Origin of the sequence: Coleofasciculus sp. B1-GNL1-01 (assembly GCF_040220235.1) — a bacterium.
Taxonomy (GTDB): Bacteria; Cyanobacteriota; Cyanobacteriia; order Cyanobacteriales; family Coleofasciculaceae; genus Coleofasciculus.
Genome location: NZ_JAVJTO010000024.1, coordinates 1 through 102,081 on the forward strand (window position 1 = coordinate 1; position 102,081 = coordinate 102,081).

A 102,081-nucleotide genomic window follows, 5' to 3' on the forward strand; every position below is an offset into this window, starting at 1 on the left:
TCGCTGAAACCTTGATGTGGCGTGGGTTTCAGCCTATCTCTTGTCATATTGCAAAAATACCGCGATACGTTCCTTCTTCAGCAGGCTCCGCCAACGCGGTATTTTTGCAAGGGCTACTTATGTACGATTTTTGAGGAGTTGAGCGCTAAAACCCCCACGGAATAAGGCTTTAGCCTGAGTATAGTACATCTGTATGGGGGGAGAACTTCAGGTTAAAAAACTAAACAAAATTACCTCTTCCTTCCGATATCTAAAATTCTCCAAGTAATTAAAGCACTGACGATGCCAATCAATACGCTCAAGCCAAAGGTTAAACTAAAATTTGCCCAATGGTTTAGTGCGGGTGTCGGTTGATTGGCAGGGACTGGTAAAATACTCTTGACAATCCCTTCTGCTTGTTCAGTCAGGGCAGACGCAGCCAGTGATGCAGTGCTAATTCCCACACTCGCGATCGCGACGGTTTGATTGAGGGCGCGTTCGTTCTTGGTTTTCTCAATTTCGATGATTCCAGCAATGGTTTTCATACAGGTTTCTAGGGGATTTAATCCAGCTTTCAGGGTTTGGTAATCACTGTGAATGTGGCTGATAAATTTCTCCGTCGCCATCTCACCAAAGTCTTTCAGAAAGCCGAGATCACTGTTAGGGTCAAGTTGTGCGATCGCCTCGACTCGCTCGATGTAGTTCTGAGTATTGATTTCTAGGTTCGAGGCTTGTTCTTGCAGATAACCCAAACAGGTTTCGTACTCGTGGGATATCCATAAAGCATGGGCTAATTCTTGTTGCAATTCATCTAGATTTAGTGGAGAAGTATGAAGGTGTTTGCGTAAAGAATTAACCCATTTTTGGATAACCCCCGATGAATCTTTCAGTTTTCTTTTCAGTTGATGGCTTTGTTCATAACTCCACAATACTTTATTGCGGTAGTTAAACAGACGGATTAAGTTATTGTAGAGTCTGCCAATAATATCTTTCAATTCTGTGTCGGTTGTATCATAAGGAAATAAGCAGATCAGGATATAGTGATTGAGGTTTAAGCCATCGGGAATAGTGTCAGTTTGTTTGAGTTCAAAGCACGTTGCTCCTTGAAACGTTCCCTGTCGTTGCCATTTGGCGTGGGGAAGCAGTTGTAAAGCGTTATAACAAGCTTTTGCTGTTGCTTCTGGGTCTTGATTTGTCGTAGCTAATTTACCCCAAACCAGCCAGTTTTCACCCATCTCACCAGGGATTTTATGGGTGTGTTCGAGGATAATCTCTTTGATTTGTCCTAGTTGTTCCTCTAGGGAGAGGTGTTCCCAATCGGGTTCGTTATCTTTACCCGAACAGTCGATTTGCAGAGCATAAGTATCGCCAACTTTCACCGGGTAATAATAGCCGTCGAGGGGATATTTAAACCGCTCAATTTTCTCCGCCCCTAAAAGTTCGATATAACTGTCAAATGGGATTTCAGCATCTTGGAGTTCGGCGAGTTTTTGATCACTGAGGCTATCCGGATAAATGCGCTGCCAAAAACGGCGGCGATTTTCCTGGATTTGCTCATTACTCTGTCCCAATCCGTCTACGAAATCATAGAGGAATAAATCGACAGTGGGATAAATCAGTTGGGGAGATGAGTTCATATAACGTTATCAATCAATTATAAAATCATTATCGCGGCTGTAGGGGCGCACCGACGTGCGCCCTATCACCGACGTGCGCCCTACTCAATGTACGGCGTCAGGCTGTAAAATCCTATAGGAAATAAAATTGATTTTTGATTAGTCATACTTCATACTTCTTCTTAGCAGAATTTACCGGATTAGGATCAGAAAGAATTTGAGCGGTTTGATCAAGTTTGGTTCGATCTAATTTAGCTTCAATTGTTGCTAGAGTACATTCCATCTGGGCAATGAAATCCTGGATATCTCTAGTATGATTAGGGATTTCTCGATTATTATCGTCGTCAGCGTTATCAGCCGGAAGAAATTTTAACCCTATCTTCTCTTTTGCTGCTGTATCGGTTAACAAGAGACGGGCAGATTCATAAGGTATCTTCAAAGCAGGAATGCTAATTGCCAAATCGTGCAATTCTCCAATCCGGGTTTCCAGGGATTGGGCAATATCTGCCAATTTTTCCTTGATTGTATCAGAGAGAGGCGATCGCTGTTGGCAGAGGGCAGCAAGAAAGGCTTTGAGAGTCAGGACATCGGCGTCTTTCATCATGGACTATTGAGTCGGAGCATATAATACTACTTTAATGGAGTTATCGATTGATTGCAGAACTTTAGGGGCGCATTGATATTATTGGTGTCAATTTAAGCTAAACCCCTCTCCCCCAGCCCGTCTCCCACACTGGGGAGAGGGGAGCAAGAAAGGAGTCCGCCTGAATAATTCCCCATCTCCCTTGAAGGGAGAAGGGGTTAGGGGATGAGGGTGAAAAATTGTAACCATAGAATTATATTTTTAAACATAGAGGAACGCAGAGGAAGTTAAAAATTGAGTCTAATCCTTAAACACCAGATATCGTAAACGCCGCCCAGTAATACGGATGACAATAAGGTGGAGCATTATTTTCCATTCTATCTAGTAAATCGCGCTGGTCTTGCAGAACAAGCTGAAGCGATTTATATTGGGCAAGTTGAGGAATTACTTGATCTAACCACTCAATGAGTTGCTCACAATTCGCTGTTTTTAGCCAATTTTGAGCCGATTTTAGTGCCATTGGGGGCGATTGTCCCGCCTCAAGGTGCTGGTAAAATTTGACAATTAATAAAGCGCTAGCCGCTGATTCTACTGTCCACAGGGGACTAATCACATAAGTTACCCCAGCTTTCAGAAAGGCGCTGACTAATCCTACATATTCATCAGTAATGGTTTCGTCGCCAGTCATCGCGGTTTCACAAGCACAAAGACAAGCCAGATAGTAGTCTCTCAAATCCAGATGGATAATATCGGTTAATGTTAATTGGTCAGTATCGTGGAGGAATAGACAAGATTGAGCCGGATTGCTGGGATTGTAGGCTCCATGTCCGGTAAAGTGGAAGACATGATGGGGAGTTTGTAGAGATTGGCAGAGGGATTTACGAGTCGCGTTTGGGTTGGCGATTAGCGTAATCTGGGAAAATGGCTGACGAATTAATGCTGCTTCAACTTCAGCGAAGGGTAAGTCGGATAAGGGTGTAGCTTTTCCCTGAATGAATGGCGTACTTTTGGGATTTTCTACCAGTAATAAAGAATGGAGTAGGGGACAATTATCCGGAGTGTCATTAATCGGAAAGTTTCCGCCATCGTCCCTATTTTCCTCATCCTCCAGAATCAACCGCAACTTAGAATAAGCGCTGGGGAGATACGTACAGGTATAATTCGGGAAAAAATAGTGCAGGGGGAAGCGGTGCAAGTCGCGGTGGGGAATCAGGATAAGATTTTCAATCGGCTGATTTTGTAGGTATTCAATAATACCAGAGATATTCAGAATCGCCCGGAGTTCCTGGAAACTCTCCACCATTTGACGACGCCAAGGATGTTGTTTTTTATCGGTTCCGTTGGCTTTCTCCTTTGAACTCCGATACGCCTGATAACATTGATTCCATTCGGTTAACCATTTTTCCCAAGCCAGAACGTGCTGTAACGAGGCAGAACGCTGGTCATTCATATCTATAAACCCTCTGCGAACCTCTGCGTTTCCCTCTGCGTTCCTCTGCGTTAAAACAACCTGCAACGCATCAGGTACTATCACAAACGTCGTTAACGCACTCGGACTCAAATGCCAATAAATCGCCGCCGTCGTTGGAGTTAAAAGACGTTGAATCTGGCGGTAATCCAGTTCCGGAACCTCCTCATATCCTAAGAACCAACGCAAACAGGTATTTTTTCCGGTTTCGGCGAGGGTTAAAGCACCAGCAATATCTCCTGACTGCATCGCTAAATCGACGGTTAATTGATTAAATAGGGCAGATTTGAGCGCCAGTTTTTGTTTTTGCGGCGTAGTTCGTTTGGGGTCAGCTAATAGGCGCTGTAATAGGTCAGCACCCCGACGCTGTAATTCTCGCGCTTCCTCAATTTTCCCCAAATCTAGTAACACCCGAATCAAATCTTGCAAGACTTTGAGATGTAATTCTTCAAATTCAGGCGGTTTTAGGGTTTGCAGGGCGGTTTTGTAGCTAGTTTCTGCCTTGCGCCAGAAGGAAGAAGGTTTAGCAGATTGTCGCCCTTGGAAATAATGCGCCCTGCCAGTTTGGTGATGTAAAACTCCCCAGCCTTCAGGATGAGTATCGCGACGAATGGTTTTATCGAGTGGGGCTTGATAGCTAGCAATTCTGCCTTCGTAACCGCGTAAATTCAGTTGAGGATTACTGAGGGATGGATGCTTGAGGGAATCTTGAGCAATCTTGGCAATAACGTCCTCAGAGAGAGGTTTTTGGATGAGGTCAATTAATGTTTGGGAGGGCGGTTGCTGAATTATCTGGCTGAGTTTGGGTGAAGGCGGTTGTTTAAGTTGGGCAATAACTTTGGGTGAGTCAGCAAAAGTTTCTTTGAGTAAGGCAATGCTGGACTTCAGAGAGGCTTGGAATAGAGTAAGATAGCGTTCTCGATTCGTGGCGTTCAGTGTAGGAATTAAGATATCAGGGGCTTTATTACGTTCTGAGCGAAAGCAGCCGGTCAAGTTTTGTTGGCAAAAATATTCATAACCGAATGATTTTATTGCTGCAACCCCCCGATTGCTCCACGCTTGGTAATAATCAGGTTGGAGAGAAATTGCCTGGTCATAACTTGCCAGTGCTTCTTCATGTCGTCCTAACTCATCAAGCGCAATGCCCCGGTTGTCCCAGTCTTGGTAGTCATCAGGTCGCAGAGAGATTGCCTGATCAAAATTTGCCAGTGCTTCTTCATATCTTCCTAACTCCATGAGCACAGCGCCCCGGTTATGCCAGGCTTGGTAGTCATCAGGTTGGAGAGAGATGACCTGGTCATCACTTGTCAGTGCTTCTCTGTATCTTCCTAAGTTACTAAGCATAACACTCCGGTTTAACCAGGCTTGGTAGTAATCAGGTTGGAGAGAAATTGCCTGGTCATAACTTGCCAGTGCTTCTTCATTTCGTCCTAACTTAATAAGAACAAGACCCCGGTTGTCCCACGTTTGGTGGTAATCAGGTTGGAGAGAGATTGCCTGGTCAAAATTTGCCAGTGCTTCTTCATTTCGTCTTAACTCACTAAGCGCAATACCTTTTCTGCGCCAAGCTTGGTAGTAATCAGATTGGAGAGAGATTGCTTGGTCAAAATTTGCCAATGCCTCTTCATATCTTCCTAACTCCAAAAGCGCAATGCCCCGGTTGTCCCAGGCTTTGTAGTAATCAGGTTGGAGAGAGATTACCTGGTCATAACTTGTCAGTGCTTCTTCCTGTCGCCCTAACTCACCAAGCACAACGCCCCGGTTAAACCAGGCTTGGTAGTAATCAGGTTGGAGAGAGATTGCCTGGTCATAACTTGCCAGTGCTTCTTCATGTCGTCCTAACTTACCAAGCTCAATGCCCCGGTTAAACCAGGCTTGGTAGTCGTCAGGTTGGAGAGAAATTACCTGGTCATAACTTGTCAGTGCTTCTTCATGTCGTCCTAACTCAAAAAGCATAACGCCCCGGTTGTTCCAGGCTTGGTAGTCGTTAGGCTGGAAAGAGATTACCTGGTCAAAATTTGCCAGTGCTTCTTCATTTCGTCCTAACTCACCAAGCGCAACACCCCGTTTAAACCAGGCTTGGTAGTCGTCAGGTTGGAAAGAGATTACCTGGTCAAAATTTGCCAGTGCTTCTTCATTTCGTCCTAACTCAAAAAGCACAATGCCCCGTTTAAACCAGGCTTGGTAGTTGTCAGGTTGGAAAGAGATGGCCTGATCAAAATTTGCCAGTGCTTCTTCATGTCGTCCTAACTCAAAAAGCACAACGCCCCGGTTAAACCAGGCTTGGTAGTCGTCAGGTTGGAGAGAGATTACCTGGTCAAAATTTGCCAGTGCTTCTTCATGTCGTCCTAACTTAAAAAGCGCAGCACCCCAGTTTTTCCAGGCTGGGTAGTAATCAGTTTGGAGAGAGATTGCCTGGTCAAAATTTGCCAGTGCTTCTTCATGTCGTCCTAACTCAAAAAGCACAGCACCCCGGTTGTCCCAGGTTTTGTAGTAATCAGGTTGGAGAGAGATTGCCCGGTCAAAATTTGCCAGTGCTTCTTCGTATCGTCCTAACATCCCCAGCACAACGCCTCTTCCGCGCCAAGCTTGGTAGTAATCAGGTTGGAGAGAGATTGCCCGGTCAAAATTTGCCAGTGCTTCTTCATTTCGTCCTAACTTACCAAGTTCAATGCCATGATTACAACACAAATCTGCATCTGAAACTGTGGAATAATTGCTCGCAGGAACCGGCTTTTGGTTATATCCAGAACCATTTAAACCAGCCAATAGCTGATTCAATTTCTCAACCTCACTCAAACTCGCCCCTTGCTCATTTCCCTCAGATATAGCCGATTCAGTTATCACAAAATTATCCGGTTCCGGCACAACCAACAACCCCTCTGCCAATTCCCGCGCCACCCGTGCCAATTCTCCATGTGCCATTTCTCCCAACCGCCTCAACCGCCGCGCCAACTCCTGATGCACCTCTGGCTGTGCCAACCAGCGCTGACCAAATTCCTGTAACCACTCCGCCAGCCGTTGCTGATGCACATTCCGACTAATCAAAAATGCCTGTAACTGTCCCCAAGTTTTCCCCTGCGCTACTTCTGCCAATAGCGCTAAAACCACATTCTCGTAGTCCAAATCACTGGGTTGAGTGGGTGGAGGTGGAGGCGTCGGCGGTTGACGTATAAACCAGCGTTTCAGCCAACGCCAGAGTTTAGCGAGTAACTTGAACATGGAATTGATGGCTGACGTTTCACGGTATCTGACCCCTCTGTAGGGGCGGGTTTCACCACTATCTTTTCGGTTGTACCCGGATGTCACTAAACCCGCCCCGACTGGGGTTTCACCACTTTATACTGTGGTCAAGATTAATTTTAAGATAATCCAGTGTTCAGTATCGTGGCAAAGGTGCGTTACGCTACCCTTCGGGAACGCTCCGCGAACGCTAACGCACCCTACTGCCGTGACCCACCTTAATGGTGATTTTAGAAAAACGCTACATCCATTACATGACAAAGCTTTACGCTAATTTCCTATTGCACTATTTTAGCTGGGTCACGCCACTACAGATAGAGCTTTATGTAAGTCCGATAAATGTGGACTCTAAGATGAATCGCACTGAAAATTTGCATGATGAAATCACCGAAATCTTTGATATACCGTAAGCTGTTCGGCATTTAAACCTTAATGTCAAGAATGGCAAAATCCTTGTAGTGCGTTAAGCGAAGCCATGCCGCAGGCTTTGCATCTTGCTCGCTGCTAATACCCAATTTACAGCAGTTTTCAAGTTAGTAGACTACAGACGATCATTGCGCTGAAAAGCAAGCCGATACAATTTTGTATTCCATAAACGTGAAAAGCGCTGTAAATGCATGACAGCTTAGTTGACTAACACAGCTAAAATTGTGGAATAGATTGATGGTTAAATTGGGCGCACGTCGGTGCGCCCCTACAATTCTAATCCACCAATTAAGGTGTGCCACGCCGCCATCGTGGGTTGAGCGAAGTCGAAACCCACCAGCATACCAGTCAGTGGCATTCGCTCTAAGATTGAGGTGGCAAGGTACTTAAATCCTCTAACACTTTCGTCACAGATTGATATCGATCCATAAAATAGTAACGCACCATTTTTTCTAATATTTCAGCTAACTCGTCACTCACATTTGCCAAATGACGCCAGCTAATTTCACCTGTCTCTGAATCCAGCACTAACTGGTGAGGAGGAATGCCTGTTAAAGCTTGAATCCCAATCACCCCAACCGCATAAATATCGCTGCTTAGAGTCGGGTGTCCAGCATATTGTTCTGACGGTGCATAGCCACGAGTACCAACCGCCACCGTATTATGTTCCTGGTTATCATGTTCCTGATCCAGCTTTTGTTGGGGTTGAATCTGTTTGACTGCCCCAAAATCAATTAACACCAATTGACCATCGGTTTGGCGACGAATAATGTTACTGGGTTTGATATCCCGATGAATAACATTATGTTCATGGATAAACACCAGAATTTCTAAGAGACCTTTGATTAACTTGACCACTTGCTCTTCTGGCATTCGCTTATCTACAGGTAACTCGTCGCTGAGTGAATCTCCTTTAATGTATTCTTCGACAAGATAGAATTCCCGACTTTCTTCAAAATATGCCAGCAACTGGGGAATGTGAGGATGTCTGCCTAACTTTTCTAAGATTTCTGCTTCTGTATGAAAGAGACGTCTGGCAATGGCGAGAAATCGTTCATCGCGACGGGCGGGTTTTAAATGCTTGACCACACATTTGGGTTTACCTGGTCTGTGGCTATCTTCCGCTAAATAGGTGAGACCAAATCCCCCAGAACCGAGAACCCGATTAATCTTATAGCGTCCGGCTAAAAGGTTGGGATTGTCAGATTGTTTAACCGTTGGCGCGGGTTGGCTCTGAACTGCATCAGGCGTCCAAATTGCCGTTTCTCCATTCCCATCCTGCTGCGATGGGGCAATAGCCGTTTCTTCACTCAGAGTTACCTCTTGCTGTTCTGCAATCAGAGTCTGATCGTCATCTTCATCCTCCTGAGTGGTTGGAGCAAAGCTGGTTCTATCTTGTAATAATCCCTGAAGGGCAATGAGATTATTTTCCTGTTCTTGGAGTAGACGGGCAAAATGGGCGCGTTCTTGCTGATTTTGGTAGGCGCTATAAGCCAAGACCCCTGTAGATGACATCACCAGTCCCAAGGCTGGTATCATCACGGGTATCCAACCTGCCTCCAGAAACACCATAAAGGATACGCCGCCCAAAAGACCAAGCGCGAGCATCTCAGCGAAAAGCATTTGCCAGATATTGCGGGTGACTCGCACCAGAATAGCGCCTGTGAACGACCAACCCCAAATCCAGATAACTTCGACCCAATTGGGCCAAAACCAAAAAAGCTGGCGTCCATTCAGAACGGTACTAAGCAGTTGACTGACGATGTGACCATGGATAACCACTCCCGGCATTGTCTCAATAATTAGCCCCTGTGAAGTATAAGGCGTGGAAAATCTATCTTTTTCACTGCGGGCGGCGATTCCAATTAAGACAATGCGGTCTTGAACTAAGCTGGGATCAAGGCGACCTTCGAGAACCTCAGTCAAGGTGACGCTATCGGCTAGTTTGTCTGCAGATCGGTAATTTAATAGAATTTGATAGCCACCCGTATCAGCCTGTTGATACCCTCCGGACGTCGGTTTTAGGGGTTTGAAAACAACGTCACCCCATTTCAGGTGATCATCGGGCGTAAGAGTGGGTTCGATTCCTTTTCCTTCCAGATAGTGTTTGGCTAGTTGAAAGCTAAAGGAAAGTTTGGTGGTACAACCGGATTCAATGTCCAGATTGTGAAACAAGAACGCTCGGCGCACAACCCCGCCTTCATCAATGGCTAAATCGGCAAAGCCAACCCGTGAATCGGGAATGCCTGCTGGTGGGAGAGTCCCTCGATTTTCACTTTCACTAATTTGACAGATAGGGATGATATTATTACTCGTTTGCAGGAGTTTAGATAACTCAGCATGACCGGGGGGTATGGCAATGTCCCGATAAATATCCAGACCAATCATGGCTGGTTCATACTGCTGTAACGTTTGCAGTAGCTGGGTCATCACCGCATCGCTCATGGGCCACTGCTCTAGGTATTGAATGTCTTTTTCTGTCACCTCGACCATCAACAGACGCGGGTCTGGCGGTAATGAGGGTCGCAATTGCATCAACCCATCATAGGCACTTAGTTCCGCCTGTTCTAAAGGCTCGATCAGAATCTTCAGGGCTTCAATTTTGAGCTGAACTCCGAGTACGTCAATCCCTTTAGCTCCTACCTGAATCCCCAAAAACAAGGCAGTAATGGCTAAACTGGTCAGCCATTCTGGATATTTCAACGCGAAACTACCAATGCGTTTAAGACGCGACCACAAGACAGAGAGCTTTGACCCTTCGCCACCCTCGTAGGGAACCTGGTTTTGAGATAACTCCCCACTAATTTCTTTCACGTATCTGATTACTCACAACTAACACCTTAACGCTAGCAAGAATTTCCCTGAACTGTAGCCAACATCAACATAGAATTCAGTAGACACTGGTCTCTATTATGACTCAAGGTGAGTTGAACAATAATTCTCTTATTAGCGATAAATGAGTAGGGTGAGCAATGCCCATCCTACCCAAAAGAGTTCTCATGCTTGGGGTGCTAGTTGCTTGAATTACTTTTCAGTCATCGTGTAAGCCCCATCCCAGTCATCCGGTGGTGGTTCTTGGAGAAAATGTTGACACCGCTTCAGGTGTAATGCAGCGGCTTTATCATTTTTGTCAAATTCTTCCATGATAATGCCAAATTCACCCATCGCCCGAGTAAACTTCCGGTTGAGATAATGCTCCCGTCCTTTATGGTAATGTTCAATAATTTCCTCTTTTTCAGCAGAAAGGGGATCAGAACGCAATCCCACCAGTTCGTAAATTCTGACAGGCTTATTCTTGCCTTTAACACGAATGCAATCGAGTTCCCGATACCAAATCCTATCCTGGCAGGGAGCAAAGGTATATTCGCTAATGATAATGTCACAGCCATATTGCTTACTGGCACCTTCTAGGCGGGAGCCTAAGTTGACACCATCGCCAATGGCGGTGAACTCCATCCGCTTACTCGAACCAATATTGCCACTAATTACGCTGTCCGAGTTAATCCCAATCCCAATTCGGATTTCTTCTTTTTTCTGGGCTAAACGACGAGCATTAAAATCTGCCAATCGGTGGCGCATGTCCACAGCCGTTTGTACGGCTCTCCAGGCGTGATCGGGTAGGGGTAAGGGCGAACCAAATACCGCCATAATTGCATCGCCGATATATTTATCGAGAGTGCCTTTATGCTTGAAAATTGCCTCGACCATCGATTCAAAATAGTCATTGAGCATCCCCACCACTTCTTCGGCTTGGAGTTTTTCGGTCAAAGAGGTGTAGCTGCGAATATCGGAAAACAGCACCGAAACTTCTTTGCGATCGCCTCCCATTTTGGCATCACCCAGTTTCAGCAGTTCTTCTGCCAATTCCTGAGTCATGTACCGATACATTGTACTCTTGAGGCGCTTCTCATCACTGATGTCGTCCATCACCACCAACGCGCCATACACATTGGTCAGATCACTCGTATCCGCAATGGAGTTAATCGACAAATGCACGCTATGCTCTTCATTGCTCGGCGTTAGCAACGTCTGATCGGGATAGTACTGATTGCGGTCTTTCTCACTTTTGGCGTCTAAGCCATTCTGTAGTAATTGAGCAAAGCTGGCAAGGCTACCCTCTTTCTCTTTAATTTTGATCAATTCGGAAACTGATCGCCCTTCGATAGTATCTCCCTTACTAAAGCCCAACAGTTGCTTGGCACTTTCATTCGCCGCGATAACTTTACCGGCTTTGTCTGTAGAAATTACACCATTGGTTAGACTGCGAAGGATATCCCGCTGCATTTGCTCCTGCTGTTTAACCGTGGCAAACAGCTTCGCGTTTTGCAGCGCCACACCCGCTTGGATATTAAAGGCTTCCATAAAAGCGACATCGCTTTGATCGAAACTCGCCTTCCAGCATTCGGGTGCGTCTTGTTCCTCTTTATCTGGATCGGGCTGGTAAGGAGGAAACTCTCCCTTCTTTTTCTTATTCACTAATTGAGTGACGCCAATTAACTCGCCATCGGCGTTATAGACTGGCATACACAGCAAGCTACAGGTGCGATATCCCGTATTGCGATCGGTTTCCCTGGCTTTCTCGGAATCGGGATGATTGTACAGGTCAAATGGGATATTCAGAATTTCACCCGTCAGCCCGACTCGACCCGCAAAACCCGCTCCGATGGGAACCCGCAGTTCTTTCATTGAACCCCCAGACTGAGGAATCTTCGTCCACAAGTCATTGCGTTCGTGATCGATTAACCACAAAGTCGAGCGATCGGCATTCATCAACTCCTTGGCTTCCTCCATCACCCGCTTGAGCGTTTCTTCCAAGTCCAAACTGCTCTTACTCAGGGATTCAGTCGCCTTCATCAGAGCATTAGCCGCTCGCTGTTGCTGAGTTGCCAGGTAAAATGACTTGGACGACTCCAGAATCAGGCGGATCGAGGGGGCAAATTCTTCAAAAAGTTTCTGGTCGCTTTCGCTAAACCCTTGTTTATCTATTTTTTCTTCTAAGGGTAAATCATCCTCAGGCTCATGATCCGGCTTTAGCTTATTCAGGAGTTGAACCACCGCCACCAAGTCTCCCTTCTCATTGAGTAAGGGAAGCGTCAACATGGTATACGTCCGGTAACCGGTTGTCTTATAGAGCTTTTTAGACCCTTCTGATCGCGGATCATCGAAGAAATCGTAGGGATTATTGACAACTTTTTTAAACGTTGCCACTTCCCCAGCAATTCCCTGATCAGCCGGAATCCGCAGTTCTATGGTTTTTCCATTCTCACCCTCGGCGACGATCGAAAATAATTCATTCTTATTGTCATCCAGTAAAAATATCGTTGTCCGGTCTGCACCCAAAAGCTCTGCTGTCTTCAAGGTGATGGCATTGAGCATCTCCTGAAGAATTGTCTCAAACCCTTGGCTGTCGAGGAGCATGGACAGGGTTTGATGAACAACTTCGAGCTTCTTTTCCACCCCCGTAACAACTTCTTTGAAACTGTCTTGAGTCAGGGGGGCAAGAAACGCCGTAAATGTTCCATTAGTGGTCGCTAGGGCACTATCAGACGCGGGTTGATGTTCATGCGCTCTTTGGTCGTCAGTATAGATTGGCGTTATATCAACGGTATCTCCATTGTGATCCGCAGACCTGGGTGAAAATGCAGCTGTCATATTTCTCGTTAGGGTCAGAGAACATTCCTGGCATACGAATAAGATTACTCTATCAGTTAAAGTTTTACCACTCAGGTTTATTTTATTGGCAAGATGAGGGAGCTGGGGGAGCTGGGGAAGCTGGGGGAGCTGAGGGAGCTGGGAGACTAAATTTCTATTGCCTATTGCCTATTGCCTATTGCCTATTGCCTATTGCCTGTTCCCTGTTCCCTGTTCCCTGTTCCCTGTTCCCTGTTCCCTGACGAATGACCATCTCCATTAATTCTGACGCCAATGACGGGCTTGGGTCAACAGCGAATCAGCAAACGTCATGGCTTCTTGACCCGATTGTCCACCCGCTAGCTGGGCAATTTCTTCCTGGCGGTGAGAATGATGATCGAGGCGACTGACGCGAATGACGGTACGCAGGTCAATTTCAGCCATTCCTTGATCAACGAACGTGTTTGTCTGGTTAGTTTCGGGTAAGAGGGTTTGATCGATCACCTGTTTATCGACGCGGAAATGCCGATCTGCCATGGCGGCGATGATGGGTTGGTGTGTCACACACAACACTTGATTTTGCTGGCTCAGGTGATGAAGTCGTTCCGCGATCGCACTGGCTACGCGCCCCGATACCCCAGCGTCAATTTCATCAAAAATTAAGGTCATGCCTTGATCACCACTATGGGACAAACAGGCTTTTAACGCCAATAAAAAACGGCTCATTTCCCCCCCCGATGCCGTTGCTGCTAACGGTTGTAGAGGTTCCCCTGGGTTGGGAGATAAATAAAACGTGACTTGATCCGCACCCGCCACTGTCGGCGCGATGGGCGTGATCGCCACCTGAAACTGTACCTTTTCCATGGCTAGAGGCTTCAGTTGCTCTACCAGACGCTGTTCCAGTTCCTCGGCTGCGATTCGACGCAACTGGGTGAGCTGATTACAATATTCTGTTAAGATTTCCTGACATTGACGATAACTTTTTTCCAACTCATCCAAGGATTGACCATTACCCCGGAGTTCAGCCAATTCTGAGGTCAGTTTTTCGTAGTGAGCGATCGCATCGGCTAACGTGGGTCCATATTTCCGGCAAATTTGTTTCAGGGCGCGGATGCGTTCTTCCACCTCTTCTAAACGTTCGGGATCAGTTTCCAGTCCATCCCCATACGCATTAATTTGGTGAGAAGCTTCTACCACCTGGGCTAAAGCACCACTGACCAATTCTAGGATGGGTTGTAACTGGTTGTCGTATTGCGCCATATCACTCAACGTGGTTTCGGCTTCCCCTAATAAATCAGCGCAGGCAAATGCCCCACTATCGTTTTGGTAAAGTGACTGATAGACCTGATAACTTTGCTGTTGAAGTTCTACGACATGAGTTAACCGTTGACTCTCTTGTTCGAGTTCGGTGAGTTCATCGGGATCAGCAAGATCAGCAGCGCTCAGTTCCTGAGTTTGATACTCTAGCCAATCGAGACGTTGTAGGCGCTGCTGTTCCGACTGACGCCGTTTTTGCAGGGCTTGCCAAGCGTCCTGAGATGCCAGATAAGCCGTAGTCACTTGATCAAGGTGTTGTTTAATCGGGAAACCGCCGTAAAAGTCAAGGAGTCGCCGCTGACGAGTTGAGGCAAAAAGCTGTACTGTTTGACCTTGGGCGGTAATTTCCACCAAGCGATCGCGTAATTGTTCCATCAAGCGACGATTCACCAAAATCCCATTAATTCGCGATCGCGATCGCAGGGAGTTCTGTTTAGCCGTAATCTCTCGACTACAGACCAAATCCGCTTCATCAAGTAAATCAATTTCCTGTTCACTCAACCAAGCCATCAACGTCCCATCGATGCGAAACGTCGCCTCAACCAGCGCCCGTTTTTCCCCGGTGCGAATCAAGCGATGGGTGACTTTTCCTCCCAACGCGACATCAATGGCATCCAGAATGATTGACTTACCAGCACCCGTTTCGCCCGTCAAAACATTCAGACCCGCCGCAAATTCCAATTCCAGTTGGTCAATTAAGGCAAAATTTTGAATCCGTAACGATAGCAACATAACATTTTCATCCAATAGTTAGAGAAAGCGATTAATTAAAAGACGAAATAAGTCATACAGTGGATACTACCGTGCAGATCGAGCCAACCTTGTTCCTTAATCATGAGTCCTGATCAGGATAAACTGAATGGCGTGGTATCTCAATCATTTTTTTGTTACAATTCTTTACAGAGCCGCTCCTGTTGGTGAATCCTGAATAAATATGAATCTTAAAACAATTTCCCCTGCCTCTCCCCAGCGAGATTCAATAGCCGAACTCAATCCCTCAGTGGAACCCTTACCCCCTGAGCCAATTGTGGTTGAGTATGAACAGGCGTCGTCCCCGGCATCAGCGCTACCACAGGAGTGTTCGGAAAACCGAACCGAAACGCTGCGCTATGATCCAGTAGCGATTGAAGCTCAATATGGACGCGCACCGCTACAAGTCTTAGGACGGCTACTCAGGATTGCTTTACCCACGGCTGCCTTTGCCTTAGGGCTATGGTGGGATCGGATACGGGGTCGCCAACAGATCAAAGAACGGCGGCGAGCGATTCAGTTGCGGGAACTCTTAACCCAACTCGGACCAGCGTATATTAAGGTCGGACAAGCACTTTCGACACGACCTGACTTAGTGCCACCCCTGTACTTAGAAGAGTTGGCATTGCTACAAGATCAACTCCCTCCCTTCCCCAATGAAGTCGCTTTTCGATTCATCGAAGAAGAACTAGGCGATCGCCCCGAAGAAATTTATGCCGAACTGACCTCATCGCCTGTAGCCGCTGCCTCCCTAGGACAAGTGTACAAAGGGAAACTTAAAACAGGGGAAACCGTCGCCGTCAAAGTGCAGCGACCAGGTTTAGCACGGCGCATTGCCTTGGACGTTTATATATTACGCCGCCTCGCTCAGTGGGTACAAAACAATGTTAAGCAGGTGCGGAGTGACTTGGTGGCGATTATGGATGAGTTTGGCACCCGCATCTTTGAAGAAATGGATTATACCCAAGAAGGGTGTAATGCTGAACGCTTTGCCAACCTTTACGGTCACCTTCAGGATATATATGTACCCAAAATTTACTGGCAATATACAGGACGGCGTGTCTTGACAATGGAGTGGGTCAGTGGTACTAAACTGACTAACCTGGAAGCAATTAAGGCTCAAGACATTGACGCCAAGTATTTGATTGAAGTTGGCGTGCAATGTTCACTACGTCAACTATTGGAACATGGATTTTTCCATGCTGATCCCCATCCCGGAAATTTACTAGCTACGCCAGAAGGCAAGCTGGCTTATCTGGATTTCGGGATGATGAGCGAAGTTAAACCCTATCAGCGTTATGGGTTGATTGAGGCAGTTGTTCATTTAGTTAACCGGGACTTCGCGGGTTTAGCTCATGACTATGTGAACTTAGAGTTTCTGTCGGAAGATACGGATTTAACCCCAATTATTCCAGCGCTTGCTAATGTTTTTAACAATGCCTTAGGCGCTAGTGTTGCTGAACTCAATTTCAAAAGTATCACTGACCAACTCTCGGAAGTGATGTATGAATATCCATTTCGAGTTCCAGCCTACTATGCCCTAATTATTCGCTCCTTAGTCACATTGGAAGGGATTGCGATTAATGTTGATCCGAACTTCAAGGTTCTCAGTAAAGCTTATCCTTATGTGGCGAAGCGTTTGTTAACAGATTCTTCCCCACAATTACGCGCTTCTCTAAAAGACTTACTTGTCAAAGATGGCAATTTTCGCTGGAATCGCCTGGAAAATTTATTGCGGAATGCCGCCAATTCTCAAGATTACGATTTGAATAAGGTTTTAAATCAAACGTTAGAATTTTTATTCTCAGAACGCGGTGTTTTGATTCGAGACCAATTGATCGAGGAAATTGTCAAAGCTGTCGATATGTTTGGACGTAAAACCTTTGATAATGTAACTGAGTCTCTGCGCCAACGAGTGGGATTACAGCAAAAAACGGCATCCACTAGCAATGTCGTAGAACTGCCGCAAAGTGCAGAGCATATCAAACGAATTTGGCAAATTCTGCAAGATACGCCCGGTTTCGATCCCTTCCAACTTGCCCCCCTTGTTCCCCAACTTTTGATGAAGCCAGAAACTCAGCAAATGGGACAAAAAATTGCTGGCGGTTTAGCCCAACGGGTGATGGCACGATTAATTCGGGAAGTTTTACTTCAGGAGACTCAAGGTCAAGGGGAAAAGCCTTCTAATGGTTCTAGCGTCAAGCCTGCACCCAAACTCGTCCTGCCACCAGCCGCAGCGATTCACTGATATACTCCCGGTGGGCAATGCCCACCCTACGGTCTATCAAGTTTCGGCGATTCTAAAATGCTGATATCAGTGCCATTGAAGTGAAATTGAATAAATTTAGTAAGCTTTAGCTTACTTAAGCTTTGAGCCGGAAATTTATTTCCCGGCTCTTTTCTAATTCTATAGCAATAGACACATCGATTAGGACGTTCGGCACCATTGTAGAGACGCGCCATGGCGCGTCTCTACATAAATGATGTGTCCTAACAGCCATGGCGGTTGCTATAATTGAGTGAATTAGAATTATTAACGACGCGAAAAGTTACCGTTTTTGCGGTTACCGCCTCTGTTTTCGCGAGGTCTGGCTTTATTCACCTTCATATTGCGCCCCATCCATTCAGCTCCATCGAGTGCCTCAATAGCGGCTGTTTCTTCATCATCTGTTTCCATCTCTACAAAACCAAAACCCCGAGGACGTCCGGTTTCACGATCAGTGGGTAACTGCACCCGCTTGACAGCACCATAGTCTGCAAAGACAGCACTCAGGTCTTCTGCAGTAACGTCGTAGGATAGGTTGCCTACGTAAATTGACATGATTGTCTCCAAGCTCAAAGTTGTATAAAGATGAGGGTATCGGAGACAAGTCTGTCAAGTCGAAAGGAAAAAAGCCAATCTGTACTAAGCACAAACACTGAAACCGAACACATTCTCCATGATTAAGCTAGCACAGGCTTGCAAATTTGGGTTCCCTGTTCCCTAATCTCAACCGTTAACTTTAATGAAAGTCCACCTCCTTATCGATGCCTTGGCGCGATCGCAATTTACCCGATCAGGGGTTAATGTCAGACAACTCGGTAGAATATGAAAGACATTGTGACTCAAGACTATCTGTGGCTAAGCCAAAACCTTCTCTTGCAAGAACTCCTCTGTTTGACCTTGCCGTTGAACAAAATGCCCGCTTCACTGGCTTTTCGGGTTGGGAAATGCCAGTGCAATACAGCAGTATTGGACAAGAACACGAAGCAGTACGCACCGATGCGGGAATGTTCGATATCTCCCACATGGGGAAATTTGCCTTTACCGGGAAGCAGCTATGGCAAGCGTTACAGCGATTAGTCCCGTCCGATTTGAGTCGATTACAATCCGGTCAAGCCCAATACACGGTATTGTTGAATCCTCAAGGGGGGATCATTGATGATGTGATTGTTTACCACCAAGGGGAGGACGAAACGGGCGCAGCGCAGGGGATGATGATTGTTAATGCAGCAACTTGTCAGAAGGATAAAGACTGGTTGTTAGCCCAACTGGAAAACACCGGGGTAAAATTACTCGACCTTTCTGAGGAAAACGTCTTAATTGCTTTGCAAGGACCCCAAGCTGAGGCGTATCTACAACCCTTGGTTCAGGAAGATTTAACCGCACTGAAATCCTTTGGACATCTCAATGCAACGATTCTAGATCAACCCGGATTTATCGCCAGGACAGGTTACACTGGCGAAGATGGGTTTGAGGTGATGGTTCCACCGGAGGTTGGGGTAGAACTGTGGCGGCGTCTGTTCCAAGCTGGGGTGACTCCCTGCGGCTTGGGGGCGAGGGATACATTGCGATTAGAAGCTGGGTTGGCACTTTATGGACAAGATATTGATGATACGACGACTCCCCTAGAAGCTGGTTTAAGTTGGCTGGTACATTTAAACCGTAAAGGCGATTTTATCGGACGTTCTGTATTAGAAGCGCAAAAAGCCAATGGTGTGGAACGTCGGTTAGTGGGGATTGAAATGCAGGGGCGACATATAGCCCGTCACGGTTACTCGGTACTATCTGATGGCAAAGTCGTGGGAGAGGTAACGAGTGGGACTTATTCACCCACATTAGGGAGAGCGATCGCACTTGCCTATTGTCCCACATCCCTCGCCAAGATCGGTCAACCGTTAGAGGTAGAAATTCGCGGTAAGACTTATCCCGCCGTTGTTGTCAAAAAACCCTTTTATCGCGCCAAAAAATGATAGTCTGACATACACCCTCTAGGGGCGACCCGCTTGCACTAATTAACAACACCAGTGTACTCAATGGAATTGGGTCGCCCTCCACTGAATTGTCACTCAATTTTCTGTTTGGCAGACTCATACCCAATCCGATGAAGTCATCCTGATTATCCTCTGGGTACTTTTTCTTTTGACTCCTTCTGTCCTCTGCTGTCTGCCTTTTGCCTTGTCCCTACTGGGTAGTTAACCCGGATTTAGTATCAAGCCCTTAAAGTTGCCAAATAAACCTGTAGGGTTTCAATATATTCATCATCAATGATTTCAAACCCATTAGGAACTTGACGACTTTCTTCAATGAATCCGGGTTCAGTAAAATAGTAGTCTCGAAAGAGTCCTCGCGTTTTGTAGACGACTTCATGCGTAAACCCAGCTTCGTCTAATTCAGCTTCAGTTTTCGGAAAGTTTGCCATACTACTTTGAGAAAAGATTAAATATCCACCCGGATTCAGAAATTTCCGGCTTTGTTTAATCATTTCCGTAATAAACCAGCGGCGGTCAGGGGTGCTGGCTTTACAGAAGGGAGGATTACACAACACCAGATCGTAACGCTCTGGTATGGGGTCAAAACTCATCCAATCTTTCACCCAAGCATGACGATAACTTACATTATTCTGCTTGGCATTTTCCTTGGCAACATTGTTCACCTCCTCACTAATATCCGTAATATCCATACTCCTCGCACCGAGTTTCAGAGCAAGAATGGCATGAATTCCAGAACCCGCTCCAATTTCAATAACTGATTTGCCACAAAATACATGAGGAACTCGAATCATTCCATTGGCTAAAGCGTGTCCATGAGGTGTCGGTTTCCAAGCCTCACCGCTCAAATTAATTTTGATCACAAACGGATCAAAAAAATATTTGGTTAATGTTTGGGATTTGGTGATAGTTGTCATAGTTAATTAGGGGTGAATATTTACAGGAATTGAATCAACAAAAAGGCCAAGTAACCTAAGCTTTTGGTTAACAAATGACTTAGGCTTAAATTAGGGAGTTGCGTAAAAATAAAGTACCAGTGAGGAAAGTTTTATTCATCAACTCAGCCAAGCTTGATTGGTATATTATTAAGCCGCAAGTCCCTTAGCAAAAAGGTCAAGAATAATTTAGATAACGTTCACTCAATTGACCTGTTTTTAGATCGTATAGATGACACTTCTTAATCGGTAGCGAGTAGAGATGTAATGTAATGGCTTGCTGACTCAGAGGCTTAATCGAATGCCACGTCCGCGTAGAATTCATCAAACGGGATTTATCACCTTGGTGATACATTATCCTATCCGTCTCACGTAAGATAAAACGTTGATCACGATGCAGCGTTGGCTGATAGAGTGTTTCTTCAATTGTGCCTTCGACAACATAAATCCAACAATCTTGACTTTGATGATCGTGAATTGGGCTAGCTTGTCCCTTCTGCCAACATAGAATCAGCAGTTCATATAAGTCTGTGCTGTGGACTAAATTGCGAGTATAAGACCGCTCGTTCCAGGTACAGTAAGAGGCTATACTGTCCAGGGGTATATCAAGAGACTGAATCAGTTGGTCATAATAAGATGAATTTTTAGTCGCTGGAATACTTAATCCATCAGTAAGTTTATCCAAAGAGGATATTGTTGAAATACGGCTTAAATTCATCGCCAAAAACACAAAAATTTACAACAAATCTTTGATGAAACCTCTAGCCAACCTGTAGTTTTACTTAGTCAATAGGGAACGCAAAAACGACTGGGGAGGCTTTGCCTCCCCACATACAGCAGTTCCCGATGTTATGAAGTACAGTAGCAGCAATGAAGAAACTAAGTTCTGAGATATTGGAGATTGATACTATACCCTATTGCAGCGGAAACCGCTATAAACCTATCCTCAACTATAGTAAATACCCGAGTTAGCATTGGGGGTACAGTCAGGGACGATATTGCCGTAGCGTTCATCCAATAGCCAATATCCCTCTAAACCAGACTCATATCCTGTTAAGCGTTGGTTCATCTTTTCTCTGATTTCCGCTTCAGAACGAGCGTAATTCCAGAGTCGAGCTTCAGCCATGTACCCGTAAAAATAACGACTACTGTCTCCATCTAGGCTACGTCCAATGTAGAGGGGGGAGTGATGGACAATAACCTCTCCTTCCACGGGTCCTTCTGCCTTCAATTCACCATTAATGTAGGTTTTTGCCGTGGTGCCATCATTGGTAATCGCTAAGTGATACCATTGATTCCATTGAATTGAACCATTAGACGTATTGGGCGCTCCTGCATTCCAGCCGGCTGGAGTATGGAAGCGGTGGTGAACATATCCCGCATTATTTAACCAGATATTAAAATTTCGACCTGGTTTGCCAATAACACCCTGCCAAGCGTCTTTCGGATCACCGGGTTTAAGCCAAACTTCGACCGTATAAGTTTGCACCCGCAAACTCGGATTATCTGAAATGACGAGATAATCATTTTTCCCATCAAAACACATGGTCGAATAAGTATCCAGTGTTTCTGGCGTGAGTTCTTCACTGACGGGACTCAAGGTTTTCAAGAAACTCAGACTGGGGGCAAAAAAGTATTCCCCACCTTTCATATGTACCCACAGCTTAAACTTACATTCTGTGGTTGTTGATTCTCCCCAACCCGTGGGCCATTTGTGAGTTCCAGCCTGTTGACCAATAATCGGATCAGGACCCGTATTCACATTGACAAAATTATTCTGGTTTGCCCAGGACGCTTGCATGAAATTGAACTGATTTTCAATATTCCCCTGGAAGCATAAAAACAGCAATCCTGAACCCGATGAGGATTCGCGGGTAATGTCATTTTCCCCATAACTAATCCCGCGACGGGCAATCCGATGACCCCGTTCTGTCTCTAAGGCTTGCTCGTAATCAACCGCAGACCCGACTCGTCCCGTATCTCCACGGGGATTCGTTTTGCGAACGTGAGCATGGAATGGACATTTTGTGCCTTGGGTATCATCGTCAAAGCCAAAACTATTGGTATCGGATGAGGCAGGTATCGCTGAACGGGTGACGGGTGTACCATCTTTAAAACGACCAACAGTCATCGCACCCGCTAAATCATTGTCCACCCCTAACTTTTCTGCGAGTTGGCGCACTTCTTCATGGAACGCTCTGACATTTTGTTCTAGTTTCCGGTAGACTAAATAACTGCCGTAACTATCCTCCGTTGTCCCATTGGGATCTTTGGCTAAAACCAAACTCAGCGATGCCCGAGAATCCCATTTTTCAAATTCGCAGTTGTTATATTTATCTTTGATAATATCCCGTTTCAAAAATAGCGGCTGACTCACACCATCTACATAGCCAAAATGTTCAATGGGTTGGTTTTTCTCGTTTCTGAGGACAAACCCATCTTCCCGATTGACAATATCCGCTACCTTAAGCAGTTTTTGTGACATCCGGTTGACTTCTTGGAGTAAATCCACCACATCATCATCTGCCATTAAGACCAAGGCATGAATTTCCTCTTGATATCCGGGTTCCCATTCTTCCACCACCGGATCACCCATTAAATTCCTGACTGCATCGTTTTTCATGCCAAAGCGAAACGGCTGATCCTTGGGCGTGCGGAAGGGCTTAACTTCTAGATATTCATAGCCAAAACGAGATAAAAAGAAGTTGGCAAATAGACTCCCCTTGGCTTTGTACTTGCGGTAAAGTTCAGCTTCATCTGCCTGCTGCTTTGCCGAGGTGACATATTTGCGACTAAACCCTTGAATCCATTTCTTAGCGTCCTCGACTTTATCCGGTTTAAATTTTAAGAAGAGATGGACACTATGCTCTCGTCCATGTCCTTTAAGAATATTGCCTTGTAAATCGGTGAGTAAAGTTTTGTACTTAGGATCTGCTGGGTCAATGCCATACTCATGAACTGTGCTTAAATCTTGGTCAGTTAGTGCCATGGATATACTCCTGATTTTAAGGTGGGAATGACACTGCTGCCGTTATTGGCAACGGCAACAGTGCAGAATTCAAGATGAAATGAATTTACGCTTCTAGCTTCACCATCGTGGCTTTAGACGGCTTACCGATGTCATTGACATAGAACATCATGTAATAGCCCGGAGGGTAAAGATTCGCGTTTTCCGGTGCGGTGAAATCAATTGAAGAGGGTGTACCGAGAGCAACGTTTTTAATCGTCGCTGGTGCTAACAGTTGTCCGTAGTCTAAACTGTGAGTCACGGTTCCCAATTTCACCAGAACCAGTGAGCCATCTTGGGTCGCATCTTTGACGGTGATGGTGCCAGATTCACCATAGTTTAATGTTTCAGGTGCCTGGGTAATTTCTGGACGTGCCCCGGGTTTAAACAGATAGGGAGGGCTGAAGATTTCCGCCTGCCAAATCTCTGCTGGAATAAAGGGTAAGGGGTCTTCTTCTGCGAAATAACTGTTTTGGGGGTCAGCGTAATAGTTTTTCAGGAAGCTGTCATACTCAGCATCAGAATTAACTTTTCCGGAACCCTTAGGTTGATTGGGTTTATCGCTGAGTGGGGCTAAGACGTAGTACTCACTAGGATCAGGTAAATCATCAACCCGAACTGTTCCATCTTTAGCCCGTGCCGCCCGACGGGGATTACCACCAATGCTTAAAACCCGAGCATCGGGTAACAAGAGCGCCCCATTATGATACAGCCGGGGAAACTGAGCTGGACTCATGGATTTCGTCGTATAGCCCCCTGGTGCATTCTCATCGGGTGTCATCAGCACCGGTTCATAAATGGGATCATATTCGGCATATTCACCCCCATTAATCACCAAGACTTCTTTTGTGGGTAAAATTACCGCCATATTCATGGCGCGGGGTTGATCCAAAAAGTTGTCGATGGCTTTCCATTCACCAGACTTTTTACCTGAATTTTCCGGAGAAATCCAACGTTCTAAGCTGGTGGAAATCCGCGCACCTTTTGCCTTGAGTGACTCATTTAAATCGGGGAATTGGGGCCAGCCGTAGGCAAGGCTATTCGTGTCTACTAAACCTCCGACAAGTAACACATCGCCTTGGTAATAAGGGTCAAGGAGTCCAGTTCCATAAACCTTAGACAGTTCCTCGCGGTCAGCCGCTACTTCAAACTTGACATCCAAGTTGCCATTACCGTTATCGATGACGGACATCAAGTAACTCTTGTTACTGGCGTGAATTTCTAGGGGGAATTTACCCGCACCATCACCCGTAATCATTAACCGACCATCGGCAGTGGGAAAGATACGGGGATAAACATCGATACTATCGTAAGCATCGATTGTTTTGGTAATTTGTTTGCCGTTGTACTCGTACTTGTCTTCGTATTCGACTTTGACATTAAAAGGACTGTCTTCAATGTAGTCGAGATCGATGTAACTCAGTTTCTTGGTTTTGGGGTCATAGATTTCAATCGTGTGAGCAATCTGACCCGGTCTACCAAATTTCAGTCCAGAGAAAATGACAATTTTGCCGTCAGCTAGGGGGACTAAACTGGGATACCAACGTCCTTCATTGAATAAACCAGCAGTTGTCCATTTGTTTTCTTTCCAGTTGTAGATGTTGGTTTGTTTCGAGCCTTCAAAGTTTTCGCCGGGATAGTAGCGATTGGTGCCACTGACAAACAGGACATTTCCATCTAATAGATGGATATGACCAGAACAGAAAAGATCATTACTTTGACCATTTTGGACAGCGGGAGGCGAATCGATGCGTTGATAGGTTCCCGTTTCTGGATCAAATAGAGATGTATTGTTGACGACATCATAGTCCGCCGAATTTACCCCATCACTAAACTCAACTTTATCGCCGTCTTTGATCAGAGTATTCCGATTACTACTGCCGTTAGCAATCAGGACTTTCCCATTGGGAAGAACCGCTGTATGCACAGCTTGCATCCAATCGTCTTGGTTAGGGGGTAAGGGAACAGTTTCCCATGCACCGACTTCGGCTCTGGGATCATTAGCTTGACCGTAAATCGTAGCAATGAATTTAGTCCCATCCAGATCAGCGTCTTTTCTCGGACCAACAACAAAATCAACATCAGAACCTTTCTTGACAGTCGCCTTGACGCTGAATGTCACGCCCTGACTATCGTTGCCTTCAATTTTTTGTGACCAAACTCGTTCACCATCAACGAAGATATAGCCTTTGATGCCATCACCACCGAGTTCGGCTTTTGCCAGTTGACCGGTAATCGTGATGTCACCATCGACTTCGCTTTTCCAGCGACGGATGGGCCATTTTTTGTAACCGGCTCGACTGGGTTTAGCCAAGTCGGAGGATAGCTTGGTGTTGGGATCAACTTGCCAACTGCCGCCTGTATAAGCGGACATCTCTTCAAAGTAAGGGACGTACAGTTGCTCACCAACGTAGCCGTAGAACCAATTCTCCTTTCCTTGCGTTCCGGAAAACTCACTGATTGAATCGGCAATTTTCACACTGGGCGCTGCTTGCGCTCGTGCTGGAGTTGGATTGACAATTAATGCCAACAACCCCAGCATGAAAACCGATAGGAAGGCTAGGATTTTCTTTTTCTTCATGAATGATTTAGACTAAAAAACTGTACCAAGTTGAGTCGGTAATTTGAGGTAGCCAACTCATCCTTATTTATGTTCAGATTTAGTTAGTATAGGATGTTTTGGCTACCTTTGGGCAAAAAAGTCAACTCATGATGACGACTAATCTAAACAGCGATAAAGTAGATTGTTTTGTAGCCGTCATCAGGTTTAAACGAGATTTTTTTCAAGTTTTTAAGTTGACATTTGCCTCAATTAGGTATAAGCACCTCCGCTTCCTGTTGCTGCTTCTGCCTTTTCCAAGACCCACCACTCTTGAGCATTTTCCACGGTCGTAAAATAGCCAGGGTATTTGGTGTCCCGCGTCAATCGTTGATTCGTCCAGTAGAGGTTGGTCAGATAGACTTTATCCCCATAGCGAATCTTGGCATCACCACCATCGACTTTAGTAATCTGCCATCCTTGCATTTGCTGATTGTAGAGAGACCAGTAGTAGCAATTATGCCGATCGCGAAAAGCTCCCAAGATGTTACCTTGAGCCAATCCCGTTTCAGTTGATAGGATTTGCACGATCGCGTTATGGGTTAGTTCTCCATTGCCATTTCCCAGTTTCAGCTTCACCTGACCACTGGCGTCCAGCCGGGGGAAGTAATAACCAGAGTGATCGGCGCTGATTAGATACCGCCCATCTTGGCTTTTCAGGTAGAACTCTTCGCCAAATTTGATCGCCTCTTTCTTCGGTTCATGCTTCTGCACAAACTTAACCAAGTCCGCCATGGTGAAGTTATCCCCCTCACCTAAATAAGGCTTCCAGGGTTTGGGCGCATTCACGTAAGATTCGGGATCTTCCTTAATAATCCGTAGCAATGTCATCGCCACAATCCGCCCCCCTACTGGTCCAAGTTTGCCGCCATGAGCTTCCGCTTCGGCTAAACAGTAAAACCACAAGGGCGTTTCCGTTAGTCCTGCGTCTTTTACCTTTTGGTGCAGGGGAATCGGATTCACCCCAAATGCCTTGGCGACTTCTTCACCACTGGGTAGGCTATAGGACACGGCTCCCCGTAACAAATTCCGAAATGCCAGAGAATTCTCACCCCGATCTTTTGCCGCTTTGGGTACAAAGGGTAGATCATAGAATTCGTGCGCCATCCAGGTATCAATCTTCCGCGCCTTCTGGGGTTCAATCGAGCTATCCACCTCAAAGAAGAAACGCCAATCCACTATATTTTCGGGAGCGACGGCATTAAACACCGATAAGGCATTACCGGGTTTATCTTTAAAGTTCTCGAACAGGTCTACATTTAAACGATTGGCATTAATGTGGTAGTGGGAACGAGTCAACGTGTGACCAAACCGATAGGCGGCGCCAGCAAATTCGACAGGAATGGTTGGTGCATCACACCAGATTGGATCAGACTTGTAATTGTCACTGTCTAAAACATCCTGTACAGCCTGATCGAGAACCTCTTTGACAATGATTCGGGGCAAGAAATCATGGCGAACAATCCATTGATAATGCCGTTGCACTGCTCGCTTGGCTTTCTCGAATTCCACATCTTTATGTTGGACAGGTTCAAAGATTTCGATATCTTCATTTTCGATTCCTTCCAACACCGCGTTGTGGAATTTCATGAACAGCAACTGCAACTGAGAGATGATGCCGTTTTCATCATTGCGGGATTCAGGGATTAATGCCCGTCCTTCACGGTTACGCGGCAGATCATTATCGGGATTGTTTTCACTGCCAATCAGAAAGAAGTCTTTGTGTTTACGTTGATAGAGAAAGGGAATGGCTTCCGGTCCATCACCATAGACAGAATCTAAGTCAAATATTGGGGTACGGATATTCGGGATTGACTCGACATCACCAAAGACTTTGTTAAGACCGGAGGTAGTATCAAAGGTGATGTCATGGTCGATAAATTGACCCAAGAAGACGTAGCCATCGGGAATATCACTATCCCCTGATGGATCTTCATTGTCTCCTTCGTCCATGCTATTAGCCAGTTTGAGTAAGGCGTCTTCGATATCTTTACGTTCGACAACTTTGCCTTTCGGTAATAGTCTGCCAAAGAATCCTTGATGTGTACCTTTTTGGGCTGAGGCTTCCAGGAGTTGTTGAAACGGGCTCATCCCGTGATGTTGTGGCATGTTTGTCTAGTTTTAGAAACTCAATTTTCTCGGTTACAAGAGGGTTCAACCTCTCCGGAAACACTGTTTAATACAGGGGTTTTAGTACAACTGGATTTCCCAATCAATATAAGCTGATGCTCTAAATTTACCGGCATCACTAATAGGAAGAACGTACATCCAACCAAAAACAAGCAAAACATCAACTTGTTAGTTAAATGCATGAAAGCTTACCGAATGCCAGTGCATTACCCTGATCTGTCCACCCCAAAGGTTCACCTCTAGACATAAGGGAACATAACCTCTGGGGAACACTCTACGACCAACTGAGCCATAAATTTTTTGTCTCTTGCACAAAATTAGATTTTGTGCTACTAAGCCGAGTCACACACATCATGCCTAAGGAGGATGTTGTTAATTTCAGTTGTTGATGTAACGACATAGTTTCACAAATCGGTTGATTTGACAAATACAACAGACCAATTTTGTAACAAAAATTGACACTTATCAGAGGCTGTCCATTCTCGCCCTGACCTATGGACAGCAGCAACTACGAACATAAAGGCGCGATCGCACTTTGATCAGCACTGTGATCACGATGGTAGGATTTGTTCACCGTTGTGCGATCGCCAGCATCACCCCCATCACCCCCATCTTCCCTACCCCCCTCCAGAGGCTACAGGTTCAGGTTGATAGCGAATCCCCGCTTGCTTTAGACGCCGCAACACCTCAGCCAAGCGATCGCACTCCGCAATCAAGCTTACCCGTACATAGCCTTCACCGCCGACACCAAAGGCGTTTCCCGGCGTCACCACCACACCGGTTTGCTGCAAGACATCCAGAGCGAAATCCGTTGAATTTTGACCGGGTGGACAAGGAACCCATAAATACATCGTCGCCTTTGACTTAGGAATCTGCCACCCCAATTCAGCTAACCCTTGAATCAAAAAATCTCGGCGGCGACAGTACCGTTCTTGCACCTGATGCACATAACTATCCGGTAAATCCAATGCCGTTTCTGCGGCGGTTTGTAAGACGGCAAAAATCCCGTAATCTAAATTCGTTTTTAACGTCCGCAATCCTTGAATAATATGGCGATTTCCGACAACAAATCCAACCCGCCAACCTGCCATATTATAGGTTTTTGATAAGGTATGAAATTCTACGCCAATCTCCTTCGCACCCGGAATTTCTAGTAAACTCGTCGGTTGATAACCATCAAATGCGAGTTCGGCGTAACATAAATCATGCACCAACAGAATTGAGTAACGACGGGCAAAAGCCACAATTTCCTCAAAAAACTCACGGGGAGCCGTCGCTGTTGTTGGATTATTCGGATAGTTAAAATATAGAATCTTTGCCCGTTGCGCCACCTCCTCAGGAATAGCGGCTAAATCAATCAGCCAATCATTTTCCGGCTTAAGGATCATGCTGTGAATTTCGGCTCCAGCAATCAAGGGACCTCGGAAATGGGCTGGATACGCCGGACTTGGTACTAAGACCAAATCCCCAGGATTGACATAAGCTAGGGCGAGGTGAGTCAATCCTTCCTTAGAACCCAAGAGGGGTAGGGCTTCGCTATCAGGATCGAGAGTAACCTTGTAGCGGCGGTGATACCAACTGGTAATCCCATGGCGAAAATTTGCCGTCCCTTCAAACGGGGGATAGCCATGGTTACTCGGATGATTCAGGGCTTTGATCGCTGCTTCAATCACCGGTGCAGGTGCTGAACCGTCAGGATTCCCCATCCCTAAATCAATTAAATCCAACCCTTGCTCACGAGCACGGGCTTTGAGTTCATCCAAACGAGCAAACACATAGGGGGGCAAGGCACTCAGGCGCTTTGCTGGGGTAATCCAATTTAAGTTCATTTAAAAATTCAGCGTTCCTAAACTAGAAAATTATATCGGCATTATCGGAAAATCGCTTAAGCTCCCAGAATTTTTGCCCTCAAGGGCTAAATCCGGGTTTATGAGGGCTTGCTGTATAAGCTGTTGCTATATTCAGATGGGGATACCTAGATTTCTCAAAGGCAACAGGTAACAGGCAACAGGGAATACACAATTTAACAATCAAGGGTTGGACAACAATCCAAGGTGCACAAAGAAACCGTAGGGGCACGGCATTGCCGTGCCTTTCCTACCATTATTTAGCTGGGTTGTTTCTGTCGGCTTCGAGGATACGGATAATACTGGTTTCTAAAGCGCGTTGGAAATCAGTATCAGAGGCATAATTTCTGTATAGGGTTAGTTCGTTACGGCGTTCTTGGTTGATGGCTTGTTTGATCAGTTTTGAGATAGCTAAACGTCTATTTTGGGTATCAGGATTATTCACAACTTGGGTTTGATAAGCTGTCATGCATTTAAATTGGATATTAGTAGCGAGCAAGATGCAAAGCCTGCGGCATGGCTTCGCTAAACGCACTACAAGGCTTTCGCCATTATTGACATTAAGGTTTAAATGCCGAACAGCTTAGTTGGGATTGGTGGCGACATGGCGGGCGAGTTTGACTAGCTTGATTCGGTGTCGAAGTCTTTGGAGTTGCCGGAATGGTAGCCGCCATGGTTCAGCAGGTGGTTTTCGATGAGGTCTTCGAGGGCTTTTTCGTTGGTTTGACTGACCATGTTTTCATCATCTGTGCTTATAATTATTTTAATCACAAGTTGATGGAATTATGGCAGCTAGAGACAAATTCCATGAGGCAGTCAAGCAGGGGTTAATTAAAGAACAATGGGTAATTACCCATGACCCGTTAAATCTGAAGTTTGGTGAGTATGACCAAGTACAGATTGATTTAGCAGCAGAACGGGTCTTGGGGGCGCAAAAGGATGGAGAGAAAATTGCAGTAGAAATCAAAAGTTTTCTCAATGATTCTGCTATTGTTGATTTTCATACGGCGTTGGGGCAGTTCCTCAATTATCGTTTAGTCTTAGAGAAGAATGAACCTCAGCGCATCCTATTTCTAGCTGTTCCGGTTTATGCTTATGATTCTTTCTTTCAAAGAGAGTTACCCAAGGCAATTATTCGTCAATATGGGCTAAAGTTGATTGTGTATGACCCAGAGGAGGAGGTGATTACTCAATGGATAAGTTAGAACGATATCGTCAGGTTATTTGTAGTTTATTAAAAGAACAAGGGGAGATTGTTCCGGTGAATGGAACTATTGAAACGGAAACAGTTTTTGACCATGAAGCGGAACGTTATTTGTTATTACATTTAGGGTGGAATGGTCAGCAAAGAATCTATTCTGTGGTTATTCATCTAGAGGTGAGGGAAGGAAAGGTTTGGATTCAACAAAATACAACTGATTTCTCGGTGGCTGAGGAGTTGTTGAAACGGGGTGTAGCTAGGGAGGATATCGTTTTAGGGTTGAAACCTGCTTTTGTGCGGGAATATACAGGTTTTGGTGTTGTTTAAGTGATTAGAACCTGAAGGGGTAAGAGTTGGAGTCGTCTAAAGACGACTTAAGCTTTTAGCCAAGAACTTGAGTTCTTGGCGGGTGTTGGGGCTTACTGACAACGATACAAGATATCAGTTATTCGTATTTTTCATTCATCGCCGCCGATAAAACGGGACTGCAATTTTTTTCTACAGGTGTTGTTGTCGAAACCATCGCCGCCATGAGCTGTTCAGGTGTCACATCAAACGGTAATCTGTGGATATCCGACTGCGGCTGACAAGCAATATCTGCCCCCTGGCGCAACTGTGCCAAGGTGATATTTCCTAACCCCAAATCATCAAGGGTTTGGGGTAAACCGATTTCGCGATAAAACTTCAATAACTGTTGTCGTGCAGATGCGGCAAGTTGATTCCCCTGTACCATTTCTTCTAAGCGCAATTGCACCAGAATCCCATAAGCGACTTTCTCCCCATGTAAAGCACTGTGAGAACCAGGAAGATGAGTTAAACCATTATGCACCGCATGAGCCGCCACAGTACGACACTGCGCCCCACCTAAACCACCAATCACACCCGCTAACAAAACTGAAGCATCAACTACCTCTCGCCAAACCTCGCTCCCTGGCGTTTTTAGGGCGTCTGCTGACTTTTGAAACAGGATATCCCGTAACACCCTCGCCTGTTGCACCGCCCCAATAATTAAGGTTTGAGCAGAATCCCCACTACTCACGGATGCCTCATACCATTTCGCTAAGGCGTCTCCAATTCCGGCGACTAAGGTACGTTGGGGGGCAGTTTCAATTAAGCTGTAATCCAGGATTAGTAAATCTGGGCAGCGATTCAGACTCACATCATACAGGAAAGCCCCTTCATTTGAGTAAATATTGGACAATGCTGTCCAAGCAGCACAGGTAGCGGCAGAGGTGGGAATTGTCACAACCGGAAGGTGACATTGATGAGCTAGGAGTTTAGCGGTGTCTAAGGCTTTGCCACCTCCCACACCAATAATTAAGTCGGCTTGATGGCAGGTTGCTGCTTCTTTGAGGGATGCGAGGGAGACTTCACTACAATCCGGACGATAAGATGCCTTAGCACAAGTTAACACCGACTGTTTCAAGATCGGTTCTAGCTGCGGTGATAACGTCGCCAAGGTATGATTCCCGCCAACAATTAACGGACGATGACCCAAAGACGCGATCGCCTCTCCAGATTGCGCTAATGCTTGGACACCGCGCAACACCCGCGCTGGGGCAACTGTGAGCGACAGCAATGAGGGAGGAGCAAGGTTAGTCATCAGTTTTTAGCAGAGGTTTCAGCCAATTGAATTTTCATCTTACCTCATCTCCCCTATCTCCCCTACGCACTTGGTTTCACGACTTCCCCTGAAACGTCAGGTGGAGGTGTCTGGTAATTGAGCCAAGCGTTCTGTATAGATATCGATCGTCATCTGTTCATCATCGCGCTTAGCCAGCGATCGGCTGATTTTGCCTAAAACTAGGGGTTTAGATACACCGGGTTCGGGGTGGATAACGGTACGGGCGCGAATTGTCAGTTGGTTATTTTCTCCACCCAAACGCCCATAAGAATACAAGTCGCTGGCGGCTTGGCGCAAACTGGCTTCCAGTTGAGATTCGTTGATTGTTGTGGGCAAAGCGATAACGGCTTGGTTGCCTCCGTTGTCGTAGACTAAGGTAAAGCGGGCTGCACCAGGAATCACTGTACGGCTAAACGGGACTATACTTAGCGCAAATAAGCCGCCTGTCAGCACCCCCATAAAGCCCGTAATTCCCACCAGCCGAAATCGGATGCCCCATTTAAAGATAAAACCTAAGAGGCTAAAAACTCCGCAAACTAGGGTGAGAATGCCTATCCATTGGGTATAGGTGAGAAAGTCAGTCGTTGTTGGCATAGAAGATAACCTGTGTTGACTCGATAAACGCCAATGGCTACATCGTTGCAGTTTGGTAACTTTTTTATCCTATCAGCGTTGCTTCATCCATGAATACCCTCAGATCAAGCTCCCTTAAGTATGACGCTCCTCGCCATTAACTTGAATTTCTCCACCTACTTCCTGTCCTCTCCCCGAATAATTGACTTTCGCATCCATTCCCGCACACTCTCTAGGTGGACAATTGCCTGATCACGTTCTCGGTTATCTGGACAACTTTCCAATATAGTATCTAGCAGCCGTCCCCACAGGTATTCAACGGTGGCAATTTCTTCGAGTTGCGCTTGAGTGGGACTATCCCATCCAAACAAGCGATCGCGTATTGCCTTTGCTTCAGCGGATAGATGCTCCTTGTCCAACTGATCCTCTCCTGCATCACTTTATTTTTAGCTTATTTTTATCCACAAATTAAAACCCAAAGCCCTACTTGCACTGTTCCCTGGTGCCCTTTTCCCGTTCCCTTTAATGACCTACTCTAATTTCCTGCCGAGCTTTCTGAGTCCAAGCCTCATTAACGAGGATTTGACTATTAGATAGTTTTAAATCAAATGGATGAGGAGGTTCAGGGACAAGCATAACACAATCTTGCCGATGAGATTTAATTAAGCTAATGATCCAATTACAAAAGTCCAAAATTTCCTCAGGTACTAAGGTTAGGTCAAAGTGCCAGCTTTGATTAATTCCCTGACAATCTCGTCCCCACAGCCTCGATTTAACGATACCCGCCCCTTTATTAACAGACACGCGCAAAATAAAGGGTCGTTCCGGGAGTAATTTATCAGGGGCTGTGTGAACATAAACACACAGATAATTCATACGTTGCCGCTCATCAATCCAAGATGCCATTGGCAGATTACCCGTTGATGGATTGCGGGTTGTAATCTTCACTGGTACGTTCATTTTTGCGGCAAATTGATCATAAAACTCTTGCCTTAGCTGAGAAACCGTGCGTATAGCTTCAGGAGTCATAATTCCTGCACAAGATTAAAACCGTTTTTTGCGATAGCGAGAAAGCCGCCGCAGTTGCTTATGCCGAGCAATGGCTTTACGTTTACGTTTTTGAATCGGCGTTTCAAAGTGGCGATGTTTCTTCATATCGGGAAAAATTCCCGCCTTGGAGACAGCTTGTTTAAATCGGCGGAGGGCTGACTCGATCCCTTCATGTTCACCGACAGTCACCTGTGCCATTTTATTTTCTCCTTAGCTTGAGTGAATTGCTCAACGCCTGACAATATCTAGCAGAAATGTCTAATCAAGTGAAACTAGCACAAACAACTGATTTCACTAAACTCCTACTCCAATCTTCAATATGAACGTAGAATTTAATATGAACAGTAGAAGAGGAACGCATTCCGCCGATTGGAACTATAGCAGTCGCCAGAGTCATTAGGACATCAGATGAATGCCGCTTATTGTGTCGATGCATGTTTAGCGTCCTAACCGTTGTGGCGGTTGCTATACCTCTCAACTGGTCAATTCCAGCGCATTCCCAGATACATACAGACGCGCCGTGGCGCGTCTCTACTTCTCGATAAAGGCTGCTAGCAAAACCTAGCCCGGTCAACACAGACTTTTTTAAGCCCTCGCTACAACCCTTAAACTGAGCGACGGGTTGTTGACTCGATAGTCCAGCGTCTAGGAGACATTGAGAAACACCACCATAAATTAGCTGATTGCACCTGCATTATTCTGGTTTAGTACCGTCGAGAGAATCCATCCCGGTTGCCGCCGCCGCGACGTCCCCCGCCTTGACCCCGAGGTTCACGAGGTTTAGCTTTATTCACTTTCAAATCCCGACCCATCCATTCAGCGCCGTCTAGAGCATCAATCGCGGCAGATTCTTCAGCTTCTGATTCCATTTCCACAAAACCAAAGCCCCGCATCCGACCTGTTTCCCGATCCGTGGGTAACTGAACCCGCTTCACCGTCCCGTATTCAGCAAAAATGCTGCTAACATCTTCTTCTGTAGCATCGTAGGACAGGTTGCCAATGTAAATGGACATAGAGTATCTCCAAAATCAAGGGATGTAGAGACTTATGATTCGGAGACATGCCTGTCCGTCAATCAAAACAAACGATACAGCCGAACATAAACCTCGCTGATTATAATAACACCATTTATCCGCTACTCTGCTGAGATTTTACTTAATCTAAAATCTAAGCCACCCAGAGATGCTGGGAAAATCGAATGGCGAAACTGACCAACACGAGAGTGAAAAAAACGAGAGTTGCCCATCCCCATCGCGGATAACGCGCCAGCAGCAGACCTAGGGCGATCGCAAGCGATACAATACCATAAGCATGGCGTTCAGCCGAAATGGTGCGACCTGGGCTTAAAATCACGGCTAAACTGCAAAAGCCATAGGTGACGGCAACAGGTCTGAGTGGTTTTCGCTGTCGCACGAGTAAATAGCCACCGCCCCAAACCATAATCATATTAATTAGCGGATCTCCAGCTAAAAGCCACAGGAGAATTCCCAGAAGGTAAAAGCCATACCCTTTATCCACACACAGCCGTTTTAGGTGCAATCGCCAGGAGGGTTGAAGAGAGTGTAAGGCGGAGTGTCGGATGTGGGGTGTCGGGTGTCGGGTGTAGTGCGGAATACAGTCTTCGGCATGACTCTGTGAGTTCTCCCCAGGACTACGCGATCGCCATAATAAATAACCTAATGCACAAATTGTGACAAAACTCAAGGGATGCCACGGATCATGAAGCCAACCCTGATTCCAGTTGGCGGTTCCGGCGGAAATTTGCACCAGCATCTTCAACCAGCCCTGTCCGTAAAACGCTTGTTCAGGTTGCCATGCTTGTTGCACTCTTAAAAAGGCAAGCATGTCCCCAAAACGAATCCCGCAGTAGAGGCTATAGAGTCCCAATCCCCCGGCAGTGGCTAAACTAGGAAAATAGGCGATCGCAGATCTTTTCTCTCGCCAAGCCACCAGCCAAAATGCTCCAGATAGGGCAATTCCAGGTAATCGTGTTGCACTGGCTAATCCTCCCCATAACCCTGACCAACCATAATGTTGCCGATCATAAGCTCGCAAAGCGGCTGTACTCAACAACAGAAATAACCCCTCCGTATAAATTACCGTGCCAAATAGAGAAAAAGGACACCAGGCTAAAACCGCTGTTGTCCAGCGAGCAACCTTCTGTCCATGACTCTCTTGCACCCAAGCATAGAGAACAATGAGCGCCCCCAAAAATGCCAGATTATTGACAACAGTCCCCGCTACGTTAAAGGGTAATCCCCCACTCATTAGCGCCCGAACAAGTAAGGGAAACAAGGGAAAGAATGCCACATTATGTCCCTGACCATCATTAGCATACTCGTAACCTGAGATAGCAATTGTCTCGTAGAAATAACTATCCCACGCCAAAAAGACATCCCAACTGACTGTAGCTTGAATGCCTCCAGGTGGGGCAGGTAATAAGGGCGCAATCACCAACATGGCGATCGCGATAACCATTCGGCTGAGTAGCCACATCACCGTAGCAAAAATAACGCTATTCACGTAGATACCTTTCTATTCCCTGATGCCAAAAATACCAATTCAGTTATTGAATCTTACGCCATAAACTGCTTAAAAAGCGGTAGCGCAAACTACACCATCTTTCCTTGGATAACTGATTACTGATTAATAAATCACAAAGGACAAAGGACGAATGACAAATGACAAATTCAAATTCCGATAACTAACTTCCAACTTTTAAGTCTCCCTGTATCCGTCGGCACATAATCGATGACCCTCAACTGCCAATGACCAAAACTATCCTGATTCAGCAACGACTTGAGCGCAGGGGTATTGTCTATCGAATAGGTGTATTGAAGTTGAGTATTGACACCCAATGTACGACTTTGTAACAGTACAGTCTGATCCTTGGGTGACGTCAACTCCACTTCTAAATCTCCCAAAAAGTCATGTTCAATGTCCACCGTCACCTGAATATCTTGCACTAAGCCAGATTCAGTAATTTGAAGCGTGCTAGTCACACCACGGGAATTATTATCAGGAATAGCTAGATTGTTATCATTGCGTCGTTTTAAGACTTGGGCAACCTGAGCGGTTTGAACTCGTTGCTTTTGGGCAGCTTGTACCGCTTTAAAAGCACTGACCTTACCATAACCAAACCACTGGGAATACCCATTCGTATCATAAGTTCCCAATCGCATACCGAGCTGGGAATCCGCATCACGGTCTACAATTTTGTCGGCTGTATCTTGTAGGATGCGTTTGACTTGTGCAGCGGTGAGATCAGGATTCGCTGAGAGAACCAGCGCCGCAACACCTGCGACAACGGGACAGGCGCTCGATGTGCCACCAAAACTCCCGACAAAGTCACCGACTTCATACCCAGCCACGCCGAGTAAGTCAGTGGTAAAGACACCATTACCCGGCGTGGGGGCATTCACTTGGGGAGCCGTGCTAATAAAACCTGTTTTTTCAAACCACATTCCTGGCGGAGCATTGTTGCTGGGAGCGCAAACGGAGATATTCGTACCCCAGTTACTGTATGCCGCTTTTTTGCTTAGGCTGGTGCAAGCCGAAACCGCAATCACATCGGGATGTACGGCGAAACCACTGAGCCAATTGGTTGGTCCACGCAGTAACTCATTCGTCCAACCGCGCTCAAAGATAGTGCCATGGATTGGGCGATTGGCATTTCCGGCGGCAAAGACAATCACACAGCCTTTCCCGCCGCGTCCTTCAGTCGCCGCCCGGGTTAGGGCAGCCCGTTGCCGTAGGGAGAGGGGGAAGTAAACGGTTGCCGCACCCCAGCTACAAGAAACAACACTGGCGTCATTTTCAATTGCCCAGTCAAATAATTCTTCAATACTCGTGTCATCCAGAAACCCGCTGGTGCGAATGGGCATCAGCGCACATCCGGGTGCGACACCGACAATACCCTGACCATTTTCTTCAGCCACCGCAATCCCCGCACAAGCGGTGCCATGACTTTCACCAGAACCACTGGGTAGAGGAATAAAGTCTTTGTCTTTAAAGTCTTTGGGGGCGACAATTTTTCCGGTGCCTTGAAAATCGGGGTGGTTGACATCAATGGCATCATCGGCTACTGCCACGACAATGGAGCGATCGCCTCGGGTGATATCCCAGGCTTTTTCGATGTCGATATGAGAATTGGAGGCTAAATTTGTACCGCCGCTATGATTTAGATACCACTGTTGAGGGTATAAGGGGTCTTGGGGATGGTAGCTTGGCAGTTTGGGGACAATGATCTGGGGTTCTGCGGTTAAGACTTCGGGGCGTGTGATCAGTCGATTGGCTATTTTCAGCGGATTCTCTGGGCAATTGGGGGTGAGTTGAAAGACAAAGGTGTTGGGAATACCAATAAGCGATCGCACCGATTCTAAGCCAAATTCCGTCTCAATGGCTGAGATGGTGGCGTCATCGGTGTCGGGGTGAAATTGAATCGTTAGTTGATCGCCCAGATAAATGAAGGTCGCCGGATTGTCCTTAAGCTGGTATACATGACTAGCAAAGGCAACATCTTCGCGATCGCGTGCCGCTTGCATTATCTCATCCCGGTGTTCGGCATCAACCGTAAATTCAACAAGCTGAGTGCGGGGAATTTGGCGCTGGTGGTGGATACTCAGGGCTTGTTCAAGCTGCTCGACGGAGATTTCAGGGGAGCAAAGGGTGAAGCGATCGCGCACCTTGAGTAATCCTAGTTCTTCACCGCCCCGTTGCAAGAGCAGACCGATACTGTCTTCGGGAATCGGTGTGGTTTGAGGAGAATCTTCTGGTACAGAATCAGGATGCGGGATCATGGTTTAGAATGGATTACTCGTCAATCGTACAAGATCATTAATTATGACTATTTTTCTTTATCCTATTACTCCGGATTTCTAAGAAACCTTCCGGGTATTGTTTCAGTCTAGCTGGTTTAGACAGTAGAACTGCCTTGGAACCGGGTCATCGCTGATGGTTAGTGATGGGCGACAAATTCCTTGCCCTCAAGTTTAGCGATCGTCATCTGACTCCCCTTGCCGCATCTGTCGATGGTAAGATACCCGACAGGTTCTGTGTTTGTTAAAATACTATCCCTATTTTTTACATGATCTCTTCTGGAACGATTCATAGCCTTGGCTTTACCTGCCTTGTTGCCTTTCCCTTCACAACGAGTGTGGCGCTCTTATCCCCCGCCCACGCTCAAACTCAAGTGGCTGCGCTTCCAGAAGAGGTCAGCCAAATGCAGCTTGAACCAGATGATTCTACTGAGCTACGCCCCTTAACTCAGGAAGATAGTCTGCTGAGTTTACAGGGGGGACAGCGGTTAATGGTAGAGGCAAATCAAGCCATTGAAGCTCAAGACTATACGTTAGCCTCTCAAAAACTTCAGCAGGCGCGTCAAGTTTTCAACCAATTGTCTAATTTCTATCAGCAGTTGGCTGAAAGTTTTTCGGGAATTGATAACCGGATTTTCAATGAACATCGGCAAAACGCGCTGCAAACGGCAGAAATGCGGGATGAAGCCACCTATCAATTGGCGTTGGTACATCGCGCCCAAGATCAACCGGAATTAGCGGTTCCCTTACTGATTCAGATCATTCGTTCTCAGAATCCCACCCGTGATTTGGGCAAAAAAGCTTACCAGCAGCTTTTTGAATTGGGATTCGTCGGTTCTCCCTTCCCCCCCTCTGGTAATAGCGAACCAACTTCATCCGTGACTCCAGAACGTTAAATTAATATGTAGAACGTTGAAGAAAAATGGAGTGGGTATGATTAGTCCAGAGCAAGTAGAGGCAATGATCAAAGCAGAACTTCCTGATGCTCAGGTACAGGTGCAAGACTTAACCGGCGGCGGAGATCATCTGCAAGCGATTGTTGTGTCCTCCCAGTTTGAAGGCAAAAGCTTGGTAAAACAGCACCAGCTTGTTTATGGCGCTCTCCAGCAAGCAATGGCAAGCGAAGCCATTCACGCCCTAGCGCTGAAAACCTATACCCCTGAATCGTGGCAAGCTACCCGTCAGGCTGTATAAACTCTCGCTACACTAGACCCATACAAAACTACAAAAGACATTTCAGCAAAGCTATGACGCCAGCAGTTAAAGAACGGATTGACCAGCTCATCAACCAGGACAAAATTGTGGTGTTTATGAAAGGCACCAAACTGATGCCCCAATGTGGTTTTTCCAACAATGTCGTCCAAATCCTGAATACCTTGGGTGTTTCCTACGCAACCGTGAATATTCTTGATGATCCGGAACTGCGTCAAGGTATTAAGGAATATTCCAATTGGCCCACAATTCCCCAAGTTTACGTCAACGGCGAATTCATTGGTGGTTCAGATGTGATGATCGAGCTTTATCAGAACGGCGAATTACAGCAGATGGTCGAAGTGGCATTGGCATCTTGACATCTTCCCTGTTCTAAGCTAAAAAGCGCAAAATTAACCAAAAAGCCTGCTTAAGCAGGCTTTTTCGATCTATGTAGTTTTTCAGGGTTGAGCGTACATCCAAATGTAGGAGTAGGGTCTGCTGAATAAGTTTGGTGGTGGGGATAGGGAACAGGGGAAGCAGGGGGAGCAGGGGGAGCCATGGTACATTTTCCCTGGTAGCGGTGCAAGGATATAAAAGGGTTTAACCCTTTTTCCTTGAACAGGAGCAAATGTCAATGCCACTCAAAGCCTTGACAGCTAAGGGTTTGGGGGGTGTGCAGCAAGCCCTAATTACCTCATCCAGTTTTAATAGTAATCGGTTTCGGGTTCTGGTAAGGGTACAGCTTCAAAGTTGGAGGGATCGCGTAGATAACGAACAGCATCTTCCTCCAAGCGATGAATCAAATAAACTTCTATAGCATTACTATGTCGAAGAGCATCAAGATAGCCATCAATGTATAACCGCAGTTCGTCAAAGCGATATCCCCGGTTCCACATAAAAACTAGAGCATCTGTAAGTTGCTGATAGTAGCGTATGGTTCGAGTGTCTTGAAGCATGGTCTAAAGCAGTGTGAATTCGGTATTTTAGCGTTAGAGTTACTCATTGTCAATTCTTTCAAATTGATCCCTAGCAACTCCAGCTAGCCCTTACTACTATTGTGCCTTAGATCAGTTGGCAATGTGGTCACCTGATTGACAGAAATGAACAACTCCGCCCATACTGCGTGATGATTTCCATCATAAATCAGCCAACGAAATTTTCTATCACAACCAAGCGATTTAGTCAATCCACTAAATGATTTTCTAGGGCAAAACGCACAATTTCGGCACGGTTGCTGGTTTCTGTTTTTCTCAGGAGACTGCTGACGTATTTTTCAATTGTCCGAGGACTCAGGTGTAGCTTGTTCCCAATTTCGCTATTGGATAACCCTGTGGTCAGTAACTCTAAAACCTGTTGTTCCCGCTGAGTTAGATAGAGTTCATTGGATGGGGAGGTGGGGGAGGCGATCGCACGAGGAGTTGATTCGGATTTGGGCGTCGCCTCCGTCGTCTCCGGCGATGGGGTTGATGGTCCTGTATCAGTGGAAGAAAATCGTAATTCGGCTTGCATCATCTGAGACCGTTCCAGCAGATTCCGAATTACAGCACTCAATTCCTTCATTTCAAAGGGTTTGGGCAAATACAAGTCACATCCTAACTGATAGCCCTTAATCCGCTCCTCAGTACTACTGCGCTCCGTTAAAAAAACCACAGGTAACAAGCGGAAAGCTGGTCGTTTCCGAACTTGTTGCACAAGTTCATAGCCATTCAATTTCGGCATATTGATATCGGTGACGATTAGGTGAGGATGATACTTGTCAATCAGAGACAGAGCCTCTTGACCATCTTCTGCCGTTACAACTGAATAGCCTGACATTTCCAGGTAATCGCTCACAGAAAGACGAGTACCTAGGTTGTCATCTACAACCAGGATTATCAATGGCATGAGAATAACTGCAATACAAGCCTATATAATAGTTGAGACATCTAGGAACTTTCTAGAGCATCGATGCAATACCCACAGTTAGCGGACTCTAACAAGTGAGGGATTTCACCATCGCTTATCTGTAATAAGTCTGTCCTAACCTTTACGGTGACAACTCTAACGTGTCGCTTCTGTCAACAAGTCATGAACTTGTGGGAATGACCGGTTCTCCTTGCGTCCACTTGTAAACGTTAGTTCCTATTGACCAAACTCAATCCTAGCTTGCTCAACAATATCTACGGTAACGACATCCAAATCAGCCTCACGAGCTAAATGCTCAATCCGTTGTCGAGCTTGAGTACGCACAAAATACGGTATTTTTTTGAGTTTCGCCTTAGCTTCGGGTGTCCAGTCTAAGGTATCTGTATAATTAGCGCTGTTCATAGTTCAATGCAAGCGGGAGACTTTTCTCATTCCGTTTTGATCTTAACCCAGAGGGGCAAGGGGGGAAGCGGGGGAAGCTGGGGAAGCTGGGGGAGCGGGGGAAGCTGGGGGAGCTGGGGGAGCTGGGGAAGCTGGGGGAGCTGGGGAAGCAAACCAATGACGAATGACGAATGACGAATGACAAATGACGATCAGAGCCGTTAACTTTGATTTTGTATATCTACTTAACGTGAATACTCAAAACGTCCTCCATCCCAGCTAACCAATCGAGTAACATCTGATTAAACTGTTCTGGACATTCATCATGAGGACAATGACCCGCATTATCCAACTCGATCAACTTGATACTCGGGTTGAGAGCGGCAAACTGTTGGGCTAACTGGGAAGGAATCATCCGGTCTTGACGCCCCCAAATTAACAGTATAGGACTATCCAAAGTCGGCAAAACCGATTTGACCGGAAGACCAAATTTAGATGAGGTCATCCCTTTAAACAGCGCACTAAATGTAGCCGCCGCCCCGCGATCGCGAGCAGGCTGGGTGAGAATGTCCACTAATTCTGCATCAATAGCCCTAGGGTTTGCATAAGCAAGTCCTGCCCATTTCTGGACAATGGATGGGCGTCGCAGCAGATAAAAAAGACTTTGGAGAACCACAGGAGACGCGACTAGACCCTCAACTGTTGATACCACAGGTCTCAGCCAACCCGGAAGTGCCTCTTCTCGCAGGGAAAAATCTGGCAAATTAATCAAGGCGAGTCCCTTAACCATCTCCGGGTGAGTGGCGGCTGCGCTCAGAGCTACCAGTGAACCGATGGAGTTACCTACTAAGACTACGGGGTGTTGGATCAAGGTTCGCCAGAATTCATAAACTTGATTGACCCACAACTCAATCGTATAGGTTGTCCCAGCTTTGCGCGAACTGCCAAACCCCAACAGATCTAGCGCATAAACCGGGTAGTTCTGACCCAGTACAGGTAGGTTATGACGCCAATGTCCGATGGAAGTCCCAAATCCATGCAGCAGCAGAACGGGAGGAGTCAATGTTGAGTGAGACTGCGGTGGACGAATATAGGTGTAACGAGTCTGCCAACCTTGCCAAACCCAGTCTCGTTGATTGCCGACTCGTTGCTGCCACGATACCGATGGATTCACACCATGCCTCAACTTCAAAAACGTTTACAACTCCTTACCTATTATTGTAGTGGTTTCTTCAGGTTACTCTCTACAGCAGATGCCCCATAACCCAGGAAAAATCAGGACTAACAAACGCCTCAAATATTCCCTCTCTGGTGAGGGTTTCTCTGCCATCCCCCGGCAATTTGGAAGTTACGTTAAAAAGATGGACAGAAACTGGATCAGAGTCAGTAGAATGGCAAGTAAAATCCGCTTACTTTTATCCAACCCTTAACAACTAGAAATTCAAGCAGACACCCGTGAGTGATAGAAGACGCCAACGCGATCTACCCCAAATCAACGAAAGAATCCGCTATCCTAAGATTCGTGCGATTGATACCGATGGCACACAGCTAGGAATCATTGCTCCTCAAGAGGCTTTACGCATCGCTGAGGAAAAAGAATTGGATCTTGTCTTGGTTAGCGATAAGGCAGATCCGCCCGTGTGCCGCATCATGGACTACGGCAAATACAAATTTGAACAGGAGAAGAAAGCCCGCGAAGCCCGGAAGAAGCAACACACGGCGGACGTCAAAGAAGTCAAGATGCGCTATAAGATTGATGATCATGACTACCAGGTGCGTGTCAACGCAGCTAGGCGCTTTCTGAAATCAGGAGATAAAGTTAAAGCCACGATTACCTTTCGGGGGCGAGAAATTCAGCACGCTAACTTAGCCGAAGACTTGCTCAAGCGCATGGCAACGGATTTACAGGACGTTGCTGAAGTGCAGCAAGCCCCCAAACGGGAAGGTCGTAATATGATGATGCTACTCTCTTCCAAAAAATAAGACTTGGGTTCATTGGTCATTAGTTATTAGTCATGGGTTAGCCGCTATGGACTATAGCTAATGACTTAGGACTAACGACTAAGGACAAACTGCTAAATGAAACTACAAACTCGTACTCGCATTCAAAATGAATGGGTACGGCGAATCCTAGAATTGGTCAATCTTCGTCCAGAAGAAGGCGAGCGCACCTTTTTGATGTTCGCCTTCTACACCGCTACCTCAGTTGGGCTGCTTTGGTTTGAGTATAGTGCGACAGCACTGTTCTTGGACGAGTATGGTGCAAAGTGGTTACCCGTCATTTATATCGCCAGTTCCCTGATGGTTTCTGGACTAGGGGTTTTATACTCTTGGCTACAAGAACGGGTACCGATGAGGGGTGTCTTGGTCACAGTCGCTTTCTTAACGGGCGTACCCTTGTTGATCTTACGGTTGACCTTAGGCTTTAGCTATTTAAATGGTTTAATCGCCTTGGGAACCGTTTTTCTGTTGCGATTGTGGATGGATGCGGTAGAAGTTCTCAATGATCTCAACTCTCAAGTTGCCGCGAATCAATTATTCAATATTCGGGAAATTAAGCGCACCTATCCGATTGTGTCATCAGGACTCTTAGTGGCTGATGTTATCTCCGGTTTTTCTTTACCCCTGCTGCTGTTGGTTGTCGGCACAATTCAAAACGTTCTCGTGGTGGCGGCGTTGATGATGATGGTTGGCGCTGGCACTTTGTTTTATTTAACCCAACGCTACCAGCAAGCCTTTCCTAACTTACCCACAAGGGACTGGGAAGACGATGACCAGGAATTTGTGGTTCGCCGCACTACCGGACATCTACAACGCTATATTGTTCCGTTATTTGCCTTCTTTATTCTCGGTGAAGCCCTGTATCTGCTGGTAGAGTTCCAGTATCTGGGTCAATTAGAGGCAAATTTAGAAGCCTCAGATATTGCTGGGTTTTTGGGGTTATTCAGTGGGATTGTCGGCATATTTGAACTCACCTCTCAGTGGTTTCTATCCAGTCGCGCCGTGGAACGTCTGGGCGTCTTTGTCGCTGCGATGATGCTACCTGCGTCCTTAGCGATTATGGGCTTAATCACATTGAGTGGTTTACTGGATGTGGTGATTAAGCTATTCGGTGCAGTCATTACCATTCCCGGATTCGTGACCGGATTATTCGTCGGTCTAATTTTCCTGCGGTTTATTGACGAACTCCTGCGCTATACCTTAATTGCCGGAATTGAACCGTTCTTGTTTCAACCGATACCCGAAGGAATTCGCAGTAGCCTGCAAACCCGAGTACAGGGAATTGCAGAACCCATAACCACGGGTGTTACGGGCATTAGTATGCTCGCTGGGATCTGGCTGTTGCATCACGTATTTCCGGGACAGCCAGAAACCCAAATTCAACAATGGCAGAGTGGTATGTTTATTCTTGCCATTGTGTTTTTCTCCCTCATCTGGTTGCTGAGTGCTTGGTCGATGCGCTCGACTTACGTTACCTTGCTGGTTGATAGCGCTGAACAAGGACGTTTGGGATTTTCTGATGTTGACTTAAAGGCGTTCAAGCGAACGGTAATTGAAACCTTGGAACAACCAGGTACGGAAGCGGATAAACGCTCTTGTATTCAACTGTTATCCCAGATTGACCCCACGAATGTGGGTGAGGTACTGGCTCCCCTTTTGCCTCGCCTTTCTATTGCGCTTCAGTGTCAGAGTCTAGAGGCGATGTTGGAGTATCCCAACCCCGCCTATTGTCGGGACGTGCAAGTCTTGATTGAGCAGAAACCGCCCCCAGAAGTGTTGGCGTTGGCGCTGCGCTATGTTTGGCTGACTCAACCGGAATTGGATATTTACACGATTAAACCTTATCTACACGGAACCGTTGATCCGATGGTGCGAGCCACAGCCGCCGCGATTATCTTACGTCGGGGAACCTCGCAAGAGAAGGCGGAAGCGACAGAGATCCTGCGGCGAATGGTGATCTCAAAACGAGAACGAGAACGAGTTATGGGGACGCGAGCTTTAGGAGAGGCAGAGTATTTGCAAGCCTTGAGAGTTCATATTCCTCATCTGTTAAAAGATGAATCGTTGCGTGTCCGTTGCGCTTTATTAGAGGTGATTGCGGCAACTCATTTGGAAGAGTCTTACCCGTCGCTAGTACGAGGACTTTATTATAAATCGACTCGTGAAGCGGCTCGCATGGCGTTGGTGCGTCTGGGGAATGAAGCGATTCCGTTGCTGCTGGAGTTGGCAGAAGATATCCATAAACCGGATTTAGTTCGGGTACAAGCTTGGACGGCGTTGGCGGAGATTGGCACACCCGAAACCCTGAACTATCTGGTGCAACAGCTAATGACGAGTTGGGGGATCAGCCGTCGTAATATTCTCCGCAGCTTATTGAAAATTCCCAATGAGCAAGGAATCGATGTGGTGCTAGATCAGTTGGGACGGAGTGGGATTGAGACGTTAATTGAGCAGGAACTGCTGTTTTTGGGTCAGATTTATGCCGCTCTGGTGGATTTGAAGCCAGAACTGATCAGTGGACAGGAGGCAGATTTGCTGCGACGGGCGTTAAATGATCAGCAAAAGGATTTGCTGGAGAATTGTTTTTTACTGATGAAGTTTCTTTATCCCGTTGGTGCAATTCAAGCGGCATCCTTTAATCTGGAATCTGAGTCTCGCTCCAATATTGCGATGGGATTGGAAATACTGGACAATACCATAGATATCCCCCAAAAGCAAGCCTTTTTAGCCTTGTTTGATCGCCGTTCCTTTGGCGAAAAGCTGGAATGTTTGCAAGAACTGGTGTCTTATCAACCGATGAATCCCAGCGATCGCGTGCGACGATTGATTGAGTTTCGTCATTTTCTCTCGGATTGGACGCTGGCTTGTTGTTTCCATTTAGCACGGGCGGCTCATATCAGTTTGACACCAGCAGCAACGTTAGTCTGTCTGCGTCATCCCACGGGTTTTGTCCGAGAAGCGGTTTTAACCTATTTGAAAGCCGCATCGCCGCGTTCTTGTATTGAGTTACTACCGATGCTTAAACATGATTCCGATCGGTTGGTGGCGGCGGTAGCTCAACAGATGAGTAACGAATTTGGTCTGGTGAGTTGATGGAGCAGTCGTTAGGAAAGGTTTATCAAGGGGTTATTGGCTGAATTTTCAGGGATATCAAGCGAATTGGTGTGTTTATGGTCTCTCAATTCCTCTATTATCAGTCAAAGTGGGATAGAGTAAACTAGAGCTTTCTTTAGCTACACTTAGCACCAATCCCTAGCAGCTACCCGCTAACTCCATGTTAACCAGCGTTGAGCGTTTACTTTTTGTCAGGGGCGTCCCCATTTTTCAGGAATTGCGGGACGATTTTCTGGTGCGCGTTGCTTCAGTTATGGATGAGCTATCATTTCCGAGTGATCATACGATTGTTACCCAAGGGGAAGAAGGGCGATCGCTTTATATTGTGGTGTCCGGTTCCGTGCGGGTTCACATTGGCGATCGCGACTTGGCATATCTGAGGCAAGGTGCTTGTTTTGGCGAGATGTCACTGTTTGATGCTGAACCGCGATCGGCTTCGGTGACGACATTGGAAACCTGCGAATGTCTGATGCTGACTCAATTGCAATTGTATGACGCCATTGATGAGACGCCAGGAATTGCGATTAATATTATCCGCTTACTCTCGCGCCGCATTCGAGAACTGAATAATAAGTTGAATGCTTACGAAGTGAAACATCCAGCGTCCGATTTTACCAAAACCAGCAGTAATTTTACGGGGTAGTTAACAACGAATGGTGTTACAAGCTCGTCGCTTGGTGGTTATAGTGGTTCTAAGCTTGGCTCTTCGGTACTGGTGGTGAAAACTTGATGGGGTGACAAGAGACTTGAGGGTACTAAGCTGTCATGCATTTAAATTGGGTATTAGTAGCGAGCAAGATGCAAAGCCTGCGGCATGGCTTCGCTAAACGCACTACAAGGATTTCATGATTATTGATATTAAGGTTTAAATGCCGAACAGCTTACTGGGTGTCGGGTTTCTTACTTTTGGTCGGGATCTGGAAAACCTCTCTCCAAACTATAGTGTCTCTAACTGGGAGCCGTTGGTTAAGGTTGATATCGAGCAACAATGCCGGGTATCAGCCAAGCGCAAGCGTTAACGGTTATCGACCAAAAGTTACACCGTGGACTTATACTAAGACAGAATTACTTATAGGTAGGTTTGTCTAGGTTTTTAGAAGCGGTAGAGGAAATGCCTTATCCAGCAAGCTTTTGTTCCTATTCAATACCTTTTCCTGATTACCATAAATACAGGAGAATCTCTTTTCAGGAGGTTAAGATGGCTTTCAGTCGTTATAAAGATATCAGTTCAGTTCTCCAAGAATTTCAAATTACTTACACAGAAGCCAATTTCATGGGTGAAGTTGAGTTTAGGATATCTGACTATTTCCGAGACGATTTAGAAACTGTACTCCAAGATGGCGTTCCTAATGCTTCAGAATTCTCAATTTGCGAGAATCTAATTTATCCGGTTCTGAAAGAGGTGTGGAAATGCTATCGAAGTAAGTTTGTTCTATGGGGTCATCATTCACTGATCTACGATGAAAACCTATCGGGATTTCCTGAGTATATTTTGGCGAAACGTTCTCCTTTAGGAAAAATTGTGTTTGACAAGCCTTACTTTTTATTGGTTGAAGCCAAACAAGATAAGTTTACTGAGGGGTGGGGTCAGTGTCTTGCGGAGATGGTGGCGGCGCAAAAACTTAACGATGAATTAGGATTTACGGTTTTTGGCATTGTCTCTAATGGTAAGTATTGGGAATTTGGTCAGTTAGAAAAAACATCATTTACACAAAATAATAATCGCTACTTACTTCAGGATTTGGATCAACTATTTGCGGCGGTCAACTATGTTTTTAAAGAATGTGAATCACAACTTGATGTAAAATTAACCGTTTAATTTTAACGGGGATTCAGCCTCTGGAGTATGATAAACAGAGGGTTAAAACTGTTGCAAGAAAGCCTATTTTCCTAAGCAAGATACCCGATTTCTTCAAGAAGTCGGGTATCTGTCTGTGTACCTCAGGTTTAACAGCGTTATTTGTATAGCGCTACGCGCTAGGCTTTCTTGCAATAGGCAATAGGCAATAGACAATAGTGAAGAAAAAAGCTTACCTGACAAGGGATTGAGCAACTTGAATTTTTCTTGATATGTCCTAACCTTAGTGCGTAGTGCTATAAAACCCTCCCCTACTACTGCCTTCGCGATCGCGTGAATGAATTACCGGGAATTCATGCCAGGAATGCGACCATTGACATAGTAGTCTCGGGTTCCTTTAGCATTAAGGGCTTCCCCTAAACGATTCAACGCATGAACATAAGCGGCGGTTCGCAGGGAAACCGCTAACTCTTTGGCAATTAACCAGATATGTTGGCTTTCTTCTACCATTTTCTGTTTCAAATTTTCATTCACTTTTGCCACTTTCCAATAGAGTCCACTGCGGTTTTGTACCCATTCAAAATAGCTGACTGTCACCCCTCCCGCATTGACTAGAATATCGGGAAATACGAGAATTCCTTTGCTGTCTAAAACTTTATCCGCCTCTGAAGTAATCGGACCATTGGCAACTTCAAAGATATAGCGGGCGCGGACATCGTTAACATTATCCTGGGTAATTTGATTCTCCAACGCCGCCGGAATCAGAATGTCTACATCTAAGGCTAAGAGTTCGGCATTAGTTAACCGTTCATGTTCAACAATATTACAAACGGTGTCTTGACAGTAAACCGCTTGCAGACTTTGACTTGACATTTTATACTGGCGAATACTGGGAATATCTAAGCCTTTTTTGGAATAAATGCCGCCTTGAGAATCACTGATAGCAACAACTTTATACCCCGCTTTCGCCAGCAATTCTGCCAATACCGCCCCGGCTTTACCAAATCCCTGAATCGCGATTGTCGTGTATTGGGGAATTAGATCCAGTTTAGGTGCCATGGATTCAATCACAAAATAAGCCCCCGTCGCGGTTGCGCCATCGCGCCCCACACTTCCCCCCATGGTGATGGGTTTACCCGTGACGACAGCGGGACTAATTTGACGCCGGATGATACTATATTGATCCATCATCCACCCCATAATCATCGCGTTAGTGTAAACATCAGGGGCGAGAATATCCACATCCGGTCCAATAAAATCGGCGATCGCGTCAATGTAGCCGCGACTGAGGCGTTCGAGTTCCAGTTTGGATAATCCTTTGGGATTAACCGTAACTCCCCCCTTCGCACCACCAAACGGTAGATTTAGTACCGCACATTTAAATGTCATCCAAAAGGCGAGGGATTGAACTTCATCCAGAGTAACGTTGGGATGATAGCGTACACCGCCTTTTCCGGGTCCCCTGGTGTCATCATATCGAACTCGATATCCTTGTACCATGGTTAATGAGCCATCATCCATGCGAACCGGGATGGACACACTCAGGCTCATTTTGGGATGCTTTAAACGTGCGATCGCATCTTCGGAAATCGAGACATGTTTCATCGCCGCTTGCAATCGGGTGCCAGCATCCGCTAATAATGAATCAGACATTCCATTGTTCCTCATAAAGATAAGGGATTAAACTAAAATTAAAGAGAATTTCATCGCAAGACAAATCGCCCCCTGGGATTGGGATTGAACCAGGAAACTTAATCACCAGCACAGCTTGCTTGGCGATTCAAGTCCCTAATGTCCAGACTCCAGCGCCAGTTAAGTAATTTTGGGTTTGAATTAAGCAAAACTTATATATAGGCGCGATCGCGCTTATCGATGAATAAAACAACGGCTTCATCTCTCCTTGATCTAGAAAAGATTAAAGTCGGTGCGATTTGCCCTTACTACGATTATTTCACGGGAGTTGATTAAATTGTCAATAACGTGTAGTTTTCGTTACTTTTTTAACATAAAGTTTACATTTCGCTTGTAGATGCGCTTGTAGTTGCGCTTGTAGTTGCGCTTTAGCGCCGATATAACGTTGAGGTTAGATCCTACATTGAAGTAGTGATAGGCTAAAGCCCTTACTACAAACTCTAACCTTGCACAGTTAAATCATACAACTGTTAGATCCTACGTTGAAGCGATGAGTAGGCTAAAGCCCTTACTACAAACTAAACTTATCCCACTCTTTCCCGTAATCTTGAACAGGAAATCCAACCCAACACTGTCTCAACCACTCTCGCCCCCTTTCCTGCAAATACCAGTGAACACTACTTGTGTCCCAATCATAGGGAGATTCAACATAATTATGTTTCACCGGATTGTAGTGGATATAGTTTAAAGTAGCATAATAATGACGTTGCGAACGAATCGCGCGATCGCAGTAAGAATACCAAACTTTTCCCCTTAACTTATCTTCTAGATTCCACTGACGAGCCAGTCTACCATGAATCAGGCGGAAAATACCACTCACCCGCTTAAACTCAACGGTATTGACTAATACATGATAATGATTAGTTAAAATGACCCAAGCGAGGATTTCAATACCTGCGTCTAGGAAATTCTTAAATAATTGGTCTAAAAGTTCCTGACGACGAGAGATACTATTGATACGGGGTTTGTGTTCGTAGCAAGCCGCCGTTAGCAGGTAGAAATCTTTATTTTGAAAAGGATGGGGAGGAGAATGAGGAGGAAAGCCTTGAAGTTTACGGTATTCAAGGATTTCAGCTTTTTGGATGGGAGTAAGGTAGCGATAGTTGTACATAAGTTTGTCCTTGCGCTTGTAGTTGCGCTTTAGCGCCAATATAACGTTGAGGTTAGTTCCTACGTTGACACGCTGATAGGCTAGAGCTTTGACTACAAACTCTAACCTTGCACAGTTAAATTATACAACTGTTAGTTCCTACGTTGACGCGCTGATAGGCTAAAGCCCTTACTACAAACTACAAACTACAAACAGGACGACTAAACACTGGTGAATAGTCGCCCGGATAACTTTTTGGGGGGCTTTCAGGTGCGTTTAATCAGTGTTTTTTAGCCCTTCAATCATGTCTTTCACTTTTTCAAACACGTTCTTATCAGGCTGAGATTCTTCATACTTTTCCTTTTCCTCTTCGTAAAGTTTTTCCACTCCTTTTTGCGGATCTTTCGACAGTGCTTCTGTGGCTTCTTCGTAGGCTTCTTCTTTCTCTTGCTGTGACAATCCTAATTCGGTCTTTTCTGTTTTTGGTGGAGTTGTCAAGGGTGTATCAGAGTCAGCTAACGCGGCTTGATTGCTCAGGAGTAATAAACCCCCTAGATTGATTAAAGTAATTAAACTTAAAGCCCAAAGCATTTTGCCAATCCGTTGCTGAAAATTGATTAAAAATTGTAACATTGCCATCTCCTTTTAAGTGTAAAACCGAAATTAGCTTGAGATGCTAATCATAGCTGCTAATGATAACCTTAGCTTCTGCCCATGGATAGATATACTAATTTTATCATCGCCGCCAATCCTCAAATTAAGCAATCATTACTGGCTAGGCTTGCTTGACTCGCTAACCCCATCCTAGCCATTGAATTATTACTTATTATTTATGAATGTCTATTAATCCAGTTGAGAGCATTTTTTTTAACTCCTGATTGAGCGCCTGATACCCTCTAGGATTGATATGTAACGTATCGTAAACGTACTGGCTTTTAACCTGCTGATCCTCTACCAAAAGTGAATAGGCATCTAAAATGAAGACATTTTTGGCTTTTAGCGAGTAGAGGTAAGCATTGACATCCTCAACGGCTTTGGCGACATCAGGTGACCAAAACGGTTGACGAATCAGGGGAACCGGACCAATGGGGAAAATGGTGGTTAAAATAACGGTGGCATCCTGTTTGACTGCACGATCGACAATCTTGTGAATATTCGTCTTACAGTTACTAACAATGGTGGATTTTTGCTTAGGGAATAGTGGGATCGTTTTCAAATCGTTAATCCCAACTTGCACAACGATAATATCGGGATGTAAGGGTAAAATATGTTGATCAAAACGTCCCAATACCTGAGTAGACGTTTGACTGCCAATGCCACGATTGATAAAAGAAACATTGTTAATATTGTCTGGCTCAACCCACATTGCTGCTCGCGAGTCACCAAAGAAGACAACGGTTACTGGAGAGTGAGTCGAGGAACGATCAGCTAACGAATCCCCACTCAAGGTTTGTAATCCGAGGGGATCGAGATTGGTTTTGTTCAGTTGTAGGTAGTACGATTTGGCTTGGGAGAAGAGGAAAAGATTGACAACCAGTGATACAACTAATGCGGACAGAGCGAAGAACAACACCAACTGAAATAAACGTTTTTGTTTCTGCAGTTTGTAAATGTATTGGTTTCGATTATGCTCCGGTAACACGCCAGAATTTCAACTCCTTTGCTTGTAAAATTCACCTCAATACGACCCCATACTGAATGGATGATAATTTCAGTCAGGCTTAACTATTAAGCTTGATTTTAATTAATAAATTAAGCTTACGTGAATGGGATTAAAATTAAGTGCATGATAGCTCATCAGAGGGTTGGATTGACTCGAAAGTCATCAGAATCTCTTTAGGAATTCCCCGTGGGCGCATCGTAACCCCATCCACCCACACCCAGATTGCTTCGGCAATGACTAAGGGTTGCACTTCTCCCAATCGATGAATTTCATAGCGTCTAATCGCCCGGGTTCCTTTCATCTGCTGTAGCCAAGTGGTGATTTCTAGGGTATCATCTGCCATTGCTGGACGCAGATAGTCGATCGCAATCCGACGCATGACAAACACACCTCCTAAATTTCGGCATTGTGCCAAAGAGTAACCCAGGAGTTGGGCGTGTTCCACGGCGGCTTGTTCAAGATAATTCTGGTAAACACCATTGTTGACATGTCCGAGGACATCAATTTCATAATGCCGCACCCGCAATTGCCTGGTATAGATTTGCATGGGCTTTCACTGTCGTTGAGATGCTCAGGGTTGAGGATACGCGCTTTGGCGAGTCCCTAGCTAAGTTAGCATACTGACAACTCTGGCACAGCGACGTCTATGACTGTCTTGATTTAGCCCAGATAGCGCCACCGAGTATTTCAATAGCGTGCTTGATCGTTTATTATAGAAAATAAGCTGTTCTATTTTTTCTCACCTTGCCATTAACCTGGAGGAATCATTAATAAAGGAATTCTGAACTGGGTAGCGGCAAAATAGCTGAATGTCTAGAACACTACTAATCACTTTCAGTCAGATTAGGCACAATCAAGAGACGGCTTGCCACTCTCGATTTTTGTTGCTTCATTGAGTGGTCAATTCCTCTAGGAGAACTACAAAATATTTGACTTTTTTGCCATTTAATGCTGATGTTAGAATTTATTGATTTCCTAATCAATACGTAAATTTTTTTTAATTTTTTTGCAGTTTAGCCCGACAAATCAGGAAAAGCTACGCAGAGCTTTGCAGTCTAGTTGTGGGTAGATAAACTAGTTAAGTGTTCAACTCTATGCATGGCAGATATAACCGACCCGCTTTTGCAACAGGGATGTTTCTAAAGTCAGAAAAAATCGTAACTTTGACTCTGGGATATGGGGAGGAAAACTGTCACGGCATTACCTTAGTACCGCACGATCTTGAACGTCACACGTCAAAAGCATTTTGCCATGACTCGGTTCACTGATTTGAATAGTCGGTTTTTCTGGCGTCCGCGTGTACTACCCTGAATCCTTATGTTCAGTCCCTTTATCGTTATCGCTGACTGAAATAAGCCCAAGTTTCTCCGCTCGGTAGAGTTTGTATGTTTCCCTTTTTCAATCGACTGTTAATCGATGGGTTGATTCATTGGTGTAATGTAGCTGGCTGGCTTTTTGATTTCAGCCCAATTCGCCCAGTGCTAATCTATGGCGGTGTCTTTGCTGTCATGGGGTTATTGGCTATAGGTTTAGTCGGCTTAAGACAAACTCGACGAAAAAGAAATGCGACCGCTTTTGCCAATTCCCCAGAACAGTTGACTAAAACAATACCAACCGACTTCGCCCTATTGTTTCAAGCGATTCCTCAGGCGGTAGTTGTTACGGATACAGACGGTTTTATCGTTAAGGTTAACTCCGCGTTTAATCAGCTTTTTGGGTATCAACCAGAAGCCTTAGTGGGACAACCCTTATCGCAGTTATATGCGAATCCTGAGGAGTTTGATCCACAGACGATGAATCCGGATTCGGCGGATTTCAATCAGTCCAAAGTGATAAACTATCAACGCCAAACCGGGAATAGTTTTAGCAGCGAAACCCTTAATAGTGTCGTTAAAGATAGAGACGGAAACGTTGTGGGAATTCTCTGGCTGATTCGCGATATTAGCGATCGCCAGCAAACCGAACTCGCCCTACAAGCCAGTGATGAGCGCTTAAACCTGCTGATTGACGGGATCAAAGACTATGCGATTTACCTGCTTGATACTGAAGGTAAGATTGTTAGCTGGAATGCAGGCGCTCAACGTCTGAAAGGGTATTCAGCATCCGAGATCATTGGTCAATCTTATCAGTGTTTTTTCCTCAAGGACGATCAAGAAAGCGGTAAACCCGAACAATCCTTAAAAATTGCCGCCGAAACGGGTCGATTTGAGGATGAAGGGTGGCGCATTCGGCGGGATGGTTCCCAGTTTTGGTGTACAACGATTATTACGGCGCTGCGCGATGAAACAGGATACTTGCGGGGGTTTGCCAAAGTCACCCGCAACATTACCGAATCCAAGCAGACTGAGGTGCGCTTACAACTGTTGGAACGGGCGATCGCAGCCAGTAGTAATGGTATCCTGATTACTGATCCAAATGTACCCGATAATCCGATTATTTTCGTCAATCCCGGCTTTGAGCGAATTACTGGTTATTCAGCTCAAGAGGTTTTGGGAAAAAACTGTCGCTTCTTACAAGGAGATAATCAGCAACAACCTGGCTTAGATAAACTAAAAGCGGCACTAAAAAACGAACAAGACTGTCACGTCATCCTGCAAAACACTCGCAAAGACGGGACACGCTTCTGGAATGAATTGTCCATTTCCCCCATCCGCGATCACAATGGCAAACTCACCCACTATATTGGCATTCAAACTGATATTAGTGAACGTCGCCAAGCCGAACAAGAACGCGATCGCATCTTTGACCTGTCCGTTGATATGCTTTGTATTGCGGGGTTTGATGGCTATTTTAGACGCCTGAATCCCGCCTGGGAAAAAACTCTGGGATGGAGTGAAGCTGAACTCTTAGCCCAACCTTATCTAGAATTGGTTCATCCCGATGATCACGCCGCGACTCTGGCGGAAGCTGAACAACTGACAAGGGGGAAAGATTCCATCGCCTTTGAAAATCGCTATCGCTGTCGCGATGGTTCCTATCGCTGGCTGTTGTGGAATGCGAAAGCTTTAGTTGAAGAAGGATTAATCTATTGTGTGGCTCATGACGTAACTGAACGCAAGCAAGCCGAAGCCGCCTTACGGGAAAGTGAAGCCCGTTTCCGGGCGATGGCAGATAGTGCGCCTGTACTGTTGTGGGTGGCGGGAACCGATGGACGTTGTACGTTTTTCAACCGCCCCTGGTTGGACTTTACCGGACGCCGTTTAGAGGATGAACTGGGCGAGGGATGGCTAGAGGCGGTACATCCAGAAGACAAGGAGAATTGCCGACAAACCTATACTCATGCCTTTAACCGTCGCCAAGCCTTTCGCATGGAATACCGACTGCGACGCGCTGATGGGGAATACCGTTGGTTCTTAGATACAGGTGTACCTCGGTTTGGCACGGATGGTAGTTTTCTCGGTTATATCGGTTCTTGTATCGATATCACAGATGTAAAAGAAAGTCAAGCTGCTCTGGAATATTCCCAATCCCTGCTATCGGGGGTATTAAATAGTTCCCTGGATGGGGTGATGGCATTTGAGGCGGTTCGCGATCGCCAAGGGACTATTATTGATTTTAAATGGTTGCTCGTCAATCCGGCTGCCGAACGCATGGTGGGACGAACGAGTGAGGAACTCATTGGTAAGCAGTTACTCATGGAAATGCCGGGAAATCGCCAGGAAGGGCTGTTTGATTTCTATGTTCAGGTAACCGAAACAGGGATTCCGCTTGAGCGAGAATTTCATTACCACCACGAAGGAATTCAGGCTTGGTTTCAAATCGCCGCCGTCAAATTAGGGGACGGGTTTGCCGTTACCTTTGGTAATATCACCCATCGCAAACAAGCCGAGGACGCTTTATATCAGAAAAACTCAGAACTGCAAGCGATTTTTAACGCCCTTCCGGATTTGTATTTTCGCTTGAGTCAAGATGGAACGATTCTCGATTATCAAGCTACCAATCGGGGTGAATTATACGTTCCGCCAGAACAGTTTTTGGGACAGCCAGTACACAATGTTCTCCCTGCTGATGTGAGTGATAAAATTCAGGGGGCGATCGCGCAGGTGATTCAGCGCCAATCCCCAGTGAGTCTGGACTATTCCTTATCCTTAGAGACAGGGGAGCAAAACTATGAAGCCCGACTCGTGCCATTTTTGGACAATCAAATTATTGGCATTATCCGGAATATTACCGAGCGCAAACAGATTGAGCAACAACAGCGCCAAGACGAAGCCGCGATTCGGGCTTTATATCGAGTGGCTGCTGCACCCAAACTCACGTTTGAGCAACGTCTACAAGGACTCTTAGCCTTGGGGCGGCGTCATTTTGGTCACGATGTCGGTATTGTGTCTCGGATTGAACAAGGGCGCTGTTTGGTGATTGCGGCTCAAGTTCCGCCTAAATCACCTCGACAGGTGCAGGCGGGAGATACATTTGAATTAGGACAGACCATTTGCAGCGAAACGATTCACGCCAAGGAACCGATCGCGTTCGAGTCGGCTGAAGATACAGAATGGGCAAATCATCCAGCCTGTCTCACGTTTGGAATTAAATCCTATCTGGGTACGAGTGTCAAGGTAGCGGGAAATGTTTATGGGGCGCTGTGCTTTTTAAGTCTCGATCAACGTCCCACCCCCCTCGCCACCAACAATCGCTCGGCGTCTCCTCAACTGCTCAAACTCATGGCACAGTGGGTGGGTCATGAGATCGAACGTCAACAAGCCAGAACCTTATTAGAGCAGCAATTACAACAGATGTTGTTGCTCAAACAAATTACCCAAGAAATTCGCCAAAGCTTAGACAGTAAGCATATTTTTCAGACGGCGGCGACGCAAGTGGGTCAGGTTTTCGGTGTAAATCGTTGTCTGATTCATACCTATTTGGCAAAGCCTTGTCCGCAAATTCCGTTGGTGGCTGAGTATCTAGAACCCGGTTATAAGTCAACCCGACAGCAAACGATTCCCGTTGTGGGCAATCCTCACGCCCAAGCGGTGCTGGTGCAAGACCAAGCCGTAAGTTCCGAGAATGTTTATGCTGATCCGCGACTGGAGGGGGCGAATCAACTTTGTCGTCAGATTGGTCTGAAATCCATGCTTTCGGTGCGGACTTCCTATCAGGAGCAGACCAATGGTATTATTTGCCTGCATCAATGCGATCGCTTCCGTCAGTGGAGTAATGATGAAATTGAACTGTTAGAAGCGGTGGCGGCGCAAGTTGGGATTGCTTTAGCTCAAGCTCAACTCTTAGAACAGGAAAAGCAACGGCGGGAAGAACTGACACTCAAGAACCTCGCCCTACATAAAGCGAAACGGGAAGCCGAAGTCGCTAATCGGGCAAAAAGTGAGTTTCTGGCAATGATGAGCCATGAAATCCGCACGCCGATGAATGCGGTGATTGGTATGGCTGGGTTGTTGTTGGATACTGAGTTGACGTCCCAACAGCAAGACTTTGCTAATACGATTAGTAGCAGTGGCGAAGCGTTGCTGACGATTATTAATGATATTCTGGACTTCTCGAAAATAGAATCCGGAAAATTGGAGTTAGAGGAACACCCCTTTGATGTGCATGTTTGTATTGAGGAAGCGTTGGATTTAGTTGCCTCTCAAACGGCGGCGAAGGGATTGGAACTTGCTTATTTAATTGAACCCCAAACACCGACCAATGTGGTGGGTGATATTACCCGCCTGCGACAGATTCTGGTGAATTTACTGAGTAATGCGGTGAAGTTTACGGAACAGGGGGAAGTGGTGGTATCGGTGATGAGTCGAGCGTTGTCTGGGGAAGCTGGGGGAGCAGAGGGAGCAGAGGGAGCAGAGGGAGCAGAGGGAGCAGAGGGAGCAGAGGGAGCAGGGGGAGCTGGGGGAGCTGTTCCGGTGGAACGCCTGGAAGCCGAAGAAACCTACGAACTGCAATTTACGGTCAGAGATACGGGAATTGGCATTCCCCGCGATCGCATGAATCGGTTGTTTAAACCATTCTCTCAGGTGGATGCGTCGATGACCCGCAATTATGGTGGGACAGGATTGGGTTTAGCGATTAGTAAGCGCTTGAGTGAACGGATGGGCGGGCGCTTGTGGGCAGAAAGTGAGGTAGGGAAAGGTTCGACGTTTTATTTCACGATTGTAGTGAAATCAGACCCCAATTCGGTCACGGCGGAGTTGGATGCACCCCAACCGGAGTTACGGGGAAAACGGTTACTGGTAGTGGATGATAATGCCACGAATCGGCAGATTATCACCCTACAGGCGCAGTCGTGGGGAATGGAGGTGACAACAGCCGCATCAGGAGCGCAAGCGCTAAACTGGTTAGCCGACTCGGAACCTTTTGATCTGGTGGTTTTGGATTGGCAAATGCCAGAAATGGATGGTTTGACCTTAGCGTTACAAATCCAGGCGTTACCGAATAATGAACAACTCCCCTTGGTCATGCTCAGTTCTGTGGGTCGGCAAACCCCCTATCAACCCGATGATCTGCCCAACTTTGCGGCATTTCTGACCAAGCCGATTAAGCAATCCCAGCTTTATAATATTTTTGTGGCAATTTTAGGACGTAGGCGGATTTCGGTGCGTCCGGGCGATCGCTCATCGGGACTGCTTGAAGCTCAGTTTGCCCAGAGGTTACCATTAAGCATTCTGCTAGTCGAAGATGTGGCGGTCAATCAAAAGGTAGCTCGCCAGATGTTGCAGCGCTTAGGATATCGCGCAGATGTGGCGAACAATGGACAAGAGGCGCTGGAATCCCTGCGTCGTAAGTCCTATCAAGTTGTTTTCATGGATGTGCAGATGCCTGAAATGGACGGATTGGAGGCAACTCGCCGCATCCGGGCTGAATGGTCGTCAGCTTGCCAACCCTGGATTATTGCCATGACGGCTCATGCGATGCAGGGAGACCGAGAACAATGTTTGCAAGTGGGCATGAATGACTATATCAGTAAACCGATTCGACCGGAAGCCCTGGTTCAAGCCTTAACCACGTATGCTCAAGTGCTGGCTCAAGAGGGCAGAGATAGCATACGGGATCATTCAGATGAGGACGTATCTGTGCCAGAAATAACCTCAGACTCCAGTGTTACCCCTGCTTTAGATCGGCAAGTGCTGCAAGATTTAAGAGAAATTGCCGGAGATGATTATGAGGGGTTAATCGCGGAAGTGATTGACAGTTATCTGGAAGACTCCCCACCTAGGGTACAAGCGATTCGGAGTGCGATCGCTCATGATGATGGTAGTGCTTTGCACCAATCTGCCCATGCATTGAAATCATCGAGTCTAACGATTGGAGCAAAGGGTTTGGCGCAACTGTGTGCTGAGTTAGAAGCGTTGGGTCGCACGGGAAACCTAGAGCCAGCTTCTACCCTGATTTCCCGGTTTAATGCGGAGTATGAGCGAGTTGTCACTGCGTTGCAACAAGAGCATCCGAGGAAACTATGATGAATGAGCCTGACTTTCAGCGTGACCCTCCCCTGATTTTGATTGTGGATGATGAAAAGACCCTACGCCTGGTGCTGCGTCGGGCGATGGAACAGGAAGGATATCGGGTCTCAGAAGTGGGGGATGGGCATCAATGTCTGGCGTTTTGCACCGAACAGTTACCCGATATTATTTTGTTGGATGCGATGATGCCTGTGATGGATGGGTTTACCTGTTGCGCTCGGTTACAGGAACGATTTGGTCAGAAATGCCCACCTATTTTGATGATTACAGGACTTAATAATCAGGAATCCGTAGACCGAGCCTTTGAAGCAGGCGCTACAGACTATATCACGAAACCGATTCATTGGGCGGTGCTGCGGCAACGAGTGCGGCGGTTACTGCATACGCATTGGGTGATGGCGGAGTTACACCGCAAAATTGAGCAAGAACGGGTGCTGAAGGCGAAGTTAGAGGAAATGAATCAAGAGTTGCAACGGTTGGTTGATTTGGATGGGTTGACTCAGATTGCCAATCGTCGGGCGTTTGATGAGGCGTTGCAGCAGGAGTGGAAACGATTGGCGCGGGAACAATCACCTCTGTCGTTAATTTTGTGTGATATTGATTTTTTTAAGGCATATAACGATACCTATGGACATCAAGCGGGAGATGAGTGTCTTAAACAAGTTGCTAATATTTTGCGTAAAGCGGCAAAGCGTCCAGCGGATGTGGTAGCGCGGTATGGGGGTGAGGAATTTGTGGTGATTTTACCGAATACCTCCCTCAGAGGTGCGATGCAGGTAGCAGAATCGATTCGCTCGAAACTGAAGTCGCGGGCGATTGTCCATGAGGGATCTGGGGTGAGTAAATTTGTCACCTTAAGTTGTGGTGTAGCTGGAGTAATTCCGCCGCCAAGAACGACTCCAGAGCGGCTAATTGCGGAGGCAGATCAAGCGCTGTATAAGGCAAAGGTGCAAGGGCGCGATCGCGTGGTGGGGAATTTGGTTGAGGTTTGATTGTTATTGGTCATTTGTCATTTGTCATTTGTCATAAGTAGTCGGACAAAAGAAAACGGTGCTGTATTCAGAAGACGGGTTTGACCAATACAGTGAGCGATTGGAGAATTATCGGTTATCCAAACAACCCATGCCCGACAAGAATTAGCAGTATCCTCTAAGAAGTCGGGCATCTATCTGTGTACCTCACAGCTTATCAACAACAGTAGGGACACGACATGCCGTGTCCCTACTCTGAATCTATGGATATGTTCTAACTTAATAACGTTTTAACGATGAGCATAAAGTCCTGGTGCATAGGCTTCTAACACTTTGCCTGTGCGGAAGCAATTGATCATCAAGTAATCACAGGTTGGACATTGAGTATTAGATAAATTCGTTTTAAAACAGTATTCTCGTTGAGCGAGACTCCCACAATTTGGACAATGGATTTCTTGTTTTATCTGCATTTTGTAACTGGTTTTATGACAAAAAAGAATTGAACGTAACAACTTTAATTAAGTTTCCATGATTAAATTATGCCAAAGATTTAAACCAAATTTTGCTTTCTTAATATTTCCTTAATCTTTATTTAATCTTTATATTTGGCTATTGGATTCTACCGTTGCCGATGCAGACAGACCCATCTATCGGGCGAGGGAGGTTGTTTCGTCAAATGTTAAGAATAGTAAATAGAACCAGGATGGACTCAAGATGAAAATCTTCTTAACCATGGAAGCGCAACAACGCAGGAACCTACTCGCTCTATTCGCGGCGGGTCTTCTGTTTTGGTCAAGTTTAGCTTCGATGCTACCAGCATTACCCCCTTACATTGAAGACATGGGGGGAACAACGCAGCAAGTCGGGATGGTGATGGGCGGCTTTGCGATCGGGTTGTTGATGTTTCGACAACGGTTAGGACATTTAGCCGATCAACATAGCCGTAAACTGGTAATCCTGATTGGTACGATTGTGGTGGCGATCGCACCGTTAGGGTATTTGTTCGCGGATTCGATTGCCTGGTTAATGGCAATCCGGGTCTTTCACGGGATTGGTTTAGCGGCATTTACGACAGGCTATATCGCCTTGGTGACCGATTTGTCACCCGTAGGTCAACGAGGAGAGTTAATTGGCTATATGAGTCTGGTGACGCCCTTGGGTATGGGATTAGGTCCAGCCTTGGGGGGATTGCTGGAGGCTCAAGCGGGTTACACCGCGTTTTTTCTATTTTCTGGGGGGCTGGGTTTATTCGCGTTTGTTTGTGCTAGCCAGGTGAGGGAACCTGAGCGAATCCAGGGAGCAAAATCGAACACAGCTAAACTGACATTCAAAGGATTCTGGCAGCTATTGGTGAGTCCCCGGCTGAGGATTCCGGCTGTGGTATTGCTTTTGGCTGGGTTGGCGTTTGGTGGGGTGAGTACATTTGCGGCGTTGTATATCCGAGCCACAAATGTCGATTTAAATCCGGGCTGGTTTTTCACGGCGGTGGCGATAGGGAGTTTCGGGATGCGTTTAATCGCGGGGCGGGCGTCTGATCGGTATGGGCGAGGTGTGTTTATTACCGGGAGTCTGATTGGCTATGGATTTGCCTTAACCCTGTTTTCTCAAGCGCAAACCCCACAAGCCTTTTTGCTGATTGGTTTAATTCAAGGATCAGGAGCGGGGATTTTATTACCCTTGATGATCGCCTTAATTTCCGATCGCTCCGGCGCCCATGAACGTGGGCGCGTGTTCTCGGCTTGTATTGCAGGGTTTGATTTAGGGATTGCGATCGCAGGACCCTTTTGGGGTACGATGGCTGAACCTCTGGGCTATCCCAGCATTTTTCTGGGTGCAGCGGGTTTGATTGTCTTAGCGCTGATTATTTTCACGACTCAATCGAGCAAAACGTTATCTCATTCCTTCAGATTTGCTGTAGGGCGAGAGCGAGATATTTATGTTTATCGAGAGGTCGAGTCCTAGTCTAGAGGTGCTGAGGGAGATGAGGGAGCTGGGGGAGCATGTAGAGACGTAGCATGCTACGTCTGGAAGCTGGGGAAGAGGATGACCAATGACCAATGACAAATCATTGATAAAATAGAGAGCCGTTAGTGAAATTCGCAATGACTCCATCTCCTTCGTACTCTGATCCGCAGTTACTTAAGAGCGATTTAGCGGCACTTATTGAGCGACTGCCAAATCTGACTGATGAAAAATGGATTCAACGTGCTTTAGGCGTACTGGTTCGGCTGACTCAGGAGGAGATTGATCGCCTGGATTGGAAAATCCTCACAGCGACGTTAGAGGATATGGAATCTGCTTTTCAAGTATTCTATCCCTATCGTCATGTCCGCAAGGTGACGATTTTCGGTTCAGCCCGGATTGACTCCCAGACACCGGAATATAAAATCGCTGCCGAGTTTGCCCGCTATTTGACCCAGCACGGTTTTATGGTGATGACAGGTGCTGGCGGTGGCATTATGGAGGCAGGACATTTAGGTGCGGGCGCGGAAAATTCCTTTGGTTTGAATATTCAGCTTCCCTTTGAGGAAACGAATCCGTTTATTCAGGGAGATCCGAAACTGATTCGGTTTAAATATTTCTTTACCCGCAAACTATTCTTCCTTAAAGAAAGTGACGCGATCGCACTTTTTCCTGGTGGCTTTGGTACGCAGGATGAAGCCTTTGAATGTTTAACCCTCTGTCAAACCGGGCGACTTGAACCAGTACCATTAGTCTTGATTGATCGCCCTGGTGGTACATACTGGCACGATTGGGATGCCTATCTTCGCAAGCATCTAATTCAACGCGGGTTAATCAGCCCGGAAGATACTAGCCTTTATACGGTGACGGATAATCTGGATGTGGCTTATGAGGCAATTCATCAGTTCTACAGTGTCTATCATTCTAGTCGTTATGTGGGCGATCAGTTTGTGATGCGACTTAAATCAGAGTTGTCTGATGCTGAGGTTGAACAGCTTAACGCTGAGTTTAGTGATATTGTTGTCAAGGGTCAAATTGAAAAAAGCAAGGCTTTGCCGGAAGAACTTCCGGATGAAACGGCTGATCTGCCACGCTTAATTTTTTACTTTAACCGCAAAGATTCTGGGCGTCTCTATCAACTGATCGCTCGAATTAGTCAAATGGCGGCTGCATCCCCAGAAACAACCCATCCTGAACGTAAATAAATAGGTAGGCACAATAAACGTGAAAGGCGGAGGTCGTCATTTGTCATTTGTCATTTGTCATTTGTTAGAGAACAGGGAACAGGGAACAGGTAAGGTAGAGTTTTGAGTTACAGCTCTTTGCGCTGTAATAAAGTACAGTAGATCAAAGTCCCCCTTCAGATCCCCCTCCCGTCCCCCTATTAGATCCCCCTCCCGTCCCCCTTAAAAAGGGGGAAGCCAAAGGATGCTTCGCTTTTTTGGCTTATGGGATTTAGGGGGATCGACAATGTACCGCATAGCAGAGCAAACTGCTGTAACTTCCTCATCTTCCTCCTCTCCCCACTCCTCCGCTTCCTTTCTTCTTGAAACAGATAATGGGAGAAAAAAGAATTAACCCAATTAAAATTATATTTTTCAGAGAAAATAATATATTTTTTTATTCTTTAAAACAAGTAATTGCTTTTATTTTTCTTTTATTAATCTTTAAAATAACTTTATTAAAAAATGATGACACTTCATATTCTGCTTGTCAGAATAGCTATTAGTGGTACCTGCGGATAGCACCACAACAATGTCCGAGCAAACATTATTGTAGCTGCCAATTCCTGCTCTGAGAACAAATCCTTGCTTTTGTTCTTGCTTAATGCGCTCACTAATAGGAGTTAAAGAATGACTTTTGCTGTAGATTTTGATGTTGCAAATGACTGGGGAAGTGGCTTTACAGCGAATCTTTCAATTGCCAACAATAGTTCCAGCGATGTAAATAGTTGGACTCTGGAGTTTGAAGCTCCCTTTGAAATTACCAATATCTGGGGTGCGGAAATTGTTAGTCAAGACGGCAATCGTTATACAGTTCGCAACCTCAGCTATAACGGCACTCTAACGGCTGATGGTACGGTTTCTTTCGGTTTCAACGGTAGCGGCGAGAGTGTTGAACCAACCGGTTATAGTCTCAATGGAGAATCCATTGGCACGTCTCCATCCATACCGACGCTTTCTGTTGATAATGTAACCGTTACTGAAGGTGACAGTGGTACAGTTGCGGCTGAGTTTGTCGTCAACCTATCCGAAGCCAGTGACCAAGAGGTGATGGTTGAGTATGGGACTGCCAATGGTACAGCCACGGCGGGGTCTGACTACACCGCTCAATCTGGCACGTTGACCTTTGCGGCAGGAGAAACCTCTAAAATCATTAGTGTACCTGTACTTGGGGACACGACGGTAGAGAACAATGAAACCTTCACTCTGAATCTCTCTAGTCCCAGCAACGCCACCATTGCAGACGCGCAAGGGATTGGCACAATTACCGATAATGATGAGTCTGCCCCAGTACTACCCCAGTTATCGATTGATGATGTCAGTGTCACTGAAGGGGATAGCGGGAGTAAAAACGCAACATTTACCGTTAACCTCTCCGCCGCTAGCACTGAATCTGTCACCGTTGACTATGGGACTAGCGATGACACAGCCACAGCGGGGTCTGACTACACCGCTCAATCTGGCACAATCACCTTTGACGCTGGAGAAACCTCTCAAACCATCACTGTACCCATCTTAGGTGACACAACGGTAGAGAGCGATGAAACCTTTAACGTTAACCTCTCCCAAGCCAACAACGCCACAATTGCAGATGCTCAAGGGGTGGGTACAATTAGCAATGATGACTCCAGCAGTCTTCCCACCACAGACAATGCGTTTGCGGTTGATTTTGATGTTGCCAACGATTGGGGAAGTGGCTTCACCGCGAATCTAGAAATTGCTAACAATAGCTCAAGCCAGGTGAATGGCTGGACGCTGGAGTTTGACTCTCAATTTGAAATTACCGATATCTGGGGAGCGAAAATTCTCAGCAAAGAAGGCAACCGTTATACCATTGGCAACCTTAGTTATAACGGCACTTTAGCGGCTGACGGTACGGTTTCTTTCGGTTTCAACGGTAACGGTGATAGTGTTGAACCCACTAGCTACAGTTTGAATGGAGACCCCATTGACGCCTCCCCCTCGATACCGACGCTCTCAGTTGATGATGTCAGTGTTACCGAAGGTGACAACGGTACGGTTGCGGCTGAGTTTGTCGTCAACATGTCCGAAGCCAGTGACCAAGAGGTGACGGTTGAGTATGGGACTGACAACGGTACAGCAACAGCAGGGTCTGACTATACCGCTCAATCGGGTACAATCACCTTTGCAGCGGGAGAAACCTCGAAAATCATCAGCGTTGATGTCAATGGAGACACGACAGTAGAGAGCAATGAAACCTTTAATTTGAACCTCTCCAATGCCAGCAATGCAACCATTGCAGATGCTCAAGGGGTTGGCACCATTAATAATGATGACGCCGATTCTACTCCGGTACTGCCCCAGTTCTCCATCAATGATGTCAGTGTCACTGAAGGCGATAGCGGGAGTAAAAACGCGACCTTTACCGTCAGCCTCTCCGCCGCTAGCACGGAGTCGATAAGCGTTGACTACGGGACTAGCAATGACACAGCCACAGCGGGGTCTGACTATACCGCTGAATCTGGCACACTTACCTTTGCGGCGGGAGAAACCTCGAAAACCATTAGTGTCGCTGTCACTGGAGACACCACGGTTGAGAGCGATGAAACCTTTAACGTTAATCTCTCCAATGCTAGTAACGCCACGATTGGAGATGGTCAAGGGGTGGGAACCATTCTCAATAACGATTCCTCCCAACCCCCTCCTCAGCAAGGGGATTTTAATTATGGGGAAGCGCTGCAAAAGTCTATCCTCTTCTACTATGCTCAACGCTCTGGTGACCTACCCGATACCAATCCTATCCCTTGGCGCGGTGATTCCGCTCTAAACGATGGCTCAGATGTAGGAGTTGACCTGACAGGCGGTTACTACGACGCGGGCGACCACGTTAAATTCGGCTTACCCGGAGCCGCTTCCCTAACCATGCTGGGTTGGGGTGCGGTTCAATACCAGGATGCTTATCAGCAAAGTGGACAATTTGAAGAGGTTCTGGACACCATCAAGTGGGGTACTGATTACATCCTCAAAGCTCACGTCACTGACGGTCAAGGGACGAAAGAGTTTTACGGACAAGTTGGAGATGGTAACCTCGACCACGCTTACTGGGGTCCTCCGGAAGACATGACCATGGAACGACCCGCCTATAAAATCGACCGTCAGAATCCTGGGTCTGATTTAGCTGGGGAAGCGGCGGCGTCTCTGGCGGCGGCTTCGATTGTCTTCCGAGGAGTAGACGAAGCCTACGCGGATACCCTGCTACAGAACGCTGAACAACTCTACGATTTTGCTGACCAATATCGCGGTGTCTATACTGACGCGATTCCCGATGCGGGTCAGTTCTACAATTCCTTCAGTGGCTTCCAAGACGAGCTAGTTTGGGGCGCAACCTGGCTACACAAAGCAACGGAGGCGGCGGGTAGTACAGATACGACGTATCTCAACAAAGCCGAAAGTTTATACCAGGGAATTGGTCCAGGGTGGACGCAATCCTGGGATGACAAATCCTATGGTGCGGCTATCTTGTTAGCTCAGGAAACGGGCAAATCTGAGTATAAAGGTGATGTGGAAGGCTGGTTAAACTCCTGGCTTCCCGGCGGTAGTACCGCAACCTATACCGATGGTGGACTCGCATGGCTGAGTCAGTGGGGTTCTCTGCGCTACAGCGCCAATACCTCATTCCTAGCTGGCGTCTACGCGGATACGGTGAATGACCCCAATGGTCAATACTCGGATTTTGCTGAGGGGCAAATTGACTATATCCTAGGCGATAATCCCCGCGACTTCAGCTATATGGTTGGTTTTGGTGAGGACTATGCGCTCAACCCCCACCACCGCGCGGCTTCTGGAGTGACGAATATCAGTGATTCTCGCGATAACCTACATACCCTCTACGGGGCGCTAGTGGGAGGTCCTGCTTCAGCCGATGATTTTGATTATGTGGATGAGCGCACGGACTTCATTCGCAATGAAGTGGCGATGGACTACAATGCTGGCTTAACCGGAGCGTTGGCTAGAATGTACGGAGAATTTGGTGGACAAACGCTCGATACTATTTCGGGAGTCAATCTCGATAACTTGAATTCGTTGACCGTTGCCGATGTAGTCGCATCCTAAAGAAACAGGAGCAGGATAGGTGAACAATTATCCTGCTACCAATTTAGTTTGATCAGAAGTAATGAATAGGGCGATTTTACCGCACCGAGTCTTTTAAGTCAATAGCTGCGTTTCTTAGGAGACGCGGCTTTTTCCTTTATTTCATTGATTTGTCCCCCTAGAAGACACCGAAACTCTAACAGGAAAAACCTGATTCATGCATCCGGTTGCCCATTGTATCTGTGCAATTGGGTAGATATTTTATGGCATAATTAGGGATTATTATACCGTTGTCTACAGAAAATTAAGCAAATAGACCCCACAACTGTCTTTGGTTAAGTTAGCGATGACAACAATTGGATTCAAACGCATGAGACTAAAGTCCCATGCTCAGATTAAACGCTTGATTGATTTTCATGAGCAACGCATGAGGCAATTATCAAACACGGTCGATAAAAAGCATACCTGTCGATATTATGCGAATTCTGCATTCTTGCTTTGTGCTGTAAACCCTCTCGGTTCCTGCGAAGGCTGTCACGAGTATGAACCGGAGGTAACGTCCGATGAGAGACTCATCCAATAAAAACGGATTCTCTTTACTACCCTATTTCTTATCAAATAGCACGATATTAGATTCGTTTGGGCTACGATAATTTAGTTCATTCACACTGTAGGGGCGCACAGACGTGCGCCCTTTATTCAATTACGCCTGTGAAGCCAAAATATTCCCAATCGTTCAGTCTATTTGAAACCATTTGAGGTGTTGAACTTTACTCAGGGAGTCACCAAAAACTCTATTGTTTATTCGTTGGCTCACCTAGAGAAGGTTCGCTTCTTACCCTATCTCCTCTTATGGGCTTTTGTGTTTCTCTACAGCATTTTTAGACTCGATGTGATACACCCAAACAAGAGCAGAACAAAAATTGTGGATTCGATTTGACCATTGAATCGGGCGCAAATCTTTGCGCCCCTACGGTTATTGAAAAATTTCCCAACACCCTTTGGTCAATGTTTAGACTGCTTCGTGCAATTACGCACCTCGCTTATGCCAAAACCCAGTGAACCAGCGTGCGAACTGGAAAACCTGTCGCCCCAGCATTATTGCACCCGTCTTCTTTATCTGCCCAAACTGGACCGGCGATGTCTAAATGCGCCCACGCTGTCTCTTTCACAAACTGCTTTAAAAATAGAGCCGCTGTGATTGAACCCCCGGCACGAGGTCCCGTGTTTTTCATATCAGCAATGGGTGACTTCATTCCCTCAAAGTATTTCTCTTCCATCGGCATCTGCCAGAATTTTTCACCCGCTTTTTCCGATGCGGTTTTGAATTGAGTTGCGAGGGTGTCATCAGTTGTCCAAAGTCCACCAATATCATTGCCGAGTGCTACGATACAAGCCCCGGTGAGGGTGGCTAAATCCACGATCGCGTCTAACTCCAGCTTCTCAGCAAACACCAACGCATCAGCCAGCGTCAGCCGCCCTTCGGCGTCGGTGTTATTCACTTCAATGGTTTTGCCATTGGAGGCGGTAAGGATATCACCGGGATGCAACGCATGACCACTAATCATATTCTCGGTTGCGGCACTAATAAAGTGAACCTCCACATCCGGCTTTAATTCACCGATCGCCTTAGCAGCACCGAGGGTAGCACCCGCCCCTCCCATATCCATTTTCATGGTTTCGATGCCGCTACCTGAGACTTTTAGGTTCAAGCCACCGGAATCAAAGGTTAATCCCTTGCCCACAATCGCGACTTTCCGACGCGGTGTTCCTTGGGGTTTATAGGTGAGATGAATAAACTTGGGTGGCATTTCTGAGGCTTGGGCTACACCCAAAAACGCGCCCATGCCTAACTTTTCACATTCGTCGCGCTCTAATACTTCTAGCGTCATCCCATAAGCAGAGGCAATATCTTGGGCTGTCTGTGCCAAGGTTAGGGGAGTGACAGAATTCGGGGGGGCGGCGACTAACTCTCGTGCTAAGATTACTCCTTCACAAATCGCATGGGCTTGGTTAATCGCGGCTTGGACATCACCCAATCCCAATAATTCAACCTGTTCGAGTTTCGCCCCCTTATCTTCCGGTTCCGACTTAAAGCGATTATCTACATGCAATGCTAGAGTAATCCCTTCGGCGATCGCCTGGGCGCTGAGGGCGGTATCATTATTCGTCGCCGGGAGGCTAACACCCAGAGTTTTGCTCTTTTGCTGCTTTGCCATCCGTGCGATCGCCGCCGCTACCCGACGTAAACTGTCTACGGTTAGGTCATCCGATTTACCCAACCCGACTAAAATAACTTTACGAACTGAGCTACCGGCACCCACACGAGTTACAGCACTACTGCCAACGCTTCCTTTAAACTCGGTTTCCTCAATCAGTTCCTTCAGCGTACCGGAGAGTTTCTGATCAAGCTGGGCTAAATCATCCGTTAACTCTACAGCATCTTCAAAGAATCCCAGTGCTAGGGCATCACCAGTCCAATCTACCCGTGGTGTATCCGTGGCTCGAATTTCCATTCCTTCGTTGTGTCTCTTATCTTTTACCTCATCTTTCAGTATTGCATTTGTCCTTTGTCATTCGTCATTCGTTATTCGTCAAAACACTGATTTCACGGATTTATTGGAGAGATAGGGGTAGGGAGGTGAGAGCTTATTGACACTGATTACACAGACAAGGAAAGTTCTCTCATTTTCCCTATCTCCCCCTGCTCCCCCTGCTCCCCCTGCTCCCCCTGCTCCCCCTGCTCCCCCTGCTGCTGATAACTGATAACTCCCCCATTTTCCTGATCGTTCGTCACAATGGTAGACAGTATTTTATCAGTATTGGGCGAAATAGGTTTCATGCTAAAGGTACAGAAATACAGAGTTCCTGTAGCAGTCGGGGCGGGATTGCTATTTATTGCCTTATGTGGTTCGTCTTGGTTCGTTCTCCGACAGACTGGTGTTCTGCAAAACTGGCTCGGTGAGTCCCCGCCAAGTGAACTGGGTTTGACCCAAAAGGATACTCAATCCCTGGTATTGCCCTTGGTATCCTTATCCCCCGAAGCTAGGGCGGAACAACTGATGGATATTGCTTCGGGGCGTCAATCCCTGGATCAATATCGCGCCCGCTATTTGTTGGCGTCGGATTTAATTGGACAACAGCAGCCAGAGGCGGCACTTCAATGGTTAGAGGGATTGGACGCGAAGTATCCCCAGTTAGCCTCTCACATAGCCCTGAAACGCGCTCAAGCCTACACAGCGATGGGGGATATGGCTAACGCCGAACAAGCTTGGCAAGGGATTCTAGAGACTTACCCCAGTGATCCCGTCGCCGCGCACGCCCTGTATGCGTTAGGGGAATCGAATCCAGAGTATTGGCAACAGGCGATCGCGCAATTTCCGACTCATCCCCGTACCCTAGATATTGTTCGCCAAAAGCTGCAAGAGAATCCTAAACAGTTGGATTTATTACTACTATTGGCGAAATCAGCATACGATGCTCCTGGTAGTGGCGGAATTCGCGATCGCTTAGTGAATGAGTATGCCTCTCAATTACAGCCGGAAGACTGGCAGACGATTGCCTTTGGCTATTGGAAAACCCGCGAATATGGCAAAGCTGCCAAAGCCTACACCAAAGCCCCGCCCACGCCCGAACATGCCTATCGAGTGGGGCGCGGCTATCACCTGAAAGGCAAACGCCAGGAAGCCAAAGCCGCCTATCAACAGCTTATTCGCACCTTCCCCGATGCCAAGGAAACGGGGTTAGGATTGCGGCGTCTGGCGAGTCTCCTCCCCTCCCAAGAGGCAATCCCTTACCTGGATCAGGTGGTGGCGAAGTTCCCCGATGAAGCCCCAGAAGCCCTACTCACCAAAGCAAACATCCTGGATGCGTTGGGCAGTTCTCAATCTGCCGCCCAAGCCCGTCAATCGGTGTTAACCCAATATCCGAATTCTGACGCCGCCGCAGACTATCGTTGGCAGGTAGCAAACCAGAAAGCCCAAGCGGGGAATCTCGCCGAAGCATGGCAATGGGCGCAACCGATTACCACAGATAGTCCCGATAGTGCCATCGCCCCGGAAGCGGCGTTTTGGGTGGGCAGATGGGCAATGCAACTGGGACGCCAAGAGGAAGCGACATCCGCATTTGAGCATGTTTTGGCACAGTATCCCGAATCCTATTATGCGTGGCGGTCTGCCCGATTTCTCGGCTGGGATGTGGGGGACTTTACCACGGTGCGAGATGTGAATCCGACGGTGGTGCTACCGAAAACGCGATCGCGACTTCCGGCTGGATCAGATACCTTAAAAGAATTGCATCTATTGGGACAAAATCAGGACAGTTGGACGCTTTGGCAAGCCGAATTTGAGAATCGCCAGGAACCCACGGTTGCTGAACAGTTCACCGATGGCGTTATGCGCTTAGGCGTGGGTGATAACATTAATGGAATTAACCAAGTTTGGTTTTTGAGTCAGCGCGAAACCCCGGAAGAACGTCGGCAATGGCAAGCCTTGCGTGCTGAACCAGCGTATTGGCATACACTTTTTCCTCTACCATTTTTTGATTCGGTTGTCAATTGGTCTGGTCAACGTCAACTTAATCCCTTATTGGTGACAGGTTTAATTCGCCAAGAATCGCGGTTTGAACCCGAAATCGGTTCTATAGCGGGAGCCAGGGGGTTAATGCAAGTGATGCCGGGAACGGGTCAATGGATTGCCGATAAAATTCAGCTTCAGGAGTATGACCTGAATGACCCTAATGATAATGTCAAATTGGGTACATGGTATTTAGATCACACTCACCAAGAATACAATAACCATTCTCTATTCGCCGTAGCAAGTTACAATGCGGGTCCAGGGAATGTGGCAAAGTGGATCAGGAAGTATGATACAACTGACCCTGATGCGTTTATTGAGCAGATTCCTTTTGCGGAAACGAAGGGATATGTGGAGGCAGTTTTTGAGAATTATTGGAATTATTTGCGGCTGTATAATCCAGAGGTGAATCAGTTATTACGGAAGTATTCTAAGAGTCAGCCAGGAATATCTCCTTAGTGTATGTAGTGGACTGACACAGCTAAAATGGTGGCATAGATTTGACAGTGAAATTGGGCGCACGTCGGTCATCCGTGTCAACTTAAGCTCAACCCCCTCACCCCCAGCCCCTCTCCCACCAGGGGAGAGGGGAGCAAGAAGGAAGCGATATAGAAACGGTATTCTAGAGATGCTTTGGAAGCGTCTTTATGTGATGGTTCCCCTTCTCCTATGCAACAAAAGCGAAGCATCCTCTGTCCTCCCCCCTCTTCGTAGGGGGGAACGAGGGGGGTGGGAGAAGGGGTTAGGGGATGAGGGTGAAAAGCTTGCCAGTCGTGCTTTTCATCTTAAGTTGATACCAATGCACGTCGGTGCGCCCCTACAATTTTAATCCACCAAATTAGGTGTGCCACGCCAGTAGTAAGACAGCGAGTGGTGAGCATAAACATTAATAAATACCATGGATATTTTGCCGAATATAAAACCGATAAAGATATTGATTATTGCTGCTTATTCGGATAATTATCAGACTATTAACAAGTATTTATCTAGTTCTGAATATAGTCATATTAACGCTGAAAACCTTGAACAAGCTCTATCTATTATTGATGCCGATACTGATTCTATACCTGACTTAATCCTGATAGCTGTTAATCATTCAGAGATTAACATCAGTGAACCCATCAAAAAGCTGCAAAAAGTGACACAGCTAAATGATGTACCGATTATTGTCTCAATTACTCACAACCTTATCACTGAATTAAACTCACTATTAGCAGCAGGTGCAAATGATTATTTAATTACCCCCTTTACCCAAGCCGAACTTTTAGCCCGAATCCAGGCTCAGTTACATCTTCATAAACTCAACGCCGAAAATTTACGCCTCAAGCAAGAAAATACAGATTTAAAAATCTTACTAGAGACATCCACAGAACATGGTGATCTTGTCTTTGAACAGTTGCATGATCAAGCCGAGGAAGCGGTGCGTGAAAGTGAACATCGGCTGGCGCAATTTTTAGAAGCAGTACCTGTTGGCGTGTTGGTGGTGGAGGCTAGTGGTAAGCTTTACTTTATGAATCAACAAGCCAAGCAGATTTTGGCACAAGATTTAGATCCAAATCTCCACACCGATCAACTTTGTTACACCTATCAACTTTATAGAGCAGACACCACTCAATTATACCCTTTAGACCGCTTACCGATCGCGCGATCGCTCCAGGGTGAAACCGTAACCGTTGACGACTTAGAAGTGCGTCACGCGAATCAACGAATTCCCCTAGAAATGCAGACAATGCCCATCTATGATGAACAGGGAACTCTGCTCTATGGTATTAGTGTATTCAAAGATATTACCGCCCGCAAACGTACCGAGAAAATTTTAACCGAGTATAACCAAACCCTAGAACAAGCCGTCCGCGATCGCACCCAAGAATTAGAAACCAAAAATCAGCAACTTTACCAAGAAATTGAGGAACGCAAGTTACTTGAGCAAAAATTGCGAACCTCTGAGGGCAAAATGCGAGCAGTATTTGAAGCAATGCCTGATATTATCCTAATTATTGATCCTCAAACTAATGATATTCAAGTTGCACCAACTCGACCCACTCGCGATATTAAAAAATCAATACCCCTGATTAACCAAACGATTGAGCAATTTCTCGACAGTGACAATACTCAAAGCTGGTTCCAGCAAATTCACCAGGTTATCGAAACCCAAGAACCGATTCATTTTGATTATAGTTTAAATGATGCCGATCAACGGGTTTGGTTTACCGCCAGTATTGCCCCGTTACCGAACAACTCTGTTATCTGGGTTGCCCGCAATATTACCGATCGCAAACGCACCCAATTTGCCTTGTATCAATCAGAAGAAAAGTTTGCCCGTGCCTTCCGTTCTAGTCCCAGCGCCATGACAATCACGCGATTAAGTGATGGCTGTCATATTGATGTGAATGATAGCTTTTGTCAGTTTACCGGCTATTCTGCCCCAGAAATTATTGGTCGCACTGCCCTTGATTTGAATCTCTGGGTCAATCAAAAAGACCGAAACCGGATGTTAAAAGCAATATCAAACAAGGGGATTATTCGCAACTACGAATTTGAGTTTCGTACCAAATCGGGGGACATTCGCACCGCCTTACTCTCAGCCGAACAAATTAACCTAGATGAGCAAACCTGTCTGATCGCCGTCAGCCAAGATATTAGCGATCGCAAGCAGGTGGAATTTGCTCTAAAACTGGCTAAAGAGACGGCTGAACAGGCAAATCGCGCCAAAAGTCAATTCCTGTCTAATATGAGTCATGAATTACGCACTCCTTTGAATGCGATTATTGGATTTGCTCAGTTGTTAGGGCGCGACTCTTCCTTAACCCAAGAACAACATGATCATATTGGCATTATTTGCCGCTCTGGTGAACATTTACTTGGTTTAATCAATAATGTGCTGCAACTGTCTAAGGTTGAAGCAGGTCAGGTCAAACTCAATTGCTATAGTTTTGATCTATATGGGATGCTGCAAGTTTTAGAGGAAATGTTCAAGTTGCAGGCTGAGAATAAAGGATTGCAGTTAGTCTTTGATTATGATGAGGCGCTACCTCGCTATGTAGAGACTGATGAAGGGAAGCTGCGTCAAGTCTTAATTAATTTAGTGAATAATGCGATTAAATTCACTAGCCAGGGAGGTGTTACCTTGCGCGTTAAAGCGGTGCAGGGGAAGTCGGGCAAGCAATGTAGAGACGTAGCATGCTACGTCTGGGAGCAGGGGAAAATGGGAGAATCAACTCAACACCCAACATTTAATACTTTCCCAATCCCTCAAAAACTGCGATTTGAAATTGAAGACACGGGTTCCGGTATTGCGCCAGAGGAAATTGATTTACTATTTGAGGCTTTTGGGCAAACTGAAACCGGGCGCAAATCGCTGGAAGGTACAGGATTAGGATTACCGATTAGTCAACAATTTGTCCAACTTATGGGCGGAGAAATTCAGGTCAGTAGTCGCTTAAACCAAGGCAGTATTTTTACCTTTGATATTCACGTTAACCGGGTGGAGGGAATTGAGCCAGAAACCCAGTCAGCGACGCCTCGCGTAGTTGGCTTAGTACCCAGACAACCCAATTACCGTATCCTAGTGGTGGATGATCGCCTAGAAAGTCGCTTATTATTGGTAAAACTGCTAACCGCCGTGGGATTTTCCGTGCGAGAAGCGGTGAATGGGCAAGACGCGATCGCGATCTGGACTAGCTGGGAACCTCACCTGATTTGGATGGATATGCGAATGCCTGTGATGGATGGATATGAAGCCACCAAACACATTAAAGGGCATCTCCAAGGTCAAGCTACCGTGGTGTTAGCCCTTACCGCTAGTGCGTTTGAAGAAGAGCGATCGCTGGTTCTCTCGGCTGGGTGTGACGATTTTGTTCGCAAACCCTTCCGAGAAGACGTAATCTTTAATAAGATAGCCCACTATTTAGGGGTGCATTATGTCTACGAACAGCCAACCGCATCAACAGCGTTAGAGGATGAAAACCTAGCATCCAACCAACCCCTAACGGCTCAAGCCCTGACAATTATGTCCAAGGAGTGGATTCATGAATTATACCAAGCGGCAGATTCGATTGATAACGAACGGATTTTCCAGCTTATCGAGCAAATTCCCCCAACTCATACCGCGATCGCCCAAGCTATCACAGATATGGTGAATAACTTCCGTTGTGATCAAATTATCGATTTAATTCATGAACTGCGCCTTACTTCGTGAAGACGCGGATTGGCAGAGGGAACCTGCCAGTAGAGACGCGCCATGGCGCGTCTGTACATGAATAGGGCATGAGTTGGTAGGGGATAACCACTGCTGAACGTTTCTCTAGTTCAGCTTAAATGTAGGTTTAGGAACTGGGTAAATCCAGGACACACCCCTATCAATGCCTGAAGAGACATAAACATTTACACGAGTGGATTATATCTATGAATCGTGTCCCAGTCGTTAGCAAAGAAGGAAAACCACTGATGCCCACCAAACCATCCAGGGTCCCACGGTGGATTAAGGAAGGTAAGGCAGTGGGGAAGTGGTCAGACCTGGGCGTCTATTATGTCCAGCTCACCACACCACCATCGGCTGAAGAAGTGCAACCAATTGCTGTTGGAGTCGATCCGGGTAAGTCTTATTCCGGTGTCGGTGTCCAGTCCGCTAAATGTACCCTGCTACAACTGCATCTTATCCTCCCGTTTGGTCGCGTTAAAAAACGAATGGAAACCCGCGCCATGCTACGACGCTCTCGACGGTCTCGACGAATTAACCGGGACGTTCCGTTCAAACAGCGTAACCATCGGCAGTGCAGGTTCGATAACCGCAAACAGTGTAAACTCCCCCCATCCATTAAAGCCTCCCGGCAGTTGGAGTTAAGGGTAGTCAAAGAGTTGGCGGCGATATTTCCGGTAGCAGCAATTGAGTATGAACGAGTTAGAGCCGACATAGACCAAACTAAGCGCAAACGTGCTAAGTCGGGCAAGGGTTTCTCACCGGTGATGACGGGTCAGAATTGGGCAATATCCCAGATGGAAAAAATCGTCCCCGTCTATGTCCGGCACGGCTGGCAAAAGAATGGCAATGGCACATCTCAACTCCGAACCCAACTAGGGTTAGAGAAAGACAAGGTTAACAAGTCTATAGCCAAACCAGAAACCCACGCGGTTGATGGGGTGACACTGGCTTGCGGATATTTCGTCAAGTATGTCCCGTTCATCGGCTCTAACTCTCGCGGTTACACCCATAAGGGTAGCGTTAACGTAACCCCTTCGCCGTTTAAAATCATCACTCGCCCTGGCGCTGTGCAACGGGGAAAAGAGTACGGCTTTTTCCGCCGTCAGTTGCACTTTGAAGTCCCGGACAAGTCGGGGACAAGGAAGCGTAAGGGTGGAACAATCACCCCGTTTGGTCTTAGGATTGGTGACTTAGTTAGAGCCGAAAAAGCAGGGAAAGTTTATATTGGCTACGTCAGCGGATTCACCGATACCGAGAGGAGCAAAAAGGTTTCTGTTTGTGATTACACATGGAAACGCATTGGGCAATTTGCCCCCAGTAAAGTCGAGTTAATCAGAAGGAATAATGGTTTGTGCGTGGCATAAAGGAAGACATTGGACGCCTCCATTCTTCCGGCGTCCGGCTATCCCTCCCCATCTTGCTAGCGCTGAAGATGGAGACTCCCCGCGAACACGTTGAAGTAGGGATGAAGGAGTTTTGACCCTTCACAACCTTCGAGGGCATGGCGCGTGAATGTGTAGGGGCGGGTTTAGGGACTAACCCTAATTAAGAGCCGATAACTGAGCAACAAAACCCGCCCTGATTCAAATACCGAATGACATAAGACATAAGATAAATGACTAAAGGCAACCTATTAATTGTTGACGATACCCCAGAAAACTTACAAGTTTTATCCGCCACCTTGTCGGAGCAAGGCTATCAAGTGCGGGGTGTGGTTAAGGGGAAAATGGCAATTCGAGCCGCTAAATCTGCCCAACCCGATCTCATATTACTGGATATCCGGATGCCAGAAATGAATGGATATCAAGTCTGTGAAACTCTCAAAGCTGATCCAGAGACTTGTGATATTCCCGTCATTTTCATTAGTGCCATTGATGATGTTTTGGATAAAGTCAAAGCCTTTCGCGTGGGTGGTGTTGATTACATTACCAAACCCTTTCAAGTTGAAGAAGTATTGGCGCGGGTGGAGCATCAACTGACGATTCGGCGGCTGTCCAAAGAAGTACGCGATCGCCATCACAAATTAGAGCAGGAAATTCAAGAGCGACGCAAAGCCGAAAAAGCCGCCGCCGCCGCCTCTAAAGCTAAAAGTGAATTTCTCGCCAATATGAGTCACGAACTCCGCACGCCCTTGAATGCTATTTTAGGGTTTACCCAAGTCATGAGTCGTGATCTGAAAATTACGCCGGAACAACGAGAATATCTGGGTATTATTAATCGTAGTGGTGAACATTTACTGGACTTAATTAATGATGTCTTAGATTTGTCGAAGATTGAAGCAGGTATTATTTCACTCTATGAAAGTAGCTTTGATCTGTATCGCTTGTTAGATAATTTGGAAGAAATGTTCCAAATTAAAGCCGAGCAAAAAAAGTTAAATCTAGTTTTCAGCGTCGCACCCAATGTTCCACAAACAATAAAAACCGATGCAAAAAAATTACGGGTTTGTTTGATTAACCTTTTAGGTAACGCGATTAAATTTACCGAACAGGGTACTATTACCTTACGAGTAAATTTGGCAACTGAGCCGTTAACCGATCAAAACCCTTCAGACACCGACTCATCATCATTGTCAGCATTTCCCCCCCGACTCCAGTTTGAAGTAGAAGATACGGGAGCAGGTATTTCTCCGGCTGAAATTGACAACTTATTTGATGCCTTTGTCCAAACCGAAACCGGACAAAAAATGGCGGAAGGGACAGGTTTAGGGTTAACCATTACCCGTAAATTTGTGCAACTGATGGGGGGAACGATTACCGTCAGTAGTGTTGTCGGCAAGGGGACAATTTTTAAATTTGGTATTAAAATTAGTCCGGCAGATGTCTACCCCGTCACCCCCCAACCCCGTCAGCGCGTCTTAGGCTTAGAACCCAATCAACCAACCTATCGTATCCTTGTCGTTGATGATACCCCAGAAAATCGCCTGTTGCTGACTAAATTACTCGAACCGATTGGATTTGAAGTGCGGGAGGCGGCAAATGGGATGGAATGCTTACCGTTATGGGAAACTTGGCAACCTCACTTGATTTTTATGGATACACGTATGCCAATGATGGATGGGTTAGAAGCAACGCGACGGCTTAAAAGCAAAGAAAAAGAACGGTTATCTCAATCCAACTCAGTTCTCGATTTATCTAGAACTATTATTATCGCCTTAACCGCCAGCGCCTTTGAGGAAAGGCGAGAGGAGATTTTAGCCGCCGGATCTGAGGATTTTGTCCGGAAACCGTTTACAGAGGAGCAAATTTTTGACACAATTGCCCACCATTTAGGAGTACGCTATCGTTATGAAGAGTTATCGGATAGTTTACCTCTCTCTCGCTCAAGTTATAGCACACAAGAGATGTCCGATTCGTTTTTCTGTTCAGAGTTATCCAGTCTACCTTCAGCCTGGGTGACTGAATTAGAACAGGCAGCTAATCAGTTAGATGAAGCAATGATTGCTCAGTTGATTCAAAAACTACCGACAGAAAAGGCAGATTTAGCCAAGGCATTAACGGATTTACTTCATGATTTTAGACTGGATATTATTGTGCGAGTGACTCAGGCGGTCATTAATCATTCATAAGGACTAGAGTGATGCTAAGTCAACAATTATCAATGGTATTGAATAAACCTAAAATAACGATATTAGTGGTTGACGATAACCCCAATAATTTACGGTTTTTATCGAATGTATTGGAGAAAGAACATTATAACATTCAACGGGCTATTTGTGGTAAACTCGCCATCCATGCGGCAATTTCATCGCCTCCTGATTTAATTTTACTGGATATTGTCATGGCGGATATGGATGGGTATAGTGTTTGTCAATGTCTGAAGACAAATACGAAAACCAAAGACATTCCGATTATTTTTTTAAGCGCATTGACGGAAGCGGCAGAGAAAGTCAAAGCCTTGAAAATTGGCGGGGCTGACTATATTACTAAACCGTTCCAACCAGAAGAAATTTTAGTGCGGATCGAACATCAACTGCTCCTGCAAGGATTACAGAACCAGTTAAAAGAACAAAATAGTTTACTCCAACAAGAAATTCGCGATCGCCAGCAAGCCGAAAACCAAATTCGCCAACAGGCAAAACAGCTTAGCCATCAAAATAGTTTACTCATTGAACTGGCTAAGAATAAAATTTTATATCAGGGAAATTTAGAATTAGCGTTTCAGAAAATCACCGAAGTCACAGCCCGTACCCTTGAGGTCGAACGAGTCGGTATTTGGCTCTATAATCAACAAAAAACTCATATTGAATGTCTGGATTTATTCCAGCAAAGTTACTGTAAACATAGCACCGGTTTAAGCCTAGCCCTAGCTAACCATCCTCTTTACTTTAACGCTTTAATTGAGGCTCCCCTCGTTGCCGTAAATGATGTGATGAGCGATCCCAGAAGTGGTGATCTGCTGGAGTCTTACCTACAGGCATTAAACATAACATCAATTCTAGACACTCCTTTACGATTGGGTGGAAAAACCGTAGGTGTGTTATGTGTTGAACAGATAGAAACATGCCGACATTGGACACCAGAAGAGCAAAACTTTGCCCGTTCTATCGCTGATATCACCTCATTACTCTTAGAAGTTCAAGAACGCCAACGCGCCGAAGTTGCCCGCCAAATCTCCGAAGAAAAATTTGCCAAAGCTTTTAGTTGTAGCCCTGACCCGATTACGATTAGTAGTTGCCCAGACGGACGCTATATCGATGTGAATCAAAGTTTTCTCAATCTATTGGGGTATGATAGAAAAACTGTCATTGGTCAGACAATTTTTGATCTAAACTTGGTCGTCAATCCGGAAAACATGGTTCAGTTTAAACAGCTTTTGCATCAACAAGGGTCACTGGGTAACTGGGAAACGGAATGGCGGACTAAATGGGGTGAGATTATTACCTTATTATTATCGGCTGAGTTTATTGATTTAAAAGGGGAACGCTGTGTAATCACCGTCGGCAAAGATATTACAGAACGCAAGCGAATTGAAGAAGATTTACGCCAAAGTGAAGAACGCTGGCAGTTAGTCTTACAAGGCAATAATGATGGAATTTGGGATTGGAATTTACACAGTGGTGAAGTGTTTACATCTGAGCGGTTTCAGGAAATTATCGGCAATCAAAATTGCCACGATGACACCTGCAAAATTGTACATCGTTTCGATGAATGGATCAGTCGTATCCATCCCGATGATGTGGAGCAAATTATCGAAACAACCCAAAACTACTTGCAGCAAAAAATCCCTTATTATGAAATCGAATATCGCTTACAATGCCAAAATGGTGACTATAAATGGGTAATGTGTCGTGGACAAGCCTTGTGGGATGAGGACGGAAAACCCCAGCGAATGGTGGGTTCACTCAAAGATATCTGCCAACGTAAACAAGCCGAGGAAGCCTTGCATCAATCGATTCAGCGAGAACAGGAAAAATCGATCCAACTAGAGACAGCATTAGCTGAACTCAAACGCGCCCAAACTCAACTGATTCATAATGAGAAAATGTCCAGCTTAGGACAAATGGTGGCAGGGGTGGCGCATGAAATTAATAATCCTGTCAACTTTATTGGCGGGAATCTCATGTATGCTAAAAATTATTTTGTCGATCTCACTCGCTTAATTAATGCCTATACCAAAAATTATCCCAATCCTCCTGAAGAAATTCAAGAGATTATTGAGGAGATTGACTGGGAGTTCGTCAGTGAGGATTGGCAAAATGTAATCAAATCGATGGAGATAGGTGCTGATCGCATTCAGAAAATTGTTCAATCCTTACGCATTTTCTCTCGACATCATGAATCCGAGCGAAAAGTAATTGACATTCATGAAAGTATAGATAATACCTTGATTATTTTACAGCATCGCTTCAAGGCATCAGGCAATCGTCCCAAAATTGAAGTGATTAAAGAATACGGTGAAATTCCAGCGATTACCTGCTACGCCAGTCAGTTAAATCAGGTATTTATGAACTTGCTGAGTAATGGGATTGATGCCTTAGAGAATGAACCCGCTCCCCGCGTGATTAAAATTCACACCGAAATGGTTCAAAAGAGTCAGAGTGCAGACGATAAGGGTCATAAACTATCAACAACAGACGTTGCGGTTATTCGGATTTCAGATAATGGTGCAGGAATTAGTCCAGAGATTGTGTCCCAAATCTTTGATCCATTCTTTACCACAAAACCAGTAGGACGCGGTACCGGATTAGGCTTATCGATTAGCCATGAAATTATTGTCGAAAAGCATCAAGGTCAACTTCAGTGTGTTTCCCATCCCGATCAAGGAACAGAGTTTATTGTGGAAATTCCTATTATAAAATAGAAATGATAAGTTAAACGGTACTGTTCCCTGTTCCCTGTTCCCTGTTCCCTGTTCCCTGTTCCCTGTTCCCTGTTCCCTGTTTCTTGACAAATGACTAACTACGCAATTGATTTTGGCACAAGCAATACAGTGATCACGCGATGGAACGCCGCCACGGGCGAAGCGGAAACCGTCAGCCTACCTGGTTTATCAGTACAACTTGCCCAAAATCCACCCCTGATTCCCAGTTTGGTCTATGTTGAGGATGCCCAGCAAGGTCAGGTGATCGTCGGTCAAACAATCCGCGATCGCGGCTTAGATCTTACCACCGATCCCCGCTTTTTCTCCAGTTTCAAACGGGGGATAGGTTCCCAGATTCAGGGATTTTTGCCGGAATTGGATGAACAACCCATCAGTTTTGAGCAAATTGGACAATGGTTCCTCAGCCAAATTATCGCCAAACTCTCCCCTTCCCCCACAGACACGATTGAATCCTTAATTCTTACCGTACCTGTCGATAGCTTTGAGGCGTATCGCCACTGGCTAACCGGAGTGTGTCAATCCTTACCCGTGGAACAACTGCGGATACTCGATGAACCCACCGCCGCCGCTTTGGGGTATGGTGTAGCAGAAGGTGAAACCCTTCTCGTCGTGGATTTTGGCGGGGGGACTTTAGATTTATCCCTGGTGCAGTTAAATCAAGAGGTACAAACCGGGACAAAGCCCCTAGGTTTTATCCTTAAATGGGGGGAAAAAGTCTTGGGTGAACGTTCGGGACAAAAGCCCAAAATTGCCCGCGTACTCGCCAAAGCAGGGCAAAATTTAGGTGGTTCAGATATTGATAACTGGTTAGTGGATTATTTTGTCCAAACCCAAGGAATTTCGCGATCGCCCTTAACCACGCGATTGGCGGAACGCCTGAAAATTAAGCTATCGACAGAATCCACCGCCACGGAAGTTTACTTTAATGATGAAACATTAGAGAGTTATGAACTGAATCTGGATCGGCAAACCTTTGAAACCATTTTAAGGGATCACCAATTCTTTGATAACCTGAATGAACGAATGACCCAACTCCTGCAACAAGCACGGCGCAGTGGTATCGAAGTCGCCGATATTGATGCGGTATTATTAGTTGGCGGAACCATAAAAATCCCCGCCATTCAAGCGTGGGTAAAGCAATACTTTAACGCCGAAAAGATTCGTTCCCGAAAACCCTTTGAAGCCATCGCCCAGGGCGCATTACAATTAGCCCAAGGCATAGAAGTCCAAGATTTCCTCTACCATAGCTATGGGATTCGCTACTGGGATCGACGGAATAAGTGTCACAATTGGCATCCCATTATTAAAGCCGGACAACCCTATCCGATGAGTAATCCCGTGGAATTAGTAGTAGGGGCGTCAGTAGACAATCAACCCAGCATTGAATTAATCGTCGGAGAATTAGGCGCAGAAACAGGAGCAACCGAGGTATACTTTGAAGGCGATCGCTTAGTCACACGCCAACTGGGTGGCGGCAAAACCGCCGTACAACCCTTAAACGATCGCGACGGTGCCAGAACCATCGCCCAGCTTACACCCCCCGGAAATCCGGGACGCGATCGGATCAAACTCAAATTTTCAGTCGATCGCGATCGCGCATTACGATTAACAGTAGACGACTTACTCACCGAACAAACCGTCTTACAAAACCAGATAGTCGCCCAACTAAGTTGAATGTTTGTTTGTAGTTGCGCTGTCTTCGCCATAAGCATTTAAGCGCCAACTATAAAGTAACATTTCAATTCAAAGGAGTGATAAGCTGTCATGCATTTAAATTGGGTATTAGTAGCGAGCAATATGCAAAGCCTGCGGCATGGCTTCGCTTAACGCACTACACGGCTTTCGCCATTATTTTTCACACACTGCACTAGAGCGCCAGTAAGCGTAATCACGATGGGGGTAAAGCAAGAGAAAATAGGTTGACACAACAGTTGTAACTCGTCTGATTGTGTGAAGTTTTACAAAATATGTCTCATTTAAGTCGAACTTCAAAAACTGAATACATCCATCACTGTGGTATCCACCTGTAGAATTTTCACCCCATGAAGGAGTGATATCATGTCCGATGAAGCACCGGGAGGAAAAAAGCCGGAAAAGCTCGCTGACATAGCATGGTCATTAAGGGCAATAGTCAGGAAATGCTATGACTGGCTGGGAAAGCTTTCAAAGTGCGATCGCGAGTAGGATTATTTAACAGTTGTGCGATCGCGTAGATTTTATGGTTGTGACGGATATTGATTGGTGGTAGTGTTCCCCGGATTGGGTGTCATAAGATTTGTCGGCGTAAGCCTCCGCTCAAAGCCACGAGCCAAAACGTGAAGGTTGTGAACAACGGCGGTACGTCGCCAGTCAAACAGGTTCTTGCGTAAACCGATATAGCGAGCGCGATTGCCAAGCCATGGTCCCAGATGTGCCAAGGAATGTTCAACTGCTGTGCGCTCTCGATTCTTAGCTCGTCCCAAAGAAGTTAATTGGCGTCTTCGTAACTCAAACAGCAGGGGTCAAACACTCGCACCACACTTTCTGGCGTGTAAAATTGTCCGCCTTTCTTGCCTTCTGCTAGGGCAAACTGACCTATATTTTTGCGGAGTTTATCTGCCGACTTCCACAACTTCTGCTCTAGGGTTTCACTGTTTTTGGCTTTGGTTTTCGGCAATATCGTTATCTCCAGTAATCCAATTGAGCGGATTGAGGCTCACTTTTTTAAGGGTAAGCGATGGGCTGGGTTGCTGGCAATTTTGATAGCGCTACGCGCCAGGGAATAGGGAATAGGGAAAACAAAAAGACAAAGGGGTTTTCATTTGGTTTGTTTTGTTATAACATTTTTATATAACAATAAAACACTAGCACAACATAACCAGAAGAACGCCATGAAACCGTTACCCCCTCAATTCGACAGTTCCCAGACGCCCGAAACAACAGCCCAGCAAGCGTTAGCGGAATTTGGCATTACCGAACTCCTCTCTCGACTCAAGCATTACCGCGACATTGACTTCGACGCATCGCAAATGCACCTAACCGATGCGGAAGTCAAAATCCTCGCCAAGCTATTTATCCAAGAATTGATTCAAAGCCTCAACGGTAAACTCATCGCTGGTACCTTAAATACCCTGCGTCATGGTGAGGAGATGGAGGAGAAAGTTACCCATCACGATTTGCCATTTCCCACCCCTCGCTATAAAGAAGGCGATCGCGTTCAGTGGAAAACCGCTAATCCTGACTGGGGCGTCATTCTGGGACGTTTCTATGACTACAATCACCATCAATGGATGGTTTATTACATCATCCAACTCGCCCCTGATTCTCCCAGTGCAGGTTGGGTAGCCACAGATACGGCGGCTGAAGCGGATGTGGAAAAAATACCTGATACGGTTGAACCCAATCAAGAGAATGGCAACTCCTACCGTTATCCCACCCATTCTCGCCGGGGGATACCGCCCCTATCTGTACAATGTCCAACTGAACCCTATAATCCCCGACGGCGACACAATCTCCGCCCCATTAACCAGCGGGAAAAATACATTATTGACCTTTATTGTTACTGTGAATTAGGGATGACGCCAAAGCAGTTTTATGCCAAATGGGATGTCACGTATGAGCAACTGTCTCATATCTGTTCTCGTTCCTTGGGGACAGTACAGAATTGGTTTAACCGAGGTAAAGGATATTACCCGCCTAAACCCGTTGATTTGCGCCATCTGGCAATCATGGATTTTTTGTTAGAGCATTTTGAAGAAATCCCCCAATCTCTGCTCAACCTGTTGTGTTCGTCTTTTTAGATCAGGTATCAGTTATCAGTTATCAGTTATCGGGAGATGGGGGAGATTGTGTAGGGGCGGGTTTCACTATTATCTTTTTGGTTACACCCAGATGGAACTAAACCCGCCCCGACTTGACATAAGACAAATGACATAAGACAAATGACGAATGACCAATAACAATCAAACCGCTTGCTCAACAATTAAGCCACCACTCAAGACAATTTTCGGTACATCCAGAATGCTGATCATTTTTTCCCCATAGACTGCTTCTCCTTGCAAATAGTCAGGATTTACGCTAGTCGTTTCAGGAGTCACAGCAATAATCTGAAGCGGATTGAGTAGGAACATCGATTCACGCACATCTTCCACAATCACACCCGCCAAAATCTCCTCCACCTCCACAATCAGCGCTTTGGAACTTCGGGTTATCGGGGTTAAGGGCAATTTCAACACTGGGCGAATATCGACTAAGGTGACAATTTCGCCCCGCAAATTCATATTTCCCACAATATGAGGGGGACAACAGGGAATCGGCGTCACCTGTTGAATATCGGTAAACTCCCGCACAACGCCTAAATCAATCCCGAATAACTGATCATTTAAGACAATAATCGTTAACGGTTTGACACTGGTTAAGTCTTGACTCTCAAAGGGAAGCTTGAGATTATTCGCTCGTTCTCGGAAAATGTCTCGTTCTTCGGGTGTTGCATTTGCAGCAAATACGGCTTGTTCGGTAACTAATTCTTCACTCGATTGACTCCGGTTCAGTTCTTGGCTGAGATAGTTCTCTACTAATTTAAACGTGTGGCTATCTATCGCGCTTAACCAATTCTCTGGATCACTTAAAATAACGATATCACCAGCATGGCGGGTGAGTCCACCAATGACGCCGTTTTCGCTAACGGTTTGATTCGGCTCAAGTTCAGTGGTAATTTCATCTGGGGCGATTGTCAGGACTTCACAAACCTGATTCACAATAATCCCAACTTTGGTTTTCTCTCGTCTTAGAACGATAATACTGTCGGTTAAACGGTAGTTGGATGATTGCAAACCAAGACTCTGATTAAAATCGATAACGGGTATCATTTCTCCCCGCAAATTCACCACGCCAATCATTTCACGCGGCGCTTCGGGAATGGAGATTAATTCTGGTAGAGGAAATACTTCCTCTACGTAAGCTGTACTGATAGCATACAGCCGATCATTTAAACCAAAACTAAAATAGGAGTTGTCTGTCATGGGGAGTCTGGCTCGATAATGTTGTTTAAGGAGGATTGGAGTTGTTTAATCAGTTCAGATGGCGTCAAATTGCCTAATTTTTGTAGGGGCGTATCGGGTGGTAACTGTTTGAGTAGATTCAAGGCGACATGCTGCATTTTAATCGTGTTTTTTTCTAAGTCATGTTCGATAGTTTCTGGATTAAAGGCTAAGGTGTAATCATCGTCGGTATCCCAAGTCAGGGGACTGGAAACATCGCCTACAGGGGTATAAACTAAACTCTCAGTTTGACGTTTATACACTAAGGATTCGGGAAAAACATTGGTTTTAAACTGTTTGAGAACTTGACCATAGAGTTCAGAATGACCTGTGATTAGATAGCCTAAGGGCTGGAGTGCATGGTAAAACTTATCCAAGACTTGGGCAATGGCGGAGGATTCAAAGTAGATAAAGACATTTCGACAAATAATTAAATCAAACGCCTGTAAATCTAAATGAGGTTGGGGGAAAAGGTCTTTGACTAAGTTGAGCTGTTGCCATTTGACTAAGGCTTTGATGGTGGGATCAATGTGGTAGTGATTATCAATACATTTAAAATAGTTCTGTTTAATGTTTGGATCAATACTTCTTAATGACCAAGCCCGATAAATCCCTTGTTTGGCTTTGTCTAGTGCCTCTTGATTAATGTCTATGCCAAAAATAACTAAATTCCAGCTATCAATATCAGGGATTAATTCATTCAGCATAATCGCTAAGGAATAGGGTTCCTCTCCGGTTGAACATCCCGCACTACAAAGCCGCAGGGTTTTATCCACCTGATGACGCTGAATCAGTTCTGGTAATATTTTAGTTTTGAGCAATTTACATTGTTCTTTATCCCGAAAAAAGTAACTTTCGAGATTGGTGAGCAAGACAACCAATTTTTTCCATTCTTGATCCGCTTCTCTGGTTTGACAATTGAGCAGCAAGTAATAATCTTCTGGAAAGGTTAGTTTAATTGCCTTCATTCGGGCAAATATTTTGTCCGTTAAGTTGGCTTGATCGCGCTCTCTAACTACTAAACCAGTACGTTGAGCAATTAAGCGAATAAAGGATTGTTTTATTTTAGGACTTAACTCATTGGATGTTGACACATTCATTACCTAATCGGTTTACTGTAGAATCGACTGTTTTTGTAAAAGTTCCAGCAACATTGGCGCGATCGCGTTCAGAGGTAAGACTTCTCTCGCCCCCCCTAAATCAATCGCTTCCTTAGGCATTCCGAAGATGATTGATGTGGCTTGATCCTGAGCAATCGTCAACCCCCCAGCTTGGGCAACGGTTAACATTCCTTTTGCGCCGTCTCTGCCCATTCCGGTTAATAATATGGCGGTTGTTTTCTTGCCATAAACTTTGGCGACAGACTCAAATGTGACTGTTGCTGACGGGCAATGTCCGTCGAAAGGTACGGTATCTGAACAGATAAAATTACCCTGCTTATCTAATTTCAACTGATGTTGTTCTGGAGGAAAATAAATGATGCCGGGTTGCGGTCTATTTCCCGATTCGGCAATTTTAATCGGCAATTTACAGGTGGGAGCTAACCAATCAATTAAGCCCTGTAAAAATCCCTTACAAATGTGCTGCACACAAAGTATGGGAACCGAAAAATTGGCGGGAAGTTGGGAAAAGATTTCCTGCAACGCCGGAGGTCCACCCGTTGATGTGCCAATGGCAATGATTTTAGGTTTCGGGTATGATTTGGTCGGAGCCGTGGTCAGATTGTTCAGATTAACGGCTTGGTGTTGCAGCGAATATCTGCGTTTGCGTTTGAAAACCCTAACCCCAGAAATGACACTGATTTTATTAACTAATTCCCGTTTAAATTCTTGGTTTTCTGTGGTTAAGCCAGCCAATGGTTTGGGACAAATATCGACGGCTCCGGCTTCGAGGACATCAAAAATATGATGGGTATCTTCCTGTTGTACCGACACACTCAAGACTAAAATGGGTATAGGATTATGGCTCATGACTTCAGTGGTTAATTCCAACCCATCCATCTGCGGCATGTGTAAGTCGGTACAAATCACGTCGGGTTTGACTTGAGGAATTAGGCTCAATGCTTCTAACCCATTTTGCGCTTCTCCGACAACCTCAAGTTGAGGGAATTCATTGATAATTCGTCTGAGAATGACTAGGGAGATTTTGGAGTCTTCTACTAATAGAACTTTAATGGTCATTTTTATTTATTGGTCATTGGTCATTGGTCATTGGCTGAAGATGACTTGCACCTTAATCGGGGCGGGTTTAATGATATCAGGGTGAGAACCTTCCTGTTAGCGGTAAAACCATTGGTGTCAACTTAAGCGGAAAAGTTTTTCCCTGTTAGAGTTTGAATCTCGTTGCCTTAATCTTAACCCCCCTTAATCCCCCCTTGCTAAGGGGGGAAATGTTCCCTCCCCTTGCCAAGGGGAGGGTTAGGGAGGGGTCAGCTCAAGGTATTGCTTTCTTTTTGTAGCTTAAATTAAACCAATCGGCTGATGGTTTCTAACAGAAACGCTTAGTTAAACTTACCTTTAATAATGTAAGCATCCGCCCCCGCTTCTGCACCCCGTTGTTGATCAGCTTCTGAATCCAAGGTGGTGACTAAAATAATCGGTAAGTCTTGATATTCCGAATGCTGGCGAATCGTGGCGGTTAGAGATAAGCCATCTAAATGGGGCATTTCCACATCCGAAACTACAGCATCAAAATGACGGCTTTTAAGTTTGGTATAACCATCTAATCCATCAACCGCAATGACGACTTCATACCCCGCCCCTTCTAAAAGTCGTCGTTCTTGTGTCCGCACTGGGAGAGAATCTTCGACTAAGAGAATAGTCGGTTTGGTTTGTAGAACCGTATTGGCTTTAACCGAAACCGTTGCTGGCGTTTGTTGTTGTCCTGATTTGACTAAATCCGCCGGATTGAGAATCATACAAACGTCCCCAGTGGGGAGAATTGTTGCACCCAAAATATTTTTAACTCGCTTTAATAACACACTTTGGGGTTTGAGAGGAACTTCTTGAGTATCCAAAAGCCGATCGACTAAAAATCCCGAAACTTCATCACCAACCTTGAGCAAAATACACGATCGCAACTCAGATATCGGTGTTTCTTTTTTGGCGATAAGGGCGTAGGCGGGGGAGTTTGAGAGTTCCAAGACATCGGCGAGATTGGCAATAGGAATTCTTTTACCCATCCAATTCAATGTTTCCCGCCCATCAACGGTTTCTATTTCATCTGGGGAAAGGAGTAAACTGGTTTGGACGAATTCAATTGGGAGGGCTTGAACAATTCCCTGAACCTCGACAAATAAAGCATTAACAGTGGCTAGAGTGGTGCGAAGTTGGATGCGGAATGTACTACCTTGATTCGGCGTTGATTCGATCGCGATCGCGCCTTTGAGTCGTTCAATGTTTGTCTTGACTACATCTAAGCCAATCCCTCGACCCGAAATTTCAGTAATAAAGCTGCGGGTGGAGAATCCGGGGGTAAAAATTAGGTCATAAATTTGACTGGGATTCATCCTCTCTAGTTCATCGGGTTGGTAAAGCTTCCGTTTAATCGCCGTCTGCTTAATTTGGTCGATATCCAGTCCTCGCCCATCATCAGCGACTTCAATGATAATCGTATTCCCCACCAGACTCCCCCGCAGCCAAATTTTTGCCACAGGGGGTTTACCTAATTTCTCCCGTTCTTCGGGTGTCTCAATCCCATGATCGATCGCGTTCCGAATTAGATGGGTTAAAGAGTCTTTAATATCTTCTAGGATAGTTTTATCCGCCGTCGTTTCTCCCCCTTCAATAATTAACTCCACCTGTTTCGATTGTTTGCGGGCTAAATCCCGCACCATACGGGGAAACAACTGGAAGATAGTAGACAGAGGTAACTGGCGTAGGGTTTGAATTCTCTCCCGTAAATCCTCTGCAATTAAATCCAGGTTAGAGGTATTTTCCTGGGTGGCGGTGCGTAAAGCGGTAATCTTTTCATCTAAGCGTTCTTGGAATGGGTTAACGTCGGTGGCTGTCGCCTCACCGGATTGACGATAAAAGGCTTTCCAGTCTTGCCAAAGTGTCACCAATTCCTCAATTTCTGATGCGGCGTAAGCGATGCGAAGTTTCGTTACATTTAATTCCTCCGCTTGCGCCATTAACCCATCTAAATCACGAGTAGGAACCCGAATCGTATCAATCCGGTAGGTGTCACTTAGGGCTGGGGTTTTGGGGGCTGGAGGTTGGGCGGGAAGGGGTTGAACGGGAGTCGGTCTAGCGTCGGGTAAGGTAGGAAGAGACACTTCCAGTAACTGGTTGAGAACCTCCGTGGTATTCACACTCTGAGGTTGACCCGTCACCGCTTCTTGTACCAGCTTACCCATCGCATCCAATCCTCGATACAAGCGATCGCTAATATCTGGAGTTAAGATAGTAGGCTGAAGTTTAATCCCGCCTAAAATTTCTTCAACGTGGTGGATTAAGGTTTCCACGGGTTCAACGCCCGCGCTTCTAGAGTCGCCTTTTAAACTATGGGCTTCGCGCAGTAACTCCTCTAAGGTGGTTGAGTCATCCGGCTGCTTTTCTAATTGCAGTAATCCAGTTTCTATTGTCTGTAACCGTTCCAGGCTAGCCAGTTTATAGACCTCCCGCATTTCCTCATCGTCAATAAACGTGGCGCTAAGGGGAGGTTGAGAGGGTGAAGATTGGACATCGGGTAACCCGACAATCCTGACAGAATCCGGACGAGAGACGGGATGGGATGATAAGGGTGTCGCCGATTTGGAGACAGGTATCACCGGGGGAGATTGGGCTGATGTTTCAATGGCGTCGATTAACTGGTTCAGCACTTGCGCCCTATCCACACCCTGAGGTTGACCCGTTACCGCTTCCTCAACTAAGCATCGGATAGCTTCTAATGCATCATAGAGGCTTTCACTAACTTTGACCGTAAACCCAAGCTGGTAAGATTTGATGCGATCAAAGACTTCTTCGATATGATGGGTGAGGGTTTCCACCGATTCGACGCCAACGCTACGAGAATCGCCTTTGAGACTATGGGCTTCCCGCAGTAATTGATCTAAAGTAGCTTGGTCATCGGGATATTTTTCTAAATGCAGTAACCCGGCTTCTAAAATCTGCAACCGTTCGCTACTGGCGAGTTGATACACTTCTCGCAGTTCATCATCGTCGATATAACTGTCGGCGAGTTGAGGTGGGGTGGGTTTGGTTCCGTTCGGGGTTATCGGTTCCAGGTTATCGGTAAAACCCGCCCCCACAAGCCCTGGTTCCGCTTGAATTGGAGATGCTACAGCCGATTGTTGGCAATCCTCCAGCACCAGCATAAATTGTTCTAGCACCTGAGTGGTATCCACCGCACTGGGTTGACCGGTTATCGCTTCTTGGACTAATTTACTAATTGTCTCTACTCCTTGATGTAAGGTTTGGTTAACATCTGGGGTAAACGCTGTGGGTTGGGATTTAAGGTTCTCGATAATTTCTTCTAGAGGATGAGCCAGAATTTCCACCGATTCCACGCCAACGCTGCGAGAATCGCCTTTAAGACTATGAACTTCCCGGCGCAACTCCTCCCAGATAGCTTCGTTGTCTGGGTTTTGGGCTAAATCATTTAACCCCGTTTCCAGGCTGTGCAATCGTTCACCACTGGTAAGTTGATACACCTCTCGTAATTCATCATCGTCGATATAGCTTTCAGCGAGTTGGGGTGGGGTGGGTTTGGTTCCGTTAGGGGTTGTCGGTTCCAGGTTATCGGTAAAACCCGCCCCGACAAGCCCTGGTTCGGCTTGAACTGGCGACGCTACAGCCGATTGTTGGCAATGTTCCAGCACTAGCATAAATTGTTCCAACACTTCGGTAGTATCCACCGCACTGGGTTTACCTGTTACGGCTTCCTGGATTAATTGGCTAATAGCCTCTAATCCTTGATGTAAGGTTTGGTTAACATCTGGGGTAAACGCTGGGGGTTGGGATTTGAGGCTTTCGATAATTTCTTCGAGGGGATGAGCCAAAATTTCCACGGTTTCCACGCCAACGCTACGAGAATCGCCCTTAATACTATGGGCTTCTCGGCGCAACTGTTCCCAGATAGCTTCATCGTCTGGATTGTCTGTCAAATGACGCAACCCAGCTTCTAGACTTTGTAATCGTTCACGACTAGCCAGTTGATAAACGTCTCGGAGTTCATCATCGTCGATATAGCTTTCGGCTAATTCAGATGATTCAGCGCTCATATCCTCTCTCTCTAGAGGTTCTGGTGGAATGTTTCTACCTGCGGCGTTCTCTGCTGGTTGAATCGCGAGTTGTTTAAATTGATCCAATATTTCAGCTAAATTGACGCCGCTTGGTTTACCTGTTATCGCTTCAGCAATTAAAAGACGAATTGCATCTAATCCATGATCAAGACATTGACTCACTGACGGCGAAAAAACCAGCTTTTGGCGTTTAAGCCGTCCCAGAGTCCATTCCATGCGATCGGCAAGGGTTTCTACAGCTTTAACCCCTAGACTTTTGGAGTCTCCTTTTAAGCTGTGAACATCTCGCAGCAACTGTTCTAAGGTTGTTTCATTCTCTGGATTTTTTTGTAGATGGTGCAAACCGACAGTAAGTTTCTCTAGACGTTCTTCACCCGCCGTTTTATACAACGTTCGCAATTCTTCATCGTCTATGATCATGATTCGTCATTTGTCATTTGTCTTATGTCATTTGTCATTCGTCATTCGTCATTTGTCTTATGTCATTTGTCTTATGTCATTTGTCTTATGTCATTTGTCTTATGTCAAGTCGGGGCGGGTTTATTTACATCTGGGTGTAACCGAAAAGATAGTAGTGAAACCCGCCCCTACACAATTTGCTCCAGCTCCCCCATCTCCCCCATCTCCCCTATCTCCCCTAGCTCCCCCGGCTCCCCTAGCTCCCCCGGCTCCCTCTGCTCCCTCATCTCCCTCATCTCCCCCACCTCCCAGACGCGCCATGGCGCGTCTCTACATCAACTCGGCGCAGTTAAACCATCTCTTGCAATTCCAGAGAGGTTTCGTTCAGTTGCTGAGTCCCGATCTTGGTTTGATTGATACCTGTGGCGGTTTCTTTTGCCCCCTTATTAATGGTTTCCATCGCCTCCACGACTTGTTGAATCGCATCGACTTGCTGTTTCAAGTTCAGGGAGATTTGTTGGTTGTTTAGCACTACTTTGTCCACCGCATCGGCTACCCCGGTGAACGCTTCATTAGTTTTTTGGGCAATTTGCACACCGGATGCCACGGTTTTTGTCCCTTCATCTGTCACCATTACCGTTGAGTTAATCGCGCTTTGAATTTCGGACACCAGAAGACCAATTTTTTCGGCAGATTGTTGACTTTGATCGGCTAGTTTGCGAATTTCATTGGCAACCACTGAGAAGCCTTTCCCATGTTCGCCCGCCCGCACTGCTTCTACTGAAGAATTGAGCGCTAACATGTTGGTTTTGTTGGCTAATTCAGACACCAACTGAGAAATACTACCAATTTGATTTGCCTGTTCCGAAAGACGAACAATCTGTTGGGCGATCGCGCCAACTTTATTCTCCAGGGTGTACATCCCTTCCAGGGTTTCACCGACTGCTTGGGTTCCTCCTTTCGTCAGATCTAGTGCTTTCTGGGCGGCGGATACAGCAGCCTTGGCTTGTTCGGCGGATTGTCGGGAGGAGGCTTCTAACTCATCCATGGTAGTGGTAGTTTCATTCACTGAAGCCGCTTGTTGACTCGCCACCCGTTCTTGTTCTTCTAAGGTGGAAAAAATCTCTTGGCTAGAGGTGGAGATACGAGTCACAATTTGTTTAAGTAAATCTGCTAGTTGACTTGTCCGGAAAACGCCCACGGGTAGCACAGCGGCGAGGGAGATTAAAATAATCAGCGTCGCCACCACTTTAAACGCCGTCACAGAGGCAAAAATCGTGCTTTTTGGAACGGTACGGATAGCCACTAAAAAGCCAGGTTGATTCGGCGCTGGATCAACGGTAGCGTAGCTAATGAGTTCATTACTTCCTGTACCAATTAATCCCTGTCCGCCTTGGAGAATTTGCTCAACGATTTGGTCAGAATAATCCTTCGCCAAGGTTTCATCTGTATCTAGGTCAAATCCCCATTCTTTCTCATCATCGGGGTGAGAGAGATAGTAGCCCTCTGCATTAACCAGTAAGGCTGTTTCGCCCCCGCTTAATTTAGCATCTTCGATAAATCTAAGGAACGTGTTGGCAAAAACATTGGCAATCACAATCCCCTGTTTGTTCCCGGCTGCATCAGCAACAGGTGTGGCGTAGCGAATTACTGGTTTAAACGGGGTTTCGATTTCTCCGCGTTCCTGGTTTAGGTTCACCGGGGAGACATAAAGCTCTCCTGGCTCTAGTTTCATCGCTTCAACAAAATAGCCGCGATCGCCTTTATTTTGTAAGTCCGATTCCGGGATAACTGTCGTCGTCGTTCCATCGGAATCAACCCTGACTATTTCCAGACCATTTTCGTCAATAAATCGCAGCTGCATATATTGAGACTTCGCCTGCATTAGACTCTCAAAAATAGTCTGGGCTTGGTCTACCCAAACATCAGCCGATTGATTGGTTTCGGAATCCGTTTCTGAGCGAATAATTCCTTGAATAGCGGGAATCTTGCTCAGGAATAAGACATCCTCATTAATCCCCTCTAAGACAGCATCAATATTTTCGGCATCATCAGTAACCCTGTCCTCCAGTTGAGTTTCCGAGACTTCGGATAAGGCAGTCGAGGACGAAAATATTCCATAAAGTCCGACGATTGAGACGGGGATAAGACTGCTTAAAAACAGCAGCAATAAGATTTGATTTTGAAGCTTTTTCTGGTTGGTTAAATTTTTGAGAAATTTTGCCCACATGGCTGGTTACCTACCACTCTAGATTCCGTTGAACAAATCCATCTCCCTTCCGGAGATGGGAGGCGAAAAAATACAGTCCATTTATTTCCTTGGAAACCCCCCTAGTCCTCTGTTTTGCCAGATTAGGGGGGGTGGGTTTTTACCCGTCTTAGCACAGGGATGAAATTGGTTACATCTTTACCGATAAATTCACTCAGGGCATTTTTCCTAAAGGATAAGCCAAACGTATGCTGCAAAATCGTGAGTCTGTCAAGGTGTAGGTCATCGCAGGATACTTGCTGTTTAGTTCAGTTGAATCCAAGTTTGCTCATAATCATAGATAACCCTGATTTAGCCAATCTGTAGGATGAGAGCTGATCATCGTTTTTGGCTGAATCGAGAATGGAAAGTCAGCCTGTTCACAAATGCTGGGTTTGACCAAGATTGAAGCCAAATAACCTGAGGAGGTATTGGCTTTAATTAACATACATTCTAGAGGAGCGTTTAACCCAGACTACTAGAGACACCCAGTTTTTTATCCTATCAGACCGTTTTCTACATCATTCCTATGCTATTGCACTGGATTGATTTTCGGCAACATTTTTATCAATTGTTTATAATTTATGAGCAAGAAATAAAAGTAAGTTTTTATGTTAATAATTTTTATTTTTACAAAATTAAATTCTTATCTTTAAGCTGGCGAAGCTCAATAGGAAAGCCGGACTGATTCCGCAACGAGTAAAATTATAGCTTGAAAATTGTCATACACAATGACATACAGTCGTCATACAGTTAGAGGCAATGTATTACGAGAAATAGTATCAGGACGAAAGCAGGTTCGTAGTAGGGGAACCGGATTCTCTTGCTCCCCTCTTGCTCCCCTCTCCCAAGCTTGGGAGAGGGGCTGGGGGTGAGGGCTGGCTTGGGAGAGGGGTTGAGCTTAAGTATGCGCCCCTACGGTTCCCCAGCTTCCCCCGCTCCCCCTCACCACAAGACTTATTCAGCAGCCCCTAATGAGCTGTGCCACACCACTACAAAAGGATTCTTGCCTAAAATGGTAAAAATGAGTTTCCTGCAGGAATGGCAACATGGTGGAACCGGGGACAGCGTTGAGTAGTGTCGGCACTTTAATCGTTAAAAACTTAGAACTGAAGCAGATTTGGTTGAAACTACAGCAGGAAAAGCTGGAAGAGTACGTTAGTGATTTTTTCAAAGACTGCATCCCAGAGGGGGTACTATTAGCCTCACCGAATGTCCTCAAAAACGCCTTACTTGAAGCCTTAGCCCAATTCTTGAAACTCATCGAAGATGAACTATTAGTTGAATGTGAGTTAACCGGCGCAGAAGTCCGAGACACCTATCAAGTCGCAATTGGGCAGTTTATCCGAGATGACGAAGTGAAACCCATATTGGGAAAAGCCTTTGAGAAAAATTGTCGCATCATCGACGCCAATCAATTAAGAAGCATTTGGGTACAGCGCTATTCACCCGATATGCCAACTGGGTTTAACTGGGATGGGATTGCCAAGCAATATGTTAAAGACGTGAAACGCCTTGTCCGAACTTCGCCAGAGTTAAGGGAACAGTTAGAATTAGCGATTCAGGAATCTATTGAACAACAGGTTCGCGAAATAGCAGGAATTACTCCCGATTTTAATTTAACCAACTATCAAAAAGGATTACGGGAACGCTACAGCAATTTAAACCTATCCAGTTTAGATACAACAGGCTGCGCCTATAATGAACTGAAACTCTGGCAAGTTTTCATTCCCCAAAATGTGCGACAAGTTCATCAGATAGTCCCCCAAGTCTATGAACTGCCCAAAGAACATCAACAGCGACTGCGAGAGAGTAATCAACTTGATACAGAGATATCCATCGAAGAGTTAACCGACTATAAACAGGTTTATTCTCAACAGCCGATTTGTTCTATCAGAGAAATTATTCAAGATAAAGATAACTATCCCTATCTGGTGATTCTCGGTGATCCGGGTTCCGGTAAGTCTACCTTGTTGCAATATTTAGCATTAGCTTGGGCAAATTATGCACCCAATGACGCTAGTTTACAGCCGATTCCCCTGCTAATTGAATTACGCACCTATATGCGGAATCGCGATGTGGGACAATGTAAGAATTTCCTTGAATTTTTCCATGATAGCAGCGGTATTGTCTGTCATCTAAATCAGCATCAATTGGTGGAACAGTTAAAAGCCGGAAATGCTTTGGTTATGTTTGATGGCTTGGATGAAGTATTTGATCCGGGAAAACGGGAGGATGTAATTACTGATATTCATCGCTTCACCAATGACTATCCTGATGTGCGGGTAATTGTCACCTCTCGCGTGATTGGTTATAAGCCGCAGCGGTTACGAGATGCCCAGTTTTATCACTTTATGTTGCAAGATTTAGAGGCGGATCAGATTCAGGAATTTATTACCCGTTGGCATGATTTAACCTTTACCGATAAAGCCGATAAACAGAGGAAGCGAGAACGACTGCAACGGGCAATTAACACCTCAAAAGCAATTCGCGAACTGGCTGGGAATCCCTTGTTGCTAACCATGATGGCAATATTAAATCGCAATCAGGAATTGCCCAGAGATAGACCGGAATTATACAACCAAGCGTCGCGGGTATTGCTGCATCAATGGGATGTAGAACGGGCGTTAATAGAACATCAGCAGTTAGAGATTCAAACGATTGATTATAAAGATAAACAGGCGATGCTGCGTAAGGTAGCTTATCAGATGCAAGCAGCAGAGAAAGGGTTAGCGGGTAATCTGATTGCGGCGGATGAGTTAGAAATAATTTTGACGGATTATCTGAAAACTCTCGATATTAATAATCCCAGGGCGGTGGCTAGGGTGATGATTAAGCAACTGCGGGAACGGAATTTTATCTTATGTTTCATGGGGGCGGATTATTATGCGTTTGTGCATCGGACATTTTTGGAATATTTCTGCGCCTGGGAGTATGTTTGGCAGTTTGAGAAAGAACGAACAATTTCTCTGGAGGAGTTGAAAAGCGAGGTTTTTGGCAAGCATTGGCAGGATCAGTCTTGGCATGAAGTGTTACGGCTGATTGTGGGGATGATTGAACCCAAGTTGGCTGGGGAGATTCTGGATGATTTGAGGAATCAGCCGGGGGAAGAGGAACAGTTTATTAATGTGTTTTTAGCGGCGGATTGTCTTTCTGAGGTGCGGAATCGTTCGGTTATCGCATCAACGGCGACTCAATTACTGAATCAGATCAAAGGGTTAATCCAGTATGACTTCCCTGATGATTATATACTATATATCAGGGAAGCTAATTTAGTTCAGAAAATTCGCACCCAAGCGGTTGCGGCAATTGCGACAACTTGGCATGATTCTCCAGACACCTTACCTTGGTTGAAACAAAAAGCCCAATCTAATGACGATAAGTATGTGCGATATGCAGCGTTACAAGAATTAGCCAAAGGCTGGAAAGATGACCCAGACACTTTACCGATTCTCAAACAAAAAGCCCTATCTGATGACAATGAATATGTGCGACGTGCAGCGTTACAAGAATTAGCCAAAGGTTGGAAAGATGACCCAGACACCTTACCTTGGCTGAAACAAATAGCCC

At 45.9% G+C, this 102,081-nt stretch carries 68 protein-coding genes and 2 pseudogenes; 28 read left to right on the plus strand and 42 right to left on the minus strand.

All coding sequences use genetic code 11. From position 1 onward, the window contains the following. Window positions 1-230: 230 nt before the first annotated feature. The 5 genes from RID53_RS05395 to RID53_RS05415 form a co-directional block, all read right to left on the minus strand. On the minus strand, window positions 231-1,616 hold the full coding sequence (locus RID53_RS05395; RefSeq protein ID WP_446387145.1) for a hypothetical protein: 1,386 nt from the start codon (window positions 1,614-1,616) through the stop codon (window positions 231-233). Window positions 1,617-1,758: 142 nt separating this feature from the next. After that, window positions 1,759-2,199: a hypothetical protein gene (locus RID53_RS05400; RefSeq protein ID WP_446387146.1), complete on the minus strand. Its 441-nt coding sequence runs from the start codon at window positions 2,197-2,199 to the stop codon at window positions 1,759-1,761. 286 nt (window positions 2,200-2,485) lie between these two features. Next, a complete protein-coding gene (locus RID53_RS05405) occupies window positions 2,486-6,868 on the minus strand; it encodes a tetratricopeptide repeat protein (protein WP_446387147.1) in 4,383 nt (1,460 codons plus the stop codon). 810 nt (window positions 6,869-7,678) lie between these two features. Further along, window positions 7,679-10,129, minus strand: a complete 2,451-nt coding sequence (locus RID53_RS05410; protein WP_446387148.1) for a CHASE2 domain-containing protein — start codon at window positions 10,127-10,129, stop codon at window positions 7,679-7,681. Between the two features lie 210 nt (window positions 10,130-10,339). Next, window positions 10,340-12,967 carry a GAF domain-containing protein gene (locus tag RID53_RS05415; protein ID WP_446387149.1) on the minus strand — a complete coding sequence of 876 codons (2,628 nt, stop codon included), beginning with the start codon at window positions 12,965-12,967 and terminating at the stop codon, window positions 10,340-10,342. On the opposite strand from RID53_RS05415, the gene RID53_RS05420 reads away from it, so the two are divergent. Beyond that, complete coding sequence (locus tag RID53_RS05420; protein ID WP_446387150.1) at window positions 12,955-13,209, plus strand: hypothetical protein; 255 nt, start codon at window positions 12,955-12,957, stop codon at window positions 13,207-13,209. The genes RID53_RS05415 and RID53_RS05420 overlap by 13 nt on opposite strands. A gap of 16 nt (window positions 13,210-13,225) precedes the next feature. Here RID53_RS05420 and recN read toward each other — a convergent pair whose 3' ends face one another. After that, window positions 13,226-14,995 carry a DNA repair protein RecN gene (gene recN, locus RID53_RS05425; RefSeq protein WP_446387151.1) on the minus strand — a complete coding sequence of 590 codons (1,770 nt, stop codon included), beginning with the start codon at window positions 14,993-14,995 and terminating at the stop codon, window positions 13,226-13,228. 202 nt (window positions 14,996-15,197) lie between these two features. Between recN and RID53_RS05430 the strand changes: the two genes are divergently transcribed. Further along, complete coding sequence (locus RID53_RS05430; protein WP_446387152.1) at window positions 15,198-17,261, plus strand: ABC1 kinase family protein; 2,064 nt, start codon at window positions 15,198-15,200, stop codon at window positions 17,259-17,261. Between the two features lie 26 nt (window positions 17,262-17,287). On the opposite strand, the gene RID53_RS05435 is transcribed toward RID53_RS05430, so the two are convergent. Together RID53_RS05435 and RID53_RS05440 are read right to left on the minus strand one after the other, a co-directional pair. Beyond that, window positions 17,288-17,476, minus strand: coding sequence for a hypothetical protein (locus RID53_RS05435; RefSeq protein ID WP_446387153.1), 189 nt, complete (start codon window positions 17,474-17,476; stop codon window positions 17,288-17,290). A gap of 70 nt (window positions 17,477-17,546) precedes the next feature. Further along, window positions 17,547-17,834, minus strand: a complete 288-nt coding sequence (locus RID53_RS05440; RefSeq protein WP_446344697.1) for an RNA recognition motif domain-containing protein — start codon at window positions 17,832-17,834, stop codon at window positions 17,547-17,549. A 296-nt stretch (window positions 17,835-18,130) separates the two neighbouring features. Here RID53_RS05440 and gcvT point away from each other — a divergent pair, with 296 nt between their 5' ends. Further along, window positions 18,131-19,246, plus strand: coding sequence for a glycine cleavage system aminomethyltransferase GcvT (gene gcvT, locus RID53_RS05445; protein WP_446387154.1), 1,116 nt, complete (start codon window positions 18,131-18,133; stop codon window positions 19,244-19,246). 239 nt (window positions 19,247-19,485) lie between these two features. Here the strand turns inward: gcvT and RID53_RS05450 are convergent, their stop codons facing one another. The 7 genes from RID53_RS05450 to RID53_RS05480 all read right to left on the minus strand — a co-directional run bounded on the left by RID53_RS05450 (window position 19,486) and on the right by RID53_RS05480 (window position 30,251). Beyond that, window positions 19,486-20,181, minus strand: coding sequence for a methyltransferase (locus RID53_RS05450; RefSeq protein WP_446387155.1), 696 nt, complete (start codon window positions 20,179-20,181; stop codon window positions 19,486-19,488). A 196-nt stretch (window positions 20,182-20,377) separates the two neighbouring features. Then, window positions 20,378-20,884 (minus strand): cysteine dioxygenase, encoded by a 507-nt coding sequence (locus RID53_RS05455; RefSeq protein WP_446387156.1) that lies wholly within the window; start codon window positions 20,882-20,884, stop codon window positions 20,378-20,380. 261 nt (window positions 20,885-21,145) lie between these two features. Next, complete coding sequence (locus RID53_RS05460) at window positions 21,146-23,188, minus strand: Dyp-type peroxidase (protein ID WP_446387157.1); 2,043 nt, start codon at window positions 23,186-23,188, stop codon at window positions 21,146-21,148. An 85-nt stretch (window positions 23,189-23,273) separates the two neighbouring features. After that, window positions 23,274-25,787 (minus strand): galactose oxidase-like domain-containing protein, encoded by a 2,514-nt coding sequence (locus RID53_RS05465; protein ID WP_446387158.1) that lies wholly within the window; start codon window positions 25,785-25,787, stop codon window positions 23,274-23,276. A gap of 231 nt (window positions 25,788-26,018) precedes the next feature. Beyond that, a complete protein-coding gene (locus tag RID53_RS05470; protein ID WP_446387159.1) occupies window positions 26,019-27,896 on the minus strand; it encodes a peroxidase family protein in 1,878 nt (625 codons plus the stop codon). A 656-nt stretch (window positions 27,897-28,552) separates the two neighbouring features. Continuing rightward, the gene (locus tag RID53_RS05475) at window positions 28,553-29,764 is read right to left on the minus strand and encodes an aspartate aminotransferase (RefSeq protein ID WP_446387160.1); all 1,212 of its coding nucleotides are present in this window, start codon (window positions 29,762-29,764) and stop codon (window positions 28,553-28,555) included. 274 nt (window positions 29,765-30,038) lie between these two features. Then, window positions 30,039-30,251, minus strand: coding sequence for a hypothetical protein (locus RID53_RS05480; protein ID WP_446387161.1), 213 nt, complete (start codon window positions 30,249-30,251; stop codon window positions 30,039-30,041). A gap of 316 nt (window positions 30,252-30,567) precedes the next feature. Between RID53_RS05480 and RID53_RS05485 the strand changes: the two genes are divergently transcribed. Both RID53_RS05485 and RID53_RS05490 read left to right on the plus strand, forming a co-directional pair. Next, window positions 30,568-30,987, plus strand: coding sequence for a XisH family protein (locus RID53_RS05485; protein WP_446387162.1), 420 nt, complete (start codon window positions 30,568-30,570; stop codon window positions 30,985-30,987). Further along, the gene (locus RID53_RS05490) at window positions 30,975-31,310 is read left to right on the plus strand and encodes an element excision factor XisI family protein (RefSeq protein WP_446387163.1); all 336 of its coding nucleotides are present in this window, start codon (window positions 30,975-30,977) and stop codon (window positions 31,308-31,310) included. Before RID53_RS05485 ends, RID53_RS05490 begins: the two co-directional genes overlap by 13 nt. A 118-nt stretch (window positions 31,311-31,428) precedes the next feature. On the opposite strand, the gene RID53_RS05495 is transcribed toward RID53_RS05490, so the two are convergent. From RID53_RS05495 to RID53_RS05530, 8 genes are all read right to left on the minus strand, one after another. Beyond that, window positions 31,429-32,586: an iron-containing alcohol dehydrogenase gene (locus tag RID53_RS05495; RefSeq protein ID WP_446387164.1), complete on the minus strand. Its 1,158-nt coding sequence runs from the start codon at window positions 32,584-32,586 to the stop codon at window positions 31,429-31,431. A 96-nt stretch (window positions 32,587-32,682) separates the two neighbouring features. Beyond that, window positions 32,683-33,201: a DUF2518 family protein gene (locus RID53_RS05500; protein ID WP_446387165.1), complete on the minus strand. Its 519-nt coding sequence runs from the start codon at window positions 33,199-33,201 to the stop codon at window positions 32,683-32,685. Between the two features lie 155 nt (window positions 33,202-33,356). Then, the gene (locus RID53_RS05505; protein WP_006099123.1) at window positions 33,357-33,599 is read right to left on the minus strand and encodes a hypothetical protein; all 243 of its coding nucleotides are present in this window, start codon (window positions 33,597-33,599) and stop codon (window positions 33,357-33,359) included. A 103-nt stretch (window positions 33,600-33,702) separates the two neighbouring features. Then, on the minus strand, window positions 33,703-34,209 hold the full coding sequence (locus RID53_RS05510; RefSeq protein WP_446387166.1) for a hypothetical protein: 507 nt from the start codon (window positions 34,207-34,209) through the stop codon (window positions 33,703-33,705). A gap of 15 nt (window positions 34,210-34,224) precedes the next feature. Then, window positions 34,225-34,428 (minus strand): 30S ribosomal protein S21, encoded by a 204-nt coding sequence (gene rpsU, locus RID53_RS05515; RefSeq protein WP_006099092.1) that lies wholly within the window; start codon window positions 34,426-34,428, stop codon window positions 34,225-34,227. 506 nt (window positions 34,429-34,934) lie between these two features. Then, on the minus strand, window positions 34,935-35,243 hold the full coding sequence (locus RID53_RS05520) for an RNA recognition motif domain-containing protein (RefSeq protein WP_446387167.1): 309 nt from the start codon (window positions 35,241-35,243) through the stop codon (window positions 34,935-34,937). Window positions 35,244-35,397: 154 nt separating this feature from the next. Then, window positions 35,398-36,753 carry a mannosyltransferase family protein gene (locus RID53_RS05525; RefSeq protein ID WP_446387168.1) on the minus strand — a complete coding sequence of 452 codons (1,356 nt, stop codon included), beginning with the start codon at window positions 36,751-36,753 and terminating at the stop codon, window positions 35,398-35,400. A 167-nt stretch (window positions 36,754-36,920) separates the two neighbouring features. Beyond that, window positions 36,921-39,029 (minus strand): S8 family serine peptidase, encoded by a 2,109-nt coding sequence (locus tag RID53_RS05530; RefSeq protein ID WP_446387169.1) that lies wholly within the window; start codon window positions 39,027-39,029, stop codon window positions 36,921-36,923. 287 nt (window positions 39,030-39,316) lie between these two features. Here RID53_RS05530 and RID53_RS05535 point away from each other — a divergent pair, with 287 nt between their 5' ends. The 3 genes from RID53_RS05535 to grxD are packed head-to-tail and all read left to right on the plus strand — an operon-like array spanning window position 39,317 to window position 40,618. Continuing rightward, window positions 39,317-39,943 (plus strand): hypothetical protein, encoded by a 627-nt coding sequence (locus RID53_RS05535; protein WP_446387170.1) that lies wholly within the window; start codon window positions 39,317-39,319, stop codon window positions 39,941-39,943. A gap of 37 nt (window positions 39,944-39,980) precedes the next feature. Further along, the gene (locus RID53_RS05540; RefSeq protein WP_446387205.1) at window positions 39,981-40,241 is read left to right on the plus strand and encodes a BolA family protein; all 261 of its coding nucleotides are present in this window, start codon (window positions 39,981-39,983) and stop codon (window positions 40,239-40,241) included. A gap of 53 nt (window positions 40,242-40,294) precedes the next feature. After that, on the plus strand, window positions 40,295-40,618 hold the full coding sequence (gene grxD, locus RID53_RS05545; RefSeq protein ID WP_446387171.1) for a Grx4 family monothiol glutaredoxin: 324 nt from the start codon (window positions 40,295-40,297) through the stop codon (window positions 40,616-40,618). A 327-nt stretch (window positions 40,619-40,945) separates the two neighbouring features. On the opposite strand, the gene RID53_RS05550 is transcribed toward grxD, so the two are convergent. The 4 genes from RID53_RS05550 to RID53_RS05565 all read right to left on the minus strand — a co-directional run bounded on the left by RID53_RS05550 (window position 40,946) and on the right by RID53_RS05565 (window position 43,701). Continuing rightward, a complete protein-coding gene (locus tag RID53_RS05550; protein ID WP_446341458.1) occupies window positions 40,946-41,197 on the minus strand; it encodes a DUF6761 family protein in 252 nt (83 codons plus the stop codon). A gap of 226 nt (window positions 41,198-41,423) precedes the next feature. After that, window positions 41,424-42,125 carry a response regulator transcription factor gene (locus tag RID53_RS05555; RefSeq protein ID WP_446387172.1) on the minus strand — a complete coding sequence of 234 codons (702 nt, stop codon included), beginning with the start codon at window positions 42,123-42,125 and terminating at the stop codon, window positions 41,424-41,426. Between the two features lie 237 nt (window positions 42,126-42,362). Next, complete coding sequence (locus RID53_RS05560) at window positions 42,363-42,548, minus strand: PCP reductase family protein (RefSeq protein WP_006099000.1); 186 nt, start codon at window positions 42,546-42,548, stop codon at window positions 42,363-42,365. A 220-nt stretch (window positions 42,549-42,768) separates the two neighbouring features. Beyond that, a complete protein-coding gene (locus tag RID53_RS05565) occupies window positions 42,769-43,701 on the minus strand; it encodes an alpha/beta fold hydrolase (RefSeq protein ID WP_446387173.1) in 933 nt (310 codons plus the stop codon). Between the two features lie 281 nt (window positions 43,702-43,982). Here RID53_RS05565 and infC point away from each other — a divergent pair, with 281 nt between their 5' ends. The 5 genes from infC to RID53_RS05590 all read left to right on the plus strand — a co-directional run bounded on the left by infC (window position 43,983) and on the right by RID53_RS05590 (window position 49,461). Beyond that, complete coding sequence (gene infC / locus RID53_RS05570; RefSeq protein ID WP_006098862.1) at window positions 43,983-44,510, plus strand: translation initiation factor IF-3; 528 nt, start codon at window positions 43,983-43,985, stop codon at window positions 44,508-44,510. A gap of 96 nt (window positions 44,511-44,606) precedes the next feature. Beyond that, window positions 44,607-47,621: a HEAT repeat domain-containing protein gene (locus tag RID53_RS05575; RefSeq protein WP_446387174.1), complete on the plus strand. Its 3,015-nt coding sequence runs from the start codon at window positions 44,607-44,609 to the stop codon at window positions 47,619-47,621. A gap of 181 nt (window positions 47,622-47,802) precedes the next feature. Further along, window positions 47,803-48,285 carry a Crp/Fnr family transcriptional regulator gene (locus RID53_RS05580; protein WP_446387175.1) on the plus strand — a complete coding sequence of 161 codons (483 nt, stop codon included), beginning with the start codon at window positions 47,803-47,805 and terminating at the stop codon, window positions 48,283-48,285. Between the two features lie 226 nt (window positions 48,286-48,511). Further along, window positions 48,512-48,661: a hypothetical protein gene (locus RID53_RS05585; RefSeq protein ID WP_446387176.1), complete on the plus strand. Its 150-nt coding sequence runs from the start codon at window positions 48,512-48,514 to the stop codon at window positions 48,659-48,661. 179 nt (window positions 48,662-48,840) lie between these two features. After that, window positions 48,841-49,461 carry a hypothetical protein gene (locus RID53_RS05590; protein ID WP_446387177.1) on the plus strand — a complete coding sequence of 207 codons (621 nt, stop codon included), beginning with the start codon at window positions 48,841-48,843 and terminating at the stop codon, window positions 49,459-49,461. 321 nt (window positions 49,462-49,782) lie between these two features. Here the strand turns inward: RID53_RS05590 and RID53_RS05595 are convergent, their stop codons facing one another. The 5 genes from RID53_RS05595 to RID53_RS05615 form a co-directional block, all read right to left on the minus strand. Beyond that, on the minus strand, window positions 49,783-51,093 hold the full coding sequence (locus tag RID53_RS05595) for a Glu/Leu/Phe/Val family dehydrogenase (protein WP_446387178.1): 1,311 nt from the start codon (window positions 51,091-51,093) through the stop codon (window positions 49,783-49,785). Window positions 51,094-51,643: 550 nt separating this feature from the next. Continuing rightward, a complete protein-coding gene (locus RID53_RS05600; RefSeq protein ID WP_446387179.1) occupies window positions 51,644-52,243 on the minus strand; it encodes an REP-associated tyrosine transposase in 600 nt (199 codons plus the stop codon). 255 nt (window positions 52,244-52,498) lie between these two features. Continuing rightward, entirely contained in the window at window positions 52,499-52,855 is a 357-nt protein-coding gene (locus tag RID53_RS05605) for a hypothetical protein (RefSeq protein ID WP_446387180.1), read from the minus strand. Window positions 52,856-53,048: 193 nt separating this feature from the next. Continuing rightward, on the minus strand, window positions 53,049-53,795 hold the full coding sequence (locus tag RID53_RS05610; RefSeq protein WP_446387181.1) for an SGNH/GDSL hydrolase family protein: 747 nt from the start codon (window positions 53,793-53,795) through the stop codon (window positions 53,049-53,051). 205 nt (window positions 53,796-54,000) lie between these two features. Continuing rightward, window positions 54,001-54,432, minus strand: a complete 432-nt coding sequence (locus tag RID53_RS05615; protein WP_446387182.1) for an acyl-CoA thioesterase — start codon at window positions 54,430-54,432, stop codon at window positions 54,001-54,003. 838 nt (window positions 54,433-55,270) lie between these two features. Here RID53_RS05615 and RID53_RS05620 point away from each other — a divergent pair. Together RID53_RS05620 and RID53_RS05625 are read left to right on the plus strand one after the other, a co-directional pair. Then, complete coding sequence (locus RID53_RS05620; RefSeq protein WP_446387183.1) at window positions 55,271-61,291, plus strand: PAS domain S-box protein; 6,021 nt, start codon at window positions 55,271-55,273, stop codon at window positions 61,289-61,291. Continuing rightward, the gene (locus tag RID53_RS05625; protein WP_446387206.1) at window positions 61,291-62,286 is read left to right on the plus strand and encodes a diguanylate cyclase domain-containing protein; all 996 of its coding nucleotides are present in this window, start codon (window positions 61,291-61,293) and stop codon (window positions 62,284-62,286) included. The genes RID53_RS05620 and RID53_RS05625 overlap by 1 nt, the downstream gene beginning before the upstream one ends. Before the next feature lie 269 nt (window positions 62,287-62,555). On the opposite strand, the gene RID53_RS05630 is transcribed toward RID53_RS05625, so the two are convergent. Beyond that, window positions 62,556-62,735 (minus strand): replication restart DNA helicase PriA, encoded by a 180-nt coding sequence (locus RID53_RS05630; protein WP_446387184.1) that lies wholly within the window; start codon window positions 62,733-62,735, stop codon window positions 62,556-62,558. 244 nt (window positions 62,736-62,979) lie between these two features. Here RID53_RS05630 and RID53_RS05635 point away from each other — a divergent pair, with 244 nt between their 5' ends. The 4 genes from RID53_RS05635 to RID53_RS05650 all read left to right on the plus strand — a co-directional run bounded on the left by RID53_RS05635 (window position 62,980) and on the right by RID53_RS05650 (window position 70,086). Next, window positions 62,980-64,227, plus strand: coding sequence for an MFS transporter (locus RID53_RS05635; protein WP_446387185.1), 1,248 nt, complete (start codon window positions 62,980-62,982; stop codon window positions 64,225-64,227). Window positions 64,228-64,367: 140 nt separating this feature from the next. Continuing rightward, window positions 64,368-65,432, plus strand: coding sequence for an LOG family protein (locus RID53_RS05640; protein WP_446387186.1), 1,065 nt, complete (start codon window positions 64,368-64,370; stop codon window positions 65,430-65,432). Window positions 65,433-66,080: 648 nt separating this feature from the next. Continuing rightward, complete coding sequence (locus RID53_RS05645) at window positions 66,081-69,524, plus strand: glycoside hydrolase family 9 protein (protein ID WP_446387187.1); 3,444 nt, start codon at window positions 66,081-66,083, stop codon at window positions 69,522-69,524. Between the two features lie 349 nt (window positions 69,525-69,873). Next, window positions 69,874-70,086: a DUF6464 family protein gene (locus tag RID53_RS05650; RefSeq protein ID WP_446387188.1), complete on the plus strand. Its 213-nt coding sequence runs from the start codon at window positions 69,874-69,876 to the stop codon at window positions 70,084-70,086. A 460-nt stretch (window positions 70,087-70,546) separates the two neighbouring features. On the opposite strand, the gene RID53_RS05655 is transcribed toward RID53_RS05650, so the two are convergent. After that, on the minus strand, window positions 70,547-72,019 hold the full coding sequence (locus RID53_RS05655; RefSeq protein ID WP_446387189.1) for a leucyl aminopeptidase: 1,473 nt from the start codon (window positions 72,017-72,019) through the stop codon (window positions 70,547-70,549). Window positions 72,020-72,343: 324 nt separating this feature from the next. Between RID53_RS05655 and RID53_RS05660 the strand changes: the two genes are divergently transcribed. The 7 genes from RID53_RS05660 to RID53_RS05690 all read left to right on the plus strand — a co-directional run bounded on the left by RID53_RS05660 (window position 72,344) and on the right by RID53_RS05690 (window position 86,786). Next, the gene (locus RID53_RS05660) at window positions 72,344-74,536 is read left to right on the plus strand and encodes a transglycosylase SLT domain-containing protein (RefSeq protein WP_446387190.1); all 2,193 of its coding nucleotides are present in this window, start codon (window positions 72,344-72,346) and stop codon (window positions 74,534-74,536) included. 439 nt (window positions 74,537-74,975) lie between these two features. Then, window positions 74,976-78,275 carry a PAS domain S-box protein gene (locus tag RID53_RS05665; protein WP_446387191.1) on the plus strand — a complete coding sequence of 1,100 codons (3,300 nt, stop codon included), beginning with the start codon at window positions 74,976-74,978 and terminating at the stop codon, window positions 78,273-78,275. A 206-nt stretch (window positions 78,276-78,481) separates the two neighbouring features. Beyond that, window positions 78,482-79,642, plus strand: a complete 1,161-nt coding sequence (locus tag RID53_RS05670; protein WP_446387192.1) for an RRXRR domain-containing protein — start codon at window positions 78,482-78,484, stop codon at window positions 79,640-79,642. A gap of 251 nt (window positions 79,643-79,893) precedes the next feature. Next, window positions 79,894-81,846, plus strand: coding sequence for a response regulator (locus RID53_RS05675; RefSeq protein WP_446387193.1), 1,953 nt, complete (start codon window positions 79,894-79,896; stop codon window positions 81,844-81,846). 11 nt (window positions 81,847-81,857) lie between these two features. Further along, on the plus strand, window positions 81,858-84,581 hold the full coding sequence (locus tag RID53_RS05680) for a PAS domain S-box protein (protein WP_446387194.1): 2,724 nt from the start codon (window positions 81,858-81,860) through the stop codon (window positions 84,579-84,581). 90 nt (window positions 84,582-84,671) lie between these two features. After that, window positions 84,672-86,276: an Hsp70 family protein gene (locus RID53_RS05685; RefSeq protein WP_446387195.1), complete on the plus strand. Its 1,605-nt coding sequence runs from the start codon at window positions 84,672-84,674 to the stop codon at window positions 86,274-86,276. A gap of 384 nt (window positions 86,277-86,660) precedes the next feature. Further along, window positions 86,661-86,786, plus strand: coding sequence for a hypothetical protein (locus RID53_RS05690; RefSeq protein ID WP_446387196.1), 126 nt, complete (start codon window positions 86,661-86,663; stop codon window positions 86,784-86,786). A gap of 32 nt (window positions 86,787-86,818) precedes the next feature. Here the strand turns inward: RID53_RS05690 and RID53_RS05695 are convergent. Together RID53_RS05695 and RID53_RS05700 are read right to left on the minus strand one after the other, a co-directional pair. After that, a pseudogene (locus tag RID53_RS05695) lies at window positions 86,819-87,100 on the minus strand (hypothetical protein); the annotation flags it as partial. Then, window positions 87,094-87,180, minus strand: a pseudogene (locus tag RID53_RS05700) (N-6 DNA methylase); the annotation flags it as partial. The pseudogenes RID53_RS05695 and RID53_RS05700, both read right to left, overlap by 7 nt. A 292-nt stretch (window positions 87,181-87,472) precedes the next feature. On the opposite strand from RID53_RS05700, the gene RID53_RS05705 reads away from it, so the two are divergent. Further along, entirely contained in the window at window positions 87,473-88,381 is a 909-nt protein-coding gene (locus tag RID53_RS05705; RefSeq protein ID WP_446387197.1) for a hypothetical protein, read from the plus strand. Between the two features lie 162 nt (window positions 88,382-88,543). Here RID53_RS05705 and RID53_RS05710 read toward each other — a convergent pair whose 3' ends face one another. From RID53_RS05710 to RID53_RS05735, 6 genes are all read right to left on the minus strand, one after another. Beyond that, window positions 88,544-89,602 (minus strand): chemotaxis protein CheW, encoded by a 1,059-nt coding sequence (locus RID53_RS05710; RefSeq protein WP_446387198.1) that lies wholly within the window; start codon window positions 89,600-89,602, stop codon window positions 88,544-88,546. Beyond that, window positions 89,599-90,714, minus strand: coding sequence for a CheR family methyltransferase (locus tag RID53_RS05715; RefSeq protein ID WP_446387199.1), 1,116 nt, complete (start codon window positions 90,712-90,714; stop codon window positions 89,599-89,601). The genes RID53_RS05710 and RID53_RS05715 overlap by 4 nt, the downstream gene beginning before the upstream one ends. Window positions 90,715-90,732: 18 nt before the next feature. After that, entirely contained in the window at window positions 90,733-91,800 is a 1,068-nt protein-coding gene (cheB, locus tag RID53_RS05720; RefSeq protein ID WP_446387200.1) for a chemotaxis-specific protein-glutamate methyltransferase CheB, read from the minus strand. A gap of 320 nt (window positions 91,801-92,120) precedes the next feature. Beyond that, entirely contained in the window at window positions 92,121-96,284 is a 4,164-nt protein-coding gene (locus RID53_RS05725) for an Hpt domain-containing protein (RefSeq protein WP_446387201.1), read from the minus strand. Between the two features lie 120 nt (window positions 96,285-96,404). Continuing rightward, window positions 96,405-96,584, minus strand: coding sequence for a hypothetical protein (locus tag RID53_RS05730; RefSeq protein ID WP_446387202.1), 180 nt, complete (start codon window positions 96,582-96,584; stop codon window positions 96,405-96,407). 28 nt (window positions 96,585-96,612) lie between these two features. Further along, complete coding sequence (locus RID53_RS05735) at window positions 96,613-98,493, minus strand: methyl-accepting chemotaxis protein (protein WP_446387203.1); 1,881 nt, start codon at window positions 98,491-98,493, stop codon at window positions 96,613-96,615. A 1,067-nt stretch (window positions 98,494-99,560) separates the two neighbouring features. Here RID53_RS05735 and RID53_RS05740 point away from each other — a divergent pair. Beyond that, window positions 99,561-102,081 (plus strand): NACHT domain-containing protein (locus tag RID53_RS05740; protein WP_446387204.1); only part of this gene is annotated, 2,521 nt, incomplete at its 3' end.

Coding starts and splice junctions, on each gene's coding strand:
- RID53_RS05640 (WP_446387186.1), top strand. CDS start 64,368: ATGACTCCATCTCCTTCGTACTCTGATCCGCAGTTACTTAAGAGCGAT.
- RID53_RS05460 (WP_446387157.1), bottom strand. CDS start 23,188: ATGGCACTAACTGACCAAGATTTAAGCACAGTTCATGAGTATGGCATT.
- RID53_RS05685 (WP_446387195.1), top strand. CDS start 84,672: ATGACTAACTACGCAATTGATTTTGGCACAAGCAATACAGTGATCACG.
- RID53_RS05630 (WP_446387184.1), bottom strand. CDS start 62,735: ATGCAGATAAAACAAGAAATCCATTGTCCAAATTGTGGGAGTCTCGCT.
- grxD (WP_446387171.1), top strand. CDS start 40,295: ATGACGCCAGCAGTTAAAGAACGGATTGACCAGCTCATCAACCAGGAC.
- cheB (WP_446387200.1), bottom strand. CDS start 91,800: ATGACCATTAAAGTTCTATTAGTAGAAGACTCCAAAATCTCCCTAGTC.
- RID53_RS05665 (WP_446387191.1), top strand. CDS start 74,976: ATGGATATTTTGCCGAATATAAAACCGATAAAGATATTGATTATTGCT.
- RID53_RS05470 (WP_446387159.1), bottom strand. CDS start 27,896: ATGAGCCCGTTTCAACAACTCCTGGAAGCCTCAGCCCAAAAAGGTACA.
- RID53_RS05690 (WP_446387196.1), top strand. CDS start 86,661: ATGTCCGATGAAGCACCGGGAGGAAAAAAGCCGGAAAAGCTCGCTGAC.
- RID53_RS05600 (WP_446387179.1), bottom strand. CDS start 52,243: ATGTACAACTATCGCTACCTTACTCCCATCCAAAAAGCTGAAATCCTT.
- RID53_RS05705 (WP_446387197.1), top strand. CDS start 87,473: ATGAAACCGTTACCCCCTCAATTCGACAGTTCCCAGACGCCCGAAACA.
- RID53_RS05620 (WP_446387183.1), top strand. CDS start 55,271: ATGTTTCCCTTTTTCAATCGACTGTTAATCGATGGGTTGATTCATTGG.
- RID53_RS05535 (WP_446387170.1), top strand. CDS start 39,317: ATGATCTCTTCTGGAACGATTCATAGCCTTGGCTTTACCTGCCTTGTT.
- RID53_RS05555 (WP_446387172.1), bottom strand. CDS start 42,125: ATGCCATTGATAATCCTGGTTGTAGATGACAACCTAGGTACTCGTCTT.
- RID53_RS05465 (WP_446387158.1), bottom strand. CDS start 25,787: ATGAAGAAAAAGAAAATCCTAGCCTTCCTATCGGTTTTCATGCTGGGG.
- RID53_RS05480 (WP_446387161.1), bottom strand. CDS start 30,251: ATGACAGCTTATCAAACCCAAGTTGTGAATAATCCTGATACCCAAAAT.
- RID53_RS05415 (WP_446387149.1), bottom strand. CDS start 12,967: ATGACAGCTGCATTTTCACCCAGGTCTGCGGATCACAATGGAGATACC.
- RID53_RS05710 (WP_446387198.1), bottom strand. CDS start 89,602: ATGACAGACAACTCCTATTTTAGTTTTGGTTTAAATGATCGGCTGTAT.
- RID53_RS05645 (WP_446387187.1), top strand. CDS start 66,081: ATGACTTTTGCTGTAGATTTTGATGTTGCAAATGACTGGGGAAGTGGC.
- RID53_RS05595 (WP_446387178.1), bottom strand. CDS start 51,093: ATGTCTGATTCATTATTAGCGGATGCTGGCACCCGATTGCAAGCGGCG.
- RID53_RS05650 (WP_446387188.1), top strand. CDS start 69,874: ATGAGACTAAAGTCCCATGCTCAGATTAAACGCTTGATTGATTTTCAT.
- RID53_RS05670 (WP_446387192.1), top strand. CDS start 78,482: ATGAATCGTGTCCCAGTCGTTAGCAAAGAAGGAAAACCACTGATGCCC.
- RID53_RS05660 (WP_446387190.1), top strand. CDS start 72,344: ATGCTAAAGGTACAGAAATACAGAGTTCCTGTAGCAGTCGGGGCGGGA.
- RID53_RS05735 (WP_446387203.1), bottom strand. CDS start 98,493: ATGTGGGCAAAATTTCTCAAAAATTTAACCAACCAGAAAAAGCTTCAA.
- RID53_RS05475 (WP_446387160.1), bottom strand. CDS start 29,764: ATGAACTTAAATTGGATTACCCCAGCAAAGCGCCTGAGTGCCTTGCCC.
- RID53_RS05530 (WP_446387169.1), bottom strand. CDS start 39,029: ATGATCCCGCATCCTGATTCTGTACCAGAAGATTCTCCTCAAACCACA.
- RID53_RS05605 (WP_446387180.1), bottom strand. CDS start 52,855: ATGTTACAATTTTTAATCAATTTTCAGCAACGGATTGGCAAAATGCTT.
- RID53_RS05435 (WP_446387153.1), bottom strand. CDS start 17,476: ATGGCGCGTCTCTACAATGGTGCCGAACGTCCTAATCGATGTGTCTAT.
- RID53_RS05440 (WP_446344697.1), bottom strand. CDS start 17,834: ATGTCAATTTACGTAGGCAACCTATCCTACGACGTTACTGCAGAAGAC.
- RID53_RS05580 (WP_446387175.1), top strand. CDS start 47,803: ATGTTAACCAGCGTTGAGCGTTTACTTTTTGTCAGGGGCGTCCCCATT.
- RID53_RS05590 (WP_446387177.1), top strand. CDS start 48,841: ATGGCTTTCAGTCGTTATAAAGATATCAGTTCAGTTCTCCAAGAATTT.
- RID53_RS05615 (WP_446387182.1), bottom strand. CDS start 54,432: ATGCAAATCTATACCAGGCAATTGCGGGTGCGGCATTATGAAATTGAT.
- RID53_RS05575 (WP_446387174.1), top strand. CDS start 44,607: ATGAAACTACAAACTCGTACTCGCATTCAAAATGAATGGGTACGGCGA.
- RID53_RS05510 (WP_446387166.1), bottom strand. CDS start 34,209: ATGACTCCTGAAGCTATACGCACGGTTTCTCAGCTAAGGCAAGAGTTT.
- RID53_RS05500 (WP_446387165.1), bottom strand. CDS start 33,201: ATGCCAACAACGACTGACTTTCTCACCTATACCCAATGGATAGGCATT.
- RID53_RS05400 (WP_446387146.1), bottom strand. CDS start 2,199: ATGATGAAAGACGCCGATGTCCTGACTCTCAAAGCCTTTCTTGCTGCC.
- RID53_RS05430 (WP_446387152.1), top strand. CDS start 15,198: ATGAATCTTAAAACAATTTCCCCTGCCTCTCCCCAGCGAGATTCAATA.
- RID53_RS05550 (WP_446341458.1), bottom strand. CDS start 41,197: ATGCTTCAAGACACTCGAACCATACGCTACTATCAGCAACTTACAGAT.
- RID53_RS05680 (WP_446387194.1), top strand. CDS start 81,858: ATGCTAAGTCAACAATTATCAATGGTATTGAATAAACCTAAAATAACG.
- RID53_RS05495 (WP_446387164.1), bottom strand. CDS start 32,586: ATGACTAACCTTGCTCCTCCCTCATTGCTGTCGCTCACAGTTGCCCCA.
- RID53_RS05725 (WP_446387201.1), bottom strand. CDS start 96,284: ATGATCATAGACGATGAAGAATTGCGAACGTTGTATAAAACGGCGGGT.
- RID53_RS05675 (WP_446387193.1), top strand. CDS start 79,894: ATGACTAAAGGCAACCTATTAATTGTTGACGATACCCCAGAAAACTTA.
- RID53_RS05420 (WP_446387150.1), top strand. CDS start 12,955: ATGCAGCTGTCATATTTCTCGTTAGGGTCAGAGAACATTCCTGGCATA.
- RID53_RS05395 (WP_446387145.1), bottom strand. CDS start 1,616: ATGAACTCATCTCCCCAACTGATTTATCCCACTGTCGATTTATTCCTC.
- recN (WP_446387151.1), bottom strand. CDS start 14,995: ATGTTGCTATCGTTACGGATTCAAAATTTTGCCTTAATTGACCAACTG.
- RID53_RS05540 (WP_446387205.1), top strand. CDS start 39,981: ATGATTAGTCCAGAGCAAGTAGAGGCAATGATCAAAGCAGAACTTCCT.
- RID53_RS05405 (WP_446387147.1), bottom strand. CDS start 6,868: ATGTTCAAGTTACTCGCTAAACTCTGGCGTTGGCTGAAACGCTGGTTT.
- RID53_RS05730 (WP_446387202.1), bottom strand. CDS start 96,584: ATGGCGCGTCTGGGAGGTGGGGGAGATGAGGGAGATGAGGGAGCAGAG.
- RID53_RS05520 (WP_446387167.1), bottom strand. CDS start 35,243: ATGTCCATTTACATTGGCAACCTGTCCTACGATGCTACAGAAGAAGAT.
- RID53_RS05450 (WP_446387155.1), bottom strand. CDS start 20,181: ATGACAACTATCACCAAATCCCAAACATTAACCAAATATTTTTTTGAT.
- RID53_RS05490 (WP_446387163.1), top strand. CDS start 30,975: ATGGATAAGTTAGAACGATATCGTCAGGTTATTTGTAGTTTATTAAAA.
- RID53_RS05560 (WP_006099000.1), bottom strand. CDS start 42,548: ATGAACAGCGCTAATTATACAGATACCTTAGACTGGACACCCGAAGCT.
- RID53_RS05485 (WP_446387162.1), top strand. CDS start 30,568: ATGGCAGCTAGAGACAAATTCCATGAGGCAGTCAAGCAGGGGTTAATT.
- RID53_RS05625 (WP_446387206.1), top strand. CDS start 61,291: ATGAATGAGCCTGACTTTCAGCGTGACCCTCCCCTGATTTTGATTGTG.
- RID53_RS05655 (WP_446387189.1), bottom strand. CDS start 72,019: ATGGAAATTCGAGCCACGGATACACCACGGGTAGATTGGACTGGTGAT.
- RID53_RS05585 (WP_446387176.1), top strand. CDS start 48,512: ATGCCGAACAGCTTACTGGGTGTCGGGTTTCTTACTTTTGGTCGGGAT.
- rpsU (WP_006099092.1), bottom strand. CDS start 34,428: ATGGCACAGGTGACTGTCGGTGAACATGAAGGGATCGAGTCAGCCCTC.
- RID53_RS05635 (WP_446387185.1), top strand. CDS start 62,980: ATGAAAATCTTCTTAACCATGGAAGCGCAACAACGCAGGAACCTACTC.